The organism is Microvirga solisilvae, from assembly GCF_022808595.1.
GTDB classification, from domain to species: domain Bacteria; phylum Pseudomonadota; class Alphaproteobacteria; order Rhizobiales; family Beijerinckiaceae; genus Microvirga; species Microvirga solisilvae.
The window spans coordinates 1-113831 of the sequence record NZ_JAKUCN010000007.1 but is presented as its reverse complement, the minus strand read 5'-3'; the positions used below and the strand labels follow the sequence as shown (position 1 = coordinate 113831).

112 protein-coding genes, 1 tRNA gene and 1 pseudogene (1 of these 114 running past the window's edge) are annotated in these 113831 nt (G+C 58.2%); 75 read left to right on the top strand and 39 right to left on the bottom strand.

Going from position 1 to position 113831, the window contains the following annotated elements; translation table 11 throughout:
- Both MJ639_RS17885 and MJ639_RS14510 read right to left on the bottom strand, forming a co-directional pair.
- Positions 1–1085: the 5' portion of a PAS domain S-box protein gene (locus MJ639_RS17885; RefSeq protein WP_341482669.1), read on the bottom strand. It extends 2275 nt beyond the left edge of the window; the window shows 1085 of its 3360 coding nt (coding positions 1–1085); it begins with the start codon at positions 1083–1085; the stop codon falls past the left edge of the window.
- A gap of 235 nt (positions 1086–1320) precedes the next feature.
- Entirely contained in the window at positions 1321–4305 is a 2985-nt protein-coding gene (locus tag MJ639_RS14510) for a bifunctional diguanylate cyclase/phosphodiesterase (protein ID WP_243374214.1), read from the bottom strand.
- An 888-nt stretch (positions 4306–5193) separates the two neighbouring features.
- Between MJ639_RS14510 and MJ639_RS14505 the strand changes: the two genes are divergently transcribed.
- From MJ639_RS14505 to MJ639_RS14480, 6 genes are all read left to right on the top strand, one after another.
- Positions 5194–5880: a response regulator transcription factor gene (locus MJ639_RS14505; protein ID WP_243374212.1), complete on the top strand. Its 687-nt coding sequence runs from the start codon at positions 5194–5196 to the stop codon at positions 5878–5880.
- 297 nt (positions 5881–6177) lie between these two features.
- Positions 6178–6423 carry a hypothetical protein gene (locus MJ639_RS14500; protein ID WP_243374210.1) on the top strand — a complete coding sequence of 82 codons (246 nt, stop codon included), beginning with the start codon at positions 6178–6180 and terminating at the stop codon, positions 6421–6423.
- Between the two features lie 59 nt (positions 6424–6482).
- A complete protein-coding gene (locus MJ639_RS14495) occupies positions 6483–9275 on the top strand; it encodes a hybrid sensor histidine kinase/response regulator (protein ID WP_243374208.1) in 2793 nt (930 codons plus the stop codon).
- A 2-nt stretch (positions 9276–9277) separates the two neighbouring features.
- The gene (locus MJ639_RS14490) at positions 9278–9766 is read left to right on the top strand and encodes a chemotaxis protein CheW (RefSeq protein ID WP_243374206.1); all 489 of its coding nucleotides are present in this window, start codon (positions 9278–9280) and stop codon (positions 9764–9766) included.
- Positions 9767–9817: 51 nt separating this feature from the next.
- A complete protein-coding gene (locus tag MJ639_RS14485; protein ID WP_243374204.1) occupies positions 9818–10201 on the top strand; it encodes a response regulator in 384 nt (127 codons plus the stop codon).
- A gap of 19 nt (positions 10202–10220) precedes the next feature.
- A complete protein-coding gene (locus MJ639_RS14480) occupies positions 10221–10919 on the top strand; it encodes a protein phosphatase CheZ (RefSeq protein ID WP_243374201.1) in 699 nt (232 codons plus the stop codon).
- Between the two features lie 89 nt (positions 10920–11008).
- On the opposite strand, the gene MJ639_RS14475 is transcribed toward MJ639_RS14480, so the two are convergent.
- Together MJ639_RS14475 and fixJ are read right to left on the bottom strand one after the other, a co-directional pair.
- Positions 11009–13765 (bottom strand): heparinase II/III domain-containing protein, encoded by a 2757-nt coding sequence (locus MJ639_RS14475; protein WP_243374199.1) that lies wholly within the window; start codon positions 13763–13765, stop codon positions 11009–11011.
- Between the two features lie 102 nt (positions 13766–13867).
- Positions 13868–14488: a response regulator FixJ gene (fixJ, locus tag MJ639_RS14470; RefSeq protein ID WP_243374197.1), complete on the bottom strand. Its 621-nt coding sequence runs from the start codon at positions 14486–14488 to the stop codon at positions 13868–13870.
- A gap of 529 nt (positions 14489–15017) precedes the next feature.
- On the opposite strand from fixJ, the gene flgB reads away from it, so the two are divergent.
- The 16 genes from flgB (at position 15018) to MJ639_RS14390 (ending at position 27851) form a co-directional block, all read left to right on the top strand.
- On the top strand, positions 15018–15401 hold the full coding sequence (gene flgB, locus MJ639_RS14465) for a flagellar basal body rod protein FlgB (RefSeq protein WP_243374195.1): 384 nt from the start codon (positions 15018–15020) through the stop codon (positions 15399–15401).
- Positions 15402–15403: 2 nt separating this feature from the next.
- Positions 15404–15820, top strand: coding sequence for a flagellar basal body rod protein FlgC (gene flgC / locus MJ639_RS14460; RefSeq protein WP_243374193.1), 417 nt, complete (start codon positions 15404–15406; stop codon positions 15818–15820).
- A gap of 1 nt (position 15821) precedes the next feature.
- Positions 15822–16154 (top strand): flagellar hook-basal body complex protein FliE, encoded by a 333-nt coding sequence (gene fliE / locus MJ639_RS14455; protein ID WP_243374191.1) that lies wholly within the window; start codon positions 15822–15824, stop codon positions 16152–16154.
- A gap of 10 nt (positions 16155–16164) precedes the next feature.
- A complete protein-coding gene (gene flgG, locus MJ639_RS14450; protein ID WP_243374189.1) occupies positions 16165–16959 on the top strand; it encodes a flagellar basal-body rod protein FlgG in 795 nt (264 codons plus the stop codon).
- Positions 16960–16983: 24 nt separating this feature from the next.
- Positions 16984–17445, top strand: a complete 462-nt coding sequence (gene flgA, locus MJ639_RS14445; protein WP_243374180.1) for a flagellar basal body P-ring formation chaperone FlgA — start codon at positions 16984–16986, stop codon at positions 17443–17445.
- On the top strand, positions 17442–18542 hold the full coding sequence (gene flgI, locus MJ639_RS14440; RefSeq protein ID WP_243374178.1) for a flagellar basal body P-ring protein FlgI: 1101 nt from the start codon (positions 17442–17444) through the stop codon (positions 18540–18542). Before flgA ends, flgI begins: the two co-directional genes overlap by 4 nt.
- 8 nt (positions 18543–18550) lie before the next feature.
- Positions 18551–19039: a MotE family protein gene (locus tag MJ639_RS14435; RefSeq protein ID WP_243374168.1), complete on the top strand. Its 489-nt coding sequence runs from the start codon at positions 18551–18553 to the stop codon at positions 19037–19039.
- On the top strand, positions 19036–19734 hold the full coding sequence (gene flgH / locus MJ639_RS14430) for a flagellar basal body L-ring protein FlgH (RefSeq protein WP_243374166.1): 699 nt from the start codon (positions 19036–19038) through the stop codon (positions 19732–19734). Before MJ639_RS14435 ends, flgH begins: the two co-directional genes overlap by 4 nt.
- A 14-nt stretch (positions 19735–19748) precedes the next feature.
- Entirely contained in the window at positions 19749–20255 is a 507-nt protein-coding gene (locus MJ639_RS14425; RefSeq protein ID WP_243374164.1) for a flagellar basal body-associated FliL family protein, read from the top strand.
- A 41-nt stretch (positions 20256–20296) separates the two neighbouring features.
- On the top strand, positions 20297–21058 hold the full coding sequence (gene fliP / locus MJ639_RS14420; protein WP_243374162.1) for a flagellar type III secretion system pore protein FliP: 762 nt from the start codon (positions 20297–20299) through the stop codon (positions 21056–21058).
- Positions 21059–21167: 109 nt separating this feature from the next.
- Positions 21168–22814, top strand: a complete 1647-nt coding sequence (gene fliF, locus MJ639_RS14415) for a flagellar basal-body MS-ring/collar protein FliF (protein ID WP_243374160.1) — start codon at positions 21168–21170, stop codon at positions 22812–22814.
- On the top strand, positions 22811–23461 hold the full coding sequence (locus MJ639_RS14410) for a hypothetical protein (RefSeq protein ID WP_243374157.1): 651 nt from the start codon (positions 22811–22813) through the stop codon (positions 23459–23461). The genes fliF and MJ639_RS14410 overlap by 4 nt, the downstream gene beginning before the upstream one ends.
- A gap of 2 nt (positions 23462–23463) precedes the next feature.
- A complete protein-coding gene (locus MJ639_RS14405) occupies positions 23464–24684 on the top strand; it encodes a MotB family protein (protein WP_243374155.1) in 1221 nt (406 codons plus the stop codon).
- 5 nt (positions 24685–24689) lie between these two features.
- Complete coding sequence (locus tag MJ639_RS14400) at positions 24690–25964, top strand: chemotaxis protein MotC (protein ID WP_243374153.1); 1275 nt, start codon at positions 24690–24692, stop codon at positions 25962–25964.
- On the top strand, positions 25961–27283 hold the full coding sequence (gene fliK, locus MJ639_RS14395; protein ID WP_243374151.1) for a flagellar hook-length control protein FliK: 1323 nt from the start codon (positions 25961–25963) through the stop codon (positions 27281–27283). Before MJ639_RS14400 ends, fliK begins: the two co-directional genes overlap by 4 nt.
- Positions 27240–27851: a transglycosylase SLT domain-containing protein gene (locus MJ639_RS14390; protein ID WP_423790801.1), complete on the top strand. Its 612-nt coding sequence runs from the start codon at positions 27240–27242 to the stop codon at positions 27849–27851. Before fliK ends, MJ639_RS14390 begins: the two co-directional genes overlap by 44 nt.
- Before the next feature lie 10 nt (positions 27852–27861).
- On the opposite strand, the gene MJ639_RS14385 is transcribed toward MJ639_RS14390, so the two are convergent.
- The 8 genes from MJ639_RS14385 to motA all read right to left on the bottom strand — a co-directional run bounded on the left by MJ639_RS14385 (position 27862) and on the right by motA (position 33684).
- The gene (locus MJ639_RS14385) at positions 27862–28224 is read right to left on the bottom strand and encodes an AprI/Inh family metalloprotease inhibitor (protein WP_243374148.1); all 363 of its coding nucleotides are present in this window, start codon (positions 28222–28224) and stop codon (positions 27862–27864) included.
- 351 nt (positions 28225–28575) lie between these two features.
- Entirely contained in the window at positions 28576–29076 is a 501-nt protein-coding gene (locus MJ639_RS14380; RefSeq protein ID WP_243374146.1) for a hypothetical protein, read from the bottom strand.
- Positions 29073–30137, bottom strand: a complete 1065-nt coding sequence (gene flhB, locus MJ639_RS14375) for a flagellar biosynthesis protein FlhB (RefSeq protein WP_243374142.1) — start codon at positions 30135–30137, stop codon at positions 29073–29075. Before flhB ends, MJ639_RS14380 begins: the two co-directional genes overlap by 4 nt.
- 16 nt (positions 30138–30153) lie before the next feature.
- Positions 30154–31182: a flagellar motor switch protein FliG gene (locus MJ639_RS14370; RefSeq protein ID WP_243374140.1), complete on the bottom strand. Its 1029-nt coding sequence runs from the start codon at positions 31180–31182 to the stop codon at positions 30154–30156.
- 13 nt (positions 31183–31195) lie between these two features.
- Positions 31196–31567: a flagellar motor switch protein FliN gene (gene fliN, locus MJ639_RS14365; protein WP_243374138.1), complete on the bottom strand. Its 372-nt coding sequence runs from the start codon at positions 31565–31567 to the stop codon at positions 31196–31198.
- An 11-nt stretch (positions 31568–31578) separates the two neighbouring features.
- Positions 31579–31890, bottom strand: coding sequence for a hypothetical protein (locus MJ639_RS14360; RefSeq protein WP_243374136.1), 312 nt, complete (start codon positions 31888–31890; stop codon positions 31579–31581).
- Positions 31871–32803 (bottom strand): flagellar motor switch protein FliM, encoded by a 933-nt coding sequence (locus MJ639_RS14355; RefSeq protein ID WP_243374135.1) that lies wholly within the window; start codon positions 32801–32803, stop codon positions 31871–31873. Before MJ639_RS14355 ends, MJ639_RS14360 begins: the two co-directional genes overlap by 20 nt.
- Positions 32803–33684 (bottom strand): flagellar motor stator protein MotA, encoded by an 882-nt coding sequence (motA, locus tag MJ639_RS14350; protein ID WP_243374134.1) that lies wholly within the window; start codon positions 33682–33684, stop codon positions 32803–32805. Before motA ends, MJ639_RS14355 begins: the two co-directional genes overlap by 1 nt.
- A gap of 199 nt (positions 33685–33883) precedes the next feature.
- Here motA and flgF point away from each other — a divergent pair, with 199 nt between their 5' ends.
- From flgF to MJ639_RS14245, 21 genes are all read left to right on the top strand, one after another.
- Entirely contained in the window at positions 33884–34609 is a 726-nt protein-coding gene (gene flgF, locus MJ639_RS14345) for a flagellar basal-body rod protein FlgF (RefSeq protein ID WP_243374132.1), read from the top strand.
- Positions 34610–34617: 8 nt separating this feature from the next.
- On the top strand, positions 34618–35940 hold the full coding sequence (gene fliI, locus MJ639_RS14340) for a flagellar protein export ATPase FliI (RefSeq protein WP_243374130.1): 1323 nt from the start codon (positions 34618–34620) through the stop codon (positions 35938–35940).
- Positions 35941–36029: 89 nt separating this feature from the next.
- Positions 36030–37472: a flagellar hook protein FlgE gene (locus tag MJ639_RS14335; RefSeq protein ID WP_243374128.1), complete on the top strand. Its 1443-nt coding sequence runs from the start codon at positions 36030–36032 to the stop codon at positions 37470–37472.
- A 30-nt stretch (positions 37473–37502) separates the two neighbouring features.
- On the top strand, positions 37503–38954 hold the full coding sequence (gene flgK / locus MJ639_RS14330) for a flagellar hook-associated protein FlgK (protein WP_243374126.1): 1452 nt from the start codon (positions 37503–37505) through the stop codon (positions 38952–38954).
- Between the two features lie 3 nt (positions 38955–38957).
- A complete protein-coding gene (locus MJ639_RS14325) occupies positions 38958–39995 on the top strand; it encodes a flagellar hook-associated family protein (RefSeq protein ID WP_243374124.1) in 1038 nt (345 codons plus the stop codon).
- 16 nt (positions 39996–40011) lie between these two features.
- Positions 40012–40359 carry a flagellar biosynthesis regulator FlaF gene (gene flaF / locus MJ639_RS14320; RefSeq protein ID WP_243374122.1) on the top strand — a complete coding sequence of 116 codons (348 nt, stop codon included), beginning with the start codon at positions 40012–40014 and terminating at the stop codon, positions 40357–40359.
- On the top strand, positions 40356–40778 hold the full coding sequence (gene flbT, locus MJ639_RS14315; protein ID WP_243374112.1) for a flagellar biosynthesis repressor FlbT: 423 nt from the start codon (positions 40356–40358) through the stop codon (positions 40776–40778). The genes flaF and flbT overlap by 4 nt, the downstream gene beginning before the upstream one ends.
- A 14-nt stretch (positions 40779–40792) precedes the next feature.
- Complete coding sequence (gene flgD, locus MJ639_RS14310) at positions 40793–41188, top strand: flagellar hook assembly protein FlgD (RefSeq protein WP_243374110.1); 396 nt, start codon at positions 40793–40795, stop codon at positions 41186–41188.
- A 1-nt stretch (position 41189) separates the two neighbouring features.
- Entirely contained in the window at positions 41190–41456 is a 267-nt protein-coding gene (locus MJ639_RS14305; protein ID WP_243374108.1) for a flagellar biosynthetic protein FliQ, read from the top strand.
- Positions 41457–41558: 102 nt separating this feature from the next.
- A complete protein-coding gene (gene flhA, locus MJ639_RS14300) occupies positions 41559–43634 on the top strand; it encodes a flagellar biosynthesis protein FlhA (RefSeq protein ID WP_243374098.1) in 2076 nt (691 codons plus the stop codon).
- Positions 43631–44383 carry a flagellar biosynthesis protein FliR gene (gene fliR / locus MJ639_RS14295; RefSeq protein ID WP_243374095.1) on the top strand — a complete coding sequence of 251 codons (753 nt, stop codon included), beginning with the start codon at positions 43631–43633 and terminating at the stop codon, positions 44381–44383. The genes flhA and fliR overlap by 4 nt, the downstream gene beginning before the upstream one ends.
- A gap of 4 nt (positions 44384–44387) precedes the next feature.
- The gene (locus tag MJ639_RS14290; protein WP_243374093.1) at positions 44388–44786 is read left to right on the top strand and encodes a hypothetical protein; all 399 of its coding nucleotides are present in this window, start codon (positions 44388–44390) and stop codon (positions 44784–44786) included.
- Positions 44787–44834: 48 nt separating this feature from the next.
- A complete protein-coding gene (locus MJ639_RS14285; protein ID WP_243374092.1) occupies positions 44835–45269 on the top strand; it encodes a rod-binding protein in 435 nt (144 codons plus the stop codon).
- An 11-nt stretch (positions 45270–45280) separates the two neighbouring features.
- The gene (locus MJ639_RS14280; RefSeq protein WP_243374089.1) at positions 45281–45625 is read left to right on the top strand and encodes a flagellar protein FlgN; all 345 of its coding nucleotides are present in this window, start codon (positions 45281–45283) and stop codon (positions 45623–45625) included.
- Positions 45622–46071 carry a hypothetical protein gene (locus MJ639_RS14275; protein WP_243374087.1) on the top strand — a complete coding sequence of 150 codons (450 nt, stop codon included), beginning with the start codon at positions 45622–45624 and terminating at the stop codon, positions 46069–46071. The genes MJ639_RS14280 and MJ639_RS14275 overlap by 4 nt, the downstream gene beginning before the upstream one ends.
- A gap of 52 nt (positions 46072–46123) precedes the next feature.
- Positions 46124–46507, top strand: a complete 384-nt coding sequence (locus MJ639_RS14270) for a response regulator (protein WP_243374086.1) — start codon at positions 46124–46126, stop codon at positions 46505–46507.
- A 9-nt stretch (positions 46508–46516) separates the two neighbouring features.
- The gene (locus tag MJ639_RS14265; RefSeq protein WP_243374084.1) at positions 46517–47629 is read left to right on the top strand and encodes a protein-glutamate methylesterase/protein-glutamine glutaminase; all 1113 of its coding nucleotides are present in this window, start codon (positions 46517–46519) and stop codon (positions 47627–47629) included.
- Positions 47626–48480, top strand: a complete 855-nt coding sequence (locus MJ639_RS14260) for a CheR family methyltransferase (RefSeq protein WP_243374083.1) — start codon at positions 47626–47628, stop codon at positions 48478–48480. The genes MJ639_RS14265 and MJ639_RS14260 overlap by 4 nt, the downstream gene beginning before the upstream one ends.
- A 453-nt stretch (positions 48481–48933) precedes the next feature.
- The gene (locus MJ639_RS14255; protein ID WP_243374081.1) at positions 48934–50427 is read left to right on the top strand and encodes a flagellin; all 1494 of its coding nucleotides are present in this window, start codon (positions 48934–48936) and stop codon (positions 50425–50427) included.
- Positions 50428–50519: 92 nt separating this feature from the next.
- A complete protein-coding gene (locus MJ639_RS14250; RefSeq protein ID WP_243374079.1) occupies positions 50520–51119 on the top strand; it encodes a hypothetical protein in 600 nt (199 codons plus the stop codon).
- A 38-nt stretch (positions 51120–51157) separates the two neighbouring features.
- Positions 51158–51943: a DUF1217 domain-containing protein gene (locus MJ639_RS14245; RefSeq protein WP_243374078.1), complete on the top strand. Its 786-nt coding sequence runs from the start codon at positions 51158–51160 to the stop codon at positions 51941–51943.
- Positions 51944–51979: 36 nt separating this feature from the next.
- Here the strand turns inward: MJ639_RS14245 and MJ639_RS14240 are convergent, their stop codons facing one another.
- From MJ639_RS14240 to MJ639_RS14225, 4 genes are all read right to left on the bottom strand, one after another.
- A complete protein-coding gene (locus MJ639_RS14240; protein ID WP_243374069.1) occupies positions 51980–52576 on the bottom strand; it encodes a hypothetical protein in 597 nt (198 codons plus the stop codon).
- Between the two features lie 109 nt (positions 52577–52685).
- Positions 52686–53162 (bottom strand): BLUF domain-containing protein, encoded by a 477-nt coding sequence (locus MJ639_RS14235; protein ID WP_279306644.1) that lies wholly within the window; start codon positions 53160–53162, stop codon positions 52686–52688.
- Positions 53163–53315: 153 nt separating this feature from the next.
- Entirely contained in the window at positions 53316–54986 is a 1671-nt protein-coding gene (locus MJ639_RS14230) for a methyl-accepting chemotaxis protein (RefSeq protein WP_243374057.1), read from the bottom strand.
- Between the two features lie 277 nt (positions 54987–55263).
- Positions 55264–55428 carry a hypothetical protein gene (locus MJ639_RS14225; RefSeq protein WP_243374055.1) on the bottom strand — a complete coding sequence of 55 codons (165 nt, stop codon included), beginning with the start codon at positions 55426–55428 and terminating at the stop codon, positions 55264–55266.
- A 148-nt stretch (positions 55429–55576) separates the two neighbouring features.
- Here MJ639_RS14225 and MJ639_RS14220 point away from each other — a divergent pair, with 148 nt between their 5' ends.
- A complete protein-coding gene (locus MJ639_RS14220; RefSeq protein WP_243374053.1) occupies positions 55577–55843 on the top strand; it encodes a GlsB/YeaQ/YmgE family stress response membrane protein in 267 nt (88 codons plus the stop codon).
- A 57-nt stretch (positions 55844–55900) separates the two neighbouring features.
- Here MJ639_RS14220 and MJ639_RS14215 read toward each other — a convergent pair whose 3' ends face one another.
- On the bottom strand, positions 55901–56143 hold the full coding sequence (locus MJ639_RS14215) for a YgaP-like transmembrane domain (RefSeq protein ID WP_423790800.1): 243 nt from the start codon (positions 56141–56143) through the stop codon (positions 55901–55903).
- A 125-nt stretch (positions 56144–56268) separates the two neighbouring features.
- On the opposite strand from MJ639_RS14215, the gene MJ639_RS14210 reads away from it, so the two are divergent.
- A complete protein-coding gene (locus tag MJ639_RS14210) occupies positions 56269–56766 on the top strand; it encodes a YciE/YciF ferroxidase family protein (RefSeq protein WP_243374051.1) in 498 nt (165 codons plus the stop codon).
- A gap of 79 nt (positions 56767–56845) precedes the next feature.
- Here the strand turns inward: MJ639_RS14210 and MJ639_RS14205 are convergent, their stop codons facing one another.
- From MJ639_RS14205 to MJ639_RS14195, 3 genes are all read right to left on the bottom strand, one after another.
- Positions 56846–57094: a hypothetical protein gene (locus tag MJ639_RS14205; RefSeq protein WP_243374049.1), complete on the bottom strand. Its 249-nt coding sequence runs from the start codon at positions 57092–57094 to the stop codon at positions 56846–56848.
- The gene (locus MJ639_RS14200) at positions 57081–57725 is read right to left on the bottom strand and encodes an acyl-homoserine-lactone synthase (protein WP_243374047.1); all 645 of its coding nucleotides are present in this window, start codon (positions 57723–57725) and stop codon (positions 57081–57083) included. Before MJ639_RS14200 ends, MJ639_RS14205 begins: the two co-directional genes overlap by 14 nt.
- An 83-nt stretch (positions 57726–57808) precedes the next feature.
- On the bottom strand, positions 57809–58540 hold the full coding sequence (locus MJ639_RS14195; RefSeq protein ID WP_243374046.1) for a helix-turn-helix transcriptional regulator: 732 nt from the start codon (positions 58538–58540) through the stop codon (positions 57809–57811).
- A 113-nt stretch (positions 58541–58653) separates the two neighbouring features.
- Here MJ639_RS14195 and MJ639_RS14190 point away from each other — a divergent pair, with 113 nt between their 5' ends.
- The 9 genes from MJ639_RS14190 (at position 58654) to MJ639_RS14150 (ending at position 64110) form a co-directional block, all read left to right on the top strand.
- Complete coding sequence (locus MJ639_RS14190; protein WP_243374044.1) at positions 58654–59040, top strand: helix-turn-helix domain-containing protein; 387 nt, start codon at positions 58654–58656, stop codon at positions 59038–59040.
- 106 nt (positions 59041–59146) lie between these two features.
- A complete protein-coding gene (locus MJ639_RS14185; RefSeq protein ID WP_243374042.1) occupies positions 59147–59680 on the top strand; it encodes a hypothetical protein in 534 nt (177 codons plus the stop codon).
- A 12-nt stretch (positions 59681–59692) separates the two neighbouring features.
- Positions 59693–60082, top strand: coding sequence for a phage holin family protein (locus MJ639_RS14180; protein ID WP_243374040.1), 390 nt, complete (start codon positions 59693–59695; stop codon positions 60080–60082).
- Positions 60079–60495, top strand: a complete 417-nt coding sequence (locus tag MJ639_RS14175; RefSeq protein WP_243374038.1) for a DUF3618 domain-containing protein — start codon at positions 60079–60081, stop codon at positions 60493–60495. The genes MJ639_RS14180 and MJ639_RS14175 overlap by 4 nt, the downstream gene beginning before the upstream one ends.
- Positions 60496–60516: 21 nt before the next feature.
- Positions 60517–61242 carry a hypothetical protein gene (locus MJ639_RS14170; RefSeq protein ID WP_243374036.1) on the top strand — a complete coding sequence of 242 codons (726 nt, stop codon included), beginning with the start codon at positions 60517–60519 and terminating at the stop codon, positions 61240–61242.
- 399 nt (positions 61243–61641) lie between these two features.
- Positions 61642–61995 (top strand): response regulator, encoded by a 354-nt coding sequence (locus MJ639_RS14165; RefSeq protein WP_243374033.1) that lies wholly within the window; start codon positions 61642–61644, stop codon positions 61993–61995.
- A gap of 44 nt (positions 61996–62039) precedes the next feature.
- Complete coding sequence (locus tag MJ639_RS14160; protein ID WP_243374023.1) at positions 62040–63083, top strand: apurinic/apyrimidinic endonuclease family protein; 1044 nt, start codon at positions 62040–62042, stop codon at positions 63081–63083.
- Positions 63084–63170: 87 nt separating this feature from the next.
- Positions 63171–63620, top strand: a complete 450-nt coding sequence (locus tag MJ639_RS14155) for a response regulator (RefSeq protein WP_243374022.1) — start codon at positions 63171–63173, stop codon at positions 63618–63620.
- Positions 63621–63810: 190 nt separating this feature from the next.
- Positions 63811–64110 (top strand): SWIB/MDM2 domain-containing protein, encoded by a 300-nt coding sequence (locus MJ639_RS14150; protein ID WP_243374020.1) that lies wholly within the window; start codon positions 63811–63813, stop codon positions 64108–64110.
- A gap of 20 nt (positions 64111–64130) precedes the next feature.
- Here the strand turns inward: MJ639_RS14150 and MJ639_RS14145 are convergent, their stop codons facing one another.
- Entirely contained in the window at positions 64131–64742 is a 612-nt protein-coding gene (locus tag MJ639_RS14145) for a hypothetical protein (RefSeq protein WP_243374018.1), read from the bottom strand.
- 107 nt (positions 64743–64849) lie between these two features.
- Between MJ639_RS14145 and MJ639_RS14140 the strand changes: the two genes are divergently transcribed.
- Together MJ639_RS14140 and MJ639_RS14135 are read left to right on the top strand one after the other, a co-directional pair.
- Positions 64850–65713, top strand: a complete 864-nt coding sequence (locus MJ639_RS14140; protein ID WP_243374016.1) for a D-amino-acid transaminase — start codon at positions 64850–64852, stop codon at positions 65711–65713.
- Between the two features lie 54 nt (positions 65714–65767).
- The gene (locus tag MJ639_RS14135; protein ID WP_243374001.1) at positions 65768–66106 is read left to right on the top strand and encodes a hypothetical protein; all 339 of its coding nucleotides are present in this window, start codon (positions 65768–65770) and stop codon (positions 66104–66106) included.
- Positions 66107–66118: 12 nt separating this feature from the next.
- Here the strand turns inward: MJ639_RS14135 and MJ639_RS14130 are convergent, their stop codons facing one another.
- From MJ639_RS14130 to MJ639_RS14120, 3 genes are all read right to left on the bottom strand, one after another.
- Positions 66119–67162 carry a coiled-coil domain-containing protein gene (locus MJ639_RS14130; protein ID WP_243373991.1) on the bottom strand — a complete coding sequence of 348 codons (1044 nt, stop codon included), beginning with the start codon at positions 67160–67162 and terminating at the stop codon, positions 66119–66121.
- Positions 67163–68029: 867 nt separating this feature from the next.
- On the bottom strand, positions 68030–68632 hold the full coding sequence (locus tag MJ639_RS14125) for a DUF1134 domain-containing protein (protein ID WP_243373989.1): 603 nt from the start codon (positions 68630–68632) through the stop codon (positions 68030–68032).
- Positions 68633–68767: 135 nt separating this feature from the next.
- Positions 68768–69676, bottom strand: coding sequence for a 3'(2'),5'-bisphosphate nucleotidase CysQ family protein (locus MJ639_RS14120; protein ID WP_423790799.1), 909 nt, complete (start codon positions 69674–69676; stop codon positions 68768–68770).
- A 90-nt stretch (positions 69677–69766) separates the two neighbouring features.
- Here MJ639_RS14120 and chpT point away from each other — a divergent pair, with 90 nt between their 5' ends.
- Complete coding sequence (gene chpT / locus MJ639_RS14115) at positions 69767–70408, top strand: histidine phosphotransferase ChpT (protein ID WP_243373987.1); 642 nt, start codon at positions 69767–69769, stop codon at positions 70406–70408.
- Between the two features lie 124 nt (positions 70409–70532).
- On the opposite strand, the gene ctrA is transcribed toward chpT, so the two are convergent.
- On the bottom strand, positions 70533–71234 hold the full coding sequence (gene ctrA, locus MJ639_RS14110; protein WP_091129617.1) for a response regulator transcription factor CtrA: 702 nt from the start codon (positions 71232–71234) through the stop codon (positions 70533–70535).
- A gap of 517 nt (positions 71235–71751) precedes the next feature.
- Here ctrA and fliJ point away from each other — a divergent pair.
- A complete protein-coding gene (fliJ, locus tag MJ639_RS14105; protein ID WP_243373985.1) occupies positions 71752–72153 on the top strand; it encodes a flagellar export protein FliJ in 402 nt (133 codons plus the stop codon).
- 65 nt (positions 72154–72218) lie between these two features.
- Here fliJ and MJ639_RS14100 read toward each other — a convergent pair whose 3' ends face one another.
- Positions 72219–72830, bottom strand: coding sequence for a GNAT family N-acetyltransferase (locus MJ639_RS14100; RefSeq protein WP_243373983.1), 612 nt, complete (start codon positions 72828–72830; stop codon positions 72219–72221).
- A gap of 204 nt (positions 72831–73034) precedes the next feature.
- Between MJ639_RS14100 and MJ639_RS14095 the strand changes: the two genes are divergently transcribed.
- Positions 73035–74048, top strand: coding sequence for a lysylphosphatidylglycerol synthase domain-containing protein (locus MJ639_RS14095; protein ID WP_243373981.1), 1014 nt, complete (start codon positions 73035–73037; stop codon positions 74046–74048).
- A gap of 29 nt (positions 74049–74077) precedes the next feature.
- On the opposite strand, the pseudogene MJ639_RS14090 reads toward MJ639_RS14095, so the two are convergent.
- Both MJ639_RS14090 and sciP read right to left on the bottom strand, forming a co-directional pair.
- A pseudogene (locus MJ639_RS14090) lies at positions 74078–74299 on the bottom strand (helix-turn-helix domain-containing protein); the annotation flags it as partial.
- A gap of 243 nt (positions 74300–74542) precedes the next feature.
- Positions 74543–74818 carry a CtrA inhibitor SciP gene (sciP, locus tag MJ639_RS14085; RefSeq protein ID WP_009763782.1) on the bottom strand — a complete coding sequence of 92 codons (276 nt, stop codon included), beginning with the start codon at positions 74816–74818 and terminating at the stop codon, positions 74543–74545.
- A gap of 229 nt (positions 74819–75047) precedes the next feature.
- Between sciP and mnmA the strand changes: the two genes are divergently transcribed.
- From mnmA to MJ639_RS14070, 3 genes are all read left to right on the top strand, one after another.
- Positions 75048–76202 (top strand): tRNA 2-thiouridine(34) synthase MnmA, encoded by a 1155-nt coding sequence (mnmA, locus tag MJ639_RS14080; protein ID WP_243373980.1) that lies wholly within the window; start codon positions 75048–75050, stop codon positions 76200–76202.
- A gap of 22 nt (positions 76203–76224) precedes the next feature.
- A complete protein-coding gene (locus MJ639_RS14075) occupies positions 76225–76866 on the top strand; it encodes a class I SAM-dependent methyltransferase (RefSeq protein WP_243373977.1) in 642 nt (213 codons plus the stop codon).
- 109 nt (positions 76867–76975) lie between these two features.
- Positions 76976–77194 carry a hypothetical protein gene (locus tag MJ639_RS14070; protein WP_243373974.1) on the top strand — a complete coding sequence of 73 codons (219 nt, stop codon included), beginning with the start codon at positions 76976–76978 and terminating at the stop codon, positions 77192–77194.
- Positions 77195–77367: 173 nt separating this feature from the next.
- On the opposite strand, the gene MJ639_RS14065 is transcribed toward MJ639_RS14070, so the two are convergent.
- Positions 77368–77444 (bottom strand) — tRNA-Met (locus MJ639_RS14065).
- A 356-nt stretch (positions 77445–77800) separates the two neighbouring features.
- Here MJ639_RS14065 and MJ639_RS14060 point away from each other — a divergent pair.
- The gene (locus tag MJ639_RS14060; RefSeq protein ID WP_243373972.1) at positions 77801–80116 is read left to right on the top strand and encodes a putative bifunctional diguanylate cyclase/phosphodiesterase; all 2316 of its coding nucleotides are present in this window, start codon (positions 77801–77803) and stop codon (positions 80114–80116) included.
- A gap of 781 nt (positions 80117–80897) precedes the next feature.
- Here the strand turns inward: MJ639_RS14060 and MJ639_RS14055 are convergent.
- Both MJ639_RS14055 and MJ639_RS17850 read right to left on the bottom strand, forming a co-directional pair.
- Positions 80898–83762 (bottom strand): right-handed parallel beta-helix repeat-containing protein, encoded by a 2865-nt coding sequence (locus MJ639_RS14055; RefSeq protein WP_243373970.1) that lies wholly within the window; start codon positions 83760–83762, stop codon positions 80898–80900.
- A gap of 204 nt (positions 83763–83966) precedes the next feature.
- Complete coding sequence (locus MJ639_RS17850) at positions 83967–85157, bottom strand: polysaccharide lyase family 7 protein (protein WP_279306643.1); 1191 nt, start codon at positions 85155–85157, stop codon at positions 83967–83969.
- Positions 85158–85750: 593 nt separating this feature from the next.
- Here MJ639_RS17850 and MJ639_RS14040 point away from each other — a divergent pair.
- From MJ639_RS14040 to MJ639_RS14000, 9 genes are all read left to right on the top strand, one after another.
- Positions 85751–87061, top strand: a complete 1311-nt coding sequence (locus MJ639_RS14040; protein WP_243373960.1) for a UDP-glucose dehydrogenase family protein — start codon at positions 85751–85753, stop codon at positions 87059–87061.
- A complete protein-coding gene (locus tag MJ639_RS14035) occupies positions 86979–88580 on the top strand; it encodes a glycosyltransferase (protein WP_243373959.1) in 1602 nt (533 codons plus the stop codon). Before MJ639_RS14040 ends, MJ639_RS14035 begins: the two co-directional genes overlap by 83 nt.
- Positions 88581–88595: 15 nt before the next feature.
- Complete coding sequence (locus MJ639_RS14030) at positions 88596–89807, top strand: PilZ domain-containing protein (RefSeq protein WP_341482667.1); 1212 nt, start codon at positions 88596–88598, stop codon at positions 89805–89807.
- A gap of 56 nt (positions 89808–89863) precedes the next feature.
- On the top strand, positions 89864–91282 hold the full coding sequence (locus MJ639_RS14025) for a mannose-1-phosphate guanylyltransferase/mannose-6-phosphate isomerase (protein ID WP_243373957.1): 1419 nt from the start codon (positions 89864–89866) through the stop codon (positions 91280–91282).
- Positions 91260–94988, top strand: coding sequence for a right-handed parallel beta-helix repeat-containing protein (locus MJ639_RS14020; RefSeq protein WP_243373955.1), 3729 nt, complete (start codon positions 91260–91262; stop codon positions 94986–94988). Before MJ639_RS14025 ends, MJ639_RS14020 begins: the two co-directional genes overlap by 23 nt.
- 9 nt (positions 94989–94997) lie before the next feature.
- Positions 94998–96098, top strand: a complete 1101-nt coding sequence (locus MJ639_RS14015; RefSeq protein WP_243373953.1) for an alginate lyase family protein — start codon at positions 94998–95000, stop codon at positions 96096–96098.
- Positions 96095–99025: a tetratricopeptide repeat protein gene (locus MJ639_RS14010; RefSeq protein WP_243373951.1), complete on the top strand. Its 2931-nt coding sequence runs from the start codon at positions 96095–96097 to the stop codon at positions 99023–99025. Before MJ639_RS14015 ends, MJ639_RS14010 begins: the two co-directional genes overlap by 4 nt.
- Positions 98907–101858 carry a tetratricopeptide repeat protein gene (locus tag MJ639_RS14005; RefSeq protein WP_243373949.1) on the top strand — a complete coding sequence of 984 codons (2952 nt, stop codon included), beginning with the start codon at positions 98907–98909 and terminating at the stop codon, positions 101856–101858. The genes MJ639_RS14010 and MJ639_RS14005 overlap by 119 nt, the downstream gene beginning before the upstream one ends.
- 109 nt (positions 101859–101967) lie before the next feature.
- The gene (locus MJ639_RS14000) at positions 101968–103257 is read left to right on the top strand and encodes a tetratricopeptide repeat protein (RefSeq protein WP_243373947.1); all 1290 of its coding nucleotides are present in this window, start codon (positions 101968–101970) and stop codon (positions 103255–103257) included.
- Between the two features lie 67 nt (positions 103258–103324).
- Here the strand turns inward: MJ639_RS14000 and MJ639_RS13995 are convergent, their stop codons facing one another.
- Positions 103325–104362 (bottom strand): right-handed parallel beta-helix repeat-containing protein, encoded by a 1038-nt coding sequence (locus MJ639_RS13995; RefSeq protein WP_243373945.1) that lies wholly within the window; start codon positions 104360–104362, stop codon positions 103325–103327.
- Between the two features lie 387 nt (positions 104363–104749).
- Here MJ639_RS13995 and MJ639_RS13990 point away from each other — a divergent pair, with 387 nt between their 5' ends.
- Complete coding sequence (locus MJ639_RS13990; RefSeq protein ID WP_243373943.1) at positions 104750–105532, top strand: LuxR C-terminal-related transcriptional regulator; 783 nt, start codon at positions 104750–104752, stop codon at positions 105530–105532.
- 24 nt (positions 105533–105556) lie between these two features.
- On the opposite strand, the gene MJ639_RS13985 is transcribed toward MJ639_RS13990, so the two are convergent.
- Complete coding sequence (locus MJ639_RS13985; RefSeq protein ID WP_423790804.1) at positions 105557–105784, bottom strand: DUF6894 family protein; 228 nt, start codon at positions 105782–105784, stop codon at positions 105557–105559.
- Positions 105785–106161: 377 nt separating this feature from the next.
- Here MJ639_RS13985 and MJ639_RS13980 point away from each other — a divergent pair, with 377 nt between their 5' ends.
- Positions 106162–106980 (top strand): LuxR C-terminal-related transcriptional regulator, encoded by an 819-nt coding sequence (locus MJ639_RS13980; protein ID WP_243373939.1) that lies wholly within the window; start codon positions 106162–106164, stop codon positions 106978–106980.
- A gap of 15 nt (positions 106981–106995) precedes the next feature.
- Here MJ639_RS13980 and MJ639_RS13975 read toward each other — a convergent pair whose 3' ends face one another.
- The 6 genes from MJ639_RS13975 to MJ639_RS13950 form a co-directional block, all read right to left on the bottom strand.
- On the bottom strand, positions 106996–108636 hold the full coding sequence (locus MJ639_RS13975) for a GMC family oxidoreductase (RefSeq protein ID WP_423790798.1): 1641 nt from the start codon (positions 108634–108636) through the stop codon (positions 106996–106998).
- A 34-nt stretch (positions 108637–108670) separates the two neighbouring features.
- Positions 108671–109645, bottom strand: a complete 975-nt coding sequence (locus tag MJ639_RS13970; RefSeq protein WP_243373935.1) for a branched-chain amino acid ABC transporter permease — start codon at positions 109643–109645, stop codon at positions 108671–108673.
- 4 nt (positions 109646–109649) lie between these two features.
- Positions 109650–110537, bottom strand: coding sequence for a branched-chain amino acid ABC transporter permease (locus MJ639_RS13965; protein ID WP_243373926.1), 888 nt, complete (start codon positions 110535–110537; stop codon positions 109650–109652).
- 5 nt (positions 110538–110542) lie between these two features.
- Complete coding sequence (locus MJ639_RS13960) at positions 110543–111247, bottom strand: ABC transporter ATP-binding protein (RefSeq protein ID WP_243373924.1); 705 nt, start codon at positions 111245–111247, stop codon at positions 110543–110545.
- Complete coding sequence (locus MJ639_RS13955) at positions 111240–111998, bottom strand: ABC transporter ATP-binding protein (protein WP_243373922.1); 759 nt, start codon at positions 111996–111998, stop codon at positions 111240–111242. Before MJ639_RS13955 ends, MJ639_RS13960 begins: the two co-directional genes overlap by 8 nt.
- Before the next feature lie 78 nt (positions 111999–112076).
- Entirely contained in the window at positions 112077–113285 is a 1209-nt protein-coding gene (locus MJ639_RS13950; protein WP_243373920.1) for an ABC transporter substrate-binding protein, read from the bottom strand.
- Between the two features lie 293 nt (positions 113286–113578).
- On the opposite strand from MJ639_RS13950, the gene MJ639_RS13945 reads away from it, so the two are divergent.
- Positions 113579–113831: aldehyde dehydrogenase family protein (locus MJ639_RS13945; RefSeq protein ID WP_243370854.1), on the top strand; the 253-nt coding region annotated here is incomplete at its 3' end.

Below are 113831 nucleotides of genomic sequence, written 5' to 3'. Positions count from 1 at the left end.
CGTTCCTGGTTGCGGCGAAGACTTTGCTCGGTTTTCTGGAAATCCGTGATGTCACGGGCAATGCAAAGCAGAGCTTCAGGTCCGTTGTCGTGACCCAGAATGGGTGAGATGGAAACATCCCACCATTTAGGCTCTCCTTCCATTGCCGGACCCAGAGCCTGGAAATGTCCCGACTTGCCGGAGAGTGCGCCTTCCAAGGCTTTAAGCGCCTTATCCTGATAAGAATTGGCCCAGATCTTAAGCCACGAGCTCCCCTCGATATCGGCAGCTCCATTGAGCCTCATCGCCTGCCGACCGCTGTCGTTCATGAATTGGATACGGCCTTCCAAGTCGATCACCATGACGGAGCCGTCAAAGCTCGCGAGAAGCCTTTCCGCGAATTCCGCATTGGTCGAATAGACGGATCGCGTCTGGCTCAAAGCATCGATATCGGTGCTCGTGCCGATCCATCGCTCCACTCTGCCTTGGCTGTCGCGAACGGGATGGACGCGAGATGTGACCCGACGATAGTCGCCGGAATGATGACGCAGACGATATTCAACCTCATATAGCTCGCCGGGCTGGGCTTGATCGCCATCGGCAGCTTCGATGCCGCTCTGATCGACTGTCGGTGACGACATGCGGCTTCTGCTCAACTCCCGCAACTTGATCTCGCGCGTGATAGAACGGGCGAGCGCCAGGAGGCCATTCTCTTGCTTTTGCGTGAGTGGCGTTGAACGAGGATTGCTGTCGAAGACGCAGAGCGATCCGATGGATACGCCATCTTCTGTAATGATGGGAGCCGCCGCATAAAAACGCAGATGCGGTTTGCCTGTGACGAGAGGATTGGACCGGAATGCAGGATGTTGCGCGAGGTCAGCGATGCTGACAACGCCTCTGTCGCTGCTGTTATCGGCGCCAATGGATTCATGAATGGCGATCTCCTGAGGGAGATCGCCGATCCTTGCCTTGAACCACTGGCGTTCTTTGTCTAGGAAAGACACGCCAGCCATGGTGCAGCCGCACAGATCCGCCGCAAGCTGTGCAATATCGTCAAAGGCCTCTTCCGGTGGCGTGTCGAGCAGATCCAGTTGGCGCAGCGCCATGATCCGCAGCGCTCGCTCTGTTGAGGCAAGGACGTTATCGATTGCGTTGAAAGTCATGGATGGCAAGCTGGGGCAAATGTCGAGTGGCGACGTCAGAATGGCGGCCTCGAACATCAAAAGAAATAGCAAACTTCAAAAGAACTTATAATTTCAAGCGATACTGACCTGTCGGTTGCAACTGAATTCCATAGATAGATCACGTTACAACATTTGTTTGAGATTGAAGAGCTTGCCTTCAGCAGGCACGTTGCAGTGGTCCCGTCTTGGTGGGGCGCCGTTCGGCTTTCCTTCGCCACTTTGCAAGAAAGTGCGGAATATCGCAGGCGGGAATAGGCCTCGCATAGAAAAAGCCTTGCACGTGATCGCAGCCTAGCTTGCGAAGGCGCTCGGCTTGTCCCAAGGTTTCCACTCCTTCAGCGGTTACCTGGAGCTTTAGGCTTTTGCCAAGTCCGATAACTGCGGCGATAATCGCTTCGTCGTCCGGATCGTTCTCGAGATTTTGCACGAAGCTCCGGTCGATCTTGATATGATTGACCGGAAATTGCTTCAGATGTGTCAGCGAGGCATACCCGGTTCCGAAGTCATCAAGGGCAATGTGAATATCGTGCTGCCGGAATTGCTCGAGCAACTTTGAGACGTTGTCGGAATTCCTGCCGAGAAGAACCGTCTCGGTAACCTCCACTTCAAGGAATTTGGGAGAAACCTTGATCCAATCGAGGGTCCGCAGCATGTTGTCGACCATGCCGGGTTGAATGAACTCGGCTGGGGAGAGGTTCAGCGCGACCCTGCCGATCGGAAGATCGTCGTCGAGCCATTGCCGGAGATCCGTGGCGACACGCGACATCAGCAATTTGCCGATCTCAGAGGCAAGCTCGTAATCCTCGAAGGCCGCGCCGAATGTTGCCGGCGTCAGAATGCCTCTGCGCGGGTGGTGCCAACGGGCGAGGGCCTCGAAGCCGACAACCTGACCGGTGTCGAGCGAAATCTTCGGCTGATAGAAGGGGACGATCTCGTGATTGAAGATCGCATCGCGCAGGCTTCTGCCCAAGGAAACACGCTGCTCCGTAAGGTGGCGCATCGTGGACGAATATGTGACGACCTGGTGCCGTCCTTGCGCCTTTGCCTGATAGAGTGCGATATCCGCGTCCTTCATCAGCTCTGCGGGTTCGTCGTCATGGTCGGGATAGGCTGCGACACCGATGCTGACCCGCGAAACCAGCGTACGCTTCTGATAGGTGAATGGCTGGCGGAGCGTTTCGAGGATCAAGGATCCCAGGCGCGTCGAATTTTCCAGCTTCAAGGGCTCCACGACGAGAATGGCAAATTCATCGCCGCCGAGCCGGGCAACCGTATCGCAATCTCGCACCATGGATGAAAGGCGCGAGGCTGTTTCCTTCAGAAGGGCGTCGCCCGCATCATGGCCAAGGGTGTCATTGATGTCCTTGAACTCGTCGAGATCGACCAGAAGAAGGCTGACACTTGTGCCGTTCTGCTTGGCATTGGCAAGCGCTGCGTCAAGGCGCCGTTGGAACAGGCTGCGATTGGGAAGGCCTGTCAGGGGATCATGATTGGCCGAGTGCCAGATTTCCTCTTCTGCGTCCTTCTGGTCCGTGATGTCGAAGGTCACGCCGACTATCCTGTCGGGGCCTGCTTTTTCCGCACGCACTCTGAACCAGCGCAGTTGTCCGTTGGGTAAAAGAATACGGCACTCGACGGAATCTGCGCCATAGATCTCAATACGCTCGAGGAAGTGCTTGACCTTCGGCTCATCGAGAGGATGCACATTTTCGAAGAGTTCTACCTCGGTCCCGGGGTTAATTCCGAGCAATGAGAGCGAGTTTTCAGAGCGCTTGGTCTCTTTGGTCCTTGGGTTGTATTCCCAAGCCACCATGTGGGCAGCTCTGAGAGCAAGCTGGAGGCGTTCTTCGCTGTTCCGGAGCGCATCTTCGGATTGCTTGCGCTCGTGAATGTCCATGGCGATGCCGAACCATTGCTCGATATCACCGTTTTCATCCTTCAATGGCTGGCCGCGAACGATGAACCAGCGATAGGAATCATCACATGCTCGCCGGATCGGGATCTCGACCTCGAAAGAGCTTTCTCTGGAGAAGGCATCATCCAGGAGGACGAGGGATTGATCTCGGCGGATCGGATGGACAATGGATTCCCAACGGCGACTGCTCCGCTCGTCACGCTCCAGGCCGGTATAGTCGTACCAATACTCGTTGCAGTAGCTGAAGGTGCCCTTCCTGTCGCTGAACCACACGGCCTGAGGCGACAAAAACGAGAGGGGCATGACGTCCACGAGGGTGCGGAACCTACTTTCGCTCTGGCGCAGATTTTCCTGCGCCTTGTGGATGTCCGTGATATCGCGCGAAACGCAGAGAAGGCTCTGTGGCACGCCATCATCGTTCATGATGGGAGTGATGACGATGTCCCACCATTTCGAGATACCGGTGGCAGTCGGGCAGGAACCCGCATAGCGCCCTATGCCGTCGGTCTTTGCGGCTTCAATGGCTTGAAGGGCGCTGCTCCGCTCCGCGATTGCGAAGAGATCTGTCCAGCATTGTCCTTGCACTGAGCCGATGTTCTCAAACCCGATGGACTTCAGCCCGTTCTCGTTCATGTAGAGAAGGCGCAATTCTAGATCCAAAACAGCAATGCAGTCGCCTGAACTCGAAAGAAGGCGCTGCTTGAGCCGATGGCTTTCGGCTAGAGTTTTCTCGGAGAGCCTGAGCTGCAACTGGCTGAGAACGGCTTGCGCCAGTCCGGTGAGGGCCAGCGCCTGCTCCTCTGAAAGGCCCCGGCGGCGGGCCTTGTAGTCAAGTACGCACAACGTGCCCAACGGCAGGCCGTCCTTCGTCGTTAACGGGATGCCCGCATAGAACGAGATGGGCTGGTCAGCATTGACGAGGGGATGGTCCTTGAAGCGTTTGTGCTTCTTCAGATCGGGAATGACCAATAGTTTGTTGTCGCCAATCGTATGGGTGCAGATCGACAATGTGCGCGGTATTTCGCATGTCTGGATGCCGTGAGCAGCCTTAAGCCACTGTCTGTCTTCATCGATGAAGCTGATCAATCCAATAGGCGCCTTGCACATATGGGCAGCCATGGACGCAATCGCGTCGAAAAAGCTCTCTGGTGCGGTGTCAAGAATGGGGAAACTTCGAAGCGCGACCAACCGGTCGGCTTCCTGCCAACTTGGATTGGGATCATTCATGGAGCTCTTCGACATGCAAAAACGCCCGACTACGAGAAATAGATGCTCAGAAGTGTCGGGCTCATCCGATCCAACAGGATGGCGTCATGCCTCGAGCCGAAGAGCTCGCCCTGTTGTTAGATTGGATCCGGGCTCAAACCGGTAAAATGGCAGGGCATCATGCGAAGCCTTCCGTGGAAGGTTTGCCATAGTGCTTTAATGACCAAGCGCCATGAGGCGAAAAAATTTCGTCACTCCCGAAATGGTATGTGCCGCTCCAGATAGAGTCAAGAATGCGTAAAGCTTGTCTCTTTCCTACAGCGTTAACGATGTTTTTGACATATCGCTTTCTCATGAGCTGAGACCCTCTCACGACGTGCGCATCGGTACCAAGAGAGTCCCAAGCAAGATTCCTGAGTTAAGACTGCTTTAGGCAGCTGTTGCAGAAATGCCTCTCTCCTGTCCCGAACATGGCTGGAGGACGTCGAAGAGGTGATGCCAAGCCCTCGGATTCGTCGGATTCGGAAGTCTTCGATAAGCTGAATTACGTAAAGTAAGATTTCGCATAATACTGAGTAATTTAATAAAGTTTCGCTCAATCTGTGCGCCCATTGAAATGTTGCGGCTTCTGTGATCCAGCGAAAAGAACTGATTCTGATCAGTGAGTTAGCATTGCCTTTCGGGCTGAACCCGAATTCTCGCAAGGGCTACAGCCGAATTTGCGAAAGAGTTAACGCCCATTAACCAATCGATGGACTTCCCCTGCTGTCACTACGTATTGCCCCTCCAAATGAGGGGGAATAGCTTTCATAGGCCGAGTAACAAAAGTATTCGTCTTATATGGCGGGCCAGCGGCAAGGTGTGTGTTGTGTAGAGTAAGTAATTAAATTATGGGCTGGGGGGCCTATCATGTATATCGTTGTCGATGATCGACAGATAGTGACGTCAGGGTATGTGGCGAGCTTCAAGCGGGAAGGTGTATCTTCGATCGGCTTGTATGCGAACGAGTTCAGCGAATGGCTGGAATCGGCCTCTGACATGGACATGGATGCCATTCAAGGGTTTATCCTCGGTAGCTTCGAGCAACGTGCCAGCTATGCCGAAAGCATCAGGCGCCATTCCAAAGCGCCCATCATCGCCTTGAGCGATGTAAGGTCTCTTGACGAGACATTGGAGCTCTTCACCGCGAAATTCGACGATGTCGTTCGCAAGCCGGTTCATGTCCGGGAAATCCTCGCGCGCTCTCAAGCCGTTTGGCGGCGCGTGAATGGAAGCCTCGGAAAGGCGAGCCATAACGACAATGACCGTCTCAAGGTTTATTTCGACGGGCGTGATCCTGAAGTCGACGGTATTCCTCTCGCCCTCCCGCGACGTGAGCGGCACATTCTGGAATACCTCGTTCGAAAGAAGGGGCATCGGTTGACGAAGAAGCAGATCTTCGACGCTGTCTATGGTCTCTACAGCGACGACGTCGAAGACAGTGTCGTGGAAGGCCACATCAGCAAGCTCCGCAAGAAGCTGCGCCAGCGCCTCGGCTATGACCCGATCGATGCCAAGCGCTATATCGGCTACGCCTATACCGGCGCCGTTTCCTGAGAAGCCGGTAGGCGCCTCCACTCACCTGAACCTCTCCCACCTATGTCGGCATAAATTTGCCGGTCTCAGGATCCGGAGCAAGGCCGCAGGTCACTGAACGATATCAATAGAGGAGCCAGGTCTTTTACGGACCTGGCTTCTTCGTTTGCGGCCAAGCACGTCGTGCAATCTGCGCTCAAGGTCGGGACCCGTCACGCGGCAATCTTCCATCGTTCTGGCCAGCTTGACGCAAGGTAGAGCCGGTAGTGTCGGCAAACATAACCTTAAATACCATGTCCTATGCCCATGCCGCTCACGATGTCCCGCAGAACCGTTCTCATTGCGATCGCTGCCATTGCAGTCACCGCTCTTGCCGCCGCCGCGCAGCTGCCAGCGATGAACATCGCCGTCGCTCGCGCAGGGAATCCATCGTTTACGGAGTTCTCCGAAGCGCCGGCAGCGCGCGGCCCCAGGCGTCAGAACTCAATCCACGAACTCTCTCACCGGATCAGCCGTCTGGAGCGGAGAGTTTTCACCTTCACGTCCGAGATTACGGCCGCCTGATCCGGGGCGCCATTCAGTCAAAGTCCTAACACTTACTCCAACAGATATGAGACACGGCGATGGACGACCTTCTCCTTGAGTTTCTCACAGAGACCAATGAGCATCTTGAAACGGTCGATGTGGAGATGGTCCGCTTCGAGCAGGATCCGAACAACCAGGCGATCTTGAGCAATATCTTCCGTCTGGTTCATACCATCAAGGGAACCTGCGGTTTCCTCGGACTTCCGCGGCTTGAAGCCTTGGCCCATGCTGCGGAAACGCTCATGGGCAAGTTCCGCGATGGGATGCCGGTGACGACCCCGGCTGTATCGCTGATCCTGACGACGCTCGACCGCATCAAGGACATCCTCGGCGAGTTGGAGCGCCATGGCACGGAGCCGCAGGGCGACGACAATGATCTGATCGAAGCGCTCGATGCAATGTCATCCGGCCAGGGGCTCGCCCCTGAGCCTGTTGCCGCTCCGGTTGCTCCTCATACGGTCGGCACGCTCGTTCATCAGGTGCTTGAACGCGAACTCAAGCCGGGAGAGGTCTCTCTCGACGAGCTGGAGCGTGCCTTCCAGGCCGCCCCCGGTCCCGATGAGGACAAGGCCTCCGGAACGCTTGTCTTTCAGGTGCTCGAAAGAGCGTTGAAGCCCGGCGAGGTTTCGCTCGATGAGCTGGAGCGCGCCTTCCGCGATGCTCCGGGGCCGGATGCTCCGGCTCCTGCCAAGCCTGCCGAAGTTTCCGCTGCGCCTAAAGCCAGCACACCGCCGAAGGCGCCCAAAAAGGAGAGTGAGACTTCAGAGCAAGCTGAAGGCGGGGAGGGCGTTGCAGGCAAGGTTCAGACGATCCGCGTCAACGTGGATACGCTCGAACATCTTATGACCATGGTGTCCGAGCTGGTTCTGACCCGCAACCAGCTCCTGGAAATCGCCCGGCGCAATGCCGAGGATTACGGTTATAAAGTGCCGCTGCAGCGCTTGTCACAGGTCACCGCCGAATTGCAGGACGGCGTGATGAAGACGCGCATGCAGCCCATCGGCAATGCGTGGCAGAAGCTGCCGCGCGTCGTCCGCGATCTGTCGAACGAACTGTCGAAGCAGATCGATCTGGTGATGCAGGGCGCCGATACGGAGCTCGACCGCCAGGTTCTGGAAGTCATCAAGGATCCTCTCACTCACATGGTTCGCAACTCGGCGGACCACGGCATCGAAAGCCCGGCCGATCGACGCGCGGCAGGAAAGCCCGAGAAGGGAACCATCCGCCTCAATGCCTATCATGAGGGCGGGTCGATCACGATCGAGATTTCCGACGACGGCAAGGGGTTGAACTACAACGCCATCCGGAAAAAGGCGATTGAAAGAGGCATCGCCACCGACTCCGAGCTGGAGCGGATGAGCGACGCCCAGATCGCCAAGTTCATCTTCCACCCTGGCTTCTCCACGGCTGCCGCAATAACGTCCGTTTCCGGACGGGGCGTCGGCATGGATGTGGTGAAAACCAATATCGAGCTGATCGGCGGCACCGTCGATATCCGCTCGGAAACAGGACGCGGGACAATCTTCACCATCAAGATCCCGCTGACGCTGGCGATCGTTGCGGCCCTGATCGTATCGTCGAAGGATCTACGCTTCGCTATCCCGCAGGTGGCCGTGTCAGAGCTCGTCAGGGTGTCTCCGACCTCTGAGCACTCCATCGAGCGGATCAACGGAACGCCGATCCTTCGCCTGCGCGACCGGCTTCTTCCCATCGTGCCGCTCTCGAAGGTCATGCGCCTTTCCGCGGATGAGGATGTCGATACCGGCTTCGTAGTCGTGACACAGGTGGCGCAGCAACGTTTCGGTATTCTGGTCGACGGCGTGTTCCATACGGAAGAAATCGTCGTCAAGCCGATGTCGTCAAAGCTGCGGCATATCCAGCTCTTCTCCGGCAACACGATCCTCGGTGACGGCGCGGTCGTGCTGATCGTCGATCCCAACGGGCTTGCCCGAATGGTGGGCTCCGGCTCGCAGGACGATCAGTTCCAGACCGAGACCTCGCTCGATCAGGCGATTGCAGCGGCCGAGGAACTGACGAGCCTTCTCGTCTTCCGTGGCGGTGGAGAGACGCTGAAAGCCGTTCCGCTTTCTCTGGTGACGCGCCTTGAAGAGATCGAAGCATCCACGATCGAATGGGCGAGCGGTCGCCCCGTGGTTCAGTATCGCGGCCGCCTGATGCCCATCGTCTCCTGCGACGACGAACTGGAGGTGCGGCGTCAGGGCATGCAATCGCTCCTCGTCTTCTCCGACGGAGAGATCGCCATGGGACTTGCCGTGGCGGAGATCGTCGACATTGTCGAGGAAAGGCTCGACGTTGAGCTTCTCGCGGAGCGTTCCGACCTCGTTGGAACCGCAGTCGTGCGTGGGCGGACGACGGAAATCGTCAATATCGCCCATTACCTGCCACTGGTTCTCGAAACATGGTCGCGCTCGGATCAGAAGAGCAAGCAGGGCAGCACTCTGCTTCTCGTGGATGGATCGAACTTCTTCCGCGACATGCTAGTGCCGGTTCTCAGGGCATCGGGCTATCGCGTTCAGACGGCCGCCACCGCTCAGGATGCGGCTCGCCTTCTCTCGTCCGGGCTTCAGCCCGACTTCATCGTGACGGATCTCGAACTGCCCGGACATTCGAGCTTCGCCTTCATCGCAACCCTGCGGGCGGATGCCCAGTATCGGACCACGCCGATCGTCGGCCTGACCCTGAAACCTGATCCGCAACTGCTTGCCCTGTCACGCCGGTTCAAGATCACGGATGTCGTATCGAAGGTGGACCGTCGCGGCCTCCTTGCGGCTCTGGCGGAACTCGGCGGATCGCTTGAAGAGGCTGCATAACCATGAACGCTATCAATACGGTTTCCTTCGAAACGGCGAAGGCTTTCTCGAGAGAGATGGAATTCATCACGGTCAGCGTGGCAAACCAGCTGCTGGGTCTGCCGATCAACCGTGTGCATGATGTCTTTGTCGTGAGTGAGATGACAAAGGTTCCCCTGTCGCAATCGGAGATCGCCGGTCTGCTCAACCTGCGAGGACGTGTCGTAACTGCAGTTTCCCTCCGCAGTCGCCTCGGCCTCTCGGAGAACGAAAGGACTGGCCGCCGGATGGCGGTCGGCCTTGAAAATCAGGGCGAGGCTTACGGTCTGCTCGTCGATGAGGTCGGAGAAGTTCTCAAGCTCGATCCGGAAGAGATGCAGCCCAATCCCGTCCATATGGACCGGCGATGGGTCAGCCTGTCCCAGGGAGTGCATCAGCTTCATGAACAACTGATGATCGTTCTCGATGTCGATGCCGTTCTTGCTTTCGGAGCCGAACGGGAAGCGGCATGAGCATTGTCCTCCGCGCCATTTTCAATCATCTAACTAGATAGGATATGCACTGTGAGCCTAGATCTTTCGACCCCTGTTCTCGTCGTCGACGACTACCAGACGATGGTGCGGATTCTCCGCAACCTGCTCAAGCAGATCGGATTCAATGACGTCGACGACGCTTCCGACGGGCAGGCAGCCCTCGAGAAGCTCAGGGCCAAGAAATATGGTCTCGTCATCTCCGACTGGAATATGGCTCCGATGACCGGATACGAGCTGCTCCAGCAGGTTCGCGCGGATGCAGAGCTGAGCGCTTTGCCATTCATCATGGTGACGGCAGAGGCTAAAACCGAGAACGTCGTTGCAGCCAAGAAGGCAGGCGTCAACAACTACATCGTGAAGCCTTTCAACGCAGAAACGCTACGCTCGAAAATCAGTGCGGTTTTCGGCGGTTAATGGTGTTTGGGAGTGAGCCATGAACCCACGCAAAAGCTATCGCATCGAGGCTCATATGCCCTCTACTCCAGAGGATGAAGGGGCTGCCGAGCGCCACAACGAAGTCATGAACATGCTGGGAGCGATCAAGGAATCGATCGTTCCGGCGAAGGAGCTTTCGGCCTCCATCATCGAGGAGCACCGGAAGGATATGCAGGAGGCCATGCGCCTCAAGGTCGAGCTGGACTCGATCTACGAAGCGATCGAGCGCACCAAGCGCGAGATCGCCACGCTGCGCTATGCCGGCGCTCAGGGCCAGGAAATCAACCGCGTCACCGACGAACTGGGTGCGATCGTCCTCGGAACAGAGACGGCGACCAACTCGATTCTCGCGGCGGCTGAGAGGATCGATGAGCTGTCGGGGAACCTGTCGGCTCGTCTCTCCGGCGGTGATCAGGAATTCGCCCGTGAGATCTCGGATCAGGTGATCAGCATCTTCGAAGCCTGTAACTTCCAGGACATTACCGGCCAGCGGATCAGCAAGGTCGTGAATGCAATGCGCTTTGTCGAAGAGCGCGTTCACGAGATGATCGAGATCTGGGGCGGCCTCGAGAGCTTCAAGGATATCGAGACGACGGAAGAGCAGCCTCAGGGTGATGCAGCGCTCCTGAACGGCCCGGCACTTGCGACCGACAAGGGCATCACGTCTCAGGATGCCATCGACGCCCTGTTCGGTTAATCCGTTTGCTTCGAGAGCGCCCAAGCCACGGGCGCTCTTTTATATTTTGTGATGGCGGCACCTGCTCACCAATTTCGGCGCCGGTATCATCATTCACTTTCTGTCGCCGACAGACGGTTGAGGAAACTTTGGACCGCTCCTGACTTCAGCAGCTTCGAAAGAGTGTTGAAGGATCGCTGATCCGCAGCGAGAACGACACCGCCGCAAACGGCTCCTTCTCCCGAGAAGCGGTAGCGGATGACATTTGCGGCTTGCAGACCGCCTCCGGACCGCGCCACAAAACCCTGAAGCGTTCCTGCACGATCGCTGCGGCCATTCTCGATGCTGAAGCCCGAGAAGTGTCCCTTGATGACATAGGGTATGATCCGCATCTTGCGATCCTTCCGGTAGGCGACACCCATCAGCCTGTTCGCGAGAGCTGCCACGATGTCCGGGTCGAAGTGCAGAAAGCCTTCGAATGAGACCGGCCGGAGTTGCGTTGCGAAATGATCGAAGACCGCTATCGCCTGCAATCCATCGAGGCATACGAAGATCCGTCGATGATCATAGTCTGGACCATGGACGTTCGTCCTGATCTGGAAGAGGCTTGCTCCTTCGAGCGTTTCATGAAGCTCGATCCATCCGGTGCCGGCCCTCTGCTCACGGCCATCCGGAAGGGCGATATTGTGAGCCCGTGAGGAGATGAGGAACTGACGCGCTGACCCGCTTTCGTGAAGTTCCGATCCCTTTGGGTCGACGATCCAGGGATTGCCGCCACTTGAATAGACGAACGAGGTGCAATCGAAATGCCCGTGCTCATGCTGCCGTCCGGCAGATGAGGTGCAGAAATAGCTCCATTGGGATGTTCGCTCGTAGCGCCGCATCGCAATGAGGCCGTCTTTAGGCGAACAAGAGACCCGATGGCCTGTTGGATAGGCAAGTTCCGCGGCAAGTTCCGGGTCGGAAAGTAGGTCTGTGCCATAGCCGGAGAGAAGGCGCCGCAGCCAGGCAGCATGATGATAGCCGTAGGGTGCATCGCCGAGAGGAGGCAGGGATCCGGAGGGGGCCGTCACGGCGACGAGCGGTTTAAGAGCTTTCGTGAGACGGGCGATCAGATCGTCGCGGAAGTTCCGTTCTTCCGGCTGTCCTTCAAGATATCGCGCCAGGATGAGGCCCAAGGAAATCGCTTCCAATCGAAAGTGAAGCGACTGCTCCATGAAGATCCCTTGGTCATCGACCAATCGGTCGAATCCATCACGCAGATGAGAGACGGCGAGAGATCTCCAGTAATTCGACAGAGGAAGCCGCGGGAGGGCATGTGCGACGGAAAGCAGAGCGCAGGCTGCATGAACTTGCACGAGAGAATGTGCAAAGACATTCTGGCCGACAATCTCCGCCAGAGCGAAAGCGTGCCGAACGATCTCGGCGAGAAGGGCCATGGCCTTTCTTGAGCCGGTTGTTCTCGATGAGCGCACAGCCAGAGAGAGGAGAAGCAGGAGCGACTCCGTGCGGGCGGACAGCGCCAGCGGGTGAGCGCTGATTGGGTCCTTCGGCTGCCCCCATGGATTGGCGAGCGACCAGGATAGGGCAAGATCGATGGCTTTGAGCAGGCTCTCCGAGGTGTCATCACCCTGTGCGATCCGAGGAAGCCATGACAGGGACTGAAATTCCTTACGCCATTCCGGCGACTGGAAGGGATCCGATGCCCATGGCAGTGTTTCAGGAATGCGCCATGGCGGAAAATCGCCAAAAGCCAACTCATCGGTTGAGACGGTCGGCGTGGCATTCTCTTGAAGAGTCTTGAGCTTGTCGTGAAAAGTGAATGGAGAGACGACAGCCTTGAGGTCCAGCAGCTGCTTCAGCAGGACAGCTCCTGTTTCCGAAGCGTCAAAGGTGTCGTCGAGACGCGCGATGAGGCTTCTCAGAAACGTCAAGGCATCCGACGGCTCATCTCCGGTGATCGCTTCGAGCAGAAGGCCATCTTCGAGGGAGACCTCAAGAGGCATTACAAGCGTCAGACTGGAATCATCGTTCCAGGTTTGAAAACCGATTTCGACTGAGGATGCGGATGGTGGGGGAGCAAGATCCAGCGTGAAGCGCCTTGCCTGCTTGTGAACAGGAAGGTCGATGTAGGCGCCGAGAACGGGAGCCGTCAGTACTTCCGGATAGGGCGGAGGGATCACCTCTCCATAATCGTCGCGGTAGACGATACGGGCGAGAGCGCCTTCGCCACCAGAGGCCTCATTGACGAGCTGCCCGCGGATGAGCAGGTGCCGCCCTCGTATGATCCCATAACGTAACCAGAGAGGTGTGGCGCTTAATCTCTTCCATGTCCGGCGGGGATCCGTCGCTTTTGCGACGTTCTGAAATGCCTCTTCCGAGCTCAAAGGGCCGGAGGCTTGGCGCAATTTCGGATCACGGATGGTGAATGTATGAGAGTTGCGCCAGCTGCGAATGCTGATGGATAGGCTGCTGGTAGGAGCCGGGATGAAAAAGCTGCAGGCAAATCTCGAATTGCCGGTTGAATGATCTGCATAGTCCGATCCTGCGATAGGCCAGCTATGAGGATCGATTTGTGACCTCGTAAGGCCTGGAACATGCACGAAGTCGAGATTCGCTCCGTCCTCCGTCAGGAAATCAACGCCGACGAGAGCAATGTCGTGAGCGGAACGACTTTCTTCCTGAGAGTCCCATTGAATATCGAAACTCAGCTCACACCAGGCATCGGCTTCGATCCTATCGAAGTTCAACGTGACTCGAGACCAGCGGTTATGGTTCGAAACAATGTAAGTCGCCTCATCGGCGTCGCGCGCTTCGCGGCCGGTCGTGCTGCCATTCGTCGGAGTGATGCTTCGTACTGGCGGCATGAGGCGAAAAGACTCTGGGTGGAGGACGTTAGTCGAGCATGAAACAGATGATAAATGAAGCGTCGGGCCTCCCCGTGGGAAGGCGCTTCACAAGAGGATCGATCAGCTGAGCAGGCTTGTCTCGATGAACAAGGCCATCCGGATCAACTCGGAAAGGCTGCGCGCCTCCATCTTGGCCATGACGTTCGAGCGGTGAATCTCGACCGTACGAATGCTGATGTTGAGTTCGTGGGCAATGACCTTGTTGGCTTTGCCCTCAACGAGGCAATCCAGCACCTGGCGCTCTCTCTGAGAGAGGGATTGCAGGCGAGCCTGGGTCTTGAGAAGTTCCTGGCTTCGGCGGACACTCTTCTCGTCGCAGACGAGAGCGAAGCGAACGACTTCCAGGAAACGGTCTTCGCGGAAAGGTTTTTCCAGAAAATCGATGGCGCCGGTCTTCATTGCCTCGACCGCGAGCGGAATGTCGGCATGGCCTGTCATGACGATGACAGGAACATTCAAACCTCTTTCGTTGAGGCGTTTGATGAACTCAAGGCCATCCATGCCCGGCATGCGCACATCTGTAACAATGCAGCAGCGGCCGGGATCCTGCACCTCTTTCAAGAATGCGGTGGCGGATTCATACAAACGAACATTCAGCCCTGCCGACACCAGCAGAAAAGCGAGCGCCTTGCGGACCCCAAGGTCATCGTCCACCACATAAACGACTGCCCCGCTCGACATTGGGCATATTCTCCTCGTCAAAAATTTTATTGCAAGAAACGGGCGCACTTCGGGCGCAAAATCTTATTGCTTAGGAATTGCGTCATTTGCCCCCAAGATGCCTGACATTCTCAGTCGGCATCGCCGTATCCCATTCGTGCTCTAAACTGACTGAAACAGCTCTTCAAGGTCTCCGGCTGCATGCAGCCTTGTATGAAAGGTCGCACTCGTCGGAGCACTCTTGCCCGCATACTCTGTATTGGCAGCATCCCGTATTGATGGAAATCAATGGAGGGCCCTTAGAGTTGAATTGTCGATCTACGTGGCATCGCGACAACACTCAAATGATATAGCGTTAAAAACTTCATGACATGCGGTGATAGTCTGCCTCGGTGGTCTCTGATCCAGGTAGCAATCTAAAGTCGGACTTCATTTCTTCAGGCAGGGCCTGATCCACGAATACGCCGACGGCGCGAGTCCGTGGGCAGGTCAGCCTCATGCAAGGTTACATGGGTAAACCCAACTTAACCATGATGGTTGGGAGATCTCTGTGACATCACCTGTCTATTTGTTCGATCTTGCATCGCGACAGGCGCAGTGGCTTGCCGCACGGCAGAGCACGATTTCAGGCAACATCGCGAACGCCAACACGCCGGGATATCGGGCGAGGGATGTCCAGCCCTTTGCCGATGTGCTCGACAAGACGAAGCTCGCCATGGCTGCGACCAGCAGCAGCCACATTGGTTTCGATGCATCCAGGCCGGACACCGCGAAGGTGAAGAAAGCGGATACCTGGGAAACCGTCTATTCCAATAATTCCGTCAGCATGGAGCAGGAACTCATCAAGGCCGGCGAAGTCGACCGTCAGCATTCGTTGAACACGAGCGTCGTGAAGGCCTTTCACCGCATGTTCCTCTCCAGCGTGAGGACGTAAGCATGATCGATCCTCTGATCGCATCCTCAAAGCTTTCCAGCGCCGGTCTCGAAGCCCAGTCCGCCCGTCTGAGGGTGATTTCCGAGAACGTGGCGAATGCCCAGTCCACGGGCCGGACGCCTGGCTCGGATCCTTATTCTCGCAAGACGATCACCTTCAAGTCAGAGCTCGACCGCGCGCTCGGCGCGTCCTCCGTTGCGGTCAAGGAAATCGGATCGGACGACAGCGCTTTCCCGGTCGAGTACGACCCCGGCAATCCGGCGGCCGACGAGAACGGAATGGTCAAGAAGCCGAACGTCAACATGCTGATCGAGATGGCCGACATGCGTGAAGCCAACCGGTCCTATCAGGCCAACCTGCAGATGATGAAGCAGGCCCGCGCCATGATCTCCGCAACGATTGATCTGATGAGAGGCTGATATGATCAGTGCAGCATCTTCGATTTCTTCCATGATCGACCGCCCCTCCGCCGTGGCCTCCGTGCCTTCCGCGGGAGTGAAGTCGATCGCAGGAGTGACCGGCACAGGCACCTCGCAGGTCAGCTTCCTCGATACTCTCACCCATGTCGCCTCTTCCGCCATCGATACGCTGAAGACGGGCGAAGCATCTTCCATTGCCGGCATTCAGGGCAAGGCATCGGTGCAGCAGGTGGCCGAGGCGGTCATGGCTGCGGAACAGACACTTCAGACAGCGATTGCGATCCGCGACAAGGTTGTCGCGGCCTATCAGGAAATCGCACGCATGACGATCTAAGGAGAGCACCATGAGGGCGCTTGCAATTGCTGCAACGGGCATGAATGCCCAACAGCTCAATGTCGAAGTCATTGCCAACAATATTTCGAACGTCAACACCACGGCATTCAAGGGTGCCCGCGCCGAGTTCACGGATCTTCTGTATCAGGCGGAGCGCGCCCAGGCTGTGCCGAACCAGACGGGAGCAAGCCCCGTTCCGGAAGGGGCGATGCTCGGGCTCGGCGTAAAGACCGCCGCCATCCGCAACTTGCATCGCCAGGGTTCGCTCGCCAATACGTCGAACCAATTCGACCTCGCGTTGAACGGCCGTGGCTGGTTCCAGGTCAGCTCTCCCACGGGCGATGTCCTCTACACCCGCGCCGGCGCCTTCAACAAAGATGCCAACGGCCAGCTCGTCACCCTCGATGGTTATACGCTCAATCCGGCGGGGCCCATCCTCATTCCGGCCGATGCGATCGATGTAACCATCAATGAATCGGGCGAAGTCTTCGCGAAGATCGCAGGGCAGGCGCAGCCGCAGAATCTCGGTCAGCTCAGGCTTGCCATTTTCGCCAATGATGCGGGTCTCGAGCCGATCGGCAACAATCTCTTCCGCGAGACGCTTGCTTCCGGAACGCCGAACGACGGCGCGCCTTCCGATCCGGGATACGGCAAGATCCATCAGGGCTATCTCGAGGCGTCGAACGTCGATGCCATCAAGGAGATCACCAACCTGATCACGGCTCAACGCGCCTTCGAGATGAACTCCAAGGTCATCCAGGCAGCCGATGACATGGCGGGCACCGTCTCCAAGGGCATTCGCTGACCGCGCTGACGTCGGAAGAGTTCGATGAAAAACAAACTTCGCCTTGCTCTTGCCGCTGTTGTCGTCGCCGGCGCATCTCATGCGGCGATGGCTGAAGAGCGCATTCTCCCGGTTCCAACGGTCACGATCTATCCGGGCGACCTGATCAACGAGTCGATGCTCAAGGACAGGACGTTTCCGGCGAACTATCGCTTCCGGACCGCTGTTGTGGAATCGCCGCGCGTCCTCACGGGCAAGACGGCTCGTCGCACATTGTTGCCGGGCGAGCCGATTCCCATGAATGCCGTCGATGATCCGAAACTCGTCACTCGCGGCATGCAGACGGCTATCCTGTTCGAGGAAGGTGGCCTGTCCATCGTCGGTGTCGGCCTGCCTCTTCAATCTGGGACCTTGGGCGAAACGGTTCAGGTGAAGAACATCGACAGCGGCCGAGTCATCAGCGGCCGGGTTCAGGCCGATGGCCGTATCCGGATCGGTATCCAATGATCCTGCGTGCCTTTCTCCTCCTCATCGCAGCTTTTCTCTCATCCCAGTCCTTTGCTGCGACGCGCATCAAGGATGTGGCGAATGTTCAAGGCGTGCGCGACAACCAGTTGATCGGCTACGGCCTGGTCATGGGCCTCCAAGGCACGGGCGATACCCTGCGGAACTCCCAGTTCACCGAGCAGGCCCTGCAATCGATGCTGGACCGGATGGGCGTGAATGTGCGGGACATCAATCTGCGCACCAGGAACGTCGCCGCCGTAATCGTGACGGCAGATCTTCCTCCCTTCGTCGGCGTGGGCTCGCGCATCGACGTGACAGTCACCTCCATGGGCGATGCCACGTCGCTCAAGGGCGGAACCCTGATGTTGACAGCCCTGCAGGGCGGCGATGGACAGGTCTATGCCGTCGCTCAGGGTGCTATCGTCGTGTCCGGATTCGCGGCTCAAGGCCAGGCGGAAACTCTCACATCCGGGGTCGCCACCGCAGGGCGCATTGCCAATGGCGCCTTGATCGAGCGCGAGGTCCGCGGCGGTTTCGATGCGGTGGGAACGCTCGCCTTCGAGCTGAAGAATCCGGATTACAAGACCGCGACCATGATCACGGACGCGATCAACCAGTATTCGCAGAGCCGGTATGGAATGCGCGTGGCAGCCCCGCGCGACTACCGCACCGTCGTTCTCCAAAAGCCGAAGACGATTGCCGCCACGCGCTTCATCGCGGAATTGGGCGATCTCGAAGTTCAGCCCGATACTCCTGCCCGCATCGTGGTGGATCAGCGCACGGGAACCGTCGTCATCGGCAAGAATGTGCAGATCTCGACCGTTGCCATCACCCATGGCGCACTCACCATCCGTGTGACGGAAGCGCCTGAAGTGGCGCAGCCCGATCCGTTCTCTCTTGGGCAGACCGCTATTGTTCCGCGCACCCAGATCACAGCTGCGGAAGAGCGCGTTCCTCTGGCAATTGTCAGAGGCTCCGATCTGCAGACCCTAGTGAGGGGATTGAACCAGATGGGCCTCAAACCCTCCGACGTGATCGCCATTCTCCAGGCGGTGAAGACCGCAGGAGCTCTCCAGGCTGAACTGGTGGTGCAATGATGAAATTAATGAACTTGCCCTTGCTCTATGCCGCTGCTCTCATCGCGGTGTCCGTGGCCGGCCCCGCCATGGCGCAGGATAAGACTCCTGAAGCGAAGAACAGCGCCTATTGCACCAATATCGCGGATGCCGCAGCGGACGCCCGCTACGCGCTTCAGAAGGAAGAGCTCGCCAAGATCGAGAAGGAAATCGAGGGCAGGCTCAAGATCCTCGAGGCAAAGCGCGCCGAGTATGAAGATTGGCTGCGCCGTCGCAACGAGGTTCTGCAAAAGGCGGATGAAACGATCGTTTCGATCTATTCCCGCATGCGTCCGGACGCTGCGGCCATCCAGCTCACGAACATGGACGAGGAAATCGCGGCCGCCGTGATCGCCAAGCTCAATCCTCGTTCGGCCAGCGCGGTGCTGAACGAGATGGAGCCGGCAAGGGCTGCTCAGCTTGCCAATATCATCACGGATGCGCCCAAGCGCGTTGCGAGCAACGGGGGGAAGGAATGAAGTTCGTCATTGCCATTGGCAGCCTTTGCCTTCTTGCGGCCTGCGCGACACGGCCTGAGGATCTCGGACGCGAGCCGGGCATGACGCCGGTCGGATCCGGCATCACTGTTGAGCGTGAGCCTATTCCGCAAGTGTTCCGGAGCACAGCCGGCGCAGCGCCGAATTCCACATGGAGCAATGCCAGCGCCGATCTGTTCACCAGCCCGCGCGCCCGGCAAGTGGGCGATATCGTCACCGTCAATATTCAGATCGACGACAAGGCCCAGTTCGACAATGCGAGCGACCGCTCCCGTTCGTCCAACATCGATGCAGGTCTTTCCTACGGCTTCGTCTTCAAGGGATGGCAGGCTGCCGGCACGGGAGATGTGGGGCTCGATTCCTCTTCTTCCTCGACGGGGCAGGGGACGATCGATCGTTCGGAAAAGCTGCGCCTCTCCGTTGCGGCGATCGTCACCGAGGTTCTTCCCAACGGAAATGTCATCATCAGCGGATCGCAGGAAGTTCGCGTGAATTTCGAGGTTCGTGTCCTGAACATCGCAGGCATCGTGCGCCCGCGTGACATCTCGCCGAGGAACACGATCAGCTATGACAAGATCGCCGAGGCTCGAGTTTCTTATGGCGGCCGAGGACGGCTGATGGAGGTCCAGCAGCCTGCCTATGGCCAGCAGATCTACGATGCGGTGACGCCCTTCTAAGAAAAGACAGGACCATGGCAGAAAAACCCGCATTGCCCTCCCCAGGACAGGCCGAGAGGAAGGAAGGCGCCAAGAGCCTGATCGTGACTCTCGGAGTGCTGACGCTCCTATCCGCTCTGATCGGCGGCGGATTCGGCTTGACCATGGTGGCGAACATTCAAAAGCGGGTCGAGGAGAAGTTCAAGGAGTCGCCGCAGCAGCAGGAGAACATGAGCCCCTATATTGGCGACATTGCCATCAAGCGGCTGTCGCCCGTCGTTACCAACCTCATAGGGTCGGACAGCGACTGGATCAGGCTGGAGGCATCCATCGTCTACAAGAGCGGAAATGAGCTCAATTCCGATGTCATGGTCGCGCAAGCCCGCCAGGATGTGCTCGCCTATCTGCGGACAGTGTCGCTGGCGCAAATCCAGGGGCCGAGCGGATTGCTTCATCTCAGGGAAGACCTCAACGAGAGAATGAAGCTGCGCTCGAACGGCGTGATCAAGGAACTCGTGCTCGAGACTCTCATCGTTCAATGATCCAAGAGCGCCTTTCGAAAATTGATTGTCGATATATTTCCATGAAAAATTTCATCTCCAAGATCATTCCAGCTCTCTGCATCGGCTTCCTTCTCGTCGTGGCAGGCGCAACAGCCGCGCAGGCCCAGGTTCCCAATCTCGAGGCACTGCTTCCGCCTGGGGATGGTGCTGCAAGCGGCAGGATCATCCAGATCGTTGCCCTACTGACGGTTCTCTCGCTCGCTCCGGGCCTCCTCATCATGGTGACGAGCTTCACGCGTTTCGTCGTGGCCTTCTCGTTTCTCCGCTCCGGCCTGGGGCTCCAGAGCACGCCGGCCAATATCTTTCTCATCAGCCTGTCCCTGTTCATGACGTTCTTCGTCATGGGTCCGACATTCGACCGGGCATGGAACGACGGGGTGCGCCCTCTGACGGAGAACAGGATCTCCGAGGCAGAGGCTTTCACCAAGACGGCCGAGCCGTTCCGCGAGTTCATGCTCTCGCATGTTCGCCCAAAAGACCTCCAGACTTTCATGGACCTCGCGGAGGCAGCCTACCCGAAGGCGGGTGCCGGAGAGAAGATCGACCTGCGGGTCCTCATCCCGGCCTTCATGATCTCCGAATTGCGGCGAGGATTCGAAATCGGCTTCCTGATCGCCCTTCCATTCCTGGTGATCGACATGATCGTGGCGACGCTCGTGATGTCGATGGGCATGATGATGATGCCGCCAACCGTCCTGGCCCTTCCGTTCAAAATATTGTTCTTCGTCCTGATCGACGGCTGGAACATCCTCGTGAGCGGGCTGGTCAGGTCATACTTCTAGGAAGCGCTCTCCATCCATTGACGGCTCCGATAAAAGAGCAGCAACCTTCGCACAAGGTTGACCGGGCAGAACTGAATCTCGACACCATTCATTCTTGCCGAGATTGTTCATGCCCGGTCGTCAACATGCCGAGAGATTGTGGGCCAGCCTGATCCAGCTGGGAGCACGCCGCCTGGCGGCCCTGGCGGCCATCGGCCTGATCGTGTTCCTTGCCGTCGGCTTCGGCGCCTATTATCTCAGCCGCCCCTCCCAGGAAACGCTCTATACCGGGCTTGATCGCGAAGATATCGGCCGCATGGGGTCCGTGCTGAAGGATGCGGGCATTCCCTTCGATGTCAGCTCGGACGGCACATCGCTTCTGGTGAGCTACGGCAACACCGCTCAGGCTCGTATGATGCTGGCCGAGAAGGGACTGCCGCACAGCACCAAGTCCGGCTACGAACTTTTCAACGATCTCGGATCGCTCGGCCTGACCTCCTTCATGCAGGAAGTCACCAAGGTTCGCGCCATGGAAGGCGAGCTTGCACGGACGATCCAGGGCATGAAAGGCATCAAGGCTGCGCGGGTGCATATCGTCCTGCCCGAGCGCGGGTCCTTCCGCCACGAGCAGCAGCCTCCTTCGGCCTCCGTGGTGATCCGCACATCGCCTGCCGACGATGCATCCTCCGCTCAGGCGATCCGCCACCTCGTTTCCGCCGCCATTCCCGGCATGGCTGTCGACAAGGTGACGGTGATGAACACGGAAGGCACGCTGCTCGCCTCGGGAGACGAAGCCTCCAATGCCTCGACCGGAAAGCTCGCCAATCTTGAGAAGACGGTCGGCCTCGAAATCCAGGACAATGTCCGGCGCACTCTCTCGCCCTATCTCGGCATCGGCAATTTCGAGATCAGCGTTGCCGCGCGCCTCAACACCGACAAGGTGAACACCAACGAAACGATCTTCAATCCGGAATCCAAGGTCGAACGCTCGACGCGAACCATCAAGGAAACCGAGGTCTCGCAGAACAGGACCGGCCAGCGCCCGACGACCGTTCAGCAGAACCTGCCTGAAGAGAATGTCAGGGGAGAATCGAACGACAGTTCGAGCGAAGACAATCAGCGCCGCGAGGAACTGACGAATTACGAAATTTCGTCCAAGACAATCCAGACCATCAGCGATGGTTATGCGATCCGCAATCTCTCGGTTGCCGTTCTCGTCAACAAGTCCCGGATCGCGTCTCTCCTGGGCGATAATGCCAATCCTGCCGAGATCGACGCCAAGGTGGCTGAGATCGAGCAGCTCGTTGCATCCGCCGCCGGCTTCAGCAAATCGCGCGGCGATCAGATCAAGGTCGCGGCCGTGAGCTTCGTCGACGACGGCGGGATGCTTCAGCCAGTGCCTGGTCCCTCCGTCGCGGAGATTCTGACCCGTCAGTTCGGCACGGTCGTGAATGCGCTGACCATCCTGGCGCTATGCGCGATGCTGATCTGGTTCGGCCTGCGTCCTGCTGTTCGGATGCTGATCGCACGTCACCAGGCCGAGATCGAAATCCAGCGCGAGCAGATGGCTGCTCTGTCTGCCGTCGAAGCCGGCAAGGAACTGCTTGAAGCCGCCGAGCGCGAGGAGCATGCGCGCCAAGCCGCTCTGCAGGAAGAGGCCTTGCCGATGATCGAGCTGCAGCGGACGCCTCAGCGTAAGCTGGAGCAGATCATCGAGCTGAGTGAGGAGCAGGCGGCGGCCGTGCTCAAGCAATGGCTCGGCCAAGAGGCGGCATGATGTCCGGCTCCATCGCCAATCTCATCAGCGACTTTTCTTCTCCGACTTCCGCCGACGGTTTCGGAATCGGAATCCTGCGCCGGGTCAAGCAGGTTCAGGAAGAGGAGATTGTGCGCGTTCCGAGCGCGGCCGAGCGGCAGGCGGAATTGATCCAATCCGTTGAAGAGCGGGTGCGGATGGAGGAGCGTGAAGCAGCGCGCCTTCGTCTCGAAGAAGCCCTGGAGCAGGAACGTCAACGCCATCACGAAGAAATGGCCATTCAGCGGGAGCTCTGGGTCGAGCAGGAGGCGTTGCAGCTCTCCGCCCAGATCGTCAAGGCGGTTGGAAATCTCGAAACTGTCCTGTCGGAGAGAGTAACCAGAATTCTCGCCGCCGTGATTCCCGACGCGCTCAAGCAGAAGGCCATTGCCGAGTTCACCGATATTCTTGGAACGATCCTCTCGGGCGAGAATGCGCCCCTTCTGAGAGTGAGGGGCCCGGAAGACATCCTGTCGGGCATCAAGGCGGGCATGGTGCTGCGCGAGGGGCTCGTCGAATTCACGCCCACCGACGATGTGGAAGTAACCCTGACTGCAGGCGACACGACGGTTGAGACGCAGTTTTCCGCCTGGGTCGAGCGGTTGCAGACATCCCTGAAGGCAGAGTGATCATGGCGGGTCAGGACAAGAGCGAAATTCTCATCATCCGCAGGGGCGATGATGGCGAGGAGACCGTCAAGGGCGGCGCCTGGAAGATCGCTCATGCGGATTTCATGACGGCCATGATGGCGTTCTTTCTCGTCATGTGGCTGATCGGCATGGCCGATGAGGAAACGAAGGCTGGCGTCGCGAATTACTTCAACCCGGTCCAGCTGGCCAATTCCACCGCGAACAAGAAGGGTCTGGAAGATCCGCAGAATGTGAAGCCTGAGAACGAGTCGACAGAGAAAAAGGAAGGTCGCGAAAAAGGGAGCGGCGAGGGTACCGGCGGAAAATCGAACCAGTTGCAGAAGCCGCGCTTCAAGGAAGGAGCCCTGTTCCAGGATCCTTATGCAGTGTTGGCGAAGATTGCCGATGAGATCGAAGCCAATCCGCAAGATACCCTTGGGGCTGATGTCACGCCCGGTGAGCGCGACGATCCTGGCCTGAATGGCGGAGAAGCCTTCAGGGATCCTTTCGATCCGCTCTACTGGCAAGTCGCGCCCATCGATGAAATGAAGGCGGAGACGCCTTCCAAGCCCGGCATGGCGACGCCTGTTCCCACGAAGGCCGAGATCGATGCTCTGGCTGCGGCAAAGCGCAAGCAACCGGTGGATGAGCGTCGCGAGCCGAAGGCTCAGGCTCTTGCTGCCATACCGGATACGAAGATCGGGCCAGAGGCAAAAGCCGGTTCCACACCGGAGGCGGTCAGCCCTCCCGTCGATGCAAGTGCCGACCAGAAAGCGGCCGAGCTGAAACGAGAGATCATGAATGCGGTCCAGGGGGCCAGGGATATATCGCCCAAGCCGCATATCGAGGTTCGCCGGACGGGCTCGGGAACGATGATCAGCCTGACCGACGATTTCGATTTTTCCATGTTCACGGTAGGCTCTGCAGAGCCGAACCCTAAAGTCGTTCACGCCATGGCAAAGATCGCCGCGATCCTGCAGGCCAAGCCGGGCAAGATCGTCATTCGCGGGCACACGGACAGCCGTCCCTTCAAATCCGCGAATTATGACAATTGGCGGCTTTCTCATGCGCGTGCGCAGATGGCGCTCTACATGCTGGTGCGCGGCGGGCTGGATGAGAACAGGATCGTACGCGTCGAGGGTCATGCCGATCGGGATCCGAAGATCGCTTCAGATACCAAGGCCGACCAGAACCGGCGCGTGGAAATCCTCATCCAGGAGTGACGAAAGTGTACAATCTCTTTCGGGCTGCTCTCACGATCATTCTTGTTGGATTGTCGGGGGCGGTCGCGGCCTCCACTGAGAACCGGCAAGAGCCGGCGGCGCCCGAATCCGTTGCAGCGGAGCCGAAAGTTCTGCCTCCCGCGGTGCAGATGGTGCGCACCCTGCAGCTGATGCAGGACCAGATCGCTATCGGTTCCACCGAGGCTCATATGGGACAGCGAGGACTTCTGACGATCCTCGATACCCGTTTCATGGAACTCGATCAGAATGCCTGGATGGATCGCAGGAATGTGCGTGCGGCCGCAGCCTTCGTCCTGAGCGGCGGCAGTCCGCCAATTCTCAGGAAGATCCTGGAGATGGGCAATCCATCCCTTCCTCCGGAAGAGAGACCCTTCGTCGAGGGCGTTCTTGCCTATGTGGAAGGGCGAGAAGAAGAGGCAAAGGGGAAGCTTCTGTCGGTCGACATCGAATCTTTGCCTCCCATGCTCTCCGCGCAAATGGCTCTCGTCCAATCCGCGCTGCTCGTCCGCAGCGATGCGAAGAAATCCAATGATCTTCTTGATTATGTCAGGCTCCAGGCTCCGGGCACCCTTCTCGAGGAGGGTGCCCTGCGGCGCCAGGTCTTCGTGTCGAGCCAAACAGGCGATATGAAGAAGTTTCTTGCACTCTCTTCGGGTTACCTGCGCCGGTATCGGCACTCGATCTATGCAGGAAATTTCAGGCAGCGTTTGGCGTCGGTTCTGACAAGGATCGACTTTGGGAAGGATCAGGCGCTCTTCAACGCCGTCGTCGACGTTCTTGCCGATCTGGAACCTGATGCGCGCCGCGATCTCTATCTTCTGACCGCACGCTCATCCATCGATCAGGGCTTTACGAAATCTGCGTTGCTGCTCGCGGACAAGGCCGCTGATCTGTCGGGTACAGATATAGCCAGCGCCGCCCGAGCCAAACTCTATCGCGCGGCCGCCATGGTGGTGTCTCCAGAGACCATTCAGACGGCGGTCGAAAATCTTCAAAGCATCGACAGGGCTGTTCTGTCGGAGACAGATTCCGCCCTTCTGAACTCCGCGCTCGCCATGGCGGGGCAAATCCGGCTGATGCCGGGAGCAAAGATCGCGGAGAGCAACGGAAAGATATCTGATGGATCGGCCAAGGCAGAACCATCTCCTCAACAGGGCGGACAGCAAGCGCCAGAACAGCTTCAGGCTGTATTGAAGGCACGTGATGCCCTGAGCCGCATCGATAAGCTGATCAAGAACCCGGTATCGACAGTTCAATGAGCCCAATTGACCTCCTGCCTCGGAACATCACCCGGCCTGTCGATCCACAAGCCTTGCGAGACACTTCGACAGGCTCCGAGGCTGGCGAGGGCGGCGACCTGTCCCAACCATCGGAGGGTTTCGAGTCCCTGCTCGACGGTTTTGCAGAACAGCGGCAAAGCGGAAGCGGGAAGACGCAAACCACTGAACTTTCCGACACACTCATTCAATTAGAGGATAGTGGCGCGGCGGCAGAGACAAATCCCGACATCGCGGGAGCCGTCTTCACGCTGCTGGAAGGCTTCTTGCCCCGTGCGATTCCCCAATCCGGTTCTGCATCGACCAATGGGCAAGAGCAGCCTTCTGACAATGCGTCATTGCTCATGCTGCAGGATGTCCAGAATGCACAGGACGTACCTGATGCCGTGGGTACCTTACCCTCTTCCCGCATGCTGGTCTCCGTCCAGCATCAGGAAACGCATTTCAGGCCCGTTCTTGAAGCAAGCGAGGCGCAAATCGCCACGGAAGCACAAGCGGAACCTGGAAGCGGTGTTGAGAAAACTCAGGTCCTCCAGCTCAAGGATCATGCTTTCAACGTGCCATCCTCGAATGGGCAGAAGCGTTCAGATAACGCTGCCATGAAGGACATGAATGCTCCCTTGGCCGCGGCGCCGGCTCCCGTCGAGGAGACCGCCGGGCTTGAGGAGCAGATCGAGATCCGCACCTTGCCGAAGGTCGAGATCTCCAAATCCCAATCCGCCGAGAATGCGCATGGAGCGGACCCGCAGGGGCTTCCGCCTGCAACGCTCCACCGTCTTGCCAATGCCGTCGGAGCTGACGTCAGGGCGATGGCAGCGGAGGCGTCCTCACGCGCTCAGACGCCGGATGGAACCTCGAGAAACATATCGTTCAAGGCCTCCGAGAGCGCTCTCAGGATTCTCAAGCTGCAACTCCACCCGGCGGAACTGGGAGCGGTTACAGTCAAGATGAGGCTCGCAGGTGATACCCTGGAGATGGAGCTTCATGTCGAGAAGGAGGAGACGGCGCAACTGCTTCGGCATGACTCCGAAAAGCTCTCGTCACTTCTGCGTGGTTCAGGCTATCGGCCCGACGTGATCAGCATTCAGGTGGCCGACGGCATGGCTCAGGACCGTTCCTCCGCCTCCAGACAGGCCGACACGTCATTTCAGGGGCAATCCTTCGCACAGGGCGGAGATAGTCAAGGCGAGCGCTCTCGAAACCGGGATAATTCATATGCCGGCGCGAGAGCAGAGCAGCACAGGAACACGGGCGACGATGAGACATTGGGCAGCCACAATCGCGGTGGCGTTTACCTTTAGTTTCGCTGCATCCCAGCCTGCCGGAGCGCAGTCCGGCGGCCAGCTCTGCGAAAGGGAAATGCTGAGAGCTTCGGCGAAATACGGGGTTCCTTTGGGAATGCTGTATTCGGTCGGCCTCACGGAGACCGGGCGTCGCGGGTCGCTGCAGCCCTTCGCCATGAACGTAGAAGGCAAGGCTGTGTTCTCGAATAGCCTTGGCGAAGCCGTCCAGCGTTTCGAGGAGGCGCGCCGCTCGGGAGCAAAGCTCATCGATCTCGGATGCATGCAGATCAACCATCATTATCACCGCGAAAAATTTCAGTCGCTACAGAGCATGCTGAACCCGCGTGACAATGTGGAATATGCGGCACGCTTTCTGAGCGAGCTCAAAGGCCGTCACGAGACATGGACGATGGCGGTCGCCCGCTATCATGCCGGTCCCGACAATGATCCGGCGCAGAAACGCTATGTGTGCCGGGTGATCTCCAACATGGTTGCAACGGGCTTCGGTCAGTGGACGCCCAATGCGCGCACATTCTGCGCGGATGCCCCCAGCCTCGCCAAGGGACAGACAGCCTCCGATGGGTAAGCGTCGCTCATTAACGGGTCATCGTCAGAGCGAGACCCGATGTGCCGAGTGTTCCGCGGAGCGAAGCTTCCGTCCCTGACAGCTGAGCGATCTCGCTGCCACGAGAGAACAGCACGATCCGATCGGGCGAGAAGCTCCACGTATTGACATTGCGCAGGCTCTCGCTGGCGCATTTCGATATCGAGGCTTTGTAGAGATCGAGCGACGACACGCTGGACAGGTGGATGGTGCAGGAGACGCCCTTGCTGTCGGTGGCTCTCCAGCTTCCGGCGAAGGAGGAGGCCCGCTTCGGCGCAGTAAAGACACCGGGCGGCGATTCATGGGCCGGCCCAGCGCTGGGCGCAGGCGGCCCGGGATCGTCCTTTGAAATCACTGGCGGCTCCTGCGTCACGATAACAGGCGCTGGCAAGGCAGGCGTCACTGGCGGCAGTTGAGGATCATCAGGCAGGACTGAAGTGGGGCGAGGATATGCAGGGGTAACGACCCCGACATCCGATGGTGCAAGCTCGGCTGCAATGTACCCTGATGGCAGCTCACGATTCCCGCGGTAACCCCATGGCTGGGAATAGCTCGGATAGTTGCGCCGGATCCCAGGCGGCCCCCAGGGGCCTTGGGAATAGAGACTGTCTGCGGAGTTGCAGGCTGCGAGCAGGCTGGCCGCAGGCAACAGGAGAAGCGATGTGCGGAAAGTTCGTGTCACGAAATCTGTCTGCCTAAATCCCGCTCAATGCCGCAGAGCGGCGGCTGGGCAATAGGCCGAGCGGAAGCGGGAGGGAAGGGGGGTCAGGCGGGCTGAGGTCACGATCCTTGCAAAGGAATGTGGGTCGAACGCGCTCTCAAAGTCATCCGACAGAAAGACCCGGTTGATATGCACGCCGACGGAAAATTCGCCGAGGATCAGCTTGAAGGAGACGCTGACCGTATCATGCGCGAATTCCATATCCAGGACCACGCATGGCGGGTCGCCAAGAGCCGTGCTGATATCGGAAGCGCGTGCGTAAGAGAGGGTGTCGTCCTTAAAGAACAGCTCGGTGGATGATGAGACGATCTCGCTCATGTTTCCGTGAAGCTGATTGTTGACATAGGATCGAATGACATCCGAATCCGTCAGGCAGAATTCGGCTATGACATCCTTGATGTTGCAGGCGAGAACCTCTTCGAAAGCGTTCACGTCGTAGCTCCGATAGGTGAGCTCTGCCACATGCGAGGAATAAGAACTTCTCATTTCGATCTCGTAAGGATGTAGAACAGGATCTGAGCGACGGCCTTGAAGAAATCCGGGGGAATCATCCGATCCACTTCAACATGGTCGTACATGGATCTTGCCAGAGGCTTGTCTTCGATCACCGGAATGCCGTGCTTCTCTGCCGTTTCGCGGATTTTCAAGGCAATGAGATCCTTGCCCTTGGCCACGACGATGGGCGCGCTGGCCTCGCTGCGCTCATAGCGAAGCGCGATGGCGAAGTGGGTCGGGTTGGCGATGACGAAGGTCGCCTTCGGGACAGCAGCCAGCATGCGCTTGCGGACGCGATCCTGGGCAAGAGAGCGCATGCGCGCCTTGACCATCGGATCGCCTTCCATCTGCTTGTATTCCTCCTTCACCTCCTGATGCGACATCTTGAGGTCGCTGCGCCACTTGAATCGGGCCCAGACGAGGTCGGCCGCAACGAGGACGATTGTTGCAATGGCAATGGCTGAGACGAGCCGCATGGCCATGGTCAGCATAAGCTCAGGGATCAGGGTCGGGTCGCTGAACATGGCATTGAAGACCTTGTGTTGCTCCGATTTGAGAAGCAGGAGGGACACGAGTGAGATGGTCCCGAACTTGAAAAGGGACTTGGCGAATTCCACGAGGCCCGCGCGGCCGAAGATCCGTTTCCAGCCGCCCATGGGCGAGATCCGGTTCCATTGCGGACGGATCCTCTCCGAGACGAAGGAAGGGACGTTCTGGAAGATCGTGGCGGCAAGGCTGCATGCAGCCAGAATCGCAATGATAGGAACGAGAAACTGTCCGACTTCCAGGGCAACAGACTGAAACAGGGCGGCTGCATCCGTTCCTGAATCGAGCCGAAAATCCTGAGGCCGATCGATGAAGAGGGAAAGCTTCTCGCTCAATATCTTGGTATTGTTGCGGGCAGCGAAGGTCAGAACGAGAAGGATTCCGAGGATCGAGGCGAACATGGGAGCTTCCCTTGAGAAGGGAATGTTCCCCTTCTCAAGGGCATCTCGAACCTTCTTGTCGGAAGGAGCTTCTGTTTTACTTTCCTTGTCCTCTGAATCTGACATCGTGCGCCATCAAAGCTTAGACGAAGGATTCGTCGTCTGCTTCCGAATTGATGACGATCTCGCCACGTCCTGCCATATCCAAAGCCAGATCCGTAATCGAACGGCGCGCCTCCGCGATGTCCCTCTGCTGTGACGGCTCCTTGCTGTTCAATTCGTGCTCGATCATGCGGCGCACGCGGGATGACAGGGCAACCAGAACGACTTTTCGGAACTCCTCGTTGGTTCCCTTGAGCGCCAGAACGATCCGATCCGGCGGAACCTGATCGAAAAGCGTCGTGCGGTCGCGAGGCGTGAGCTTGACGATATCGTCGAAGGTAAACAGCAGACCGCGGAGGATCTCGGCGGATTTCGGACGAACGCTCGACAGGCTGGTCAGTACATCTTCCATGTGATCGCGTTCCATCTTGTTGATGATGTCAGCGATCTTGGCGTGTGTGTCGGACCCTGCATTCTTCGAGAAGTTCGCCATGAAGTCCTCATGCAGCGTTCTCTCGATATTCTTCATCGTCTCGTCGACGATAGGCTTCATGCTGAGCATGCGGCGCATCAGATTGTTGCGAAGATTCTGCGGAAGCTGCGCCATCACCTTGGCGGCGCAGGAAGGCTTCACCTTCGACAGGATGAGCGCGGCCGTCTGAGGGTGCTCTTTGAGCAGGTAAGATGCGATGGCGCTCTCCGAGACGGTCGAAATCCGCTCCCAGATGCTCCTGTTCGCGTTGCCGGCGACCTCGCTCATGATCTCGGCGATCTGCTCCGGCGTCAGGATGCCTGCGAGCAGGTTCTCGATTTGCGAGGCGCTTCCGATGACATCGGCGCCGATCGAGAAGTTCGAAGCGAAATCGTCGACGATCGTCTCGATCTGCGATGGCGAGACGGGCCCGAGCTGCGCGGCCGACTTCGTCACGAGACGAATCTCATCCTCGCTGAAATGCTTCAGGATCCGGCTGGCGGCAGGCTTTCCCATGGCCAGAAGCAGCGTTGCAACGCGCTCCGGCCCCTTCATGGGTCTCGTGCCGCTCGCTTTGGTGGAAATACTACCAGCCATGATGAGTGTCGCTTCAGCCGTTCATATCATTCGACGGAGGGCCGACGATCTCGGTGAGAGAGATGCCGAAGCGCGAATTGTCGTCTTCCACCACGACCACCTCGCCGCGCGCGATCACGCGTCCGTTCACCACCACGTCGACAGGCTCGCCCACGCGGTGGTCGAGGGGAACGATGGCGCCGCGGCCGAGCTTCATCAGGTTGGAGACGGGCATGGTCGCGGAGCCGAGCACGACCTGGATCGTCACGGGGATGCGCAGAATGGAATCGAGATTGCGCGCGCCTTCGCCTTTGCCGTCGCGAGCATTCGCGCCATTGAGGCTCTTGCCGAGCTCGCCTTCCTGCCAGGTGCTCTGATCCGGGAAATTGTCAAATGGATTGGACATCGTATGAAACCTCAAAGGCTGGAATTGCCGCCAGCCTGCGGCAGGCTGCGGGCGGTTTTCGTCAGGATCTCGAGCTGCTTGGCGACCTCACGCGCCTCCTCGATCCGGGTGCCGAGAAGAGCGAGAGTCTCCCGGCCTTCCGATCCGAAGCTCGAAACCGCATTCTGGGCGCCGATCAGGGCAGCCCCGGTCTGGTCGAAGATCTGCTTGTACTCGGCGTGATAGCGATCGAGGCGCTTCAGCTTCCGATACATCATGGCGACCATGCCGCTCGTGATGACGAGGGCGATGAACAGGATGGCGTTAGCGAGCGAAGACGTCATCGAAGAACTCCTTCTCCTGGTCAATCATCTCATCGACCTTGAGGACATACGAGCCGTCGGCTTGGCCGATATGGCACCAGAACAACCCTTGCTGGTTGCCTTCGAGCTTGACGCGACTTCTCGGGGTCGCCTGCAGCTCGATCACCTGGCCGACCTTGAGATCCGCGATTTCACCGAGCGTCAGGAAACGCTCTTCGAGAACAGCCTTGAGGGTGACCTCGGTCTTGCGAACCTCGCTGGCCATCTGCTTGAGCCAGCGCGGATCACGGCCGGTCGACTCGCCGGAGACCACGCGTGATAGGGTCTTCCTCATCGGGTTAAGCGCGGATTGCGGAATGATGACGAACATTTCGCCACCGCGATTGAGAGCCTGCAGCAGGAATTTGGCGGCGACCGCCTGATTGTTCCTTCGACCGATGACGGCGAAGTCCATGCGGGTTTCCAGGCGCTCCAGCTTGAACTTCGTGTCAGAGACGAGAGAGAAAGAGGCCTGAAGCGCCTTCGCGACCTGCTCGAAGAGCGTCTGAGCCATGCGGACTTCGATATTCGAAAAGCCCCGCGCTTCTTCCACCGGAGGCTCCGAGCCATCAGAGCCGAAAAGAACCTCCACCATCGTGTAGATGAAGTCGCGGTCGAAGCCGATGAGAATATGGCTGTCCCAATCCGGCGCATGGAAGATGCCGGCAATGGCGTTGGCCTCGTACATCTCCAGGATTTCGCTGATGCGGCCGCTCTCGATTCCGCTCAGGGAATAATACATGGGCGAAGCCGCCATGTGGCGCAGATGCTCGGCGCAGCTCGTGGTCATGCGGTCGAAGATCACATGAAGCATCGGTAGGCGGTCGATCGACAGACCCGCCGAATCGAGAAGCATGTCGCGAATGTCGTTGGCGCTATGTGTGCCGCTCATCATCAGGCAGCCTCTTTCATGTCTTCAGGGCGTCCGCCGGTCGTGGTGGCGGCTTCGACTTCATCGATGGTGGGGCGGTACTCGACGGAAATGCCCTTGCGCCCGTGCTCGACGGCAATCTGGGGAAGCGCGCCGTTCATATAGGCAATGAGCGCTTGCTTCACGATGACGTAGACGCGCGTCTGTTTCTCGCGGGTTGCCTTCACCTTGTTGGCGAGCGGCGAGATGAATGCATATGAGATGAAGATGCCGGCGAAGGTGCCGACAAGGGCCGATGCGATGAGGCCGCCGAGAATCGTCGGGGACTGATCGATGGCACCCAGAGCCTTCACGATGCCGAGCACCGCCGCCACGATGCCCAGTGCCGGGAGGGCTTCCGCGACGGTGTTGAGCGAGTAATAGGGCTTCGAGCGGTCGCGCTTGAGAGTGCCGATCTCTTCTTCCATCAAGGCTTCGATTTCATGAGGGCGGGCATTGCCGATGATGATCAGGCGGGCATAGTCACAGATGAAGAGCGTGAGGTCCTTGTCGTTCAGAACGCTGGGGAACGAGCGGAAGATGTCGGATTCTCCCGGCGCGTCGATATGGCTCTCGACCTCGTTGCGGGGCTTGTTCTTGAGCTCGCGGAGAAGCGCATAGAGAAGGCCCAGGATCGACAGGTAATGATCCCTCTTCGGAACCTTGCCCTTGATCGCCTCAAGCGCCGCACGTCCCGTATCCTTCACGAGCGGCATGGGGTTCGCGACGATGAAGGTTCCCACGGCAATGCCGCATATCATCACGTATTCCCATGGCTGCCAGATGACGGCGAGATGTCCGCCCATAGCCACGTAGCCGCTGATGAGCGAGCCGATGGCAACGACCAATCCGATTAAGACGCCCAACCTTCTAGTCCTTCGCGAAGCTCCATTCGGTGGATTTTCTAATCCTGGAGGCTTGCGCGAAGCTGGGACGGGGGCAGCAAGCCCCGTGCAAGGCTGGATGCGTAGAAATTTCGCATGGAGTCGTTCGTCCGTCCCATCGATGGGCGGAATATAGGCCTACGCCCCGGCGGCTCCCACGCAGTTTTATGGGAGCATTCGGATGCAATCTGCCCTCTACGTGTCCTTGTCGGCTCAGGTCGCGATGGAGAAGCGCCTTGCGACCATCGCCCACAATGTTGCGAACATCGCCACAGGCGGTTTCCGGGCAGACGAGGTCAAGTTCGAGGAGCTCCTGACGCGCGCCGGCAAGGATCCGGTGTCCTTCTCGTCATCCGGACAGAATTACATCTCGCGCCAGGCGGGGCCTCTCAACAAGACGGACAATCCTCTCGACGTTGCGATCCAGGGAGGCGCCTGGTTCGCCTACCGGGGGCCGAGCGGCCCGGTCTATACCCGTGATGGGCGCTTCAACATGAATGAGAACGGTGACCTCGTCACCGTCGATGGGAGCAACGTCCTCGACTCGGGTGGTGCTCCGATCACCCTGGATCCTACGCTCGGACCGCCGGTCATTGGACGCGACGGCACGATCACGCAAGGCGACAACCAAGTCGGCATCCTCGGGCTGTTCAATCTCGACAGCAGAAGCAAGCTGAGCCGCTTCGGCAATTCGGGCGTTGTGTCGTCCATTCCGGGCGAAGTCGTTCAGGATTTCATGTCGAATGGAATCCAGCAGGGCTATTCGGAGGGATCGAACGTCAATCCCGTTCTGGAGATGACGAAGATGATCGCGCTGCAGCGGAACTTTGAGAGCGCAGCCAGCACCATTCAGGAGAGCGAGTCGACCTTGATGGATGCCATCCGGACGCTGGGTCCTAGCAGCTGATGGACGGCATGAACGCTCTGAGCGATATCGAAAACCTGGTGCTAGCCGAGGGCGCCGCGCAGAAGCTGGTGCGGATCAGCGGCGCCATTCGCGAAGTGACGCCAAGTTATTACCGGGTCGGCGGGTTGTCGCAATTCGTCAAGCTCGGCGATCAGGTCGGCTTCGAAGCGCAGGGCAAAACGCAGACCGGCGAAGTCGTCCGCATCGATGCGGATGGACTGACGATTAAGCCGTTCAACGGACGGATCGAGGCGAAGATCGGCACCCCGGCCTTCATCGTCTCCAATAACGGTCTCAGTCCGGATCAGAGCTGGAAAGGACGCGTCATCAATGCTCTTGGCGAGCCGCTTGATGGTCTAGGGCCTTTGATGGCGGGATCGACGCCGGTTCATCACGATGCCGAACCGCCTTCGGCGATGACCCGCGCGCGAGTCCACAAGCCGCTGCACACGGGCGTGAAGGCAATCGATCTGTTCACTCCCATCTGCCAGGGTCAGCGCATCGGCATCTTCGCCGGATCGGGCGTCGGAAAGTCGACGCTGCTGACCATGCTGGCGAAGAGCGACGGGTTCGACACTATTGTTGTTGCTCTGGTCGGCGAGCGTGGCCGAGAGGTTCGCGAATTCCTGGAGGGACCTATCCAGGCGAGCCTCCATAAGGCCGTCATGGTCGTCTCGACCGGCGACGAAAGTCCAATGATGCGCCGTCAGGCGCCACGCACGGCCGTGTCTATTGCAGAGTACTTTCGCGATTGCGGCGAATCCGTTCTGCTGATCGTCGACTCGGTCACGCGCTATGCTCACGCGGCGCGCGACGTGGCGCTTGCAGCGGGCGAGCCTGCGGTCGCCCGCGGTTATACGCCGAGCGTATTCAGCGACCTGCCGCGCCTGCTCGAGCGCGCCGGCCCCGGCGAGGAGGGGAAAGGTTCGATCACCGGCATCTTCTCCGTTCTCATCGACGGTGACGACCACAACGATCCGGTGGCGGACAACATTCGCGGCACGCTCGACGGGCACATCGTCCTCGACCGTTCCATCGCCGATCAAGGTCGTTACCCGGCGATCAATGTGCTCGGCTCCATCTCGCGTCTTGCGGACCATGTGTGGTCGTCAGAGCAGAAAGAGCTGGTCCGGCGCCTCAAGGGATTGATCGCGCGCTATGAGGATACCCGGGATCTGCGCATGATGGGCGGATACACGCCCGGTGCGGATCAGGATCTCGATCAGGCGGTCGTTCTCGTTCCGAAAATCTATGAGGCGCTCCGCCAGGATCCATCGATGCCCTTGAGCCGCGATGCCTTCATGGATCTCGCGCAGACGCTGAAGCAATAGCTTTCGATGGTCTTCGCTCCCTCAACCCACGCCCCAGCTTCGCACAAGCATCCTGGTGTTAGCTTTCAACGAATTCGCAGGAGTTTCAGATGAGTCTTTATGGCGTCCTTCGCAGCGGTGTTTCCGGCATGAATGCTCAGTCGAACAAGCTGGGCACGGTTGCAGAGAATATCCAGAACTCGAGCACGACCGGCTACAAGCGTGCCTCGACGGAGTTCTCTTCGCTCATCCTCCCGTCCAGCGAAGGAAACTATAATTCCGGCTCTGTCACGAGCAGGGTGCGTTACACGATCGGCGATCAGGGACCGATTGCCTATACCACATCGGCAACGGATCTCGCGATCTCCGGCAACGGCTTCTTCGTCGTCTCGGATCCCGGCGGAGCCAATTACCTGACCCGCGCCGGCAACTTCGTCGTCGACGGTCGAAACGGCAATCTCGTCAACGCGGCCGGCTTCACCCTCATGGGCTATAAGCTGGGCGTCGACCCGTCCTTGAACAGTCTCGACGATGTCGTCCCCGTCAATATGTCGGATTTCGGCATGCAGGCTGCCGGATCGACCGCAGGCGCGTTCAAGGGCAATCTCCCCTATACCACGACGGAAGTGGCCGGAATTCCTGGCGCCGATTTCGTCGATATCAGCATCTCAAACCTGACGCCCCGCGACAAGATCCAGTTCTCCGTCGGCGGCGGTGCTCTTCAGACATTCAATGTGACGACGCAAGGCACTGTGGATGATCTGGTCACCGCAATCAACACTGCCGTCGCGGGCGGCACACTCAACGGAGTTGTGGCGTCCAAGGACCTGGCCACCGGCAATCTCGTGCTGACATCCGATCCTGCTGGCACGGGCGTCACCGGATCCTTCACGGATATGACGCCGGCCAAGAAGACGTCCTCTCTCCAGGTGTTCGACAACGTCGGAAACCCTGTCAAAGTCGATATTCAGCTGGAGAGAACCGGAGAGAAGACCTGGGAAATCGCGATCTATAACGGCACCACTCGGTTGGATGGACCGACAACGGTAACGTTCAACGACCTTGGACAGCTCGTCAGTCCTACGTCGTTGGAGTTCGGAATTCCCAAGGGTAAAAACTTCAAGCTGGATATGACCGGCATGACGCAGCTTGCGGGCGAGTATTCCGTCACGGGCTCGGCCAACGGCAATGGTCCGTCGGCCGTAAAGAGTGCGGAGTTCGCCCCCGACGGTACGGTCTATGCCGTCTATGAAGATGGATCCCGTGTCGCGGCCTACAGAATTCCGCTGGCGACCGTGCCTAGCCCGGACAATCTCTCTCCTCGTGCGGGCAACGTCTACGAGATGACGGCAAGCTCGGGTGGCTACCAGGTGGGCTTCCCGGAAACCGGCACTTTCGGATCGGTGACCTCCGGGGCGCTCGAGGGATCGAACGTGGATATCGGCACCGAGCTGACGGCCATGATCGAGGCGCAGACCAGCTACACGGCAAACTCGAAAGTGTTCCAGACCGGTTCCGAGCTGCTCGACGTTCTCATGAACCTGAAGCGGTAATGGCCTCGCTCATTCTCCCGGAATCCAAGAATGTCTCTTACCGTTGCCTATAACACGGCGCGCTCATCGCTCCAGGCATCGCAGTCGCAAATGGCGGTGGTCTCCCGCAACACGGCGGGTGCGACGGATCCCTCCTATTCGCGAAAGATCGGTGCGCTGAGCACGCAGGGCGGCTTCGCCCGCGTGGTGGTGCTCAGGGCGAGCGATCGGGCGCTCCTCAACAAGATGCTGGAGACCACGTCGGATGCAGCGACTCAGAAGGCGTTGCTCGAAGGACTCCAGCGCTTGAGCCATACGATCGGCGATCCGGAGCTGGATACATCTCCGGCTGCCCGCGTCGGTGCTCTCTCGGCAGCGCTCAAGCAATATGCGAACGCGCCTGACGACAATGTCCTGGCGCGGGGCTTCGTGAAGGCCGCCAATGATCTCGCGACGAGCCTCAACCAGGCGACCGCGAGTATCAATGCGGTGCGCCAGGAGACACAAGTCCAGATCGGCGAGTCGGTCGCCCGCATCAACGAGATGCTGGCCAAGTTCAAGCTGGCCAATGACGAGGTCATGAGCGGCTCGGCTTTGGGCCGTGATGTCTCGGATGCTCTCGATACGCGAGATCAGCTGATTGCAAAGCTGTCCGAGGAGATCGGCATCACCGTCGTCCCACGGGCCGACAACGATATCGCAATTTACACCGATAGCGGCGTGCCGCTCTTCGACAGGTTGCCGCGCAGCGTCCGCTATGACGCGAGCGTTCCTCTGGAGGCCGGCAAGCCCGGCGGAGCCGTCTTCATCGATGGCGTTCAGGTGACGGGCAGCAATTCACCGATGCCGCTGAACTCCGGCAAGCTCGTCGGCCTCGTCCAGTTGAGGGATGACGTGGCCGTCGGTTATCAGCGTCAGCTTGACGAACTGGCTCGCGGTCTCATCGAGGCGTTCAAGGAAAGCAAGGCGGGTCTCGCTGATCTGGCGGGCGTGTTTACCGAGAATGGCACTCCGACCATCCCCGAAATGCCTGCATCTGCGGGGCTGGCCGCGCGGCTCAAAGTGAACCCCAAGGTTGATCCTACGCTGAGCCCGCCCGGGCTTTACGAGAGGATCCGCGACGGCGATATCAATGGCGCTCCCTACAGGCAAGGCGATGGAACGGCATCGTTCTCAGCGCGCCTGTATCAGCTCGTCGATGCGATGGAGACCTCGCAGGATTTCGATCCGGGCCTCGGACTCGGTGATGCGCTGACGATTCAGGATTTCGCTTCTTCGTCTGCGGGCTGGGTCGAGGCCAAGCGGCAGGATTCCTCGCAGCAGCTCTCCTATCAGGAAACGCTGCTCGCCCAGGCATCCGAGGCGCTCTCGAACGCGACAGACGTCAACATGGACGACGAGACGGCTCTGATGCTGCAGCTGGAGAAATCCTACGCCGCGTCCGCGAAACTGCTCTCGGTGATCGACCAAATGCTCAAGACACTTCTCAACGCGGTGGGGTAAGGCATGAAAACAACATTCATCTCGTCCTCCACTCTCTGGAATTCACCCAGGGCCACCCTCGACAAGCTCCAGTCCGAAATCGTGAAGGCCAACAAAGAGGTCGTCACCGGACGCCATGCCGATGTGGGCCTCGCTCTCGGGCGCACGACCGGAAAGTCCCTGTCGCTTCGCCAGGAGCGGGCCACGCTCGACGCCTTGACCGATAGCAACACGACGGCGACCTTGCGGCTCAAATCCACAGCGGCCACGCTCGATCAGGTCCGAGCCTCCGCCAACACCTTCCGGGATTCTCTGATCGGCGTGAGAGTGGGGGTACAGGATGTTCCCCTGATCAAAGGCCAGGCCAAAGCGGCTCTGGACAAGCTGATCTCCGCTGCCAACGAGAATATCGGCGGGCAATACGTGTTCGGCGGCATCAACTCGAAGGTCAAGCCGCTGAACGCTTATGAGTTCGCTGCAAAGGCGGATATCGACGAGGCGTTCCTCACTCATTTCACTTTTCCGCAATCCGATGCGGCGCAGGTTGCCGAGATCACGCCGGACGAGATGAAGGCTTTCATCGAAGGGCCATTGGCCGATCTCTTCGAGAATCAGTGGAAAGGGACCTGGTCCGAGGCATCGGATAAAAACATCCAAAACCTGATTTCACCGACAGAGCGGGTCGAGACGTCCGCGAATGTCAACGAGACCGCCTTCCGGCAGTTGGCCATGGGCTACGTGATGACCTTCGACTTAGGGATTGAAAATCTCAACGACGGAGCGCGCGAGTACCTTCTCAACAGCGTGATCGGCACCTTGGGAAATGGCATCAACGAGATAACTCAGGTGCAGGCCGATCTGGGCACAGCGCAGCAGAAGATCGACGAAGCCAATGAGCGGATGAGCTTTCAGAAGAATTTCTTCGAGGAAAGGGTGACGAATTACGAGGCTGTCGATCCGGCGGAGGCGAAGGTGCGGGTCGATCAGCTCGCCACTCAGATCCAGACTTCGTATTCCCTCACGGCGCAACTCAATCAATTGAGCTTGATCAAGTTTATTTAAGGGCAGGAAAGCATAGATGTATCAGTTCTCCTATTCCGAGATTCTCGAGGATTCGCCGAAAGACTGCCGGCAGCGCGAGTATGAGCTTTTCGATCGCGCCATCACGTTGCTGCGCGCGGCGGAAGGGCATCAGTCGCAATCGCCCGAAATGCTCGGCGCCATCGTTTTTCTGCAGCGGCTCTGGACCTTCCTGATCAAGGATCTGGGCCATCCCGAGAATGCCCTCCCGGACAAGCTCAAGGGCCAGCTGATCTCGATCGGCCTTTGGGTCATGCGGGAATCCGATCTCATCGTGCGCGGAGAGCATTCCAATCTCGCGGCGCTTATCGACATCAACATCTTGATCAAGGACGGCCTGAAATGACTGCGAAAATGCGCTTTTCCCTCAAGGCCGGCGAACGGATTTTCATCAACGGCGCCGTGCTCACCGTCAGCCAGAAGGTTACATTGAGCCTTCTCAACGACGCACGCTTCCTTCTGGAAAGTCACGTGCTCCAGCTGGCGGATGCAACGACGCCTATGCGCCAGCTCTACTTCGTCGTCCAGTCTCTCCTCATCAATCCTCAGGAGGAGGAAAAGGGAATGCTGGCCTTCCGCAAGATCTATGATCCGCTTGTCGTATTGGCTCCGGACGATCATGTCAGAGCCCAGCTCAAGAGCGTTGCTGAGTTCGTCGCGGTGGCGCGTTTCTTCGAGGCGCTGAAGGTCATTCGGGGAATGTTCGAGAAGATCGAAGCGCCCGTGCCTGCCGAGCCTGTGGTCGTGTCCGAGAAGGCCGCCTGAAACGGAGACATGAGATGAATGTCAGTGCAATCACCCCTCCGGCTGCGGCGCAGAACGCGGCCGCGAGCCAGAACACGTCGACGGTCAGCTACGACAATTTTCTGAAGCTGCTGATGACGCAGATGAAGAACCAGGATCCCACGGATCCGATGAAGTCGACGGATTACATGGCGCAGCTCGCCACGTTCTCCCAGGTCGAGCAGGCAGTAAAGAGCAACGAGAAGCTCGATGCGCTGCTCTCGTCCTTCGCATTGTCCCAGGCCGACAGCGTGATCGGGCGTACGGTTTCCACCCCGGACGGCGAGGTCTCGGGCAAGGTGACATCCGTTCAGATCACCAGCATGGGCCCCCTCGCCACGCTCGAGAATGGACAGAAGATTGTCCTCGGTGAAGGAATCGTGGTCAGCTGAGATGAATGAAGTCGACGCTCTCGAACTGGTCCGGGCAGCCATATGGACGGTCATCATCGGCTCGGGACCGGCTGTTCTGGCAGCCATGGTGATCGGCATTGCCATCGCGCTGATTCAGGCTCTCACGCAGATCCAGGAAGTGACGCTGACATTCATTCCTAAGATCATCGCCATCCTGGTCGTCACGCTCCTGACCGGGGGCTTGGTGGGATCCCAGATCTTCGCCTTCACGGAGCTGGTTTACGGGCGGATCGTAACAGGGTTCTGAGAAAGAAACGAAAAGCACTCCCCAAAACCGCCATGCGACCTTCACGCAAGCTCCATGTCGCATGTGTCAGTCGGATGATTGGCTCGCCATAGGGAGGAGCATATGGCGTCAGGTGAGGTGAAGGCAAAGGATCGCGGCCGCGACGTGATGTTCGCGGGCGCAGTCGTCACGATCCTGGCCATCCTGTTCCTGCCGATCCCGCCCTTGGCCATCGATATGGGGCTCGCCTTTTCGATTGCCCTGTCGGTTCTCATTCTCATGGTGGCTCTCTGGATTCAGAAGCCCCTGGAATTCTCCGCCTTTCCGACCGTCCTGCTGATCGCCACTCTCTTGCGGTTGGCCCTCAGCATTGCCTCGACGCGTCTCATCCTTTCGAATGGCCACCATGGCGTCGAGGCGGCCGGCCACGTGATCAGCGGTTTCTCGCGCTTCGTCATGAGCGGTGACTTCGTCATCGGTATCGTGGTCTTCATCATCCTCATCACCGTCAACTTCCTGGTGATCACCAAGGGCGCTACCCGTATCGCCGAGGTCGGAGCACGCTTCACCCTCGATGCCATTCCCGGCAAGCAGATGGCTATCGATGCCGATCTCTCGGCAGGCCTCATCGACGAGAAGGAAGCGCAGAGAAGGCGCCGGGAACTTGAGGAGGAGAGCGCCTTCTTCGGTTCCATGGACGGTGCATCGAAGTTCGTGCGCGGCGAGGCCGTCGCCAGCTTGATCACGATTGCCGTCAACATCTTCGGCGGCATCATCATCGGCGTCACGCGCCACGGGATGTCGCTCTCGAAGGCAGCCGACATCTTCACCCAGCTTTCCGTTGGCGATGGCCTGGTCAGCCAGATCCCGGCTCTCGTCGTTTCACTGGCGGCAGGCCTCCTGGTCTCCAAGGGCGGCACGCGCGGGCAGGCGCAGCAGGCGGTTCTCGATCAGCTCGGTGCCTATCCGCGCGCCCTGATGGTGGCTGCCGGCATGATGTTCGTTTTCGCCATCGTCCCGGGTTTGCCGATGATCCCGTTCCTCGCGCTCGGCGGCTTCATGGGCTTCGTCGCCTACAGCATTCCACGGCAACGCGCTGAGCAGGAGGCGAAGGAGAAACAGCAACAGGAGGAGGTGCAGCAGCAGAACCTTCTCGAGGCGACCGACACGGTCAAGGAATCCCTCAAGATGGCGGAGGTGGAGCTTTGCCTGGGCAAGCACCTGTCCTCCCATCTCGCAAGCTTCCACGGCGATCTCGCGCACCGCGTCAAGAAGATGCGCAAGAAGTTCGCTCAGGATTTCGGCTTCGTGCTTCCTGATGTGAAGCTCTCCGACAGCTTCATGATCCCGGCGAAGAGCTATCAGATCAAGATCCATGGCACGGTGGTAGCCACCCACGAGGTCAGGCCTGGCGACCTTATGGTCGTTCTGGGCGATGGACCGGTGCCGGATGTTCCCGGCGACGAAGTCCGCGAGCCGGCCTTCGGCATGAAGGCGATGTGGGTCTCGGATGCCTATGCCGGCGAGATCAAGCGCCAAGGCTTCACGGCGGTCGATGGAGCATCTGTTCTGCTGACGCATTTGAGCGAGGTCATCCGCAACAATCTGCCCCAGCTTCTGTCCTACAAGGACGTCCGCAATCTCCTGGATGGCCTGGAGCCTGAATATAAGCGCCTGCTCGACGATATCTGCCCGTCGCAGATTTCCTATTCCGGTCTGCAGGCGGTGCTGAAACTTCTGCTCGCGGAGCGCGTTTCGATCCGCAACCTGAGCCTGATCCTGGAAGCGATCGCCGAGATCGCCCCGCATGCACGCAGGGCCGAGCAGCTCGTGGAGCATGTGCGCGTGCGCATGGCCCAGCAGATCTGCGGCGATCTGGCGGAAGGGGGCGCTCTCAATGTCCTTCGTCTTGGCAACAAGTGGGACATCGCCTTCCATCAGAGCCTGAAGCGCGATGCCAAGGGCGACGTGGTGGAATTCGATATCGATCCGCGTCTCGTCGAGCAGTTCGGAACCGAGGCATCGGAGGCCATCAAGAACCGGATGGGGCAGGTCAAGAACTTCGCCATCGTCACGGCTCCTGATGCCAGGCCCTATGTCCGCATGATCATCGAGCGGATGTTCTCGTCCCTGCCGGTCCTGTCTCACTTGGAGATTGCCCGTGGCGTCGAGGTCAATTCTCTCGGTACGGTCGCGTGAGCCAAATCGTTCCGGATACGATTCTCGGCATCTTCCTGATCTTTTGCCGCATCGGCGGATGCATGCTGATTGCGCCGGCGCTGTCGAGCAACCGCATTCCGGTGCATGTTCGCCTGTTTCTGGCGCTCACCGTGAGCTTGGCATTGTCGCCGGTGCTCTTGGACAAGATCGCAAGCGGCATTTCCGAGCGCCCGCCCGCCGTGCTGATGACCTGGATCGCGTCCGAGACGCTTGTCGGGCTCCTGTTCGGGCTTCTGGGACGTGTTTACTTCCTTGCCCTTCAAACCATGCTGACGGCTGTTGCCATGGCTATCGGCTACGGCGGCATGCCCGGCACGCCCATCGACGAGGCCGAGCCGCTTCCGGCGATCAGTTCGCTCATCATGATGGTGGCAACGGCGCTCATTTTCCTCTCGGATCTTCATTGGGAGCTGTTTCGGGGACTTATCGCATCCTATTCGAGGATCCCGGTCGGGCAGGGGCTCGGCTGGCAATCGTCACTGGTGGAACTGGTGGATCAGGTCGGGGACGCTTTCGTTCTGGCTCTCAGGATCAGCAGTCCGTTTCTTCTCTATTCCGTCGTCGTCAACCTGGCGGCAGGGCTCGCCAACAAGCTGACGCCGCAAATTCCGGTCTTCTTCATCGTCACGCCCTTCGTCATGGCAGGCGGTCTCTTCGTCATGTATTTCGCGGCGCAAGATTACGTGCTGCTTTTCATGGATGCTTATGTCTCCTGGCTGAGGAATTAGAGCGATGAAGCAGCGACTGAAGAAATTCGACCGGATCATCAAGGTCCAGAAGCATCTTCATAAGAATGCGGAACTCCACCTTGCCAATCTTCAGCGTCAGGAGAGCGAGCTTAAAACGGCTCAGGAAGAGCTGCTTCAGACCATGAGCGACAGGGACGTGCTTCACGGTCTCTTCACGGATGTGATGGCCAAACGCTTGAAGACGCTGGCTCTGGAGGAAGTGCGAACCCAAGGAGAGATCGTCGTTCAGAAGGCCGTGACGATGGAAAAGGCCATGCAGGTCAAGCGGACGGAGAAGGTCTTCGGGCGCATCAAGGAAGACACGCGTCGCGGACAGGAGAAAAAGGACCTGGCCGCCATTCTCGAAACCATGATCCAGAAGAGCAGCACAAGCCTCCCGTAAGCCTCATGGAATAGGTTGGCATTTCAGCATGGTCCAAGGAGGCCCGCAATGGCGATCAGCCCCCCATCAGACATTCTCAGCGAGGTTGCAAGAGCAGCGGACCCGGCGCGCTATCAGGTGGCGACGCAGAAGCTCCTCACGAATGCCCCCGCTGCCGGTGACGCAAGTTTTGAAGACACGGTTCGCGCGATGTCGTCGCGCCCTGTTGGCGGAAGCGCGGATATCTATCAGATCCGCAACTCCCTGCGTAACGACGCGGAAACAACGGCCGCAGAGAAGGCGAAGCGCACCAATCAGGAATTCGAGGCTTTCATCCTCCAGACCTTCGTCGAATCCATGCTTCCGAAGAATGCGGACAATACCTACGGCAAGGGCACTGCCGGCTCGATCTGGAAATCCATGATGGCGGAGCAGATCGGCACGCAGGTGGCGCGCTCCGGCGGCATTGGAATTGCACAGCACATCCTCGGCAGCAAGAAGTGAGGTCACCCCCGATGTTGATGAAATCTCTCGAGCGTCTCGAAGAAACTCTGGATCTGGAAACGGCGGCCCTTTTGTCCCGTGACCTGAGAAACCTGGACGAGTTCAATCGTCGCAAGAGCCAGAGCCTTCTCGAAATCAGCCGCATGGTGAGGTCCGCCGAGGCGATCGCCATGGAAGGATCCGCCGCGAAGCAGTTCGAGCGGCTGAAGACGAAGCTGGAAAGAAATCAGGAAATCCTGCAGCGCCATATGCGCGCTGTTCAGGAAATTTCCGTTCTCATCTCCGGCGCGATCCAGGCAGCTGAGTCCGACAGCACCTATTCCGCCCATGTCATGCACGGAGCCTACGGCGCATGATCAGGAACGTCATGGCCGGGTTCTGGGTCTGCGCGGTCACGCTTGCCTCGTGCTATGCGGCCGTGACCTGGATGGTCGGGCGGGCTCCAACCGAGGAGCAGCAGCATTACGAGGGGTTGCAGTACAAGAAGCTGCCGCCGCTCAATATACCGATCATCGCCGAGGGTGCGGTGCAGGGATATGTCGTCGCCAATCTGGTCTTCACGGCCGATTCAAAGACGCTACGCGAGATATCGGTGCCGCCTGAAGCCTTCATTCAGGACGAGGTTTTTCGCCATGTCTACGCGGATGACAGCCTCGATTTCAAAAGACTGTCCCGATACAACGTGAATGGAATGATCGGCGCCGTCAGAGAAAAGATCAACAAACGCCTCGGCTCCGAGATCGTGAAGGAAATTCTCGTCGAGAATTTCAACTTCATCGACAAATCCGACATTCGCTCCTGACGGCCAGATTTTTAAAAGCGCAGGAATCAGCATAATTCCAAGGGCCTTTTTCATGAACTATTGCTTGATCGTTGATGACTCGCGAACCATCCGCAAGGTCTCGCGCGACATCGTTGAAAGTCTCGCCTTCGAAGTCGCGGAGGCGGAGAACGGTGCTGCCGGGCTGGCGTCATGCCGGACCAGAATGCCCGATGTCATCCTGCTCGACTGGAACATGCCTGTCATGGACGGCTACAGCTTCCTCAAGGAGCTGAGAAAGACGCCGGGCGGCGAGGTTCCAAAGGTCGTTTTCTGCACGACCGAGAACGACCTGAAAAACATTACGCAGGCTCTCGAGGCGGGGGCCGACGAGTATATAATGAAACCTTTCGACAAAGACATTCTGTGCGCCAAGTTCCAGTCCCTGGGCCTTCTTCCCGAAGCCTTCTCGGTGTGAGGCCCTGCCATGGAAACAGCAAATCAAGGAATTTCGGCGCAGGCACCTCCGACGCGCGTCATGGTCGTCGACGACAGCGCCATCATCCGCGGCATGATCGCCCGCTGGGTCACGGAAGCCGGCGGCTTCGACGTCGTCTGCACGGCTTCCAATGGGCGCATGGCTGTGGATGCGGCGGAGAGGCACAAGCCCGAGATCGTGCTGCTCGACATTGAAATGCCCGAGGTCGATGGCCTGGCTGCGCTGCCGATGATCCTGAAGGCGCATCCTGCGGCAAAGATCATCGTCATCTCCACTTTGACGCAGAGAAACGCACAGATCTCCCTGCGATGCCTTTCGCTCGGCGCCGTCGATTATCTTGCGAAGCCGGAAAGTGCGCGGGCTGCCGATGCAGCAAGTGAATTCCGTCGCGAGCTGCTTGAGAAACTCAAGGCGCTGAGCGCCTCGAAGCCTCGGCAATTGCGCTCCAGCCCCGCGACTTCTCCCGTTCCGCCTGTTTCCGTGCCGAAACTGGCTGCGCCCAGGTTGGGAAGCGTCAGGCCGCAATGCCTTCTGATCGGATCATCGACGGGCGGCCCCCGCGCCGTGGAGCGGGTGCTGCAGGATCTCAAGCCCGCCTTGTCGCATATTCCGGTTCTCATCGTGCAGCACATGCCCGCCATGTTCACGGCGGTCTTCGCCGAACATCTCCAGGCTCTGCTGTCGGTTCCGTGCCGTGAGGCCAAGGACGGTGAACCTGTCAGTGCCGGAACGGTGCTCGTGGCGCCGGGTGGGCGTCACATGGGCGTGACCGTCGCGTCCGGAAAGCCGTTCATCCGTCTCAATGATGGGCCTGCCGAGAATTTCTGCCGTCCTGCCGTCGACGTGCTGTTCCGCGAGGCGGCAAGCGTTTTCGGAGCCGCATCTCTCGCAACGGTGCTGACGGGAATGGGATCGGACGGAACGATCGGTGCGCGACATCTGATCAATGCAGGTGGAACCGTGATCGCCCAGGACGAGGCGACCAGTATCGTCTGGGGAATGCCCGGAAGCGTCGCGAAGGCCGGACTTGCCCACGAAATTCTTCCCCTCGACGCCATCGGCCGTTCCCTCAAGGGTCACATTGCCGGAGCAACACGATGACCGAACTCGAATTCGAAGCTCTGCGCGTCTTCCTGAAAGCGCGCTCCGGCTTGGCCCTTTCCCCGGACAAACGCTATCTCGTGGAAAGCAGGCTCGCGCCGATCTGCACACAGTTCAAGATCGAAAACCTGTCTCGCCTGATCTGGGAGATCAAGGCCGGCCGCTCGCCCGCTCTCGAGAAGGCGACCATCGAGGCGATGACGACAAACGAGACCTTCTTCTTCCGGGACAAGACGCCGTTCGATCTCTTTCAGGATGTGCTTCTGCCGAGGTTCATCAAGGAAAGGGCGACAAGCCGCCGGCTGCGGATCTGGTGCGCGGCCGCATCCAGCGGGCAGGAACCGTATTCCCTCGCGATGCTTTTGAAGGAAGCCTCTGCCCGCATGCCTGGGTGGAACATCGAGATCGTGGCGACGGACATTTCCAACGAGGTGCTCGAGAAGGCGAGGGCAGGGCTTTACAATCAATTCGAGGTTCAGCGCGGATTGCCGATCAAGCTCCTCGTGAAATACTTCACGCAGAAGGGCGACCTCTGGCAGATCTCTCCTGAGATCCGCTCGATGGTCGATTTCCGCTACTTGAATCTTATCGAGGATTTCAACCGCCTCGGAACATTCGACATCGTCTATTGCCGCAATGTGCTCATCTATTTCGAGGCGGCGATGAAAGCGAATGTCCTACGCAGAATAGCGCAGATCATGCCGGCCGATGGTGCTCTGGTGCTCGGAGCCTCCGAGACGATTCTCGGCATCACGGATGCGTTGACGCTCGATCCCGCCTATCGCGGTCTCTACGCGAAGGCGCAATACACCGGAGCTCTGCCTCGATCTGCACTTGCCGGTTCTCACTAGGAGGATATGCGCTTCAATTGGGAGCGATCGCATTTCAACGATACGATAGACTTTGAAACGACTGACACAGAAGCCGCGCCATCGGCTTCATCATCGCTGCGATGCTCCCTCGATTATGGGAGCTTTTCGTGCTTGCAAAAGAAGCTTCGTTAACGATGTTTTTCGCAATGAAAAATTTACTCTGCGCTTCATCTTTCCGCTTGACGCTTCGGTAGGCTTTGATCATTAATAAAGACACGAACGCAATGGGCGATAAGCCCGAAGCGTCGAGATTGCACTATGGAGGCTCTTCCTAAAAGAGCGAGGCATGATGCCACTCCATTTTACCGGTTAGCCCGGATGTCATGTGAACAGCGGATCGGGGGCTTTTTCCTCGAGGCATGATGCCACTCCGCTTTCGTCGGTTAAATTCCGACATTCCCTGAACAATCTTATCATTCAAGGAAGAAGCACATGTCTTCGATCAATACCAATCTGTCCGCCATGACCGCTCTGCAGGCCCTGAAGGCCACGCAGACCGCGATGAACAAGAACCAGAACCAGATCTCCACGGGTCTGCGCGTCGGTGAGGCTTCTCACAACGCTTCCTACTGGTCGATCGCGACGTCGATGAAGTCCGACAACGGCGCTCTTGGCGCTGTGAAGGACTCCATCAAGCAGTCCAAGGCGATGATCAACACCTACACCTCGGCGATGGACAAGTCGCTGACCTACCTCAACAAGATGAAGGAAGGTCTCGTTGCCGCCTCTCAGCCGGGTGCAGACCTGCAGAAGATCCAGACCGAGTTCAATGCGAACATCGAAGGTATGAAGAGCGCTGCAGGTTCGGCCTCGTTCAATGGCCAGAACTGGCTTGCCGGCGCTGGCGGCGTTGTCAACCTGGTCACGTCCTATGACGGCGTGAACAACAAGGTCGGCACTCTTGCGATCGACACGTCCAAGACGGTTCTCTTCGAAGATGCTGGTAAGGGCACTGGCGGCATTCTGAGCGATGTTGCCAAGATCGACATCGGCACTGTTGGCGCACCTGCTAAGGGCGGACATGCTGAACTAGCTGTCACGACCTTCGCAGCAGACGACACGATCTCCTTCAAGATCGGCACCGGCCCGACCCAGACGTTCACGGTGGGCGCATCTGCGACGACACAGGAAGATGTCCGTGATGCGATCAACCAGGCTGTCTCTGCCGGCACTCTCTCCGGCGTGAATGCCAGCGTCGTTGATGGAAAGCTGCGGCTCGAGTCCACGGACGTCACCAAGACGGTCAACAATCTCGGCTATACCGACGATGACACGCCTGCGAACGACGTGGACGGTACGTCTGCTGTCGGAACGGATCCAGTGAAGGCTGGCGCAGCCGCTGCTGGCTATATCGAGATCGACGTGGCTGACCTGGCCGCAGGCAAGCTGTCGGTCAAGGTCGGTGACGGCGAGGCGCAGGATGTGACTCTCGCTGCCGGTGACATTGCCGACGTCGATGCGCTCAAGACCGCGGTCCAGGCTGCGATCGATGGTGAAACGCTCCTTGGTGTTTCGGCAAGCGTTGTCGACGGCAAGCTGAGGCTGACTTCTACGGATGTCACCAAGAATGTCTCGACGACCAACACTGATGCTTCTGACGTCACCACGGACGTGGGTGAAGCTACCGCTGCTATTAAGGCCAGCACGGTGGTTGCCGATGGTCTGAAGGCCATCGACGAGGCTATCGCCAAGGTTACGGAAGGCTCTGCAATGCTCGGCGCCAACAAGGCCCTGCTCGAAACCCAGGAAGAGTTCATCGGCGTTCTGTCCGACTCGCTCACCGCCGGTGTCAGCGCCTTCGTTGATGCCGACATGAACGAGGCTTCGACCCGCAACCAGGCTCTGCAGACCCAGCAGCAGCTCGGCGTGCAGGCGCTCTCGATGGCGAACCAGAACAGCCAGATGATCCTGCGCCTCTTCCAGTAAGAGCTTAGGCATGGGCTAGAAGGAGCCTCGCCTTGAGAAGGGCGAGGCTCTTTTATTTGCGAGGCTCCTTTACTTGAAGGATAGGTGCGGCGATGCGTGATCAGCCGTTTCATTTCTCTTCATCGATGAAGCTGTCCGGCCTTGTTGTCGCCGCTCTCGTTATAGGTTCCCTGATTGCTAGCCGGGCGCAGGCCTTGGCGACCTTCATCGGATCCTGGGATTACGTGGTCAGGCACGACCCCGACGGCAGGCCGCAGGCCGCTTTCGCACGGCTGCAGGGCGTCGATGACTCGCTTCTTTGGCTAACCTGCTCAAGATACTCCGCCACCGGCGAGCAGCCACAGATCGTCTCCATGGCTGCTGCGGTTTCGCAGAAGGGCTATCTCGGTCACAGCAGCGTGCGCGGCCGCAGCACGGTCTATTGGTTCGATGGCGGCAGTCCGGAACTCGGATATTGGATCTATCGGGGGCGGATTGGGCAGATCGCGGACCAGGAGCAGGTGAACCTGTTTCTGGACAGGATCGCCAGCGCCCAGACGCTCACCGTCGAACTCTCCAACTACCGCTTGGAACCCCTGCGATCGGAGTTTCAGTTCGACACGGCCGACACGAAGACCGTCGCGGACAAGTTCAGGCAAGATTGCCGGACTATATCCGGTCTAGCTGGTGAAAAAACGTCTTGGAATCGTTGAAGACGTCATTTGTCCCCCTGAATCCTTGAAGGTTTGTCATGGTCAGTACAGCAACCAGGTATCAGATCATCTCAACAAACATGGCGCGGACGAAGACGCAGATCCAAAACGATCCCATCGTCAAGCGTGAGACCGATTACTACAACGCGACGATCAAGACCATTAAGACCGTCGATGACTTCGTGAAGAATGATCGCGTCTTCAAATATGCGATGAAGGCTTATGGCCTCGAGGACATGGCTTATGCCAAGGCGTTCATGAAGAAAATGCTGAATGAGGGTGTCGCGAGTCCTCTCAGCATGGCCAACAAGATGACCAACCCGCTCTATAAGGCTTTCGCGAGAGCCTTCGACTTCGTGGGGAAGGGTGCCGCGGCGACATCTGCCGCCAGCGCGACAACGGAGACCGTTCAGAAGTATATTCAGCAAACGCTGGAGACGCAGGAAGGGCGCGCGAACCAGGGTGTTCAACTCGCGCTCTATTTCAAGCGGAAAGCTTCCTCCGTCACTAAGCCGATGGAAATTCTTGCTGACAGGGCGCTGCTGAAATTCATGCAGACGACATTCAGCATTCCGGAGGCGTCATCAAGAGCCGATCTCGACATCCAGGTGCGAAACCTCGAAAAGGTTCTGAACGTCAAGGATTTTCAGGATCCCAAGAAGGTCGATAAACTGATCCAGCGCTTCAGCGCCATGTGGGATATGAATAACGCGGCGCCGGAAACCATTGCCCCTGTTCTCAGCCTGTTCAACCAATCAACGGAACAGGGCGTGAGCGTCGACCTGATGATGAGCATCGCCAAGCTCAGGCTTGGAGGCTGGTGAGAGCGGCGAGACCAGTCTCGCCGCCACAGCTCTTCCTTATCTCACAACGGACGTCTCTTCCGTGATCGTGGTTTCCGACGTGACGACGGCCCAGCCGGCCTCTGAACGCTCGATCGACAGGATCTGACCGGCGCCCGGAATCTTCATGCCGGGTGTGACCCACCACAATCCGCTCGGACCCTCGATCAGGGCCGACGCTTCGGTCGCCCGATGGATCACGTAACGTGCGAGGCTCGTTTCAGAAGCTCGCGGGCGGCGTTTCGCGCCCGGCTCCGTTCTTGCTGGATCGCTGTCAGGAGCGCTTCTCTCACTGACAGATTCCATGCTTCGTCCCAAATTCGGAAGCCGCTCGGCAACAAGTGACGTTGCGCTTGAGATGGAACCTCCGATACTTGGCAAATATGCGTGGCTGTTGCTGTAGTAGGCGGCATAGACGGGCAGCGCCATTGCTGAAACCACCAATGCTGCGGCTATGCTGATGACGATGCGGTCTCCGGTCGCTTCCTTGGCGCGGATAAGCTCTTCCAGGCGGCGGATCTTTTGAGCCCTGGTCTCGAGGTCCATGCGCTCGACTTTCAGCTCATGATCGAATCCGGCGACTTGCGCGAGGGCCTTTTCGAAACGTGTCGTCATGAAGTCTGCCTGTCGTTGAAGCGCGGATGGGCGAAGAGGAGCGGGGTCTTCTGCGGATTTGCCAGGAGCACCGCTCGAAACCCGCCGATGCGATTGGTCCGTTGGCCGTTCATCCGGGCGCGCTTTCGCGATGGGCCGGAAACTGATCTCTCAGCAGGGATATCAGCATTTGGAGAATGCTCTTGGCGTCCCTGCCTCCTCCGGCGAGGATATCGGAGGGAATGCTGGCATCCAGTTGCGAGAGCGGTGTGACGAAAGCCATGACCCACTTCGTGAAGGCTCGGGCCGGAACCAATCCATGCTCCTGAAGAACGATTGCCGTATGGCGTGGGTCGCAGGCGATGTGTCCGAACAGGCTTTTCACTGCTTTCGGAGGCCCCTCGATCACTTGTGCGAAGCTCCGTGTGTCGAACAGAAGAACCCCGGATATTCCCGCCTGCCGATTGTGCCCCCGGCCATGCTCCAGAATGTTGAGGATCATGTCGGAGAGTTCCGGCGAATTCGGTTCCTGCACTCTCTGGCTCCGATAAATGAGCCTGTAGGTTTCTGGAGGAGCCTCATCCTCAGGATTGAACCGAACCTGCATAGCGCCGTCGCCCTTCGCGTCGAAAATGCCGATCAAAGCAAATGCGCTGTCAGCGCCAACGGAGATGAGTGTGGGTGGTTGGAGATCGTATCCAGGAGGGTTGGAACTCTGAGCAGGTCATGATCCCAGTCCCTCCTGATAGTGCGATGTGCGTCAAGCGGCCCTGACTTCGGTGAGGAAGACTGAAACCTCGCGGCTCAGCTCGCTCGAACGGCGTGACAATTCCTGAGCCGAACCGAGAACCTGCGAGGCGGCGGCGCCGGTATCGCTTGCGCCCTGCTGGACATCCGAGATGTTGCCGGTGACCTGCTCCGTGCCGCGGGCGGCCTCCTGGACGTTGCGTGCGATCTCGGCAGTCGCTGCTCCCTGCTCCTCCATTGCTGCGGCGATGGAGACGGAGATCTGCGACATCTCGTTGATGGTTCGCGCAATCTCCTGAATGGCTTCCACGGTCTGCTGGGTCGCCTGCTGCACGGAGCCGATCTGCGAGGAGATTTCCTCCGTCGCCTTCGCCGTCTGGCTAGCGAGATCCTTGACCTCGGAGGCAACGACCGCGAAGCCCTTTCCGGCCTCGCCGGCGCGAGCTGCTTCGATTGTGGCGTTCAGCGCCAGAAGGTTGGTCTGTCCGGCAATGTTGTTGATGAGCTGCACCACGTTGCCGATCTTCTCCGCCATGCTGGCGAGCTGCTGGACCGTGACATTCGTGCGCTGAGCGCCTTCCACGGCACGGTCTGCGATCCGTGACGACTGAGTCACCTGGCCTGCAATCTCGCGGATGGAGATGGAGAGCTCTTCCGTGGCTGCCGCGACGGTCTGAACATTGGCCGAGGTTTGCTGAGCCGCTGACGAGACGGTCATGGATTGGCTGGTGGTCTGATTGGCGACGGAAGACATCGAACGGGCCGTCGTTTCCAGCTCTCCCGCCGAGGACGACAGATGCTGCACAAGTCCGCCGACGCTCTGCTCGAACTGCTGCGCGAGGGCCGCCATCTCCGCCTTGCGCTTTTCCGCTGCGCGGATTTCCGCTTGAGCCTGCTCCTGACGAAGCTGCTGCGTTTCCTGCATGGCATCGGCGAATACCTGCGTGGCCTTCCAGATGGCGCCGATTTCGTCGCGGCTCGGCTTCACTTTTGGCAAGGCGAAATCGCCGGAGGCAAGCTTCTGGAGGGCATTCGTGACAGCCTGGAGCGGCTGCGCAATCTGACGATTTCCGATGATCCAGCTCAGCAACAGACCCAGCAGAATGCATCCGGCGACCATGAACGCAAACAGCATCAGCATGTTGTCGTGGAGCTCTCCGGCCCTTTCATCGATCGTGTCGATGGCGACATTACCCTTCTCTTTCAAAGAATCGATTTTCTTTTGGAAGGCTGTCCGATTGATGCGATTGGCGTCCGTGTTGCCCTGCGCATTTGCCGCCTCAGGAGAGACCGCGCTGCCGAGGCGCGCAGTCTCTGTCCGGATTTTCTTGAAATCTGCAGCGTCCTTCACGAGATCGTCAAACAGAACTTTATCGTCCGCAGGAACATACAGACGCCATTGATTGAGCAGGGCGTCGATTTCGGACAATGTGAGCAGGACGCCATCTCCGAATTTCTGTGCTTCCTTCGTATCCGCGGAAGCATAAATGCCGCGCGTTTCCATGACGACATGCGTCACCATGCGATTGAGGCGCTCGGCATAGAGAGCATGAATGGCGGTTTCCCTGACCTCGTCGACAGTCGCGTCATAGGTCCGGACGGCATATAGCCCCAACCCTGCAACGATAGCCGTGCCAAGGGTGAGAGCGGAAACGAGTGCAAAGAGCTTGGTTCTAATCTTCATGGGCCACCCTGCGAGATCTGGCGCGGATAGATGCGTGTGTCCAATCGGTATAGAAAACATGGCTTGTGCGAGACTTGCTCGTTTTTCCGCAAATGGGTTGGAAACATAAGGAAAAGGCGAGGTCGCATTTCTGCATCCTCGCCTTCGCGTCCGTCAGGAAATTGTCGTCTCGTTTTTGAGAAGCCGGAACGATGTTTCACTCCCCAGGCCGCTTCCGGAACCTGGGTTATGTCATAGAAACAGAATTACATGAGCGTGAGCAGGGCCCGCCTGGACGTCAGGTCTCTGCCGCCGGCGTGATGCCCAGATCGCTGAGCTTCGCGCGGACATCCGTGATCGACCGCTTAAGTTTGAGGCTGATCACGGAAGCCGGCATGCCTTCCCGAGCCAAAGACATGAGCGCTTGAACGGCTTCATACGTCCAGGGATTGTTGGAATCCATTGCGAGCACCTCCTCCATTGGGGCCAAGCGGAAGGGTTACCCTCAACTGCGGCAAGATCGTGAAAATCGACGTTTCAGGGCGGATGTCAGGCGCAACCTTAGCTTGGGATGCGCGTTTTCAGGAGACAAATCACTGAAGGATCCCATCATGAGCATTATCTGGACCATCATCATCGGCTTCGTGGCGGGCCTTATCGCCAAGTGGATCATGCCCGGCCGGAACGAACCCTCCGGCTTCATCATGACCACGATCCTCGGCATCATCGGCGCGGTGGTCGCCACCTATCTCGGGCGCGCAGTCGGCTGGTATGGTCCCGATGACGGGGCAAACTTCATCGGCGCCATCGTGGGCGCGATCGTCGTGCTCTTCATCTATGGCCTGATCGCAGGCCGGCGCTCGACGACAACGTACTGAGCTGCCAAAACAGGAAAGGCCGCACGCGAGGTGCGGCCTTTTTCTTTTGGGGCCTTGTCAGGCGTGATCGTGAGAGCCTGTGAGGGCGGCCTTGATCGGGCAGTTACCGGCATATCCGCGCCAGGCAAGGTAGGAGCCGCCTGCCAGTGCCAGAATATTGAGAAGAGGGTTGGGACGCGGCTTTGCCGCCGCTGCCGCGAGGCCGAGGCCTGCGACCATGTAGAGCCCGCGTTCCGTGGTGCTCAGGTTGGGTTCTCCATTCATCAGCGCTCCAGCGCCCGACGAGATGATATTCGCCACTTTCAATCTCCTTGATTTGCAGGGGCGAACGCGATGCGGATCGAGCTTGTTCCGCTCTCCCGAAATTCGCGAGGAACAAGGAACCTTGGCCGTCGTTGAGTCAACTCTCACCCCTATGGAGTTGAATGATGGCTGCCAAGGAAAAGACTTTGAACGACCTGTTCCTTCACACCCTGAAGGATGTCTATTACGCCGAGAAGCAGATCCTGAAGGCGCTGCCGAAGATGGCGAAAGCTGCGGAATCCGAAGAGTTGAGGCAGGCTTTCGAAACGCACCGCGATGAAACCGAAGGCCAGATCGAGCGCCTCGAACAGGTGTTCAAGATGCTGGACAAGGCCGCTCGCGGCGTGCAGTGCGAGGCGATCAACGGCATTATCGAGGAAGGCAAGGAAGTCATGGAAGACTTCGCCGACAGCGAGGCTCTCGATGCCGGCATCCTGGCTGCGGCTCAAGCCGTCGAGCATTACGAGATCACCCGCTACGGCTCCCTGAAGACGTGGGCGCAGGAGCTCGGCATGAACGACGCCGCCAAGCTGCTCGATCAGAACCTGCAGGAAGAGAAGAAGACGGACGCGCTTCTCACGAAACTTGCCGAGGCACGAGTCAACATCAAGGCTGCTTAACAGGTGTATTGAATCATCACAAAGCCCCGTCTCTCGACGGGGCTTTGCTTTTTGCACACGCCGCTGGAGGTGCCCGGCGTCAGTGCTGGTGCGTGCGGCAGGGGGAGACGGTCGTGTCCAGGGTCAGACGCAGCAGGCCGCACGGCTGAACCTCAAGGGTCGCCTTCATGGCTTCCGGTTGTTCGACCAGATGCATGAAGGCCAAGAGCCGCAATCGAACAACAGGTGGAAGAAGATCGAGCAGCTGGCTCAAGTTTTCGCCGAGGCCTTCGGCCATTTCTTCCTGCACGAAGGATGCGAGAGGAAGTTTCTCGTCAGGCAGCGACATGGGGCACCTGATCCAGTGCGGAAGAAAGGGAATCTTCCCTGAGGAGGAAAGAGCTGCGCAAGCCGGCAAGCCGTCTGACATGATGCAGGCTCTCTTCAGAAATCCGAATGGCCGCCGCGATGCACGGCTGACCCTCGATCATCTGGGGAAGACCCAGGGGGCGGACCTTGAACCCGGCCTGCTGCCAGCGGGGAAGCCACCACATTTCGACAACGGCCGTGACCTCGCTGACGCCTTCTTCAAGGCAGTATTCCTGAAATGCAGCAAGCAGGCGGCAATCGGTGCGGCCCGTGCGCCGTTCCTTGACGACGAAGTAGCGCGTGCATTCGAGGATGCTGGGGCCTGTGAGCGCTTCCCCGTTCCTGAGCAGGAATGGAAAGAACTCACTGATCATGTGGGGCAGGGTGGTCGGAAACAATCTCAAGCCGCCGATCACCTGGTCCTGATCGACGGCGATCAGATAGGTGGCATTGGAATTGTCATAGGCGTCTATGTCTCGCTTGTCAGGCCGGGCCAGATCCTTCCAACCCCGCTCTTCGACGAAGACTTCGTGCCTGAGCCGGAAATACTCGTCCAAGATATCCGCGTATTTCTCGCGCTGGTGTCCCCTGATTACCTTTATCGAAGTCATGGTTATGCTCCTCCACGTCTTGAGGGGCAATTTCCATGATCCGCATGATTTGAGTATTGTAGGAAATTACAGGTAGGGGTGCGTCACAGTCTGATGAGACGGTGCTGAAGTGCCCGGGCCACCGCATGGGTCTTGTTGGCCGCGTTCAGCTTTTGGCAGGCGCTCGTGATATGGGCGGTGATTGTCCGTTCCGTGACCCCCATGATTTCGCCCGTATCGGCCGCGGACTTGCCCAAAGCGGCCCATATGAGCGTTTCCTGCTCCCGGGCTGTGAGGGGATTGGAGTGGGAAGGAGGCTGCAGAACCGTGCGGACCCGCTCGAAGGCGTACATTGCCATGAGGTGGATGGCAGGCTTGGTTCGGGGCGAGAGGTCCAGATGGGAGCCGCTCATGGACAAGCAGGCCTCATAACCATTCAGTCCATGGATCGGCAGGCAATAGCCATATTTCATGCCGAATTCCGTGGCTTCCCGCATGATGGTCAGAGCCTTAGGATTCGATTCAGGGTCGTAATTGACCTCTGCCCACTCGAAAGGTTGAACCGACTGGCGGCAAAGACTAATGACCGGATCATAGCGGTCATATCCCTTATTCGTATAGCGAAGATACCAGTCAATGGGCCATTTTTTAAGTAGAACGAGGCTTTCTATTCTTTGGTCTGGGTGGGGTAAGCCTGTTATGATGAACGTCTCAAAGCCGAAATTCGCAAAAGACTGCTCCATGGCATCGATTATTTCTTGCACGGACGAGAGCTGATCCAGTCCCCCAATGAAGTCGAATGCCTTCACTGAATGATCAAAGACAGGGTTCGACACCTTGGGCCCCCAGCGAGCGTTCTATTAACAGGTGTGTATCATACTTTTACTACCAAAGGTTTTGGAAGGGGTATAATGGTTCAAGCCTGACGGTACCGGTAGGAGAGAGACGGTTGCAGCAGAAGTCACCTAACCCCATCGACAGGCATATCGGCAGCCGGGTGAGGGCCAGGCGGATCATGCTCGGAATGAGTCAGGAGAAGCTGGCGGAAGCGCTGGGGCTCACATTCCAGCAGGTCCAGAAATACGAAAAAGGCATCAATCGCATCGGTGCGAGCCGCCTGCTCCATATCGCCGGCATTCTGGATGTGGGTATCGAGTTCTTCTTCGAAGGGGCGCCTGGCCTTCCGGCGGCGACATCTCAAAGCGACAGCGTCATGGCCGAGTTCCTCACCAGCCCGGACAGCGACCGGCTCGTGCGAGGCTTCGTTCGCCTGAAGGATGACGAGGCGCGCAAGAAGGTGGCCGACCTGGTCGATTGGCTGGCATCGGCCCGCTGATTCAATCCGCTCCAGAATTGGCCCTCATCCATGCGAAGAGGGCTGCGCTCTTCGGAACCTGCCGCGCTTCTAATGGTTACCTCCGCACGATTAAGAGAGGTTGACCATGGGCGTGGGACAGCAAAACGGTAATAGACAGCAACAGACCGGCGGCGACGATTGGGATGCCCTGCGGGGCGACGTCGGCGATATGGCGGGCGCGGCAGTCGAGCGCGGCCGCTATTTCATCGAGTCGGCGCGTGAGCAGGCAACCGATTATGCCGGTCGCCGTAAGGACGATATTGCGCAGTCGGTTGCCGATTTCGCGACGTCCTTGCGCGAGTCGACGCATTCTTTCGACGAGCGACCGAACATCCGCGCCGTCGTCGACAGCGCCGCAGACGGGCTCGAACAGCTTGCGGATTCGATCCGCGATCGCACCTTCTCGGATATATTCAACGACTTTGAGGAAGTCGTTCGCCGTCGTCCCGCAACGGTTGCCGCCGTGTCGGTTGCCGTAGGCTTCCTCGCGGCTCGTTTCCTCAAGAGCACAGCTGAAGACATGCGCCACGAGCGCATGAACCCCAGTGTGTCGCAGCCCAGCCGCAGCCGGCAGCAGCAGGCGCAAGGGCAGCGCACGCGTGCCAAAGCCGGGGCATGAGGGAGAGAGCTCATGCAAGGCAACCATCAAACCATCCAGGGTCTCGTTGGTGAGGCCCTGCGGGAATCGACAGATCTCGCACAGAAAGAGTTCACGCTCTTCCGCACGGAGATCTCCCAGAACCTGCGCACCCTTTTCATTGGGCTCGCCATGGTTGTGGCTGCCGCGATCTTCGCGATTGCCGCCGTCATGCTTCTCACGGAGTCGCTGGTCGAATGGCTGGCAGTGGTTCTCGACTCCGAGGCTCTTGCCGCGCTGATCGTCGGCGGCATCATGGCGCTCATCGCGATCGGCCTTGGCCTTTACGGGCGTCATGCCATGTCGGTTTCCGCACTCACGCCTCAGCGAACCATGCGCTCGCTCAAGCGGGATGCTGAAGTTCTCTCCGAGAGAGGTGCATGATGACACAGAGCCTTCAGGATCTGGAGAAGGACATCGAGCAGAGCCGCGCGCAGCTCGACCGTACGATTGATCAACTCCAGAACAAGATGACCGTGTCTGGCGTCGTGGACGACATGCTCGGGACGGCGCGCGCCACTCAGTATGGCCCTGTTTACGACAGGGTTCTTGAAACCGTGCGAAGCAATCCCGTTCCGGTCATGCTGATTGCGATGGGGCTCGGGCTTCTTGCCTATCGCCTGGGTCGTCCGGCACGCCGCCGCCCGACCCGATTGATTGCCGCAGATGAGGATTTCATCACCGAACAGGATCTTTTGGGAGAGCCGGACGAGCTTCGTCTCTACGAGCCCGGCGCTGCGCCGCTGGAGCAGCCTGACGGCATGTTTGATCGTCGCAGAATGAACTCTCGGATTTAACGAACGGAACAGGAGCGTTTCATGGCCAATACGAAGAACGAAAGCGGCAAGTCGCCGACCGACAAGCAGAGCGATACCGGATCCGGCAAAGTCTCTGCTGGCACCTCTGTGGGTAATATCGGCGAAGCTCCGATGCCTCATGCACATGACGACAAGAAGAGTGCGCAGAGTTCTACGCTTGCCTCTCATACGTCCCATCCCATGGGCGGAAACCAGGGTGGCGACAGGTCGAAGGGTGGTTCGCAGCAGAACGCTCAGGATCAGAATTCCTCGATGACGGACAAAGCTCAGAACATGGCCGAAGATATGCGTCATCGTGCGGAAGGTGCTTACGAAGGCGCCTCCGAATGGGCTCGCGATACCTATGAGCGCGCTTCCGATTGGGCGTCCGATGCGTATGAAGGCCAGCGCCGCCGCGTTCGCCAGATGGGCGGGCGCTCGGCCAAGGCTTTCGGCAATGCCCGTGGCGGCATGCAGAATTACGTGCATGAAAACCCGATGGTGGTGGGGCTCGTCGGCCTTGCCGCAGGCCTGCTCCTCGGCGCGCTTCTCCCGCGGACGCGTCGCGAGAACGAGCTCTTCGGCGAATGGGCCGATGAGGTGCGCGATCAGGGTCTCCGCTATGCCCGCGAGGCCGCCAATCGTGGCCGCGACTACGTGGAAGAAACGTTCAGCGGCGACGAGGCGCAGTTCAGCCGTCACGAGAGCGAGTTCGGCTCTCAGGGACGCGATGTGAACCGTCACTGACGGCCAAGCAATCTCGAATGGAAAAGCGCCGGTTCATTACCGGCGCTTTTTCCATTTCACGCTTGGTTAAAAAGAGAAAAGCAGCGCCAGAAATGGCAACGGCCACGGCGAGATCCATGCGCGTACATCCGGCGTCATGTCCTCGGCATCGTGACCGCTTCTGACAGGCGTTTAGGCCCGTCAGGTTGAAACTAAGATGGTACCCTCTTGCACTTCTTTCAAGGGCTGCGGTTGAAAAACTTTAACCATAACAAGACGCAAATGGGGGAGTTTCCCGTCTAGGTGGAACTCAACATAGGTTAATCCGTTGGCACTCGGGAGTTGGATAGGGTTGCGTTTTGAGTGGAACGGTTTGATTTCGAAGGGCGATCCGGCAAGGCTTTTTAGCGGAGTTGTCTCGTGCGTATCCTGATATTGGAAGATGATCCATTCATTGCATCGGATCTGCAGGCCATCCTCGAAGATGATGGCCATGAGGTCGTTGGTGTCTTCAATTCCTTGGCCGACACCTATGACCATCTCGAAGACGATTTCGATTACGCGCTTCTCGATATCGACGTGATCGGCGGCAAGAGCTTCGGTGTCGCGAAGGCGCTCGCGGAGCGGGAGATCCCCTTCGCCTTCGTCTCCGCATCGCAGCCGGGCGATATTCCACATTCCCTGCGCGAGGCGGCTTTCATCCCGAAGCCTTTCGAGGAGCGCACGATCCGGCAGTCGATCGGCGAGACTTCATCGCGCTCGTATTCATGCTAAAGGCATGAGGGCATCGCCCTGAGGCCAGAGGTTGCCGCTCGCTCATGCCCCATTCCAGACGACTTGGTTTCTGCTGTAAATTCGTGCCTGAGAACGGTGAGGCCGACATCGCGCGCCGGATGAACACCACCACCGTGACGATGGCCTATCTCGGCCGTCTCGATCCGAAGGCGGCCTACGACAAGCTTGCATCCGTCGTAGCCCATAACCTGGACGCGATCACGCACCAGATCGCGCATGTGGCAAGCCGCCCGCCGCTCGAGCGCCTGCATCGCCTCTCCAGTGATCTCCTGCCGGGCTATACTCATGCCAGTTGCCGAGACTTCTACCGCGATAGCGATCTGCGCAACCTCATCGAAACGAAGCTGGCATATGTCGGCCATCTTGCACGCGAGCACGGCGTGCGCCTCAGCATGCATCCGGGCCAGTTCTGTGTGATTGCCTCGGCGAACGCCTCCGCTGCCGTCAACGGCATCGCGGAGTTCGAATATCACGCCGAGGTCATGCGCTATATGGGCTACGGCAACGGCTGGCATCCGCACGGCGCTCACATCAACATTCATGGCGGCGCGAAAGCCGTCGGCGTCGCAGGCATCCGTGAAGGGCTCGCGCGCCTGTCGGAAACGGCGCGTAATCTCATCACCATCGAGAACGACGAAGTCAGCTACGGTCTCGACGATCTGCTGCCGCTCGCCGACGCGGTGCCTCTGGTGCTCGATCTGCATCATCACTGGATCAAGAGCGAAGGCGAATATGTGGAGCCCGACGATCCTCGCATCGCGACCATCATCGCATCCTGGCGCGGCGTCCGCCCGCTGAGTCATATCAGCGTGTCCCGCGAGGAGCTTCTTGCCGATCACGATATTCAGGTGCTGCCCGATTACGGAATGCTCACCGGAAGCGGCATCAAGCCGAAGGACTTGCGCGGGCATTCGGAGCTGATGTGGAACCTAGCAATCAACGATCTCGTGGCGCGCCACCTCGCATGGAGCGACTTCGAGGTCGAGGCGAAAGGCAAGAACATTGCATCTGAGGGCCTCGCCCGGCATGTCGGAGGCCTGACCGCGATGAGCGGGCAGGCGGTCTGACCGAAAGGTCAACTGGTCTCAATCAGGTATGGAACCAATCGTCGGTTCAGGCGTTCAAACCGAATTGCGCAGCCTGCCGAGCCTCTGATGCCCGAGTTTCAGTCCACAGTTCTTTTAGTTGAAGACGAGCCCCTGATCCGCCTGTTCGTGGCGGACCTTCTCGAAGAATCCGGATTCAAGGTCGTCGAGGCCGCCAACGCGACCGAGGCGTGGGTGCTTCTGGAGGCCGGTCTCGAGATCAATGTCCTGCTCACCGATGTGGACATGCCGAATGGCTGCAACGGGTTCGAACTCGCTCATAAGGTTCATGAATTTCGCCCTGAGGCCGAGATCCTGATCATGTCCGGGCGCCGCTGGCCCTCCGCCGGAGACCTGCCCCAGGGCGCGGCCTTTCTGGCCAAGCCATGCCCGAACGAAACCATCGTTTCCTATGTCCATTCGGCGGCCGCTCGATCCTGGAAGCATTCCCGGCTGAACTACCAGGTCCCGGCTCATCAGGAGTCGGCGAAGATCCTTCCCTTCCCGAAAACCGCCTAAACCTTGGAAGTCTATCTTGCTGTAGGCGCAGAGCGGACATAAGCTCTGCCGGAATTGACCGCCCGTCGGGGGCTGGGGCTTGAAACAGGCTCCGGACAATCCGAGCCCGGGACTGGTCAATGGAGCTGTCGGGGCCAGGAGATGAACGGCTTTCGAGAAGCTCTTTCCCACTCTACTCCCGGAGGAATACATGCCGACCAAGACGTCAGACGGAGCAAAGAAGCCTGCGGCCAAGGCTGCCGGTTCCAAGCCCAATGCTCTTCAGAAGCCCCTGCAGCCGTCCAAGGAACTGGCCGCCATCGTCGGCTCGAACCCGCTGCCGCGCGGCGAGGTCGTGAGCAAGATGTGGGAGTACATCAAGAAGCACAACCTGCAGAACCCCGAGAACAAGCGCGAGATCATCGCCGACGACAAGCTGCAGCCGATCTTCGGCAAGCCGAAGGTGACCATGTTCGAGATGAACAAGCACCTCGCGCAGCACCTGAAATAAGTTTTCAGCGCTCTGCTGTTTTAAGAATCCTGCCGCCACTGAGTGAGCGGCAGGATTTCAGGCCTCTGGCCCGGCGCCCGGCGCCATGGATCGACAGCCCATTCCCGCCCGCTCTTCTTCTCCGCAATGACGGCGGAAAAATGCGGATAGCGTCCGTCCAGAAAGAACCCGCGCGATTCCGGCGGTTCAACTTCGTGATAACTCAACAGGCCCTGATCCTGCAGCACGAGCAGCAGGCTCGTGGTGTTGGCCGTCTCGTCGAGACAATCCATCTGACCCTGCACGCCCGACATCCCGGCCGGTGAGCCCGGCACGTCTGGCCTGCCGCCGATGGAGGAAGCAAGATATGCCGTATAGGCGCTCACCACCTGCGCCAGCGCCTGTCTTTCGGCCTCCGGAGAGGCACTGCCTGCTCTCAACAGCGCGCTTGCGCGGCTCAGCCACGAGCCGTCCACAGAAATCGCCTGGCGGCGCACGCAACCATATCCATGGCAGGCGATGATGCGGGTGCCTGCCGGTCCCACATAGCCCTGGCTCTGAAACCACCTCAAAGCCTCCTGCGAGGCCGAGACAGGCGAGGGGAGCGACATGAGCGTGAAAAATGCCGAAATCAGAACTGGAATCGCTTTCATCAGGAAGGTACCTATGGCCAGGCTGATGGGATGCTTTGGTTCTAGGTCACGCTTCGGCGGCGCCCACCGGCCGGTCGGCTAAAGACGTGCATCATTCGAGGTAATTCATGTCCCGCATCGTGTTCCTGAACGGTTCGTTCCTCCCCATCGAGGAGGCCAAGGTGCCTTTCATGGATCGAGGGTTCATGTTCGGCGACGGCATCTATGAAGGTGTCGCCATCCTCGAAGGACACCTCGTCGACAACGATGCACATCTCGAACGTCTCGAGCGTTCCTTACGCGAAGTGCGGATTGCAAATCCTTATACGCGCGCCGAGTGGACCGCGCTGGAAGAGGAACTTGCGCGCCGCAACAATCTCAGCGAGGGCTTCATCTATTTTCAGGTGACGCGTGGTGTGGCCGAACGCGACTTCATGTTTCCGGACAACGCGACGCCCACGGTCGCCATGTTCACGCAGGCCAAGTCCATCGTGAACGCGCCTGCTGCGGAAACCGGCATCGCCGTCATCACCGTGCCGGATCTGCGCTGGCAGCGGCGCGACATCAAGTCGATCAACCTGCTCGCGCAGGTGCTCGCGAAACAAGCGGCGAAGGAAGCCGGTGCGCAGGAAGCCTGGATGGTGGAGAACGGCTTCGTGACCGAAGGCGGTTCATCGAGCGCCTTCATCGTCACCAGGCAAGGCCGCATCGTCGTGCGTCCGCTGTCGAACGCCATCCTGCCCGGCATCACGCGGCAATCGCTGCTGGCGCTCTCGCAGGCAGAAGGCATCCCGCTCGAAGAGCGTCTGTTCACGGTCGAAGAGGCCTATGACGCCGCCGAGGCGTTCCTCACCAGCGCTTCCAATTTCGTACTCCCCATCGTCTCCATCGACGGGCGCACGATCGGCAGCGGCAAGCCCGGTCCTGTGACGCGAAAGCTGCGTGAAACCTATATCCGCATGGCCGCATCACCGCACAGGGACAACGCTTAAGCTGGACGGAACCCCCCTCACGGATCGCTCGTTGCCTCCCGAAAGGAGCGATCCATGAAGAGAATTCTGGTTCTGTCCCTGATTGCGGCAGGCTGCGCCGGCACAGCGATGGCGCAAAATCCCAATGTGCTGAATCAGCAGGCTCCCAACATGCCGCCGCTGCAGCAAATGCCGGCTGAAAAGGTCGATCCGAACGGCGTGCAGACCGAGGATCCGCCATCGACCGGCAGCACCTTGAGCGACAAGCTGGAGCAGAGCGACGGCGTCATCCGCCCGCCTGCGACCGCTACGCCGGATATCAGAGTGCCGGCTCCCGTGCCCAATCCCGGCACGACTCCGGTCATTCCGCCTCCGGGCAGCCCCGGCGGCAATCAGCAGGTTGATCCGAAATAGAAAAGGGGCGGCTCACGTCACGGCGGGATCGGGCTGACGCTGCTTTCCCGCATTCTTGTTGCGCCGCTTGTTGCTGCGAGCGCCGCCGTTCTTCGCGGGAGCGGCGGTCTTCGTTTGAATGCTGCCGCTGCCCTGCATCACCAATGCCGCGACTTCGCTGATCTGGCGCCGTAATTCTCCATCGTCGCCCTTGGTCGCGCTCTCTTGCGAGGCGAGGAGGCTTTGCGCTTCGTCGCGCTCATTCTCGATTTCGCGGATGCGCTGTTCGAGAATAAGTCCGCGCTCATGCTCGGCACCGAGATTCTTGGCAAGATCGGCAAGGCGGCTGCGCTCCTGCACGAGTTCGGCATGGCGTTCGTTCAAGGCACGCTCGAAATCATTGCCGCGCGCTGTTTGCGTCATGAGGCGCGTTTCGAGGTCCGAGATCGAGATGCGCTTTGCATCGAGTTCACTCAATGCTGCGGTGAGGCGCTGGTCCGTATCCGCATATTGCGCTTCGAGGCGCGCCAGCTTTTCCTGCGTGTGCAGAAGCTCCGTCCTGATCTTCGTGCGGTCGTTCTGCGTAGTGTCCAGCTCCATGCGCGTGTTGGACAATTCATTCAATGTGGCGCGGTGCGCGTTTTCGAGAGCCGACAGAGTCTCGCGGCTACTGGTCAGAGAGGTTTGAGTCCGGTTCAACTCGTCTTCGGCCGCGGCCAGCCGTGTCTGCGTTGCTGCGAGATTGCGCTCGAGTTCAGCAATCGTTTTTTCCCGTTCGATCATGGTGCTCTCGAGCGCCTCGATCCTAACCGCCCGGCGGCCGAGTTCTTCCATGCTCTGGTGCTTGGCGGCGAGGGCCTCTTCGGCTTTCCGCTCGATCTTTCGCTGCAGCACCGCGAACTCGGCGCGCAGATGGTCCTTCTCCGCCGTGAGCTCGGAAATGGACATGGGAAACAGCGCCTCGGCCCTGCGGCGCGCCAAGCGCTCCGCGCGGGCATTGATCGCGGGAATGATGAGAAGCGCAATGAGGCTCGCTGCCACGAACCCAAGCGCGAAGATCATGATGATTTGGACCACGCGGACGCCAACTCCAAGGAACCGGCAGCAAGCCGGAGAGAAACCCGATCGGTAACGCCCAAGCACTGTGCCTTGTGCCTGCGCAGCTTTCCAGGGCAATCAACCCCGGAAGCCCCGTTCTAGGGCAGGTTTACGCTGTTTCCACCGGGGCAAGAGGAACAGCCTTCGTTGAATACCTCGTCCTCCCGGGGCTGCGCAGCAGAACCCGGGATCGCAAGACGAGAATGGCGCGGGATCATCACCTCTCCTTGAGGGAGAGGTCGGACCGTCAGGTCCGGGTGAGGGGTTACAGGTCTCTCCGGATAACGCGCATCCCTCACCCGCCGCGCTGACGCGCGTCGACCTCTCCCGCCCGGGAGAGGTGAGCCTGCGCTTCACCCGGCCCGCGATCCCGGCTCGGCTGCGCCGTCCGGGATGACGCCCGATGAGTAATGTTCTTCTTTTGTTCTTGACAATCCTCCTAACCTTGGCTATATGTGTTGGTATCCTGGCTCGATGAGGGGCGCGCTCGCGAGGCGTCGCATGTGTCGGAGCCGGGGACGGTCCTGGTTCGGTCTCGCAAGCCGGGCCGGGAGGCCCATCGTTGCAAGACACGATGAACGCCTAAAAGAACCGTGCGCGAGGGGCCGTCAGGTTCTTCACTCATTCCATAGCGAGCCGGACGACCTCTCGCGTCTCCCTCACCCCAAACCTCGGAGCCACACGCTCGCGAGAACATTCCCGCTCGCTCTTTGACAATCGCAGCATCTCCGAAACGAGGCGTTTTTGGCTTTGTCCCGCGAGGCTGGTTGAGATCGTTCCACGCCTTCTCTGGGCCGCTCCAGAGCAACCGAGAGAAGGCCCGCAGGCATCCTGCTTTTGGAAGACTTAGAAGGGGTTCCAGGTCGGCTCGGGCGTGAACTTCAGATAGCCCATGTTGACGCCGAGCCTCGCGCCGACGCCGGTGCGGATCGGGACGATGATCATCTCGTCAGCCGCCAGGGCCGTCATGCCGAAGCCGCCGATGAAATAGGCCGAGCCGTCGACGCCGACGAAACGCTTATAGAGGGCATCGGTGAAGGGCATGTTGTAGACCAGCATCATAGTCCGGGCGCCTTCGCCGCCGAAATCGAAGCCCACCGAGGGGCCCTGCCAGAAGATTCTGCGCTCTCCCGCATTGCGGGTGAACAGCTTGCCTTCGCCGTAGCGCAGGCCGCCGATGATCGCGCCGCCGGCTTCCTGGCCGAGAATGTAGCCATTGGGCTCGCCCCAGCGTCGGGTGGCCTCTTCGAGCGTCATGGCCAAGCCACGGGACGCCGAGCCGAAGAACTGATGGCCGGAATCGACCAACTCGTTTGAATTGAAGGAATTCGGGGCAGCCGGATTGCTCGCATAGGCGCGCTGGACGCTCTGGGCCGAAGCCTGGAGGGGGGGGGCGCCGACACAGACGGCGAAGGCTGCCGCAGCAATAAAGGAAATGCGGGAGCGCATGGGCTATCTCCTCGTATGAGACAGGGGACGATCCAGCCTGTTCAGACCGGACGGCTTCTATCGAACCCCGACCTTACGGCCATCAACCCTAACAATGTCTGACCAAGCGCTGCCTTATTGCCGCAGGGGCAGCCTTCAGGCCGCAGCCACCGGCAGGTCCAGCTTGGGGGCGAGCGAGGTATCGCCCATGGCCGCGAAGGGGCCGTTGCGATAGCCCCGATCCTCATGGCCATAGGTGAGCGGGACGCTCCCCGGGCCGACGACGCTGCCGCCGGCGCAGGTCAGGATATGGTCGCCCGCTGCCGTGTCCCATTCCATGGTCGCGCCGCAGCGCACATAGACATCGGCCTCGCCCGAGGCGATGAGGCAGAATTTCAGGGCCGAGGAGGTCATGCGCCGCGTGCCGATGGACAGCACCGACAGGCAGGCCTCGGTGGCGATGTCCCCATGGCGGCGGCTGACGAGGGCGACGAGGCCATCCTCCGGCGCGCGCCGGACCTTGACCTCCCGCCAGTCGAAATCGGCTCCGCCGTCTTCGGGCATGGCGCTCATGCGAGCTTTCGTGCCCGCAATCCAGACGGAGCCGAGGGCCGGCGCCGCGACCGCGGCGGCGATGGGGCGGTGGTTCTGGATCAGCGCGATGTTGACGCTGTATTCCCCCGTGCCGTTGAGAAAGTCGCCGGTGCCGTCGAGAGGGTCGACCAGAAAGAAGAACTCCTCCGCATGGACATTGCTCGACGTCTCCTCCGCGACTACCGGAACGTCTGGCCAAGCCTCGTTCAGGCGGCGGATGATGAGCTGCTCGGCGGCGAGATCGGCGGCCGTGGTGGGGCTGCCGTCATCCTTGATCTGCTTCTCGATCAAGGCGTTTTCCATGCTTCGCAGAAGACGGGCGGCCTCGGAAGCGATCGCTGCCAGCTTCAGGGCGAGGTCGTCGGAATGGGTATGATCGAGACGCATGGTGAAACTGTGCCTGTTCTCGGTAAAGCTGTCGATCTCTTTTGCCTGCTTTCCAAAGAACTCGGAGCCGGGTATCCGGTTCACGTTCTCTTTCCTGTTTGGCTGTATTCGTGAGGCCTGAAATCCAGGATTTCATGAATCCACCGCTGAACTTACGGTCTATCCGGAGCCCTTATGGCCACCATTTCCCTTGATTCGCTCGACCTTGCCGCCCTTCTCTGCTCACGCGTCTGCCACGACGTGATTTCGCCGGTCGGCGCGATCGTCAACGGGCTCGAGGTCCTGGAGGACGACAGCGACACCTCCATGCGCGAATTCGCCCTCGACCTGATCCAGAAGAGCGCCCGCCAAGCCTCGGCCCGCCTCCAGTTCGCCCGTCTCGCTTTCGGCGCGGCAGGCTCGGCCGGAGCCTCCATCGATCTCGGCGATGCCGAGCAGGTGGCGCGAGGGCTCTTCCTCGATGACAAGATCACGTTCTCCTGGACCTCGCCCCGCCTTCTCTTCCCGAAGAACCGGGTTAAGCTGCTCCTCAACCTGATCATGATCGCCATCACCGCCATTCCGCGCGGTGGCGCCATCAACGTGACGGTGACGGGCGATGCCGAGGCTTGCGAGTTCACCATCAAGGCGAAGGGCCTGAACGCCCGCATCCCCGCGCATTCGCAGGAACTGCTCGCCGGTGATTCTGAAACCGGCACGGTCGATGCGCATGGCATTCAGATCTACTACGCCGGCATGGTGGCGCGCGCATCGAACATGAACATCGCCTTCAGCATCGACGGCGACGAAGTGACGATCAAGTCGGTCACTGCTTGATGTGCAATTGCGTGATCTCATATTTCCATCGCCGCTGATGTGAGATCACGTTTTGAGATTGCAGCGAGCGCAATAAAAAAGCCCGGCAGATGCCGGGCTTTTCTCATCTCGTTGTCGCTTCGCTTTAGACCGCGACGCGCTCGTCCGCCTCGTTCGGCTCGCGCAGCACGTAGCCGCGGCCCCAGACGGTTTCGATGTAGTTCTTGCCCTGCGAAGCATTGGCGAGCTTCTTACGCAGTTTGCAGATGAACACGTCGATGATCTTCAGTTCCGGCTCGTCCATGCCGCCATAGAGATGATTGAGGAACATCTCCTTCGTGAGCGTCGTGCCCTTGCGCAGCGAGAGCAGCTCGAGCATCTGATATTCCTTGCCGGTCAGATGCACGCGGGCGCCGCCCACTTCGACGGTCTTCGTGTCGAGATTGACGACGAGATCGCCGGTGGTGATCACCGATTGCGCATGGCCCTTCGAGCGGCGCACAATCGCATGGATGCGGGCGACCATCTCGTCCTTATGGAACGGCTTCGTCAGGTAATCGTCGGCGCCGAAGCCCAGACCCTTCACCTTGTCCTCGATGCCGGCCATGCCGGAGAGGATCAGGATTGGTGTCTTCACCTTCGCGACGCGGAGAGTCCGCAGAACCTCGTAGCCCGACATGTCGGGAAGGTTCAGGTCAAGAAGGATGATGTCGTAGTCATACAGCTTGCCGAGGTCGATGCCCTCTTCGCCGAGATCCGTCGTATAGATATTGAAGTTCTCGGACTTCAGCATCAGTTCGATGCTTTGCGCAGTTGCGCTGTCGTCTTCGATGAGAAGTACGCGCATTGTTATTCCCCAGCCCATGCCCTGGAGCTTGCATGTAGCTTGTGGCTACCCATCCCCCACCGGGCCAGTGGCGGATGCCCTTTTGCACTGATTCGTGACGCTAGTTCAGAATGGTTAACAAACCCTGATTCCTGCATGCAAGCGCTTAACGATATGATCGTGCCGATCTGTCGCTTGAAGCATCCAGCCTGTGGATTCCGGGTGACCATAGGGAACCTCGTCGCTCCATCCCAAACCGTTGCAAACGAAGGATTTCGCTTGCACATGCCTGCCGTGCTTACCGAACTGCAGGCGTGACAGGGACAGTGTTAACGAAATCGGTAAACGAAAGGTTGACGCAAGCCTCGCGACATCCTCGGCAACCCTGAAGGGCAGGCTAGTGATTTGTCCTTTCAAGGATTTTTCCGCGCGATGGTAAGGAAAGGTCAACTTCCATGCGCAATGATGCCTCATGCCTGAAGGATAACTGAGCGATCCGGCGGGCACGTGAAACAGCGACGTGTGGAGTTGAATCAAGATGAAGTCGCGGGATACGCTCATCCGCCTCAAGCGCTTTCAGGTCGACGAGAAACGTCGGCGGGTGGCGCAGATCGAGATGATGATCGCCGAGTTCGACCGCATGGCGGCTGACCTCGATCGGGAAATCGCAGCGGAAGAGCACAAGGCTGGGATCACCGATCCGAACCATTTCGCCTATCCGACCTATGCCCGCGCTGCTGCCCAGCGGCGTGACAACCTTCGCATGTCGGCTCAGAACCTTTACACTCAGCTCGATGACGCCAAGGCGGAACTCGGCGAGGCCTTCGAGGAGCTGAAGCGGGCCGAGAGCCTGGAGGATCGGGAGCGCGCTACCGAGCGCTCTCTGGATCCGGCGATCAGCCATGTGGGTCCGGCCCGCGCGATGCGCGCAACAGCCTGATCCGCTTATCAGTCGAACAGTCAAAAAGGACGCGCCGCAGCTCGGCGCGTCCTTTTCCTTTTGGCTTAGCTCAGAACAGGAATTTGCGGAGCGCAATCGCGTGGAAGGAAACCCTGAAGCCGGGGATCGTCTGCGACCTCGATGGCGCGCCGATAGGGCGTGAAGCCAGAGCGTATATAAAAGGGAAGCGCGCCTGGATTATCGAGACTGCAGGTATGGACGAAGAAGCGCTCGACCGGTCGAGAGAAAGCAAGGCGGATTGCTTCGTTCATCAGAAAACGGCCTGCTCCCTTGCCGATCACTCCGGGAACAAGGCCGAGGAAGGCGAGCTCGACTTCTCCTTGCGGTCGGAAGTCGAGTTCCAGAAGGCCGATATCGTCTTTGCCGTCGGTTAAGGCATAGGCATCGACCTTGGGATCATCGAGGATGCCCGCGAGGTCCGCGTCAGGCATGACGACCCGGCTGAACCAAAGCCAGGGTTCGCCGATCCGGCGATAGAGCTTCCTGTATCGGTCTCGCTCGCCGTTGAGGCGTTGGAGCGACCACGCCTCTTGATCTTCAACAGGCGCAAGCGGAGGAGGCGAGCGCATCTCCAGATACGTCACCACTGCCGCAATCTTCCCTGAAGGCAGATCTGTGTAGCCGTCGAGGTTCAGTACAGGCTGCGGGCTCGTCATGGAGATACCTTTCGATACGACAATCCGGCCATCGCTGTGTCATGGCCGAAGCCAGGGCGCAATGCGAGGGCAGGGCTCTTCTGCAATCATGCGGAAAGCCTTTGCAGGATTGGACGTTATGTCCAGATGGGGTAGGGCCATTTCCTCTTGCAGATTGAATGGATTATGGGCACAGAAGGGAGAACAAGGGAGCCGGCCGTCTCGATGAAGAAAGTGCGTGAGTTCATCTGGCCCGTCATCGGGCTTGCAGCGGTCGTGATTTCTGTCTGGCTTCTTTATCGCGAGCTGCGCGGCCTTTCCCTCGATGACGTTTGGGACAGCCTGACGGCGGTTCCCTCCGAGCGCTATGCACTTGCGGGCCTGTCGACCCTGGTCGCTTATGCGGCTCTCGCCTGGTACGACCGGATCGCGCTCCTCCATCTGGGCGTGCGCCATATCTCCTGGTTCTTCGTCTCGGTGACCTCGTTCACCACCTATGCCCTGTCGCACAATATCGGCGCCTCCGTTTTCTCGGGCGCCGTCGTCCGCTACAGGGCGTATACCTCCAAGGGCCTGAGCGCCGCGCAAATTGCCGTGCTGGTCGCTCTCTGCTCCTTCACCTTCGGGCTCGGCACGATCCTTCTCGGCGGAGTGGTTCTCACCGTTCAACCTGGACTTCTATACCGCCTCGAGGAGCTATTGCCCTCGGCCCTCACTAATCCCGCCACGGCCAGGGGCGTGGGTCTGTTGTTGCTCGGTTTCGTGGTTCTCTACGTCGTGGGATCTATCCTGCATCTGCCGCCGTTGGTGATCCGCAAGGCCAAGCTCGAATATCCGCGTCCGGCCATCATGGCGCGGCAGCTGATTGCGGCCCCGCTTGAGTTGCTGGGAGCTGCCGGCATCATTTATTTCGTGCTTCCCGCTCACCTGGAGCCGAGCTTTATCATCGTGCTCGCGGTGTTCCTCGCTTCGTTCTCGGCGGCTCTCGTCAGCCATGCTCCCGGCGGGCTCGGCGTGTTCGAGCTCGTGTTCCTGACGGCGATGCCCGATATTCCCAAGCCGGATGTGCTGGCGGCCCTCATCATCTTCCGCCTGTTCTATCTTCTCATCCCCTTCGCCATGTCGCTCGTGGTGGTGCTGCTTTTCGAGAGAGCCAGGTTGGCGCAGGCATGGCGCGCGCGCGGTGCCGTCGACAGCAGTAGCGTGCCGCCACCGCCGCTCTCGTCTTCCGATCAGTAAGCCTTAAAGGGCGCTAAGAGGTCAGGCCGTTAGGCTGCCAGAACAGGCTTCTGGCCTGGTTCCGGAACGGAGATGCCGGCGTCCATATATTCGTTGAGCTTGTTGCGCAGGGTCCGGATCGAGATGCCGAGGATCCGCGCCGCATGGGTTCTGTTGCCGAGGCAATAGGCGAGGGTATCCAGGATCAGATGGCGCTCCACATCGGCAATCGTGTGCCCGACTAGGATGCGCCGCAGCGCCTCGACGGTTTGATCGACGGCGGAGGATGGCGGAAAGCTCGTATGCGAGGGAGAAAAAGCCTGCTGTTCCGGCATGTCCTGGGCGCTGAGCACGATTCGTACCTATCTGAGTAGAGGGTAAGGATTTATGCCCATCTTATGGTTAGGAAGACCTTAACGACTGGCTGCGGCCCGCACGATTTTGGCGTCCCAATGAAAAAGGCGCCGCCTCCTGGAAGCAGCGCCTGATCCTGTTTTCCGTTCGAGCCTACGGGCTTACTGCCGGTATTGCTGGATGCGGGTCGTCCGGAGACCGGCGAGGCCGTGCTGGTCGATGGACATCTGCCAGCTTAGGAACTCTTCCGTGGTCAGCGTGTAGCGCTGACAGGCTTCTTCCAGGCTCAGCAGACCACCGCGGACGGCGGCGACGACTTCGGCCTTACGGCGGATGACCCAGCGGCGGGTGCTGGAGGGAGGCAGGTCGGCAATCGTCAGGGGACTGCCATCGGGCCCTATGACATACTTGACCCTAGGGCGGTGGGGTTCGGTCATGATACGCTCACACAAAAATTCAACGACCTTTGATAGGCTCGAACCTAACCGGTGGGGCTTAATGTTTTCCTAAGCCATGCAGGCGGTTACGAGAGTGCCTAAGCTTAGCCATAAACGTTAACACCGGCTTATTGCGGCAGCTTTCTCTTTAAGAATTCACCGGTCATCGCTATAGAAGGGCTTTGGCCCCTCCCGTGCGCCGCCTTGAACGGCGCCTCTGGATGGAACGATGCTCAACTCACTCGATCTTCCCAAGTCTCCTGCCGAGACCCGCGTCGTCGTTGCGATGTCGGGCGGCGTGGATTCCTCCGTCGTGGCAGCTCTCCTCAAAGAGGAGGGTTATGACGTCATCGGCATTACGCTGCAGCTCTACGATCACGGCGAGGCCGCTCACCGAAAGGGCGCCTGCTGTGCGGGCCAGGACATCTATGATGCCCGCCGCGTGGCCGAGGCCATCGGCATTCCGCATTATGTGCTCGATTACGAGGAGCGCTTCCGCAAGGCCGTGATCGACCGCTTCACCCAGAGCTATCTGGCCGGCGAGACGCCGATCCCATGCGTGGAGTGCAACCGCTCCATCAAGTTCCGGGACCTCCTGGAGACCGCCAAGGAGCTCGGGGCCGACGTGCTGGCGACAGGCCATTACGTGGCGAGCCGCAGGCTGCCCGATGGCCGCCGCGCCCTTCACCGGGCAGCGGACCCGGATCGCGATCAGAGCTACTTCCTCTATGCGACGACCGAGGAGCAGTTGGACATCCTGCGCTTCCCTCTGGGCGAGCTGCCCAAGGAAAAGACCCGTGAATACGCCCGCCAGTTCGGGCTCGCCATCGCCGAAAAGGCCGACAGCCAGGACATCTGCTTCGTCACGCAAGGGCGCTACAGCGACGTAATCGAGCGTTTGAAGCCCGGCGCCGTGCATGGCGGCGAGATCGTGCATATCGATGGCCGCGTGCTCGGCCGCCATGAAGGGATCATCCATTACACGGTGGGGCAGCGGAAAGGGCTCGGCCTTTCCGTGGGTGAGCCCCTCTATGTGGTGCGCCTTGATGCCAAGGAAGCCCGCGTGGTGGTCGGTCCTCGCGAGGCTCTGGCGACGCGCCTCATCACCATCTCTGACGTGAACTGGCTCGGCGACGTACCTCTTGAGGCCATCGGAGAGCAGGGGATGGAGGTGGCCGTGCGCGTCCGCTCCACCCGCGAGCCACGTCCGGCCATCTTGCGATCCACAGGAACCGTCACTACGGTCGAGCTGTTGTCGGCGGAAGATGGGGTCTCCCCCGGTCAAGCCTGTGTCATGTATGAGAGCGATGCTCCGCGGGCACGGGTGCTTGGCGGAGGCACCATCGCCCGCGCTGTAGCCGAAGCCGCTCCTGCCGCGGCCTGAGGCATCCTCTGAAGGAACCTGCATGACGGATGGAGCGACCACGGCCCTGATGCGCAAAGCCTATGCGCGTTGGGCGCCGATCTATGACCTCGTGTACGACAAGCTCACTGAGCCTGCCGCCCGCGCTGCCGTGAACGCTGCGGTGGCCTGTGGCCCCAAGGTGTTGGAAGCCGGCGTAGGGACTGGCCTCTCTCTCGGCTATTATCCGAAGCACGCCGAGGTTTATGGGGTCGATCTCTCCGAGGACATGCTGCGCCGGGCGCAGGAGAAGGTCGACAGACGTGGCCTGTTCCATGTGAAGAGCCTGCAGGTGATGGATGTGACCAAGCTCGGCTTTCCGGACGCCACTTTCGATTCAGTCACCGCCCAATTCATCATCACCCTCGTGCCGGAGCCCGAGGTGGCGCTCTCCGAATTCGCCCGCGTGCTGAAGCCCGGCGGCGAGATCGTCCTGGCCAACCACTGGGGGCAGCCTTCCGGGCCTATCGCAGCCCTCGAGGAGATGGCGGCCCCGCTTGCCAAGGCGATCGGCTGGAGTTCCTCCTTTAAGGCGGCCCGCGTGGAAGACTGGGTCCGCAGCACCGGCAATATGGAGGTGGCGGAGTTGAGATCCCTCTTCCCCGCCGGCTTCTTCAAGCTGATGAGAATCAAAAAGCGGGCCTGATGGTCCGCTTCTCTTTTGCGCCTTTGATGAGGCGATGAGATGACTTTCGGCGGCCGAGCCCTATTTCAAAGGTCTCAAGTCCCTGCACTCATTCACGAAAGTTATTCCGATGCGTTTGTTCATGTTCTCCTCCCAGGCCCGACAGGATCTGCACGCCTTCGCAGGCGACGAGTCCGGCAGCAAGCTGCCCGCCAAGTACGGCCCCTGGGGCCTGACCGGCACTCTGAGCACGCGCGAAGCCCCGCCACATAAATTCTCGCGCAGGGCTATCGAACAGGCGATCTCAAGCGAGGGTTTTCAGCTCTGGCGCATGAAGCCCAAAGGCTGAGGGGGCAGTTTCGTCTCACGCCGCAGTTGTGGTTCTGAACTCTGCGGAGGTCCGGCGGGTTGGCTATCGCGTCTCTGACGGTTAGGCAGAGGCGTTCGATTCCAGCCTCATTCGTTGGGCTATCGCACAACATATTTAGAGAACAAGACACCCGGAAACATCAACGGGAGAGATGGTAGCGGAGGAGGGATTTGAACCCCCGACACAAGGATTATGATTCCTCTGCTCTGACCAACTGAGCTACTCCGCCCCAAGCCGCTGGGCGAACCCCGCTTCAGGCATGCGCGATATAGGGAAGATTAGGGGCGTGTGTCAAGAAAGAGGCGGCTCCCATTCAGGAATTTCTCAGGACTACGGCTTGATCCCCGCGTCTGGGGAAAACGGCCCATTTAGGATTCTCCGCTGCCGGTCAGATTTCCCGCCGGGATGACGTAGCGCCCCGGAAAGCTGCGCTCCAAGCTCCAAGCCCGCTTAGAACTTTGCTTTTTATCCTGATTTAAGCGCGGCTGTTTTGCAGGAATGCAACTTCGCTTTCTTCCTAAGATGTAATAACGTTATAAAATAAGACTATTCTTCAAATGGCTATTTTTGTGGGGCGTTAAACCCTTGGGCAAGGTTTCTTCTCTGGACCAGTTGAACTGGCGTTTCTCCATGCGAGTCCTGCTGCCGGTCGTCGCCAGCACGGCCACAGCGCTCGCATTGGCGGCGCTTGCCCTGCTTTGGGCTGTCGGGCAGAGCGACACCATCTCCATGGAGCGCCAGCAAAGGATCACCGAACGCAGCATTCGCGAGGTCCTGGGCGAACTGGCCAAGCAGCAGGAAATGGTCGCTGTCTGGAACGAGACGGTCCAGCAGCTCAACAAGACACCGTTGGATGAAAAATGGCTCGACGCGAATATCGGCGGCTGGCTGCACATCACCTTCGGGCAGGATTACACCTATATCCTCAACACGCGAAATGAACCCGTCGACGTGACCATTGATGGGGCGAGGGCAAAGCTGAACGAATACGAAAAGGTTCGGTCCAGTTTGCAGGGACTCATCCAGGGACTGCGTGGCGATTCTCGCTCTCCGCACCAAGGGCACTCAGAACGGCCGATCAATGGGCAGGATCTGACGAGCGGTAGGGCCGTGCATGATGCGCATCTGCTGGAGCTGCTGGGGCGGCCAGCTGCCGTCAGTATCATGAAGATTGTTCCTGAGAACAACGAGTTGCGGCAGGAGCCCGGAAGCGAGTTCTTGCTTGTCAGTGTCCGTTTCCTTGACGGCAATTTTCTGAAGATCCTCTCGCAACAGAACCTCATTGACGGACTGCGCTTCTCCAAGGCCAATGAAACAAGCGACAGCGAAGTCGGGGTGCCTCTCACCTCGGATGAAGGCGCACTGATCGGCTACTTCATCTGGAAGCCTGAACTCCCCGGCACGACCATTCTCCGCGTGATCGGCCCGAGCATTGCCGTCGTCTGTATTCTGATCATCGGCGTGATGGCTCTTCTGTCCCGTTCGCTGCGTCGCTCGATGGCAAAGTTGAGGAAGGCAATCGCCGAGTTGCGGGCCAGCGAGGCACAGGCTCACCATCTCGCCTTTCATGATGCTCTCACCGGCCTCCCCAATCGCACTCTGTTCGACGATCGCCTCGATCAGACATTGTCACGTATTGATCACGGACAGCAATTGGCCGTGCTCATGCTCGATCTCGATCGATTCAAGCATGTGAACGACACGCTTGGCCATCAGGCAGGCGACTGCGTCGTCCGTGAATTTGGCAGTAGGCTGTCAGCGCTGCTGCGCAGCAGCGACAGCGTTGCGAGGCTGGGTGGCGATGAGTTTGCTGTGGTTCTGGCCGACATCGCAGACCGCTCGGACGTAGAAAAGATCTGCGAACGCATTCTCGATACCGTGCGCAAGCCCTTCGAGATCTCGGGTCGCCAGGCCTTCGTTGGCGTGAGCATCGGCGTTGCCTTGGCTCCTGAAGCGGGTTCCGAACGTATCGACCTGATGCGAAAGGCCGATATCGCCCTCTATCAAGCAAAGACCGAGGGACGTGATGCCTATCGCATTTTCACGGCGGCCATGGACGAAAACGTCAAGGCACGGAGCTCGATCGAGGAGGATCTGCGCGCTGCTCTCCTGACCGGTAATGACCTGCGATTGTTCTATCAGCCGCAGGTTGATGTGGACGGTCAGTCAATCATCGGGCTTGAGGCGCTCGTGCGCTGGCATCATCCCACCCGCGGCATGATCGCGCCCAACCAGTTCATTCCGATTGCCGAGGAAACCGGATTGATCTCTCCGTTGGGCGAGTGGGTACTACGCCAAGCCTGCATTGCCTCGAAGCGGTGGCCGGACCTGACCATTGCTGTCAATCTTTCTCCCGTTCAATTCCGCTCAGGGAATCTGGCTCAACGCCTGATTGGCATCGTCAGCGAAGTAGGAGCGGACCCTCGCCGTATCGAATTCGAGATCACGGAGAGCTTGCTGCTAGACGATAGCGAACTGTCACGCTCTGCGCTGAAGATGCTCCGGCAGGAAGGGTTCAAGATCGCACTCGACGATTTTGGAACAGGCTATTCCAGCCTCAGCTATCTCCGCCGCTTCGAAGTTGACAAAATCAAGATCGATCGTTCCTTCGTTCAGCATTTGGGTCAGCAGGATGAAGCGGTCGCCATTGTGAAGGCGATCGTAACGCTCTGCCATGCCATGGGCCTGACGGTTACTGCTGAAGGCGTCGAGACCGAGGATCAGAAACTCTTCCTCACAGAGACTGGATGCAGCGAGATGCAGGGCTTCCTGTTTTCTCGTGCTCTCCCCGAAGACCAGATCGGTGATCTTTTGAATAATCTCGGCGACAGGCTAAGCGTGCAGCCTGCTCCTCAATTGAGGAGCATACCAGGGCGCGTAAAAGCGAAGATTGTCGCTTGATGCCAAAGTGATGTGAGCCTTCTGCGAGGGGGGCAGAGGCATGATCACTCCGGCGCTCCCATGAGCCCGGAAACGACTCCCGGTTCAGGGCGTGTCAGGATCTGCATACGCCTCCCGTCCGGAAACTCGATGGTGCGCAAAGTCATGACCTCGAGCCCGGAATTGACACCTTCACGAATTCTTTCAGCTCGTGGACTTCTGGAGATGGAGCCAGCAAGTTCGCGACGTTGACTTGTTTGTCGAGAGCGATCCGCCCGGGCTGTTACTGCGCGACTCGGTTGGCGAGCCTTAGAATCCGAAGTTGCTTTCCTGGGTGTGGACTTCGATGCAGGCTTCTCTTCTTGCGACGCGGCGGCAGCCTTTGTCTGACCACTCCGATCTTTTTGTTCTTCCTCTACATTTTTGACAGCTTGTGCAGGCGAAGAGGGGACTAATGGCTTCGCTGCAGAGTTTGGCGATGTAGAGGAAGAGCCTTGGGAGATCGATCCTGCCTCAGGGGGCGGGTCGACCCATGGTCGAGCAGGCTGGGCTTGGCCGAGGGCAGTGGTTGAAAGAATTGCGGCTAAGCTTAAACCCCCGATCCCATATATGTTCGCTCTCATGGCATCCTCCCTGGCTGACGGGGAGGGAACGCTTGTTGATCCGGGCCCGGTTCCATGTTGCCGCGATCATAGGATGAGCATGTGCTAAGCTATGCTGCAATGAGTATTGCCTAGCTTATGGTGCTTTGCTGATCCGGGCGGCAGTCTGCTCCATGGCTATGGAGCAGACTGCGACATGCTCAGAAAATAAGGAAGTCTGCAGCAGAGATTGATTTGTTGGCGCCGATATTGGCGAACACGACAAGGCCCCCGGCTTTATTGCCGTTGGCATCGTACCAAAGATTGCCGTTGCTCTTGACGTACCCAACGAAGTCATTCGCATCCTTAGCCGCAGAACCGAGCACAAAGGATGTCGAACTGAGTACGCCTGTCTTCGTCAACGATTTGAAGATCGCATTCTCAAGCCTGATTGTATCATACACAGAGCTGAAGTCGGTGATCTGGTCTCTATTCGTCGTGCTGTTCAAAGCTGTATTAAATACGAAGCTATCATAGCCAGCCCCACCAGATAGGATATCCTTTCCGCCGCCGCCGGCGAGGGTGTCGTTTCCGGAATATCCTCGTAAGGTGTTGGCAGCCGAATTACCGCTCAATGTATTGTGCAGGCTGTTGCCCCCTAAGAAAATGGCCGAGCTGCCAGTCGCATACATTCGTTCGACATAGTTCGATAATGAATAGCTGACACTTGTATAGATTGAGTCAGCAGTGCCGCCTGTTGAGGCCTCAATCACAGTATCGCCGGCATCGTCTATGTAATAGCTGTCGTTCCCACGCCCGCCTTCCATGCGGTCGGCTCCGGCGCCACCATAAAGAACGTTGTTCAAAGAATTGCCGATAAGACGGTTCACCAGATCATTGCCGTATCCACGAGTGGCTGCACCCATCAATGCGAGCTGCTCGACATCGGCTCCCAGCGTATAATTAATACTGCTATAGACGATATCGATGCCGCCTAGGCCATTGTTAGCCTTCTCGATGACGAGATCAGCAAGAGTGTCGACATAATAAGTGTCGTTCCCGTCGCCGCCTTCCATAGAGTCTGCGCCGCCGCTGCCGTTCAGTACGTCGTTTCCGGCCCCGCCCTTCAAGGTATTCGCAGCAGCATTGCCGGTGATCCTGTTGTTGAGCTCATTGCCGATCAGGATCAGATTGCCTGTGCCGATACCTGTGATGTGTTCGACATTTGCCGATATTGTGTAATTTACAGAGGTAATGATGTGGTCCGACAGGCCTTCGCCCGCAGCTTCGATGACGAGGTCGCCTGTATCGTCGACATAGTAAGTGTCGTTGCCTAGGCCGCCCTCCATTCGGTCTTCGCCTGCCAGCCCGTCGATGATGTTATCGCGGTCATTGCCGATCAGATTGTTGCCTGACGCTGTATTACCTGTTGCTCGAATGGCCGAGCCGACAAGGACGAGTTTCTCAAGGCCTGATGCGAGCCGGTAATCGGCGCTGCTGTAGACAACGTCATAGCCGGTGGAAACCTCATCGATGAAATCGTTGACGTTGTCCACGTAGTAAGTGTCATCTCCCTCGCCGCCGCTCATTTTGTCGGCGCCGCCTCCGCCGACGATTGTATCGTTGCCCGCATCTCCCTTAAGGACATTGCTGGCGCCGTTGCCGGTGATGTAGTTATTGAGCTGGTTGCCATAACCATTAATGGCATTGGCACCTATCAGTGTCAGATGCTCGACATTCGCTGCAAGAGTATAAGTGATTGTCGATTTGACATGGTCGTCCGTACCCTCATTGGCGTTCTCGATAACAACATCCATGGAGTGATTGACTGTATAGGTGTCGTTGCCGGCGAAACCCTGCATCGTGTCGCCGCCAGTGGTGCCTACGATGATGTCGTCGCCAGGAGTTCCATCGCGGACGAAGCCTGGAACGGAGACATCCCCGACATCCATGCCGCTGATCTGATTTCCGGTGACAACAGTACCGGATGGTCCATTCCCGAGATTGCTCGCTTCCTCGCGAATGCCGTAGCGAGCATTGATTGAGCCGGTCGAGGAGATGACGTTGTTCAGAATATGCGTGTTCGTTGAATAGTAGGTGAGACCCGTGACCGCATCATCGATACGAAGCCGAATCTGGACTTCATCGTATGTATGGTCGGCTTCCTGAGAATTGTTGTAGATCTGGCTGCCTTGAACGATGGTATCCGTCGATCCTTCGATCCGAATGCCTTGGCGCATGTTTTCGTAGACTTTGACGCCAGTGATCGTCACATCATCGGAGAGTTTGACGAGAATTCCCTCTTTCGTATTCCCATAATACTCGCCGCCGATCACTTGAATGTCGGTCACCCATGGAATGACCGTTCCTCCTGCAGGCGCAATGTCGCCACGCTGAATTGTAAGGCCTGCAGATCCGTTCTCATATGCCTTGTTGTTCTCAAGAATGAGATTGCTCGTGGCGTTCTGAATATTGAAACCGTGACGATCATTGTCATAGGATTCATTATTCTTATAAGTACCGCCCACGACAAAATCCGCAACAAATCCATCCAGGCCATTGCCATGGGCTTTGCAATTCTCAATCGTCATATTGTAGGTGATTTCATGCGGATTGAATCCGTATGCCGTACAATCCTTAATCTCGACGCCCGTAAGACTGATGTTAGATTGCGTTTTTCCTTCTTCAGCCTTGGCGCCGCATATGAAGCCGGCCTGATGATCGGTGTTGTTCGCCCGATTTCCATCGATCGTTAAATTCGAAACGGAAACATTCGTCACATCTGTCAGAGCTGTTCGAACGATGCCATTGATTCTGTCATTGAAGCCATCTTCAAGTCGAATGACCGTTTGCCCCATCCCTGCGCCGACAAGCGACACGCCGGAAAGGAGCTCGACACAACCTTTCGAAGGATTATTGTGGTCGCCGGTGACCGCGTAAGTTCCTGATGCGAGTTGAACCACAACCTGCCCACCTGCAGGATTGCTCTTATATGTAGCGTTGGCAGCTTTGATGGCCGCGTCAATCGCAGCCATGTCTTTCTGAGCATCTCCGGTCGGCGGAGCAACGTTGATAACAACAGCCATTGATGAAGTTCCTTGCTAAACAACTTCTGGATATAGCAAGGCATAGACATCTATCGATTGCGCGTAGGGGGTAACACGTTCGTCCCAAAAAAATAGACAAAATCGAATGTGTTGGAGAGGAACTCTTCCTGCTTTGGTTTTCGTGAAAGTTTGCGCACCTTAAAAAGGACTCGTCAACAGACCGAGTCCTAACAAGAGGTTATTTTAAAGGATCAGGAAATCAGATGCCGTGATTGAAAGGTTGGGTTTCACCTTTGCAAATTGCATTGCAGCGCTTGGCCCTGATCCATCTGGATCGTAAAGCAAGGCGCCCGTCTTGTTGTTGTAGATGATCCGGTCACTGGCATCCTTGGCTTTGCTGCCGATGACGAATTTAGATGATTGAAGAACGCCGCGGGCAATCTTTGAGAAGACTGCATTGTCGAGAAGGATTGTATCATCCTTTGGGTTGAAGTCGGCAATAAGGTCAAGGTTCGACTTGGTACTGAGCTTCGTGTTGAACACAAATGTATCTCGTCCCAATCCGCCCAAGAGGATGTCGTTGCCTTCCCTGCCTATTAGTCTGTCATTCCCCTCATAACCATAGAGGGCATCGTTTCCGGCTTTACCAGTCAGAGTGTTACCGGCCTTGTTCCCCTTGAATACAGAAGAGACCGACGCCGCACTGCTCGCTGAATGGCTGAAACTAAGAGAGTAGAAGGAAGTCTGGCCAATGCCGCGTCCCTGAGTTTCGTTCACTCCGAGATAGGCACCTGCCTTGAAATAGAATGTGTCTTTGTTCCATGTACGATTGATATGGGTCTGTGAGGTATAGACCTTCCCATCAGCATAGATTGCGACTTTCAGGTCGTCGCCTTTGGCTGAGATTTTATAAGTGAATTTCTCATTCCGAGAAATGTTGGGCATTTGGCCTAGCGCATTCTTCAGGTCGAAGCGAAGCTCGGCATTTCTTGGGCCGGCTTTCTCATTCTTGAAATAGACGGTGTTATTCTCCCAATAGAGGCGGACCAGTTCGTCCGATTGGCCGTGAATCTGGCCAATCACGATCTTTCCACCCTTTCCGTTGAACAGGGTCGGAACCTTGTCCACTTCGAGTGTCGCTGTCATGGACCCGCCCTGCTTGAGCGTCCACGCCGCACGTTCCGTCCCTTTCATCTCCCGGAGTTCGGAGCGGGCAAAGCGCGAACCACTTGTGGTAGCCCCTTCAACCGGAGCTGTGAAGACCATGGCTCCATCGCTGCCGGTATAAAAGTATTTCGAGTTTCGATAGCCGGAGAGGTTTTTCACTTCGACGGCAGTGCCCGAAAAGTGGCCGTACCGATCAATCGGAAGAGTTATTTTCCAATTGGCCAAGTTGAAATTGCGACTTGGCACATAAGCAGGGTTCAAAACCATTGATGTCAGCCCCAAAAGATATTTTGGCCCTTCGTGAAAGGCTTCTGATTACGTCAAAAAAGTTGAGTCCGTGTTGCCCAGAATTCGGTCTAGGGCCGAATTCCGAGCGCGTAAATTATTATAGGAAAATATTTCAACTGATTACTGAAGTAATTCCATAAATCATAGGAAAATCCCCTTGTCCATGTAAAACAAGTTTTGGACTCATCCCTCAAACAAAGCTTGGCCGCATAAAATATATCAAACCTTGAAGCTTGGCCTTTCAGTGAGAAGGCGTTCTTTTTGGCGGCATGATCAAATTCTCCTGAATAGGGAACAAATTCAATCTTCGAAAAAGATGCCTCTTTGTAGGTCTATTCTTGCTGAGCAGTTGTGCAGATGAAATCGGCAAGCCTCTAACGATAGGTGTTTTGAAGATCTTCCGAGTTAAATTTGGAAGTTGCTGGAGTAGCTATCCGCTTAACCCGTCGGGGGTATCTCGCCAGCCGAAATAGTGACGAGAAAAAGGGGGCTTGAGGAGTATCTATTGGGCTGTGTCGGCGCCGCAAAAACTTCGCGCCTCGATCTCATTATTGTCCATCGGGAACAGCCTAATGCAAATCAGTGTCTTTGGAATTGGTTATGTTGGCGCCGTCTCAGCCGCATGCTTGGCCAATGATGGTCATAATGTAATTGCAGTTGATCCAAATCCGCAGAAGGTCGGGCCGCTCAATGCTGGCCTCAGCCCAATCATTGAACCAGGGCTCGACGGGTTAATCCAGGATGGTATCCGTAATAAGCGTCTTCACGCCACGAGTGACGTGCGTGAAGCCATTCAGGGTTCCGACATTTCGTTTGTTTGCGTCGGCACTCCATCGCGCTCGAACGGCTCTCTCGATACTGGCTATGTCATGTCCGCTGCCGAAGAGATCGGCGCAGCTATCCGCGAGAAGAATTCGTTTCATTCTGTCGTGATGCGCTCGACCATTCTTCCGGGCACGATGGAGAGTATCGTTCTCCCAGCTTTGGAGCGTGCATCTGGACGCCAGGCAGGGGTGGGGTTTGGTGTCGCCTATTATCCGGAATTTCTGCGCGAGAGCACGGCTATCGCGGATTACTATGATCCAGGTGCGATCATCTTCGGATGTCACGATCAGACAACAATTGATCGGTTGCTCGAGTTGCACAGGATCTTCAAGGTGGAGCCACGGATCGTCTCGATCCGCACTGCTGAGGCCGTCAAATACACCAATAATGCCTGGCATGCGCTGAAGATCAGCTTCGCCAACGAGATCGGCAACATTTGTAAAGCAGCCGGCATCGACGGTCACGCCGTTATGGATGTTCTATGCGCTGATACACGGCTTAATATCTCGAAAGCCTATCTGAAGCCGGGCTTTGCTTTCGGCGGATCGTGCCTGCCCAAGGATCTCCGTGCGCTGCGGTTTGCGGCCCGCAAGCTTGAAGTTCAGACCCCGGTTCTCGATGCGACCATGGAGGCTAACGAGGAGCAGCTGCGGCGTGCCTATGCCATGGTTGCCGCTACAGGAAAACGGCGCATCGGCATCATTGGCTTGAGCTTCAAGCCAGAAACCGACGACCTGCGCGAGAGCCCGCTTGTCGAACTGGCGGAACGTCTCTTCGGGCGCGGATACGATATCAGGATCTATGATCCTAACATCCAGATTTCGAAGCTCACAGGCACCAATCTGAGTTTCGTTCAATCTCATCTGCCGCATTTGGCCTCTTTGCTGACGGCTGACATCAACGATGTCGTCGATCATGCCGAGGTCTTTGTCCTGGGCAATCGGTCCGAGGCTAAGCGGCTGATGGAAGTCGTCGATGATAACCGTCCGCTCATTGATCTCGTTCGTGTCGATCAAACAAGGTGTTCCGGTGACTTCTATCAGGGAATTTGCTGGTAGTACCGGCAGCACGCGACTCTCTGAGTCGGTGTGGGCACATCTGCTCTATATCGTTGCAGTTGCGGCTTTTGCAGCCGAACTGCCGAGGGAGGCCTATGGCATGATCGGCGGAGGCTTTATCGGCACCGTCGGCATGCTGGCGCTTTGGCGCTATGGATGGGGAATTCTGCACTTCGTGCGGGCCCTGGTCTACCGGCTCAAGGTATTCCCCCACATGCGCAGAACGGCTGATGCTCTCATTGGTCAGGAAGCGCCAAACGCCTATCTTTTGGTCACGACATTCCGCATCGACTCGGCCGTCACCACGCGGGTTTATAAAGCTGTGTTCGAAGCAGCTCTTTCTGCTCCGGGCAAGGTTACGGTCGTTGCCTCCATCGTCGAGACGGGAGACCAGAGGCTTGTGAAGGCTCTGTTTCGAAGCCTGTGCGCCGATCAGGACAAAGTCGACCTGGTCGTCGTCAGGATTGCGGGAACCGGTAAACGCGATGCTCTTGCCTATGGTTTTCGAGCCATTGCTCGCCGGTGCCCAGGCGATGACGATGTCGTTGCTGTCATTGACGGCGACAGCATCGTTCCACAAGACCTCATTCGGAAATGTGCCGGTTTCTTCCTGAATGACCCGCGGATCGGCGCGCTGACGACAGATGAAGTCAGCGAAGTCCGTGGAAGCCGAGTCTTCCAGGAATGGTACGCCCTGCGTTTCGCGCAGCGCCACACGTTGATGTCGTCGATGGGATTGTCAGAGCGTGTTCTTACCCTGACTGGGCGCATGGCAATGTTTCGCGCGAGTATCGTCTGCGACCCGGGATTCATTCGGCAAGTCGAGCTCGACTACATCGATCACTGGCGTCTGGGGCGCTTCAAGTTCCTGACGGGGGACGACAAGTCGAGCTGGTTCTGGCTTCTGCGCAGCGGTTACAAGATGATCTACGTTCCGGACGTGGTTGTCATGACTGTGGAAGATCCGCCGACTGATAACTTCTTCTCCGCTGCGGCGATGCTTATGATCCGCTGGTTCGGCAATATGCTTCGCACGAACTCCCGAGCGCTTGCTCTCGGTCCGGATAAAATCGGACTCTTCACCTGGTGGGCCATTCTAGACCAGCGCATGTCCATGTGGACATCTCTCGTCGGCTTTGCCGTGGCCATGATCGCGACATTCTTCGTCAATGGCTATGCTTTCCTTCTCTATGCTCTGTGGATCCTGACATCGCGCTATCTGCTGACCTTGTCGCTTCTTGCGTCACGGCCGAGGGTTTCAGTCTTCTATCCCTTCCTGCTTTATTTCAATCAGATCTTTGGATCGTTGATGAAGGTTCACATCACGTTCCGCCTCGATCGGCAGAAGTGGACACGCCAGAAGACGACGTTCGCAGCACGCTCATCGAAGCGGCCGCTGATCGCCAGCAGCTTCATGTCTGCCTACATGCATACCCTTTCGCTTGCAGCCTTCCTGGCCCTTCTCGCGTGGAGTGTCGAAGTTCTTCCGACCCCCAGGGCGCTGCTGATCTTTCCCTAATCCGGTGATATTCACATGGAGAAATACGCAATGTCGACGATCACGCACGAAGCTGAGGTTCAACGCCAGCATCCGCGTTATCGCTTGCCGATGAGATGCCTTCATGGCGGCGTAGCCGTCTCCGTTGTCGATCTTTCCGTGGGCGGTGTTGGCCTCAGGACGGGTTCATTCTCTGTCCGCCCATGCGAGATCGTTGATCTCGTTCTTGTCTTTCCCTTTAACGGCTATGAGCTCACTCTGCCTGTAAGGGCCGAGGTGCGATACGTAAATAATGATCACGGCAGGATTGGCATGCGATTTGTCGACGTGTCGCCACGTCAGCATAACCTCCTGCGGTTCATTCTTGATGCCTATCTCTCAGGAGAGGTTGTTGAGGCGGGCGACGTCCTTGACGTCGTTTCGCGCCGCAACGAGGGCAAGACCCGTGAAGTGCCCCAGCGGCCTGCGCCTCAGGGCCTGCTCGCCAATGCTGCTCATTACGGGCGGAGCATTGCAGGATATGGGCTGGTTGTGGGTCTGACATTGCTTCTCGCCGGGTTTATCGGCACCGGCGTGTTCCAGAAGATGTATATTATTCCGGCGCAGTCCGCGCTGATCACGACTGACCTCGTGACGGTTCCTGCCCCTTCAAGCGGCCAAGTGACATTCATCTCATCAGGTGGGGAGGTCCAGGCCGGTGAACCGCTCCTGACGATCCAGGGGCCGCAAGGAAGCAGCAGTATCGTCATCGACAGCCCCTGCGATTGCGTCATACAGGCTCGGTATAGCAGGGCCTCAAGCTTCGTCCGAGAGGGCGCTCCCATTCTGGTTTTGCGCGAGAAAGGCAGCACTCCCTACATCACCGCCAGTATTCCCCAGAGCGATATCCTGCGTTTCTATCGGGGAGCAAGGGCAGTCATCGAGTACGCAGACGGAACTCTCGTGAAAGATGTCAAGATCGAGGCGCTTCCGGCCTTCTCTGATGAAGATGCAAGCGCGGGACGTTTCCTCGTCAAACTCGCTCCAGGACGTGAACTCGACGACAGCGCTATCGGACAGCCGGTGTCAGTCATGTTCGACACCTTCTCGGGGTCGGCAATAGGCGCTGTGACTGGCAAGGTGCAGGCTGGAATGAACTGGGCAGGCGATCATATCGCTTCGCTCTTCAGCAAAGCAGAGAGCGGCTCGGAAGAGGCCATGAAGCAGCCTCAAGAACCAGACGACAAGCGCATCGCGGACCTCAGATAATCGTAGGTCGCATTCGGGGAATGCTTGAAAAAGACTCAGAGTTATGGAGATGCACAATGAATAATATCATTCCCGTTCTGATGTGTGGCGGTTCTGGAACCCGTCTGTGGCCGGTCTCTCGCGCAGGCGAGCCCAAGCAGTTCCATGCGCTATCGGGGGAGCGTAGTCTTTTTCAGCAAACGGTTCAGCGCTTCAAGACAGATCTCTATGCCGAGCCCCTCGTCATCGTCAACAGCAACCACCGCGATCTCGCACTGCGCGAAATCGGAGAGCTTCAAACTGGACCGGTCAGGCTGCTCGTAGAGCCATCTGTTCGCAGCACGGCTCCGGCAATCGCCGCCGCCGCCGCGTTGATCACAGAAGAAGATCCCGATCGCTTGATGCTGGTTGCTCCGAGCGATCATCTGATCGAGAAGGCTGAAGTGTTCTCGGATGCTGTCAACGAAGCGGCCATGGCCGCGCTACAAGGGCAGATTGTGCTCTTTGGAATTCGACCGACGCATGCCGAAACTGGTTTCGGCTATATTGAAGTCGGTGAGTTCTTTGACGCAGTGAGCTTCAGGGTCGCAGGTTTTGTGGAAAAACCTAAACGCTCTGTCGCGGAGGTTCTGTTCGCAGGTGGCCGTCATCTGTGGAACAGTGGAATCTTCATGTTTACAGCCCGCGCGATCCTCGAAGAACTTGAGAAGTATGCTCCTGACGTCTTGTCTTGCGCCAAGCGTGCCGTGAGCACGGCTCACCGGAGCAACGACACCATCCGCTTGTCGAGTGACTTCGAGGCCGCGCCTGCAATCTCCATCGACTATGCCGTGATGGAGAAAAGCGAGCGTCTCGTCTGCATCCCTGTTTCCCCGGATTGGCGCGATCTCGGATCCTGGTCGGCACTGTGGGATGTAGGCTCGAAGGATGGCAACGGCAATGTCTCGCGAGGTGACACCATCCTGCACGATGTCCGCAACAGCTACGTGCATGGCAACGGGCGCCTTGTCGCAGTCATGGGTGTCGAAAAAATCGTCGTGGTCGACACGGCCGATGCAGTTCTCGTCGGGTCGCTTGATCAGGCTCAGAATGTGGGGCGTTTAGCCAGTGAGCTGGCAGCAGCGCGCCGGCCTGAAGCGAGCCTCCACAAGAAGGTCCGTCGTCCATGGGGATCCTATGAATGCTTGCGCATGGGCGAAGGCTTTCAGGTCAAGCACATCATCGTATCCGTGGCCGGGCGTCTGTCTCTACAATATCACCATCATCGCTCCGAGCATTGGACAGTTGTCTCAGGAACGGCACGCGTGACTGTTGGTGACAACGTTTCGATCATGACTGCCAATGAATCCGTCTACATCCCCCAAGGAGACGTGCATCGCCTTGAGAATATCGGCGATGAAGAGCTGCATCTGATCGAGGTTCAGTGTGGATCATACCTAGGCGAAGACGATATTGTGCGTCTGGAGGATCAGTATGATCGTATCATCGCGATCTGATCGTTGGCGCCGTCTGCTGAGCGGAACTGTCTTTTCTCTCCTCCTGAGCTCAGTTGTCTGGGCTCAGGAAGTCAACGAGATCTCACGTCTTGCCGAGGAGGCTCGGCAGGCTTTTCTTTCTGCTGAACAAGGTGCTGCGCCAAAACAGAAGGCAAACTTCTATCAGGTGGCTCTCGCACGTATCCAGTTGCTTGAAAAGTTCGCGGGTCCGGAGAATGCTGGGTCTGGAGAATTGCGCGATGGCGCACGCGCGGAACTTAACCGTCTCGCCGATGATGGTCTATCGCATGACATGTTGGGCGCCATGCTGTTGCAGGCATCGCTCGGGGATATGAGTACGGCCCAATCCAATACGGACAGGATGGAGCTTGGCGTCACGATTCATCAGATTGCCAGCGAGCAGCGATCCCCTGAGTATCGTGTGGCTGCCTTCATCGATATTGGTTTTGCTTATAGTAAGATCGGAGTTCAGGACCGGGCGCTGCGTTACGCCACGCTTGCCCTCGACGCAGCCAAATCGATCTCCGGTGCAGGTGAGCAATCTGGAGCCTACAATGCGGTTTCCAGACTGGCGACAACTCTAGGACAGAGCGGTTATTCTCTAGCGGATCGGGCTATAGGCTTCATTCCGCGCCCCCGCGACCGTGCCTATGCGCGACAGGATCTCGCTCTCGCCATGTTGAAAGGAACGCAGTGGCAGAAAGCAGAGAAGGCACAGCTCGACGCCGAAGCCCGTAAGCGCCTGGCAGCCGGCGATGTTCGTGGCAGTCTGTCGTTGGCTTTGGCTCTTGGTAATGGCGATCAGGGGGAAAAGCTCCTGTCGGACATCCTGTCAGCCGCTCTCAAGACGCAGGATTATGATACCGCCATCGCAGCGAGTCAGGGATTCTTCGGTTCCAGTGATCAAGAAAAAGCGCTCGCCAGCATCGTCACGGAACTCGTCGCCAAGGGCATTCCGCTTCAATCAGTGAGCATCCTCGAGACGATGCAAGACGGTTCTGCGAAGATCACGGCGCAGCTGGCCGTCGCAAGTGAATTGGCCCGATCCGGTTACGAGAAAATGGCTGAGCCATTGTTCGATCGGGCAATCCAAGGTGCTGAAGCATCCGACAAAGCCGCGCAGGCTGTCGTTTGGCCGGAAGTGGTTCGTGCGTTGACTCGAGCGGATCGGTTAGATCAAGCACTTCTTTATACGAAGCGTTTTGAAACGGGATCGGAATCTTCATCGGCACTTGGGGATCTCGCGAAGCGCCTCGCGGACGGCAATCGAATTGCCGACGCAGAGGCTCTTCTGCCGCAGGTCCAGGAGAGGGAGGATCGTTCCCATGCGTTGAGCGGCATCGGTCGGGCCAAGGCGCAGGCCGGAGACGCAACAAGCGCATTGCATATCGGTTCCGAGCTGACGGATCCCGAGGATGCAGGGCGTGTGCTCTCCGCCGTGGTAAAGGCTCATTCGCAATCCGGTAAGTTCAGCGAGGCAACAAGTCTCGCTGGGCGGATCGCGGACAAGGAGCACCAAGTCGAGGCATGGGTTGAAATTAGCCGGCAGGCCAGCAAGAAGAAGGAAGGAAAAGTATGGGAGCAGGCTTATAACGAGGCAATCCGTATCGCTGAAGCTCAGCAGAAGCTGGATCGGGACAAGGCTTACTACACAATTGTGAAGTCTCTTGCCGATCTTGGCGATAAGGCTAGGGCTGGTGAACTCAGGCAGCGGATTATCGATGACAAACTTCGCTCGCGAGCAGATGAAGCGTTGGCGAAGGCCGATGCGAAGCAGGCCATAGAGCAGAAGAAGCGTAGCAATCTTCCTGATGCCATTCTTAAGCGCAGCTTCGCCCAGAGCATCGACGCAGAAGACAAGGTCGAGATCGCCCTGGATCTGATTGGGACGCCCAATGGCGTTATCCTGGCTGCCGACCTTATCCGTTCGATCAAGGACGATAGAGTGCGTGGTTCGGCTTTCCGTCGACTTGCTGAAGCCCAGATGGCGTTCCTGTCAGAGTCTGCAAAAGATCAGGCCGAAGCAGGCGATGCTGTGGAGACGATTCCTCCCGAGGTATCAGAAGAGAGTGAAATTGGACGTGAGAGGCGGACGCGGCGCGGCCTATCTCTGGCATCAATAGAGAATGAGGCAACGGCTGCTGTGCGGCCGCCGGTGCCAAAGAGTTTTCCCAAGGCGTCCGATATTCGTGCCACCATAGCCTGGCCCTCAGGGGCCATAGCAGGCGCAACTTTCGCAAAATACAATCTGTATATCTCAAAGTTCCTGGACGAAGGCCCTAATGGAGAAACCCGTATCGAGCAGGCGGTGCGGTACCAGGGCCTGACGACGCCTCGCGTCATTATCGTTCAATCCGGCATCACGACGTTGGGTATGATCGCCCGTCAGCTTCAGGGGACGCAGGACCGGGATCTGATTGCCATTGATGGCGACATCGTTACTCTCCGCGCCCCCGTTTTCGTTGCTCCTGGTGCCAGCCTCATCCTCTCCCGGCTGGATGTGGGGACCTATCGCTTCAGTGCTAATGCAGGGGCCTTCATCGCGAATGCGGGAAAGCTTGATGTCGTGGATGCTGAGATCGTCGGGTACGACGAGAAGGCAGGGCAGCCGGCTTGGTCTGACAAGAGCAAAGTGCATGAATTCCGCCCCTTCCTCCTGAGCTGGGGTGATGGGCAGATGAATGTTGCCGGGTCCGTTTTGACGGCTCTTGGATACGAGAACTCGAAGTCATATGGGTTGTCGTATTCATCCGGGCCCATCCTCGTGGCCGAGTTACGCGACCAAGCTCATGCAACCGGCTATGTGGTCGATAACGTGTTCCGCAACTCGCATTTCGGCTTCTATTCTTATGAGGCCGAGAATGTCTATATCGTTGGAAACGAGTATGTCGACAACGTCATCTACGGCCTCGATCCACACGACCGGACACGTAATCTGACGATTGCGCTCAATACGACCTATGGGACCATGGTCAAGCACGGCATCATCGTCTCGCGCGAAGTCGATGACAGCATCATGGTTGGTAATCTGACCTTCGATAATGTTGGGTCCGGGATCATGCTGGACCGGGACAGCGCCAACAACATCATTCATGCCAATACGTCTTTCAACAACGTTCAGGATGGAATCACTCTTTTTGAGAGTTCCTGCAATCTGATGACGAATAATTATCTTCTTGCCAACAAGCGGGATGGTCTCAAGGTTCGCAACAGCTTCGAAATTGCAGCATATAGCAACCGAATTGAGGCCAACGGCAGTGCAGGCGTGAATGCTTATGTTGCCAATCTTCTCGAGACTAAGAGCGGAGAAACGAGGGACTTCAAGGCTGATCCTTATGATGCCGTGACGAGCATTTCCCTCCGCCGTAATCGGATCTCCGCAAACGGTGTCGGAATCAGCGCTCAAGGTGCGTCTGGTTTGACAATGTTCTCAAACACGTTCGTGAGGCAGTCGCGCCGGCTGTTTGGTGGCGATCTGCGAGGGCTTGAAGGGCTTGTTCTGCAATCCTCGTCTAAGGCAGACACGTTGATTGCAAGCACCTGCCGTCCTGTGAAGCCAGCGATCAGCTGCCATTTGCGCGAGCGCGGTTATTTCGAAGGCGGCGCCGATCTTCATATTTTCGATCCAGCGGGTAAGTCCGATTGCACGGCAGCCGATGGCAGCGTGCAGCAACGGGCTTTCTCGTCCACGTCTCAGGGAACTTAAGAGTCCGGCATGACGCGCATCTTCGCCATTCTGATTTCGATGGTTCTGGCTGCAGGATCGTCTTTTGCTCAATCAAAGCCACTAGGCGTGTTCGATGTCGAGCAACGCCGTGCGGTGCTTGCTCAGCCGGCATCCGCCAATATCCGTGCAGCTTGCTTGGCCATCCCTCGCGATCCAGCATGGAACGCGCTCAAGCCGATCCCAGGTCTCAAGGCGACGCAAGGGTATGGCACGGATGGTGCCGCCAATGACTATGCCTGGGCTGTAATGGTGCTTACGGGACGATCCCTTGCAGGTGATTTGTCATCGGAGGGAGCCCTGCGCGATCTTCTCATCGCCTGGGCCAAGGCCAATGCATTCTCCCAAACGGAAGTAGAGAGCGATGCTTATTATGCCCTGAAGCGCATCCTACTGCCCAGCGTTGTCGGATATTCTGTCATCCAACGCGGGCTTGATGACGAACAGCGTCGGGTGATTGCCGGTTGGCTCGATCCGCTCGTGCGAAAGGTTGACTACCTGTTTGACGGTTCTGTCGATCACAACAATCACCGCTATCTCACTGACAGTGTCCTGATGGCATGGGGAGCTGTGAGCGAAGACCAGACGCTCTATGAAAAATGCCTCACCCGCTATCGCGCGATTTTGCATGAGGCGCGGGCCGACGGGAGTCTGCCTTTGGAAACCCGTCGCGGCTCGCGAGCCCTGTGGTACATGCGCCAGTCGCTGGCGAGCATGACGGTCATGGCAGAGATCGCGGCAACACGTGGAGACGACCTCTATGCCATGAGCGAAGACGGGGGCTCGTTCGACCGGGTTATCTCCTACACGCTCAATGGCATCACCGAGCCGCGGATTGTGATGGCTTACGCCTCTGAGAATTATATTCCCGGCGATGAATCCGACTTCCGCAAGCAGGATCTCGGATTTCTCTCCAAGCGCAGTCATGGCCGTCACTATATGGCATGGGCTGAAGCGGTTATCGCGCGGGATCGCCCAGGGCTCGCGACGCGGCGTTTGAAAACGCTGTTCACGCGAGGCCTCAGAAATGACAGGCCTCTCATCGACGAGTTCGCCGGTGGCAACGCCACCTGCATCTGGGGGCGCGGATGATGAAGCGCTGGAACCTGGCCACGCTCCTGGCGGCCACATCTCTCCTGACACTGTCTTCCGCTTGGGCTCAGACCAATTCCGATGCGGCAATGCGTGACCGGTTCCGTGTCACCATGCAGCGGGTCGAGCAGCTGCGCTTGCGGCAGGATCAGGAGGCCTTTGTCGACCAGGCTCAGATTCTGCTGGATGGCCTGCCGATCAGCGAGACCAACCCTTTGCGTCGCGCGCAGCCTAAAGAGGCCGAAGATCTGCTTGAGCGTGCCTTGAATACTCCCGGGCCGCAATGGCCCGAGGCTGCAATCCGCCGGGCGAAGCTGCTGCTGAACGAGAAGAACGATCAGGCCGCGAGCGAGCGTGCCGCCGAGTTGCTGCGGCGTGCTGCCGCCATGCAGAGTCGCGAGGCGGCCTATCTGCTTGCCAGTTTGATGGAAGAAGGGCGGGGCGTGACACGCGATATGGTGGCGGCCAAAGGCCTGTATCAGGTGGCCCTCCGCCTGGGACACGGTCTTTCCGGTCTCGCTCTTGCGCGTCTCGAGAGTGATCCCGCTCATGCCAATGTTTTTGCCACCCAAGGTTTGCGGCTTCTCTTCCAGGAAGCTCGGCAGGGCTCTGCAGATGCAGCAAGGATCCTGGCGGACCATTACCGCGTGACCAGCGATAATTCTCCCGAACGTCTGAGTGCTGCCGTTGAATGGTATAAGCGGGCTTCCGACCTAGGCGATGCCGAAGCCTCCTTGCGTTTGGGACGCATGAAGCTGGACTCGAAATCAACCCTGTATCAGCCTCAGGATGCGCGTGCGCTCATTGAGAGATCAGCCAATAGCGGTCTGGCTGAGGCAGCACTTGTTCTGGCTGAAGACCCCTACAATGGGGGAGTACTTGGTGTTCCCGCGGCCGAGGCTGAGCTCTGGCTGCAACGCGCTATCGAAACCAAGGCTCCGCGTGCCTTGTTGCTGGGAGTGGAGATCCACAACCAGAAGGGTCCCAACGGCCAGAAGGAGGCTAAGGCGCTTCTGGCGGAGGCATTGAAGAACGTCGATGACGATTCCGGCGTTCTCGTCGCTCTCGGGCGTTATCTGCGTAACGGCGATCTTATTGAGCGCAATCTGCCGCTATCACTCAATTTCTTCGACAAGGCTGCAATACAGAACAACGCCACGGCTGCCTACGAATATGGGCGGACCGTTCTTGCCTATCCCGATGCATCGACCGAGCCTATGCGAAAAACCGCCTTTGCAAGGCTTCAAAATGCAGCTGAGAACGGTCATGTAAAGGCGGCCGTCACTCTTGGTGATGCCCTGCTCAACGGCAATGGCATTCCTCCGGCTCCGAGTGACGCCTTGCACTGGTATCAAAAAGCCGCTGATGGCGGCTCGACAATGGCACTCGTGCGCCTTGGCGACTTCTATGCACTGCGTTCCGAAGGCGTGAACATCTCCCGCGCCCTGGAATGGTACCGCAAGGCAGCAGATGCCAATATCTCCACGGCAATGGTTCGGCTCGGACGCATGTTCAACGAAGGGCAGGGCGTTCCGCAGGATTATGCTCTCGCGGCGACATGGTTCAGCCGTGCGGCTGCCGCAGGGAATGGCCCTGCCATGGTCGAACTCAGCGCACTTTATTCTCGCGCTGGAGGGCCGGGCCATTTGAGCCTGGCTCGTGATGTTCTGGAAAAAGCAGTTCGCGCCGGAGATGCACGGGCCCCGATTGCTCTCGCCAAGCTTTATCTCGCACGAGGCGAGCAAGCCTTGGCAGAGGCGACGCTGCGCAAGACAGCAGAGGGTGGCGACACTGAAGCGGCTCTGCAGCTTGCCGAGCTTTATCTGAACGGCTCTCCCGATCAGGTTCCGCTTGCGCGGCGGTGGCTTACCATGGCGGAGAGGACCGCTTCAGGAAATGACGAACTCTTGGTGCGTGTTGCGGTTCTACAGCTCAGGGATGCAAGTACATCCCGTCAGGGCACCTCCACACTGGAGACACTCGTACGCAAGAACAATACCGGTGCAATGACGGCTTTCGCGCAGGCTCTCCTGGATGGATCGGGTGTGCGGCCGGATCCCAATCGCGCCGAGGCCCTGCTGCGTCGAGCTATTCAGCTTGGAAATGACGGCGCGCGCTTCATACTGGCTAGGGCCTATCGCGAAGGCAATGGAATCGAACGAAATCCGGCACGAGCGGTGGCACTCTACAGGGAAATCTACAACGATGAACCGGGTGATGCGAAGGTTCTTCTCGCGCTAGGTGAAGCTTACGGACGCGGCGAGGGTGTTTCCCGCGATCGCGCCATGGCCGCGCAGTTCTTTGCCTTGGCTGCCCAGAATGGAGATCCGGAAGGCAAGCTGCAGCTCGGGACGGCTTATCTCTATGGAGGAGGCGTTCCGCACGATGGTGCCAAGGCGGAACGGCTTCTGTTCCAGGCAGGTGAGGCCAACCTGACGAGGGCGCGACTACAGCTGGGGGATGCGAAGGTGTCCGGGATGGGCGTCGCAATAGACCCTGAAAGCGCATTCGCATCTTATCTGCGTGCCGCGGAAGGCGGATCTCCCGAAGCAATGATCGAGGTCGCTCGTGCCCTCAGGAAGGGGTTCGGAACACAAGCCGATCCGGCATTGGCGCAAGCTTGTCTTGAACGCGCGGCCCGTATGGGTTCGCTGGATGCTTTGTATGAAGTCTATCGCATGATTGCGGTTTCCAAGGATGGAAAAACCCAGGATGCGGAGCGTTGGCTGCTTCAGGCGGCACAGAGCGGTCATCCCGCTGCTATGTATCATCTGGCTTTGCGCTACCGCCCACAATCTGCGGATCAAAATGGAATCGATGGCAATGAATGGCTCGCAAAAGCAGCCCAGGCCGGTCATTGGCAGGCCATCAAGGCGATCCGAAAGAAAAAACTGCCCGAGCCTGGAGACAGTGATGATGACGAATAACAGGCATTGTAGCCAAAAACACATCCGCTCTGCATCCGCAGTTGTTCTTGCTGTATTCTTGGCAGCCTTCATTGGATTGGGAAATGAGTCGCAAGCTCAAACGGCGGCTCCGCGTTCACTGGCTCCGACAACGGATTTCAGCAAGCTCTGCGTGGCGCAGCCGAAGTTGACGCTGAAGCGAGATTGGAAGAAGTGGGACAGAAGCCAGGCCGTTGGCAATCTGGATGAGATGTATGACGCGGCCATTGTCTATGCGGATGGAGCGCCGCAGATTCCGCGCGATCCGGCAACTGCCCGTAAGCTTCTTGAGGAGCTGTCTACGCGCACTTGGCCGGGCAAGGGACGTTCTCTCTACCGTCTCGGCAAGTTGATGCTCGATCCTGCAGCTGGGCCTGTCGATCCAGAACGTGCGGCATCGATCTTCGCATCTGCAGCCTCCATGCTGCACATGGATGCCGCTGTACAGCTGGCGCGTCTTCATGAACAGGGCCGCATTGTCAATTCCGATGTGAAAGAAGCGGAGCGCCTGCTTCGGACCGCTTCCGCAGCCGGTAATGTTGACGGCGTGATCAGCCTCGCACGTCTCCAACGGAGCGGGCGCATCGGCGCGGTCCCCCAGGCATCGACTGACGATCTGGTCAAATTAGGACTTCTCATTCTCTACAGTGAGCTCGGGCGCGGGAAGTGCAGCTCGTTGTTTGAGATTGGGACAATTCTGTCGGACGAGGTTCTCGTTCCACACGGCTTGCAAGAGGGCATGAAGTGGTTCGAGGCGGCAGCGCGCCAAGGCGATGTCAGAGGTGACCTCGCCCTCGCGGAAATCTATACGCAAGGACGCGTCAAGGCAACGCCCGCTGTGATCCTCCGCCACCTTACGCGGGCGGCCGAGGGTGGATCGGCGTCGGCGATGACCATGCTAGGCGAGCGCATGCTCCGTGGCGACGGAATTTCCAAAGATGTTGCCAAGGCTGTTACATGGCTGGAGAAGGCTGGCACCTACGCGGATGTCGATGCCTACAAGCTCCTATCCCGGCACTATCGCGGTGAGTTCGGGTCACCAGCGGATCTGCCCAAGGCAGCCGACATGCTCTCCCGTGCCGCAGCCTTGCCCGGGCGTAGCCCAAGCGTCCTTGTTGCTCTAGCACGCCTTCACGCCCACGGCATACAGGGTCAGCCGGATATCAAGACCGCGCTTGCACTTTATCGTCAGGCGGCAGACCAGGGCGATCCATCGGGGTTGACGGAACTCGCCAGGATCTTGCTGAGCCGTCCGCAGGATGCGAATGGAACTGATGTTCTGGGCCTGCTCAAGGAGGCCGCGAACCGAGGAAATCCTGAATCGATGGGACTTCTTTCAGATCTGTACGCATGTAGCGCTATCGTTGCGCCCGATGCAGAGCAGGCGCGGAATTGGATGATGCGCGCTGCCACTGCCGGACATGCCCGCAGCATCGCGGCAATCGCGGCTCTGCCGAATGTCGATCCCGCGGTCGTTCGAGAAAAAATGCAAATTCTTATGCGTTCCGCAGAGAACGGGGAACGTGAGAGCATGGTTCTTCTGTCGCTTGCCTATCGATCAGGCCGAGGAGTCGAGAAGAACGAGGCTCTGGCGGTCAAATGGCAGGATGCCGCTCTTGCGCTGGGCGAAGACCGGTCTCGCGCACAGCTTCTCTTAGCGCGAAAGCTCTTGAGCGGCGACGCCGGCATTCGTGATGAAGCTCTCGCTCAGAACCTTCTCGAAGAGGTCGTGCGCGGCGGTGACACTGGCGCGATGTATGACTTGGGTCGTCTCCTTTTGACATCGCAGCGAAACGACGCCGCGGGGCGAACCAGAGGATTGGCGCTTGTCCAGAAGGCTGCAACATCGGGCAATGCCGCCGCGATGGCGATCCTGGCAGATCAGCCAGATGATCAGCTTCGTCCCACGGGACGAACAGCTCTGGAATGGAAGAAGATGGCAGCGGAGACCGGCAGCGCGCGCGCGGCAATCTCGATAGCTTCTGTTGCCAAGGATACGAACGAGGCAGCTCCCTGGATCTCACGGGCCGAGTCTCTTCCGGTCTGTTCTGCCCGCGACATGGTGGATCTGGCTCAAGTTCAATACCGATTAGGCGGAGCAGGGGGTGCCGAGAAAGCTCGTAAGTGGCTCGACCGCGCCATCAGCGAGGTCAAACTCAGCGAACCTGATTCCGGCACTTTATTCCTGATTGGCCGCACGATGATCGAGGGAGGCGCTGAAAAGAGTGATAAGCAGACCGCTCTCGATTACATCAAGCGAGCTGCCGAAGGCGGCAAGATCGAAGCCATGCGTTATATAGGTCGTAGCTACGTATCGGGCACTCTCGGAGAGGGGAACTCCAGCCTTGCCGCAGAATGGCTTGCGAAAGCCTTGCGTAGTGGAGATGAAGGAGCTGCGGCTGATATGGCGCGTCTCGCGGCAAGTTCCGAAACCGCTGGAGCCGTAGCACTCACAACGCTGAAGGAGGTCGCCGGCACCGGATTCGCACCAGCCATGCGGGAATATGGCCGCAGCCTTCAGTTCGGTTTCGGCATTGCCTCCAACCCCGTGCAGGGGGCGGCTTGGTTGCGTAAGGCAGCTGATGCTGGCGATACCGAAGCGATGAAGGAACTCTCCCGCGCTTATGCATCGGGCTTTGGCGTCGAACTCTCGGCCAACGCCAGCACGGAGTGGCTGCTGCGCGCCGCTCATGCCGGTGACAAGGAAGCTATGTATGGCGTCAGTCTTGCCATGACGCTCGGCTTTGGAACTGAAGTAAATACCGATGGCGCGCAAAAATGGCTCGCGAATGCAGAAGCAACAGCAGGCAAGTGAAGTATTGTACAGCAGGCCGTCGGAGATCATGACGATCGGCAGTGCAGGACGAATGTAGAGGAGAAGTCGAATGATCAGAACCAGTCACATCTTGCTCCTGAGCTGCCTTATGACGAGTGTCGCCTTTGCCGCGCCCGTAAAACAAGAACAGGAGGAGAATGCAGCGCCAGCCGCAATTCCGGCAGGACCAAGCCTCGCGCAGCTGAAGGCCATGCCGACTGCACGCCTGCTGAAGCTCGGACAAATTGCCTTGACGGCGAAGATCGATACTGTCGCTTTCACCACAGGGCTCGATGCTCTGAAGGTCGCTTCCGCTCGTGGTGACCGCGTTGCTACGCGAATGCTCGGTAAGGTCATAGGGCGTCACGAGCTTGAGATCGCCAAGAATGGCCCAGCCCGGATTGAAAGCAAGCTCAGATACGAAGCCCTTCGGGGTGCATCAAGCTCTGTTTATGCCGTTGCAGGCATGTATGACAGAGGCGATGGAGTGCCAGTCAATACGAAGAAAGCTGCCGAGTGGTATCTATGGGCAGCTCGTGTAGGAAATAAGCGCGCCATGGCCAGCATAGCCTATGCCTATGGAACGGGACGAGGTGTCGAGCGTGACGAAGAAGCCGCGCTCAAATGGCTTCAAGAGGTTAATCCCGGACGCAATCGCATGACGCTGGTCGAGATCGGCTGGGCGCTGGCGACAGGCTCCGAAGGAGCTACCGATATGCCGGCAGCCCTGCGTTTCTTTGAGCGCGCCGCGCAGATCAGCCCGAATGTCGCCTATCAGGTCGCGATGGATTTGGAGCGCGGTACAAAAGGTCTGCAGGATCGCGAGGCCGCAGGATATCTGATCAAGGTTGCGGCCGAGCGCGGCGACAGCGCGGCGGCAACCCATCTCGCGAATATGCTGGCTGGCAGCGACAAGCTGGAGGATCAGCGTCAGGCGGTTCAATGGTACACTCTTGCCGCGCATGATAAGGAGAATGTCGCAGCAGGGCAGGGACTTACTCGTATCCTTGCCTTGCGGCCTCAGAGTGAGCTCGTTCCCACAATTATCGCTGGGTTGCAAAAAGCAGCCGATGCGGGCAATCGCGAAGCATTGATCGGACTAGCCCAGGCATATGCGGATGGAATAGGGGTCGAATCCTCCCCTGAGCGCGCGGCCAGCCTTCTGCAGCAAGCATCGGATGCGGGTAGTCCGGAAGCGAAGTATCGCCTGGGACTCATGTACAAGTCCGGTACGGGTGTAGGCATGGATATGAAGAAAGCCATTGCACTCATGACTAGTGCTCAAGAAAGTGGATTTCCACTCGCTGCCGTGGCGCTGAGCAGCATGACGGAGCCTTCTGCAACGAGTTCTGTCACGGATCCCGGCCAACCGAAGACTGGCGATGTTGTGGCCAAGTGATGCCAACAATATTTGTGGGTGCTGCTTCAGCGGCCGGGAGGTCCGGCTTACTGAAGCAAGCGCTCCCTTAACATGGCCGGCGAGGATCGACCTTGTCTCCGAATTCTCCTTTCACGCCTGTGCTCTTACCGGATAGGACGTTGCCACAGATCTTGCCCTGAGGGCCGCGCTGGATCTTGAGACTACCCACGACATTATCGCGCAGAGTGTTGGAATATGCGCTGTTGCCGATCCCATCATCGTCCTCGTCGCCTCCAAGACGGATGCCTGCGCCGCGGTTGCCATAGACTACATTATGACGGAACGTGTTGCCGCTACCTCGTGCGTCGAGACCTGCTGATTTCGAATCTCTCTGCCCGGTACAACGATTGTGTTCGACGACATTTCCGGATGAGCCTTCTTTGATGTCGACGCATTCATTGCCACGTGTATTGAAGCTATTGTGATGAATCCAATTTTCATCGGATCGATCAGCGGCCGAATCCGGGACGCCCCGCAATCCGAGTTGCTCCGGTGCAGTGCCGATATAGATACCCTCTCCGTTCTTGCCGCCCTTTTTGTAGACAAAGTCATAGATTCCGCAATTCTCAATCGATGAATAAGCGATCTCATTGCGCCGTGCCTGATAGCGAAGCCTGACGCATTCTCCGCCGGCGTTCTTTAGGGTCATGCGGATGAGCCGCAATCCCGTCACGCCATCACCGGGACGATTGCCGACAGCATAAACGAGTTTGTTGCGATAACTGTGTTTTCCCTCTTCTCGTGCATGCCTGCCGTCGATGGTGAACCCGTGGAGCTCGATATAATCATGGTTGATCTCGATGATCCTGTTCGCGCCAGCACCTGAAACGATGGCATTACGGTCGCCGCGAATGACGATTGGATTCCTGGGCTCTCCGTTTCGTACCGATTTGAAATCCTGAAAGTAGCGGCCAGGAGCGAGCCGAATCGTATCTCCCGGCATGGCCCGATCAATAGCTTTCTGAATGCTCTCATCCGGATTCACAAAGTAAGTTTCCGAAAGCGCGTTGTTCGCGAGGAAACTCGTAAACAGCGTTGCCAGAAAGAGCTTCGCTGCTATTTGTGATGTGCATTTTCTCTTCATATACATCTCCGAAACATGGGATGTTGCGGGCTTTTAGAAAACGCATGCGATCAAAGGATCATTCATGGTCGACAGTCAGAGATGATCGTTTTTCTCTGGATTGGAAGATGCCTATCGCATCGGGCGCATTCTATGATAGGCGCTTCTATGTCGCTTATACGGAATAGCCTCGATATCATTGAGGCATGACATTTTGACGCTGCGGGTCGTGGTAATCGCGGGAATGACCGAAATATCAATGTTGTCAGTCAAGCAGAATGAAGACGCCCCTACGAAAGATAGTTTTGATACTCCCTAAGCAGTATCCTTTAATCCCTTTTCCTCAGTAGTCTGGGCCCGGACCCACCGTATAATCGGAGGTAATCTGTGCGAAGAGGGGTTCCCCATATGACGACCAATATCCAAATCACGACGGTTTTGGGGTGCCAGAATTCCATGCTTCGCGAGGGAATAAAGCACATTCTCTCGAGTACTCGGTATAAGGTTCACCCTGAGGACCTAAGCGTCAAGAATACAGCATTGCCGCAGCTCTATGGGAGTGCACCTTTTCTCTTCATTATTGATGGCAATCTTTATCCGGGTGGACTCAACAATGTGGTGCGAGACCTCAAGGGCCAGCATGCGAATGCCAGGGTCGTCATTCTCGCTCATGGTTTCGATCTGGAGGAAATGAAACTGGCCATTCAGGCCGGCGTCGACGGCTACTGCCTTGCGACGACAGCTTGTGAGGCTCTTATTAAGTACCTGGATCTCGTTATGCTCGGCGAGGTAGTCTTCCCGTCATCCGCATTCTTGAAAGCAGTGTTGCCTTCAACGGAGCGTGCGATCGCGCAGGAGATGTCGACGGCCGCCGCTCTGGTTCCACAGGTGGAGCGCTCGAACGAAGCTAAGGATTCCGTGATCCGGACTTTGTCGAGCCGGGAGGCAGAGATTCTCCAATGCCTGATGGAAGGTGCGCCGAACAAGGTGATTGCACGCAAGCTTGAAGTTGCGGAAGCAACGGTCAAGGTTCACATCAAGGCGATCCTGCGAAAGATCCGCGTCGCCAATCGGACGCAGGCTGCCATGTGGGCTGTCAATCACCTCTCCAATTCGGGACAGGACGTCTCATGGATCCATGCAGGTGAACACACGTCCTCGCAGGGCTCGCCAATACTTAAGGTCTTCTGAGTGCAGATTGGGGTGATGTTAGGATCAGTGCAAGCCGTGAGTGAGCTTGACGGAAAAAAGAATATTCCCCTCCGGATCCGTCGCTTCTAATCTCCAGCGGTCCCACTCAATGGATTCTCCTTCCGCTTCCGCGCGCAACTCTGCAATCGCCTTGAGAGCCTGAGCCCAAGCCTGGTCGATGTCACGAACTTCAACGCCTTCTTCGTCGATCATCGTTTCATCGTCGCTAATCAGATTAAAGTAACATCTCATCGAAAATATACAGATTGGCTTGCAGGAAGAGGGCTGAGTTGACTTCAGTTGCAGGAAAGCCCTCCCATGGAAGTAGGAGGTGCCCTTTTCTAGTCGTCGGACTTTGTAGCGCAAGCCCTAGCCCTAGGACATAGGTCGCTTAGCCTGTTTGATCCACAGGGCCATCGCGAACAATCTGTCCTGTGGTATTGGGCAAGCAAATTATCTTATCCTTTTTAATGAAATATAATATAGTTTCGTTTGCCACGTTCGTTTTTAACAAACATTTATCAGAGTTGAATAAGAAGCCATTGTTAGGAAGTCGTTAATAAGCTAATTTACCTAAAGGAATACATCGCTCACCATAGCGATTGAACGCAGGCCAGAAAGGCACTCCTATGCGGAAGACCTACGATCTTGATGGCTCATCTGCCTCGAGCGTGCCTTTCACGAGAGATGTCGGGCATTCCACCTATCTGGAATTGGCTCGCGCAACTGAGCCTGCCCACGCCAGATATGCGGATGTGCAGGCCATACCCACCCTCCTCGTCGAGCCGAATACGCTCCTTCGGGAAGGGCTGAGAAGGATATTGGCAGAAACCCCTTACAATCCCGTTTCCCTGGCAGCGAGCTTTGATGAGGCTCTTGCAGGTTGGGAAGCTGCCAACCATCCGTTTCTCATGATCATGGATGGCGTTCGTGCTCACGACGAAGCGTGCCACCAGATACAGCGGCTTAAAGCAGATTCTCCCTCAGCCCGTGTCCTGATTCTGGTCGATCGTTATGATCTCAAGCAGATTATCGCGGCCTTCCAGGCTGGCGCAGACGCTTATCTGGTTAAGTCCGTCTCCTGCGAGGTTCTGGTAAAGACCCTCGATCTCGTCATGCTCGGCGAAGTGGTATTTCCCTCGATCGTTCTAGAGTTGCTGCGCGAGCACGCTCTACACGTTGACCCTGAAGTCGAAACGCAGGCCATGGAGAAGCCGGCTGATGGACATTTCCAATCGAAGGGTCTGTCTGTCCGCGAAACCGTGATCCTGAGATGCTTGATGGAAGGTGACTCGAACAAGCTGATTGCGCGCAAGTTCGATATCACCGAAGCAACAGTGAAGGTCCATGTGAAGGCGATCTTGCGAAAGATCCATGCAAAGAACCGGACTCAAGCTGCTATCTGGGCCGCAAGCCACCTGCCTGCTGAAGGGCAGCTCTCTGCCTAAAAGTCTTTTAAGGACTTAAGCCGATTGGCGGATCACCTCCACACTATGAGAGTGATCCTCCAAGATCATAGCAGCACCTTTCTCCGCGATCATCAGTGTCGGTGAGTTTGTATTGCCGCTGGTAATCGTCGGCATTACCGAAGCATCGATCACCCGTAGCCCCTCTACCCCGCGAACGCGAAGGCGGGCATCCGTGACTGCCATGGGATCGCTCTCGATGCCCATTTTAGCCGTGCCGACCGGATGAAAAATGGTTGTGCCGATGTCGCGCGCGCCGTTGAGAAGCTCATCATGAGAGTTGAGATGAGTTCCGGGCTTGTATTCCTCTGGGCGATACTTCTGCAGAGCAGGCATGGACACGATACGCCGGACAAGATGCAGTGAATCGACCGCGACCTGCTGGTCCTCGGGCGTCGCCAGATAATTTGGTCGAATCGACGGGGCGTCCGATGCGTTGTTGCTGCGGATTCTGATGCTGCCGCGGCTCGTCGGCCGCAGATTGCAAACGCTTGCTGTGAAAGCAGGGAAGGGATGAGGAGCTTCCCCAAATTTATCCAGCGACAATGGCTGAATATGAAACTGAAGGTTCGGCGTGGCGTAGTCTGACGAGGAACGTGTGAAGGCGCCGAGCTGGGACGGTGCCATCGTCAGCGGTCCGCGGCGGAACAAGGCGTATTCAAGAGCCATGAAGCCCTTCTTCACGAGAGAAGCATAATCCTCGTTGAGCGTTCTTACTCCGTGGACTTTGTAGATCGGTCTTAGCTGCAGATGGTCCTGCAGGTTCTCGCCCACACCCGGCAGGTTCTGGACGACCGGAATGCCGTGCTGCTGCAGCAGATTGCCATCACCGATGCCGGAAAGCTGCAGGATCTGTGGTGATGCGACGGCGCCGGCAGAGAGGATGACTTCCTTGCGGGCTTCGATGCGACGGAGAGTGCCATTTTGCACAATCTCGACACCGGTGGCGCGCTTGCCCTCGAAAAGAATGCGCGTCACATGCGCATTGATTTCGAGCTTGAGGTTGGGACGTGACAGCGCGGGTTTCAGGAAACCGCGGGCAGCTGACCAACGGCGCCCGTTTTTTTGGTTGACGTGGAAATACGAGATACCTTCGTTGCTGCCTGTGTTGAAATCCGTTGTGCGAGGAATGCCGGCCTCGATGGCCGCCTCAATGAAGGTATCGAGAACGTCCCACCGCGTGCGAGGCGCTTCGACGCGCCACTCGCCACCTGCACCATGGTGCTCGCCTGCGCCGAGATAATGGTCCAGATGCTGACGGAAGATCGGCTTCACGTCATCCCAGCCCCAACCCTTCAGGCCCATCTGCCGCCAGTTGTCGTAATCTTCGCGCTGACCGCGCATATAGACCATGGCATTAATGGCGGAGCAGCCGCCCAGAACCTTGCCGCGGGGATAGTTCAGCACGCGCCCATTCAGGCCCGGCTCGCTCTCCGTCTTAAACATCCAGTCGGAGCGGGGATTGCCGATGGCAAACAAGTAACCGACCGGGATGTGGTACCAGATCCAGTTATCTTTCCCGCCCGCTTCGAGCAGGCAAACGGAATTACGCGGATCCTTGGAAAGGCGGTTCGCCAGAACACAGCCTGCCGAACCTCCGCCGACGATGATGTAATCGAACATGGTGCTATCTGACATGACACGGCTCGATTGTGAGGCTTAAGCGCTTTTCCTAGGCAGCGCCTTTAGCCTTTCGTTTCATCAGTTCGAGAATCTCGCCTACGATGCCCCGGCGGAACAGCAGAACGCAGATCACGAAGATGATGCCGATCAGTACCGTCACGGGGAAATCGTAAGCGGCGAGGTAATTTTGCAGAGCGATAACCAAGCCGCCTCCAACGATGGGGCCGATCATGGTGCCGATGCCGCCAAGGAGCGTCATAAGAATGACCTCGCCGGACATCTGCCACTGCACGTCGGTGAGCGTGGCGAACTGGAAGACGATGGCCTTCGTTCCGCCAGCCAAGCCCGCAAGCGCTGCCGACATGACGAAAGCGCCGAGCTTGTAACGATCGACGCGGTAGCCAAGTGAGATCGCGCGCCGCTCATTCTCTCGGATCGCCTTGAGAATGTTGCCGAAGGGCGAGTTTACGATACGCCAGATAGCGAAGACGCCGAACAGGAAGATAGCAAGCGTCACGTAATACATTGCGAGCGGTTCATTGAGGTCGACGACACCTAAGAGATGACCACGCGGCACGCCCTGAATGCCATCCTCGCCATGGGTGAACGGTACCTGAAGGCAGATGAAGGCGAACATCTGCGACAATGCCAGGGTGATCATGGAGAAATAAATGCCCTGACGCCGGATGGCGAGGAAACCGATCACAAGACCGAGGCCGGCCGCACCGGCCACACCGAGCAGGATCCCCGCAAGAGGCTCCCATCCCCATACCTTGACCGCATGAGCGGTGAAGTAGGCCGCACCGCCGAAGAAGGCGGCGTGGCCGAAGGAGAGAAGTCCCACATAGCCAATGAGCAGATTGAACGCGCAGGCAAAAAGCGCGAAGCACAGGATGCTCATCAGGAAGATGGGATAGAGGAAGAAGGGCGCGGCGAGCAGAGCCGCAAGGGCGATGCCGCCGATGACGAGGGAGGTTGTGCGCAGTTTGGGCTGCTCGGCCAGATATTGCGTTCCAACAGCCATGGTATCACTCCTCCCGCCCGAAGAGACCGGCCGGCCTGACGAGCAGAACGATGGCCATAATCACAAAGATAACAATGCTTGAGGCTTCTGGGTAGAAGACCTTGGTCAAACCTTCCAGCACGCCCAGCACATAACCGGTCACGATGGCGCCGAGGATCGAGCCCATGCCGCCCACGACCACCACAGCGAAGACGATGATGATGAGGTTCGTGCCCATGAGCGGGCTGACCTGATAGATCGGAGCCGCCAGTACGCCTGCGAGCGCGGCAAGGGCCGCACCTAGGCCGTAGGTGAGAGTAAGAAGCAACGGCACGTTCACACCGAAGGCCTGGACAAGCGTGGCATTTTCGGTGGCCGAACGCAGATAAGCGCCAAGTCGCGTCTTCTCGATGAGAAGCCATGTTCCGATACAGACGACCAAGGACGCGATAACGACCCAGCCGCGGTAGATCGGCATGAACATGAAGCCGAGATTAACTGCTCCGGTCAGCTGAGCCGGAGGAGCATACGGCTTGCCGGCTGCGCCGAACCAATGGCGGAAAGCACCTTCCATGATCAGCGCCAAGCCGAAGGTGAGCAGAAGTCCGTAAAGCGGATCGAGGCCATAAAGGCGTCGCAGCATGAAACGCTCAATCACGATAGCGACCGCACCGACGATCACGGGCGCCAAGATCAGCGCAGGCCAGTAGCCGATGCCCAGATAGGTCAGCAGGAGATACGCCGCGAAGGCGCCAAGCATATACTGTGCGCCATGGGCGAAATTGATGACCCGTAGCAGGCCGAAGATGACCGCCAAGCCCAGACTGAGCATGGCGTAGAAGGAGCCATTGATGAGGCCGATCAGAATCTGTCCATAGAGGGCAGGGGTGGGAATGCCGAAAATCGTGCTCATAAAATTTACACCCCCAGCACTTCGTGGAGTTCATCCATGCGCGCATCGAGCTCATGGCCAGGGAACGAATTGACCATGCGCCCATCTTCCATGAGATAAAAGCGATCGGCGACTTTCTTGGCGAAGCGGAAATTCTGTTCCACCAGAAGAATGGTCATGCCGCGCTTCTTCAAGGCCACGAGCACATCGCCGATACGCTGGACGATGACGGGTGCAAGTCCTTCAGTCGGCTCATCGAGCAGAATGATGCGCGCACCTGTGCGCAACACACGGGCGATGGCGAGCATCTGCTGCTCGCCGCCAGAAAGCTTAGTGCCCTGGCTGGTGCGGCGTTCGTGCAGGTTGGGGAAGAGAGTATAAATCTCATCCAGACTCATGCCGCCATCAGAGACGATAGGTGGCAGCGTCAGATTCTCGGCGACGTTAAGGCTCGCGAAGATGCCGCGCTCTTCAGGAACGTAGCCGATGCCTGCCTGCGCGACTTTATGCAGTGGCAGGCCAAGTAGATCCTGCCCGCGCAGGCGGATGACGCCCTCGCGCCGACGCAGGATTCCCATGATGGCGCGAAGCGTCGTCGTCTTGCCGGCGCCGTTGCGTCCGAGCAAGGTCACGGTCTCGCCTTCGCGAATGTCGAGATCGACACCATGGAGGACGTGGCTCTCGCCATACCAGGCATTGAGCCCACGAACTTCGAGGAGAGAGTTACTCATGCTCGGTCCCCATATACGCTTCACGCACGCGTGGATCAGCGCTGACAGTGGCGTATGATCCGTCGGAGAGAATTTCGCCACGCGCCAAGACGGTCACGCGGTCGCACAGATCGGCGACGACATTGAGATTATGCTCGACCATCAGCACCGTGCGGTTTTTCGCGACTCGGCGGATTAGGTCGGCGATACGGCCGATATCCTCATGTCCCATGCCGGCCATTGGCTCGTCGAGGAGAAGCATGGCCGGATCGAGGGCAAGTGTGGTTGCGATTTCGAGCGCACGCTTGCGGCCATATGATAGTTCTGAGGCCGTCAGATGCGCGTAGGCTGAGAGATTGACCGCGTCGATCAGTTCCATGGCGCGGTCATCAAGAACGGAGAGGCTGCGGGAGGGAAGCCAAAACTGCGTGGCGAGACCTTTCGGGCGCTGCAAAGCCACGCGTACGTTGTCGAGCACCGTCAGGTGCGGGAACACGGCGGATATCTGAAACGAGCGTACGAGACCGAGACGTGCAACCTCGGCGGGTTTCAAGCGCGTGATGTCGTTGCCGCGGAAGACGATCTGCCCGCGCGTGGGTGTAAGAAACTTGGTGAGAAGGTTGAACACCGTCGTCTTGCCGGCGCCGTTGGGGCCGATTAAGGCGTGGATCGTTCCTTCATTGACGGAGAGCGTCACATCCTTCACCGCGACAAAGCCGCGAAATTCCATGGTGAGGCCTGTGGCGCTCAGAATCGGTTGAGTACTGACCATATGCAGGCCGCTGATCCTGAAGAAAAAGGTCACGAATGAAGGGCGAGGACAGCTTGTGCCATCCTCGCCCTTGTCGGCTTACTGCGTAAGTTGGCAGCCACTGTCGGCGGCCTTCATGTAGGCCTGATCGCCGGGAACCTTGGCGAGCTGCGTGTACATGTCCCACTCGCCCTTGCTCTCGGAGGGCTTCTTCACCTGGAAGAGATACATGTCGTAGACCATGCGGCCGTTGGGCAGCACCTTGCCGTTCTTGGCGAAGACGTCCTGAACCGGCATCTCGTGCAGAGCCTTGGCAACCGGCTCGGTCGCATCCGTTCCAGCCTTCTGAATCGCCTTCAGATACTGCAGCACGGAGGAATAGGTGCCCATGTGGATCATGTTGGGCATCTTGCCGGTCTTGGCCTGGAAACGCTTAGCGAAAGCGCGGTTCTCGTCGCTCTGATCCCAGTACCAGCCTTCGGTGAGTGTCAGGCCCTGTGCTGATTGCAGGCCAAGACCTTTCACCTCGGCGAGAGTAAAGAGCAGCGCGGCGAGGCGGGTGCCGCCCTGGGTGATTCCGAACTCGGCGGCCTGCTTAATGGCGTTTGCCGTATCAAGACCGGCATTGGCCATGCCGACCACGTTGGCGCCGGAGCTTTGTGCCTGCAGCAGGAAGGAGGAATAGTCGGTGGCAGCAAGCGGATGGCGCACGGAGCCGACGACCTGACCACCCTTCGACTTCACGAACTTCGATGTCTGCTCTTCGAGCGAATAGCCGAAGGCGTAATCCGCTGTCAGGAAGAACCACTTGTTGCCGCCGTTCTCCACCAGCGCCCCGCCAGTGCCGACAGCCAGAGCGTGCGTGTCATAGGCCCAGTGGAAGCCATAAGGTGAGCAGGCCTTTCCAGTAAGATCCGTGGTCGCGGCGCCCGTGACCATATTGATCTTTTTCTTTTCCTTGGAGAGGCCCTGCACGGCGAGCGCGACGGAAGAAGTTGTCAGCTCCATGATGGAATCGACCTTTTCCGTGTCATACCACTGGCGGGCAATGCTGGAGGCGACGTCAGGCTTGTTCTGGTGATCGGCGCTGACGATCTCAATCGAAGCTCCGAGCACCTTGCCGCCGAAATCCTCAACGGCCATGCGTGCGGCTTCCACCGACGACTTGCCGCCGAAATCGGCATAGACGCCGGACTGATCGTTCAGGATGCCGATCTTCACCACATTGTCGGAGACCTGCTGGGCGTAGGCTGCCTGCGCTGCAACAGTGCAGCTGAGGGCGAACAGAATTGGCTTGAGAACTCGCATCGTATCCCTTCCCTATGATGTTGGAGGGGCAGGTTGGTCCTGCCTTGTAGCGGACCGCATGGTGGAACCCCCCATGAAGCCGGTCAAGACAAGGTAACGGCGAAGTGCGCCTTAGCAATGTGAAGCGGGTTTATCCTTAAGTCGCAAACATTCCCAAAGTCACGGCTTTGTGTGGTCGGCGGCCGAGCCTTCCATGCATGGCAACCCAGCCAAGTGCTAAGAACGGTGTTCATGATGGGGTGGAATGCCTATATCCATCGCGAACCTTTTATCTTTCAGGCTGGAGTCCTGTGATGACTGCCCATACGAAGACCGCTGCCCGTGTTCCTGCTCTGAAGGACCCATCTTTGCTTGTTTCGCGTGCGTATGTGGCAGGCGAATGGGTCGATGGCGCCAAGACCCTTCCCGTCACCGATCCCTTCGACGGCGCGCTCATCACCCATGTGCCCGATCTCGGCCCCGAGGCTGCAAGCCAAGCCATCGCCAAGGCCCACGCGGTCCAGAAGCAATGGGCCCAGCGCACCGCCAAGGAGCGCAGCGTCATCC

Coding starts and splice junctions, on each gene's coding strand:
- MJ639_RS14270 (WP_243374086.1), top strand. CDS start 46,124: ATGAACTATTGCTTGATCGTTGATGACTCGCGAACCATCCGCAAGGTC.
- MJ639_RS14425 (WP_243374164.1), top strand. CDS start 19,749: ATGGCAGAAAAACCCGCATTGCCCTCCCCAGGACAGGCCGAGAGGAAG.
- fliF (WP_243374160.1), top strand. CDS start 21,168: ATGCCCGGTCGTCAACATGCCGAGAGATTGTGGGCCAGCCTGATCCAG.
- fliE (WP_243374191.1), top strand. CDS start 15,822: ATGATCAGTGCAGCATCTTCGATTTCTTCCATGATCGACCGCCCCTCC.
- MJ639_RS14505 (WP_243374212.1), top strand. CDS start 5,194: ATGTATATCGTTGTCGATGATCGACAGATAGTGACGTCAGGGTATGTG.
- MJ639_RS14390 (WP_423790801.1), top strand. CDS start 27,240: ATGAGACATTGGGCAGCCACAATCGCGGTGGCGTTTACCTTTAGTTTC.
- MJ639_RS14290 (WP_243374093.1), top strand. CDS start 44,388: ATGAAGCAGCGACTGAAGAAATTCGACCGGATCATCAAGGTCCAGAAG.
- MJ639_RS13985 (WP_423790804.1), bottom strand. CDS start 105,784: ATGAGATGTTACTTTAATCTGATTAGCGACGATGAAACGATGATCGAC.
- MJ639_RS14025 (WP_243373957.1), top strand. CDS start 89,864: ATGAATAATATCATTCCCGTTCTGATGTGTGGCGGTTCTGGAACCCGT.
- flgA (WP_243374180.1), top strand. CDS start 16,984: ATGAAAAACAAACTTCGCCTTGCTCTTGCCGCTGTTGTCGTCGCCGGC.
- MJ639_RS14185 (WP_243374042.1), top strand. CDS start 59,147: ATGGGCGTGGGACAGCAAAACGGTAATAGACAGCAACAGACCGGCGGC.
- MJ639_RS14160 (WP_243374023.1), top strand. CDS start 62,040: ATGCCCCATTCCAGACGACTTGGTTTCTGCTGTAAATTCGTGCCTGAG.
- MJ639_RS14490 (WP_243374206.1), top strand. CDS start 9,278: ATGAACGCTATCAATACGGTTTCCTTCGAAACGGCGAAGGCTTTCTCG.
- MJ639_RS14035 (WP_243373959.1), top strand. CDS start 86,979: ATGATAACCGTCCGCTCATTGATCTCGTTCGTGTCGATCAAACAAGGT.
- fixJ (WP_243374197.1), bottom strand. CDS start 14,488: ATGTCGAGCGGGGCAGTCGTTTATGTGGTGGACGATGACCTTGGGGTC.
- MJ639_RS14135 (WP_243374001.1), top strand. CDS start 65,768: ATGAAGAGAATTCTGGTTCTGTCCCTGATTGCGGCAGGCTGCGCCGGC.
- MJ639_RS14155 (WP_243374022.1), top strand. CDS start 63,171: ATGCCCGAGTTTCAGTCCACAGTTCTTTTAGTTGAAGACGAGCCCCTG.
- MJ639_RS17850 (WP_279306643.1), bottom strand. CDS start 85,157: ATGGTTTTGAACCCTGCTTATGTGCCAAGTCGCAATTTCAACTTGGCC.
- MJ639_RS14325 (WP_243374124.1), top strand. CDS start 38,958: ATGAAAACAACATTCATCTCGTCCTCCACTCTCTGGAATTCACCCAGG.
- MJ639_RS14150 (WP_243374020.1), top strand. CDS start 63,811: ATGCCGACCAAGACGTCAGACGGAGCAAAGAAGCCTGCGGCCAAGGCT.
- flhB (WP_243374142.1), bottom strand. CDS start 30,137: ATGTCAGATTCAGAGGACAAGGAAAGTAAAACAGAAGCTCCTTCCGAC.
- MJ639_RS14030 (WP_341482667.1), top strand. CDS start 88,596: ATGGAGAAATACGCAATGTCGACGATCACGCACGAAGCTGAGGTTCAA.
- MJ639_RS13960 (WP_243373924.1), bottom strand. CDS start 111,247: ATGAGTAACTCTCTCCTCGAAGTTCGTGGGCTCAATGCCTGGTATGGC.
- MJ639_RS14055 (WP_243373970.1), bottom strand. CDS start 83,762: ATGGCTGTTGTTATCAACGTTGCTCCGCCGACCGGAGATGCTCAGAAA.
- MJ639_RS14260 (WP_243374083.1), top strand. CDS start 47,626: ATGACCGAACTCGAATTCGAAGCTCTGCGCGTCTTCCTGAAAGCGCGC.
- MJ639_RS14005 (WP_243373949.1), top strand. CDS start 98,907: ATGGAATCGATGGCAATGAATGGCTCGCAAAAGCAGCCCAGGCCGGTC.
- MJ639_RS14405 (WP_243374155.1), top strand. CDS start 23,464: ATGGCGGGTCAGGACAAGAGCGAAATTCTCATCATCCGCAGGGGCGAT.
- MJ639_RS14335 (WP_243374128.1), top strand. CDS start 36,030: ATGAGTCTTTATGGCGTCCTTCGCAGCGGTGTTTCCGGCATGAATGCT.
- MJ639_RS14235 (WP_279306644.1), bottom strand. CDS start 53,162: ATGCAGGTTCGGTTCAATCCTGAGGATGAGGCTCCTCCAGAAACCTAC.
- MJ639_RS13970 (WP_243373935.1), bottom strand. CDS start 109,645: ATGGCTGTTGGAACGCAATATCTGGCCGAGCAGCCCAAACTGCGCACA.
- MJ639_RS14280 (WP_243374089.1), top strand. CDS start 45,281: ATGTTGATGAAATCTCTCGAGCGTCTCGAAGAAACTCTGGATCTGGAA.
- MJ639_RS14100 (WP_243373983.1), bottom strand. CDS start 72,830: ATGACGAGCCCGCAGCCTGTACTGAACCTCGACGGCTACACAGATCTG.
- MJ639_RS14510 (WP_243374214.1), bottom strand. CDS start 4,305: ATGAATGATCCCAATCCAAGTTGGCAGGAAGCCGACCGGTTGGTCGCG.
- MJ639_RS14250 (WP_243374079.1), top strand. CDS start 50,520: ATGCGTGATCAGCCGTTTCATTTCTCTTCATCGATGAAGCTGTCCGGC.
- MJ639_RS14500 (WP_243374210.1), top strand. CDS start 6,178: ATGTCCCGCAGAACCGTTCTCATTGCGATCGCTGCCATTGCAGTCACC.
- MJ639_RS14175 (WP_243374038.1), top strand. CDS start 60,079: ATGATGACACAGAGCCTTCAGGATCTGGAGAAGGACATCGAGCAGAGC.
- MJ639_RS14015 (WP_243373953.1), top strand. CDS start 94,998: ATGACGCGCATCTTCGCCATTCTGATTTCGATGGTTCTGGCTGCAGGA.
- fliP (WP_243374162.1), top strand. CDS start 20,297: ATGAAAAATTTCATCTCCAAGATCATTCCAGCTCTCTGCATCGGCTTC.
- mnmA (WP_243373980.1), top strand. CDS start 75,048: ATGCTCAACTCACTCGATCTTCCCAAGTCTCCTGCCGAGACCCGCGTC.
- flgC (WP_243374193.1), top strand. CDS start 15,404: ATGATCGATCCTCTGATCGCATCCTCAAAGCTTTCCAGCGCCGGTCTC.
- flhA (WP_243374098.1), top strand. CDS start 41,559: ATGGCGTCAGGTGAGGTGAAGGCAAAGGATCGCGGCCGCGACGTGATG.
- MJ639_RS14200 (WP_243374047.1), bottom strand. CDS start 57,725: ATGACTTCGATAAAGGTAATCAGGGGACACCAGCGCGAGAAATACGCG.
- MJ639_RS14230 (WP_243374057.1), bottom strand. CDS start 54,986: ATGAAGATTAGAACCAAGCTCTTTGCACTCGTTTCCGCTCTCACCCTT.
- MJ639_RS14360 (WP_243374136.1), bottom strand. CDS start 31,890: ATGACGTCTTCGCTCGCTAACGCCATCCTGTTCATCGCCCTCGTCATC.
- MJ639_RS14180 (WP_243374040.1), top strand. CDS start 59,693: ATGCAAGGCAACCATCAAACCATCCAGGGTCTCGTTGGTGAGGCCCTG.
- MJ639_RS14205 (WP_243374049.1), bottom strand. CDS start 57,094: ATGTCGCTGCCTGACGAGAAACTTCCTCTCGCATCCTTCGTGCAGGAA.
- MJ639_RS13955 (WP_243373922.1), bottom strand. CDS start 111,998: ATGGTCAGTACTCAACCGATTCTGAGCGCCACAGGCCTCACCATGGAA.
- MJ639_RS13995 (WP_243373945.1), bottom strand. CDS start 104,362: ATGAAGAGAAAATGCACATCACAAATAGCAGCGAAGCTCTTTCTGGCA.
- MJ639_RS14285 (WP_243374092.1), top strand. CDS start 44,835: ATGGCGATCAGCCCCCCATCAGACATTCTCAGCGAGGTTGCAAGAGCA.
- MJ639_RS13990 (WP_243373943.1), top strand. CDS start 104,750: ATGACGACCAATATCCAAATCACGACGGTTTTGGGGTGCCAGAATTCC.
- MJ639_RS14245 (WP_243374078.1), top strand. CDS start 51,158: ATGGTCAGTACAGCAACCAGGTATCAGATCATCTCAACAAACATGGCG.
- flaF (WP_243374122.1), top strand. CDS start 40,012: ATGTATCAGTTCTCCTATTCCGAGATTCTCGAGGATTCGCCGAAAGAC.
- MJ639_RS13975 (WP_423790798.1), bottom strand. CDS start 108,636: ATGTCAGATAGCACCATGTTCGATTACATCATCGTCGGCGGAGGTTCG.
- MJ639_RS14095 (WP_243373981.1), top strand. CDS start 73,035: ATGAAGAAAGTGCGTGAGTTCATCTGGCCCGTCATCGGGCTTGCAGCG.
- chpT (WP_243373987.1), top strand. CDS start 69,767: ATGGCCACCATTTCCCTTGATTCGCTCGACCTTGCCGCCCTTCTCTGC.
- MJ639_RS14220 (WP_243374053.1), top strand. CDS start 55,577: ATGAGCATTATCTGGACCATCATCATCGGCTTCGTGGCGGGCCTTATC.
- sciP (WP_009763782.1), bottom strand. CDS start 74,818: ATGACCGAACCCCACCGCCCTAGGGTCAAGTATGTCATAGGGCCCGAT.
- MJ639_RS14265 (WP_243374084.1), top strand. CDS start 46,517: ATGGAAACAGCAAATCAAGGAATTTCGGCGCAGGCACCTCCGACGCGC.
- flgD (WP_243374110.1), top strand. CDS start 40,793: ATGAATGTCAGTGCAATCACCCCTCCGGCTGCGGCGCAGAACGCGGCC.
- MJ639_RS14380 (WP_243374146.1), bottom strand. CDS start 29,076: ATGAGAAGTTCTTATTCCTCGCATGTGGCAGAGCTCACCTATCGGAGC.
- MJ639_RS14070 (WP_243373974.1), top strand. CDS start 76,976: ATGCGTTTGTTCATGTTCTCCTCCCAGGCCCGACAGGATCTGCACGCC.
- MJ639_RS14475 (WP_243374199.1), bottom strand. CDS start 13,765: ATGCCGCCAGTACGAAGCATCACTCCGACGAATGGCAGCACGACCGGC.
- fliJ (WP_243373985.1), top strand. CDS start 71,752: ATGAAGTCGCGGGATACGCTCATCCGCCTCAAGCGCTTTCAGGTCGAC.
- MJ639_RS14125 (WP_243373989.1), bottom strand. CDS start 68,632: ATGCGCTCCCGCATTTCCTTTATTGCTGCGGCAGCCTTCGCCGTCTGT.
- MJ639_RS14210 (WP_243374051.1), top strand. CDS start 56,269: ATGATGGCTGCCAAGGAAAAGACTTTGAACGACCTGTTCCTTCACACC.
- MJ639_RS14140 (WP_243374016.1), top strand. CDS start 64,850: ATGTCCCGCATCGTGTTCCTGAACGGTTCGTTCCTCCCCATCGAGGAG.
- MJ639_RS14010 (WP_243373951.1), top strand. CDS start 96,095: ATGATGAAGCGCTGGAACCTGGCCACGCTCCTGGCGGCCACATCTCTC.
- fliI (WP_243374130.1), top strand. CDS start 34,618: ATGAACGCTCTGAGCGATATCGAAAACCTGGTGCTAGCCGAGGGCGCC.
- MJ639_RS14355 (WP_243374135.1), bottom strand. CDS start 32,803: ATGATGAGCGGCACACATAGCGCCAACGACATTCGCGACATGCTTCTC.
- MJ639_RS14410 (WP_243374157.1), top strand. CDS start 22,811: ATGATGTCCGGCTCCATCGCCAATCTCATCAGCGACTTTTCTTCTCCG.
- ctrA (WP_091129617.1), bottom strand. CDS start 71,234: ATGCGCGTACTTCTCATCGAAGACGACAGCGCAACTGCGCAAAGCATC.
- MJ639_RS13950 (WP_243373920.1), bottom strand. CDS start 113,285: ATGCGAGTTCTCAAGCCAATTCTGTTCGCCCTCAGCTGCACTGTTGCA.
- fliK (WP_243374151.1), top strand. CDS start 25,961: ATGAGCCCAATTGACCTCCTGCCTCGGAACATCACCCGGCCTGTCGAT.
- MJ639_RS14240 (WP_243374069.1), bottom strand. CDS start 52,576: ATGACGACACGTTTCGAAAAGGCCCTCGCGCAAGTCGCCGGATTCGAT.
- MJ639_RS13980 (WP_243373939.1), top strand. CDS start 106,162: ATGCGGAAGACCTACGATCTTGATGGCTCATCTGCCTCGAGCGTGCCT.
- MJ639_RS14480 (WP_243374201.1), top strand. CDS start 10,221: ATGAACCCACGCAAAAGCTATCGCATCGAGGCTCATATGCCCTCTACT.
- MJ639_RS14040 (WP_243373960.1), top strand. CDS start 85,751: ATGCAAATCAGTGTCTTTGGAATTGGTTATGTTGGCGCCGTCTCAGCC.
- MJ639_RS14305 (WP_243374108.1), top strand. CDS start 41,190: ATGAATGAAGTCGACGCTCTCGAACTGGTCCGGGCAGCCATATGGACG.
- MJ639_RS14225 (WP_243374055.1), bottom strand. CDS start 55,428: ATGGATTCCAACAATCCCTGGACGTATGAAGCCGTTCAAGCGCTCATG.
- MJ639_RS14020 (WP_243373955.1), top strand. CDS start 91,260: ATGATCGTATCATCGCGATCTGATCGTTGGCGCCGTCTGCTGAGCGGA.
- MJ639_RS14000 (WP_243373947.1), top strand. CDS start 101,968: ATGACGAGTGTCGCCTTTGCCGCGCCCGTAAAACAAGAACAGGAGGAG.
- MJ639_RS14495 (WP_243374208.1), top strand. CDS start 6,483: ATGGACGACCTTCTCCTTGAGTTTCTCACAGAGACCAATGAGCATCTT.
- flgI (WP_243374178.1), top strand. CDS start 17,442: ATGATCCTGCGTGCCTTTCTCCTCCTCATCGCAGCTTTTCTCTCATCC.
- flgK (WP_243374126.1), top strand. CDS start 37,503: ATGTCTCTTACCGTTGCCTATAACACGGCGCGCTCATCGCTCCAGGCA.
- MJ639_RS14435 (WP_243374168.1), top strand. CDS start 18,551: ATGAACTTGCCCTTGCTCTATGCCGCTGCTCTCATCGCGGTGTCCGTG.
- fliN (WP_243374138.1), bottom strand. CDS start 31,567: ATGTCCAATCCATTTGACAATTTCCCGGATCAGAGCACCTGGCAGGAA.
- flbT (WP_243374112.1), top strand. CDS start 40,356: ATGACTGCGAAAATGCGCTTTTCCCTCAAGGCCGGCGAACGGATTTTC.
- MJ639_RS14275 (WP_243374087.1), top strand. CDS start 45,622: ATGATCAGGAACGTCATGGCCGGGTTCTGGGTCTGCGCGGTCACGCTT.
- MJ639_RS14145 (WP_243374018.1), bottom strand. CDS start 64,742: ATGAAAGCGATTCCAGTTCTGATTTCGGCATTTTTCACGCTCATGTCG.
- MJ639_RS14370 (WP_243374140.1), bottom strand. CDS start 31,182: ATGGCTGGTAGTATTTCCACCAAAGCGAGCGGCACGAGACCCATGAAG.
- MJ639_RS14075 (WP_243373977.1), top strand. CDS start 76,225: ATGACGGATGGAGCGACCACGGCCCTGATGCGCAAAGCCTATGCGCGT.
- flgF (WP_243374132.1), top strand. CDS start 33,884: ATGCAATCTGCCCTCTACGTGTCCTTGTCGGCTCAGGTCGCGATGGAG.
- MJ639_RS13965 (WP_243373926.1), bottom strand. CDS start 110,537: ATGAGCACGATTTTCGGCATTCCCACCCCTGCCCTCTATGGACAGATT.
- MJ639_RS14170 (WP_243374036.1), top strand. CDS start 60,517: ATGGCCAATACGAAGAACGAAAGCGGCAAGTCGCCGACCGACAAGCAG.
- flgG (WP_243374189.1), top strand. CDS start 16,165: ATGAGGGCGCTTGCAATTGCTGCAACGGGCATGAATGCCCAACAGCTC.
- flgH (WP_243374166.1), top strand. CDS start 19,036: ATGAAGTTCGTCATTGCCATTGGCAGCCTTTGCCTTCTTGCGGCCTGC.
- MJ639_RS14255 (WP_243374081.1), top strand. CDS start 48,934: ATGTCTTCGATCAATACCAATCTGTCCGCCATGACCGCTCTGCAGGCC.